Origin of the sequence: Enterococcus sp. DIV0421 (genome assembly GCF_051713745.1) — a bacterium.
In the GTDB taxonomy this organism is placed as follows: Bacteria; Bacillota; Bacilli; order Lactobacillales; family Enterococcaceae; genus Enterococcus_D; species Enterococcus_D casseliflavus.
On record NZ_JBIOQM010000001.1, the window covers coordinates 346,029 to 430,000 of the forward strand.

An 83,972-nucleotide genomic window follows, 5' to 3' on the forward strand; every position below is an offset into this window, starting at 1 on the left:
TCCAGCTTTTTTTTAGCGTTCTAATTCTTTTCTTATTATATCTAGGTTTTTTCGGCTTTATCTGCTATGATAAGGCTGACTTAATCAATCATGCTTAAAGGAGTTTACCTATGCGAAAAGCTGATCGCCATTTACTTATTAGACAAATCATTACTGAACATACTGTACGCACGCAAGAAGAATTATTGCAGCAATTGGAAGCCCAAGGCGTCTCCGCCACGCAAGCGACCATCTCTCGCGATATTCGTGATTTGAAAATCGTGAAAGTGCCCGATGAAACAGGTCAGACGAAGTTTGTCATTTTTCAAGGAATGCAATCGTCAGAAGATGAAAAAGAAGAAGAGCAGCGTTTGATACAGATGATCGAAGACGTTGTCACTAAAGTAGATCGTGTGCAATTTATGACGTTGATCCATACCGTTGCGGACAATGCGCCTTTGCTTTCGGCTGCGATCGATGAAGTGACTATGCCAGAAAAAGTTTGCTCGTTGGCGGGCTTTGATACAGTAGCGGTGATTTCCCGCAGCGACGAAGATGCTGAAACTTTTTATCAATTTATCAGAAACCACGCGGTCTTATAAGACACCGAACAAATGTGACCTATCTGTATTTTTACTACAAAAAAGCTGTGTCTTTGTCGAAACAAGGACACAGCTTTTTTTGTTACATTTTGTCGGGTGCATGTAAACCAAGCAACCGTAAATCTTCTTTTAATAAGGTCGTTACTGCATAAACTAGAGCCAGACGTGCGTCTTTTTCCGCATCTTCAGCCAAGATTTTCACATTGGCGTAATACTTATTAAAGGCCTGTGCCAATTTGATGGCATGTTTAGCAATGACGGATGGTTCATATTTTTCTGCTGCTTGCAGCACGGTTTCTGGGTAGCGCTGAATCAATTTGATGACTTCCCAGCTCTCAGTATCTGCCAATGACAAACTGCTGACAACAGCAGGATCAAAGTCGGCTTTTTCAAGAATGCTCATGGCACGGGCATGAGAATATTGCACATAGGGTCCGGTCTCTCCTTCAAAACGGACAACTTCTTCTAGCGTAAAGTCGAAATTATTCAAACGGTCATTTTTCAAGTCGTGGAAAACGACTGCCCCGACACCGACTTGTTTTGCAACTTCTTCTTTGTTTTCAAGCGTTGGGTTCTTTTCAGTGATTTGTTCTTTCGCCGAATCGATCGCTTCATTCAATACTTCTTCTAAAAGAACGATCTTCCCTTTTCTCGTAGATAATTTTTTCCCATCTTTGGTGATCAATCCAAATGGTACGTGGGTCATATCATCTGCCCACTCAAAGCCCATTTCCTTCAAAACAGCTTTTAATTGCTTGAAGTGATAACTTTGCTCATTTCCTACCACGTACAATGATTTGGCAAAATTGTAGGTCCGTTTGCGGTACAGCGCTGCGGCCATGTCCCGTGTGATGTAAAGAGTCGCACCATCGGATTTGCGGATCAAGGCTGGATTTAAGTCATACGCAGCCAAATCAACGATCTCTGCCCCTTGGTCTTCTTTCAACAAGTGTTTTTCCTCTAATAATTCCACGACTTCTGTCATTTTATCATTATAGAAAGCTTCGCCATTCAATGAATCAAAGGAAACTTCCAACATATCATAGATTTTATTGAATTCTTTTAATGATTCATCACGGAACCATTGCCACAAATCCATTGCTTCTTGGTCACCATCTTCTAGTTTCTTGAACCAAGCTCTCGCATCATCTTCTAATTGTTTATCTGTCTCGGCAGCTTCGTGAAAATCAACATACAAACGCAACAGTTCGTTGATTGGTTCCGCTTTGACCGCTTCTTCTGACCCCCATTTTTTATAGGCCACGATCAATTTCCCAAATTGTGTGCCCCAGTCGCCTAAATGGTTGATGCGAATTGGCTGGTAACCGATTTTTTCTAAAATAAAGCCGATTGAGTTACCGATCACAGTGGAACGCAAATGCCCCATTGAGATGGGTTTGGCAATATTTGGTGAAGACATATCGATGGGTACTGCTTGCTGATTGCCGATGGTTTGATCGCCAAAATGATTTTTTTCTTTGAGAACCATCTCTAAGACGTGGGCAGAGATTGCTTTTTTATCCATAAAGAAGTTTAAATATGGACCGACCACTTCAATTTTTTCAAAAGACGCTTGATCGATTTTTTCTGCTAAGTCTGCGGCAATTTGCTGCGGCGCTTTCCGATAGACTTTTGCTAGCGAGAAGGCTGGGAATGCCACATCCCCATGGTCAGCTGACTTTGGATTTTCCAGTAATTGCTGAACTTGTTCGATCGATAGATCTTCTTTTACTACTTGATGGATGGCTTGTGCGACGATTTCTTTGTTATTCATAGTATCCCTCCTATAATGACTGAGCCCATGTTTTGATGAAAAGTTGTTTGAAGCAAGCAAACAGCTGTATGTTTTTAACGCAAGAAATGATTGATAAAAACAAAAAAAGCCTCTAGCGCATAACATGCACTAGAGACGAGATTTCCCGCGGTACCACTCTGATTGTCCTTTTCGGACCTACTTTTTTCTGATAACGGCAGAATTCCGTTTGCTTGGCAAATTCTCACAAGTGCGTTTCACAATCTGATCAATTCGGCTTCCACCACCCCGAACTCGCTAACTGATACTCGAATCGCTACTTCTCTTGTTTCATCAAATCAAGGCTATTTACTTCCCAGAAAGTATAGCAAAGAAATGTTTGTTTGGCTAGCGAGATTTTGGCATTTTCAAAAAAAATTATTTTATACTTTAGGAATAAATAGATCTCCAGCAGTCACTGCCATGATCGCTTTGATTGAGTGCAAACGATTTTCGGCTTGATCAAATTGACGGGCATACTTACTGCGAAAGACCTCATCAGTGACTTCCATCTCAGAAATTCCATACGCCTGCGCTGCTTTTTTGCCATACGTGGTCTGATCATCATGAAATGCTGGCAAACAATGCATAAAAATCACTTGATCGTTTTGTGTTTTTTTCATCAACGATTGGTTGACTTGATACGGCAGCAGCTGTTCGATCCGCTCTTGGAATTTTTCTTCTTCACCCATTGATACCCAAACATCGGTATACACGACATCAGCGCCTAGAACACCTTGATCCACATCATCAGTCACCAAAATCTTTGCGCCCGATTGCTTGGCATAGGCTTGTGCCTGTGCGATGATGGTTGCTTCTGGCTGCAAGGCCTTCGGGGTGACGACATGAATATTGACCCCTAAAATCGCACTGGTCACTAATAAAGAATTAGCGACATTGTTGCGCCCATCCCCACAGTATGCGATGGTCAAGCCAGTCAGCTCACCAAAGTTTTCTTGAATGGTTAAAAAGTCAGCAATCATTTGCGTTGGATGCCATTCATCCGTTAAGCCATTCCAAACAGGTACACCTGAATAGTTGGCCAGATCTTCGACAACCTGTTGACTAAAGCCGCGAAACTCGATCCCGTCGAACATGCGGCCGAATACTTTGGCGGTATCTTCAACAGATTCTTTAGACCCCAACTGAATATCATTGGCCCCTAAAAATTCCGGATGTGCCCCCAGATCCACCGCTGCAACCGTAAAGGCTGCTCGCGTCCGTGTCGAATTCTTTTCAAACAAAAGTGCAATGTTTTTGCCATCTAAATAACGATGTGGTTGATTGTTGGCCTTCATCCCTTTCAAGTGCTGGGAAAAATCAATCAAATATTGTAGTTCTTCTTTTGTAAAATCCTTTTCTGCTAAAAAACTGCGTCCTTTAAAAACCGATGTCATTGCATACCCGCCCTTCAATTAACTAATAATTATACATGATAATATCAAATGATGAAATAAAATACAACAAAATCTTCTATTTGCTCATAAAGAAACCAAAAAAAACACCTAAGAACGGATCTTAGGTGCAATCATCTTAAGAAATCGTATGGGCAAAGCTGACACTTGGATCAGCATTCAATGAAAGATCTGCTAAGCGTTGCTTTTTCAACGCAACATAGGCGTAGGCACCAATCATGGCCGCATTATCTCCGCAAAGACGCAACGGTGGAATCAACAATTCCACTTCCGGCAATTCCTGCATCGCTTTTTGTAAAGCGTCACGCAAGCCTTGATTCGCCGCGACTCCCCCAGCAACGATCAGCTGGTTTACAGGATAAGCTTGGCACGCCCGCAACGTTTTGTGAACCAAGACTTCGACAACGCTGGCTTGGAAACTAGCTGCTAGATTTTCTACTGACAAAGCTTCCTCTCTTTGCTGTGCATTATGCACAAAATTGATAAAGGAACTCTTTAAGCCGCTGAAACTAAAATCAAAATTATCTTCTTGTATCATTGCTCGAGGAAAGTGATACGTATCACTGCCTAGATGCGCAAGGCGATCAATTTCTTTCCCACTAGGATAAGGCAAACCTAGAACACGACCGACTTTGTCATAGGCTTCACCAGCGGCATCATCTCTCGTTTCACCGATGATCTCAAAAGAGCCATCTTCTGCCATATACACCAATTCGGTGTGGCCACCACTGACCAATAACGCCATTAAAGGAAAAACCAATGGCTTCACTAGGCGAGCTGCATAAATATGTCCTGCCATGTGATTGACCGGAATCAGCGGTAAGCTGTGGGCCCAGGCAAAAGCTTTTGCTGCAGACAGCCCAATCAACAGTGCCCCAACCAACCCTGGACCATAGGTAACAGCAACAGCTGACAACTCTTCAGGTTGGGTGTCGGCCTGTGTCAATGCTTCTTCGATACATAAAGTAATCTGTTCGACATGGTGACGACTAGCGACTTCTGGTACGACACCGCCGAAGCGCTGGTGGCTCTTGATCTGCGAAGCAACAATGTTACTTAAAATGGTGTCGCCGTTTTTAATCACTGCCACACTGGTTTCATCACAACTGCTTTCAATGGCTAAAATCAATTCATTCATTTGATTTTTGTCCGCCTACTTTCTTTTCCATAATCAACGCATCCTCTTCTGGATGACTGTAATATTTTTTTCTACGACCGATGACTGTATAGCCCATACGTAAATAAAGAGCTTGTGCTTGCAAATTCGACACACGCACTTCAAGATAGATGCGCCGACCATCGGTTTGTTCCACGAGCGATTCCATTTGCTTCAACAATTCTTTCGCCAAACCACGACCTTGATACGCTGGTAAAACCGCTACATTAAACAACTCTGCTTCATCCAGCACTTGCTGAAAACAGAGAAACCCAATTAGCTCTTGATTGGTTTTTCCATAACGGAACAAATAGCGACTGTTGCTGTTTTGCAAATCTTGTTGAAATTGCTGCACATTCCAAGGCGAGCCAAAGGGATAGCTCTGATCTGCCAATGACCAGAGCATTTGCGGTGTCGGGATCGTTTGCTCTGCTTGTTCGTTAGTCATTTAAAAATTTCACCATATCCAATGCGTCTTCATTGCCTTCGGTGTAGTACGCCGTTTTGATCGCCTGTGAAACAAACCCGAGGGTCCGATACAAACGTTGCGCATCACGATTGCCCAGGCGCACTTCTAATGTCAAACGGTCGCATTTGTTTTTCCGTGCATAACGTTCGATTTCTCCTAGCAAGAAAGAACCGATCCCTTTTCCTTGATAATCAGGAATGATCGCGATATTGGTGATATGGGCATCAGCGCCTAAAATCCGCACCCCGATAAACCCAATCATCCGCTCATTATGCAAGATGCCCAAATAAAGATGTTTGACCCGTGAATAAAGTTCTGACAAAAAGGCGCTCTTGGTCCAAGGCAGTTCCCCCGCATACACGAGACGCTCCACCTGCAGCAGCTCTTTAATGTCATCTCCGACTAATTCACGAACAACGTACGTTTCCCCTCGTATCTCTTTTTTACGCTCTGGGTATTGAATCTGACGGAAAAGGGCCAGCTTTCCCGTCATCGTTTTAAATTTTTTCAACATAGGCATCCACTCCCGGTTCATGCGAGGCTAACCATTTTTCTTCGGCTTCAACTAATTTTAAATAGTCTGGTACAAAATCATGGATCGAAGCGACCGGCGCTTCTTCTTTCGCAATAGCAGCTAAAACAACGCCATTGGGGTAACTCCATAACGATACTTGATTGATATGGGCTGTCGGCAGTTCCGCCTCGATCATGTCTTTAAATTTGATGGTATCGGCGCCGACAAATAGCACTTCTTGACCATCGACTGCTTTTAACTGGGTCAATAATTCAGACAGTGAGATATGCTGGTCTTTGATCCTTGTTTCTAAGGTCCCATTATGCCATTGGTAGGCACCTGCGTAGACATTTTGACGGCGAGCGTCAAACAACGGCACGATCACTTGCGATACGCCCACACAATTGGCAGCGACTGCTTTCAAACTAGAAACACCAATCAGCGGGATGTTCAATGTTTGCGCCAGCGTTTTTGCTGTTGTGACGCCGATTCGCAAACCTGTATACGAACCAGGACCTTTCGCAACAACGATTTGCTCCAGCTCTTTAGGTGCCATCCCCACTGCTTGCATCAATCCATCAATGGCAGGCATCAATGCTGTGCTGTGGTTTTTGATCGCCATCGTCTGGCTTTGTCCCAACACTTCTTGACCATCGACCACCGCAACCGCCAGTGTCTGGTTTGAGGTATCAATCGCTAATGTTTTCATCTATCTTCTCCCCATTCAAAAAACTCTCTCATATTCTACCATATTCTAATCAAATGCCCAACCAAGTCTCCAAAAAGATGCCTGCGTTTAGAAAAAAAGCAATAGGACAACAATACCCGAACCTTTGAAAAAAGCAAGCACGGCTGCAGCTGCAAACCGACGAGGCTGTTTAAAGGTTCGGGTAAGACGATAGTCATTTTTTGTTATTCCATTAAAACTCAGTTGACGTGTGTAAGGACATCCTTCGGTGATTCAACTGGTTGCTAGGAGGATTGGCGCGTGATCAGTTCCGTTGCGATCGTAACTTTGCGAGGAACGGGTGCTGCATTCGTAATGATATCCAGCAAGGTCGTCACTGCCAGCTCCCCCAACCATTCCGTATGAACTTTGATGGTTGACAGCGTCGGAAAGACGTACTTTGCAACACTGACATCGTTGAAGCCGATAATTGCGATCTCCTCAGGAATCTTGATGTTTTTTTCTTGCAAAGCACGCATAGCGCCAATCGCTAAGGCATCACTGGAAGCAAATAAAGCACTTGGCAACTCTTTGTTTTGCTGCAAATACTCTTTCATCGCCTCATAACCGCCCTCTACTGTAAACGGTGCGCTGAGGTGATATTGCGGGTGGTGCAGCTTCAACCGACGGAGCCGTTCCTCAAAAATTCGGCGCCGAGGGTCTTCGATTTCTTGGTGATGATCCTTGGTAAACTCAACGCCTGATAACAAGCCGATCCTTTGGTGGCCTTTTGCAATAAAGTCATCGATCACTAAATCCACCGCTTGTTGAAAGTCCACCACCAGAGAATTGACGCCCTGAGCCAATGCGTCAAAATCGACCATCAACAAATTGGCTTGGCTTTTTTTCAATTGTCGAATCTGGTGATCATCAAATTTCCCTAGTGCAATCGTTCCATCGACTGCGGTATCAGTCAATCCTTCGTAGGGTTCTTTCAGCAAACGAATCCCTAATTCTTCGGTTTTGTTTTCAATCCCGATACGGATCGCTAAATAGTAAAGATCTGCTAATTCTTCCTCGGTATCAAACCATTGGATCAAGCGCATACTACTGGTTTCTGGCTGACTCTTTTTTTTATGTTTTGTGTAATTGAGTGCTTCTGCGGCTTTAAAAATTTTCTCTTTGGTTTCAGAACTGACCGATAATTCTGAATCGTAATTCAGCACCCGTGATACAGTGGCTGGCGAGACGCCAGCCTGTTGTGCAATATCTTTGATCGTTGCCATCTTCCAGCCTCCTTTTTTTGCGGGGAACTTTTTTATAAAGTAGCTATAAAGCGAGCAAAGGCCGCTTGCCCTGTCTGGTCTCGCTTGAAGACGCCTGCATGCGTCAATACTTGTGTAAAGACTTCCCCTAATGCATTACGTAAAATCTGCGACACGTTTTCGGCATTGCATTCTGGGTGCTGGGCTTTGATCGCATCTGCCCAAGGAATATGGTATGCCGCGATTTGATTGGGCTGATCCAATAGATAAGCAGTCACTTCTTCTAGTTCCGGAGCTAAACGCGGCGGGAGAACTGCCAAGCCCATGACTTCAATCAATCCGATATTTTCTTTTTTGATATGCTGCACTTCTTGATGCGGATGAAAAATGCCGTCAGGATGTTCTTTGGAAACATTATTATCCCGCAAGACTAAGTCCATTTCAAACAGCTCTCCTTGCTTACGTGCGATCGGTGTCACCGTATGATGAGGCGTTCCATCTTCTGAAAAGGCATTGATCGAAACACTTGGATCTGAGTACTGTTGCCATTGGGCTAACACATATTGGCAAGCAGCGGCTAATTTTTGTTTGTTTTTCGCTTGTAGTCGTATCACCGACATTGGCCACTTCACGATCCCCGCAGCGACATCAGGAAAACCAGTTAAAGAAAAGCGTTGCTCGATCGGCGCTTTTGCCATGGCAAACGTGTGCCGTCCTCCTTGATAATGGTCATGAGACAAGATCGAACCCCCAACGATCGGCAGATCGGCATTGGACCCGACAAAATAATGCGGCATCACTTCAATGATCTGCAACAAGCGAGCGAAGGTTTGCAAATTGATTTTCATAGGACGATGGTCTAAAGAGAGAAAAATCGAATGCTCTTTGTAGTAGGCATAGGGCGAATATTGAAAGCCCCATGCTTCATTATCCAAATTCATACGGATGATCCGATGGTTGGTCCGCGCTGGATAATTGACTCGTCCTTGGTAGCCTTCATTTTCCAAACACAACATACATTTCGGATAATCTACAGAAGAAGCAGCAGCTCCTTCTTTCGCTATTTGCTTGGGATCTTTTTCAGGTTTTGATAAATTGATCGTGATCTCGATCTCCCCATATTCGGTATCAACTGGGAACACGATATTCTTTGCGATGGCCCGAGTCTTGATGTAATCATTTTGACGGCACAGCTCAAAGAAATAATCCGTCGCTTCTTTAGGATCATTGGCATAATGCTGCGCAAAAAAAGCATTGACTACTGAAGGCGGTGGCGTCAAAAAGTCCATCAACTGGGCTTCAAAGATTTCTCTTTCTGCGTGAGAATCGCCAATTTGCTGATTGCTTAAAGCGCATGCCACCAGCTCGTCCATCAAATCAATGGAGGACCGATCGACAGAACGAATTTCGCTGGGCTCAAAAACAGCTTCCCCGATCATGGCTAGTACTCGGTTTTGCAAATAAATACGATCCATTTCCATCCAGCCGCCAGCCTTGATTGCTAAAGTGACGAAATCGCTGATTGTTTGGCTGATCGTCATTGGTTATTCCTCCTGCCCTTGATACCCATTTGGATGGCTGACATGCCAATTCCAAGCAGTCTCGATGATTGCTTCGACGTCGGTATAGACTGGTTTCCAGCCTAAAACCTTTCGTGCTTTTTCACTCGATGCCACTAAGGTACTTGGATCACCGGCACGGCGAGGCGCCACTCTGGCTGGGATCTCTTTTTTCGTTACATTGCGAGCAGCTTCCACCATTTCTTTCACAGAGTACCCATGATTGCTGCCTAAATTGAAGACATTGCTCTCATTGCCTTTTTGTAAATATTCTAATGCCAACAGGTGAGCAGCGATCAGATCTTCGACATGGACATAATCGCGGACACAAGTACCATCTGGAGTATCGTAATCCTCCCCAAAAATCGCTACCTCTTTACGTTGTCCTAAAGCAGCTTGCAAGATGATCGGTACTAAGTGTGTTTCTGGATCATGGTCTTCACCAATCGAAGCATCCGACTTCGCGCCAGCCACATTGAAATAACGCAATGCGACATACTTCATTCCATAAGCTTCATCGCACCAACGCATCATTTTTTCCATGATCAACTTGCTTTCGCCATATGGATTTTTAGGATTTGTTGGGGTTTCTTCCGTGATTGGACTATGGTCAGGTTCCCCATAAGTTGCTGCTGTAGAGGAAAAGACGATATGTTTCACTTGATGTTCCTTCATCACTTCTAAGAGGACCTGCATCCCATACACATTATTGTTGAAATACTTCAATGGTTTTTCCACAGATTCTCCCACCAAAGAACTGGCAGCAAAGTGAATCACGCCATCGATCGTTTCTTTTTCAAATACCGATTGTAAAAATGCTTTGTCGCGAATATCTCCTTCATAAAAGGTTGCTGCTGGATGGATCGCTTGGCGATGTCCTGTCAGCAAATTGTCAACGACAACGACTTGTTTTCCTTGTTCGATCAATTGATCGACTGCATGAGAACCGATATAGCCGGCTCCTCCTAATACTAAAATCGCCATATTTTCAGCCTTCTTTCTTCATTCCTTCATCGTTTCTTATTCTACAGTTTTCGTGCACCATCATCAATACTTGCTTGATAAATGTCGGTTGCGTAGCCGATTTCTGCTAAATAGGCTGCTTTGACTGACGCTTCGAAATCAGCCCATTCACTTGCTTTGACCAATGCGATCCCGCAACCGCCAAAGCCCGCACCCGTCATCCGCGCACCTAGAACAGCAGGGTGCGCTTGAGCGGCTGCGACTAGTGTATCTAGTTCATGCCCTGTCACTTCATAATCATCTCGCAATGAAGCATGAGAGGCATTTAATAACTGGCCGAATTCTTCAAGATCACCAGCAGTCAAAGCAGCTTTTGCTTTCAATGTCCGTTGGTTTTCCGTCACCGCATGTTTCGCCCGTTTGATCAAGCGTGGATCATCGATCAATGCTGTATTTGCAAAAAAGGTTGCTTCGTCTAATGCGCCCAATGAATCAATGGCTAATGATTTTTGCAAACGAGCCAATGCTTCTTCACATTCTGCACGTCGTTCATTGTATTTAGAATCAGCCAATTCGCGTCGCTTATTGGTATTCATGATCGCTACGACATAATCGCCAAATGCCGCTGGTACGACTTCATAATTTAACGTGTTCGTATCTAAAAGCAATGCATGGTCTTTTTGACCCATTCCGATCGCAAATTGATCCATGATCCCTGAGTTAACGCCAATAAACTCATTTTCGACTTTTTTGCCAATTTTAACTAAGTCCAAGGTCGTCAGGGTTAAATCAAAGAGATCTTTTAGACAAACCCCCGTCAGCAATTCAATCGATGCCGAAGAAGAAAGACCTGCGCCATTCGGAATGTTGCCATAAAAAGCGATGTCAAAGCCTCGATCGATCACTTGCCCCGCTTCTTTTAGAAAACGAACGACTCCTTTCGGATAGTTTGTCCAATCATCTTCTTTTCGGTAATCCAGCTCATCTAACGAAAAGGAGATCACGCCTTTTTCTGGAAAGTTCTCTGAATAGAGTTGGATCAACTGGTCTTCACGTTTTCGCGCTACTGCATACGTCCCTAATGTGATCGCCGCCGGGAAAACATAACCGCCATTGTAATCCGTGTGTTCACCGATCAAGTTGATTCTCCCTGGTGCAAAATACATGCCTGTGCCTTCTGTTCCAAATTTATCAATAAATATCTGTTGCAATTGCTCCATTTCTCTCACTCCCACTTTCTTTTTAGTAAACTTATTGTAAAATATTTACTAAATTATTTCAAGCGTTTTCAATCCCAAAAGTGATTTTTTTTGATATTTTTTCCGTTTTCATTCATAATGAACATATAACTAAAGGCGAGGTGTTTAATGATGAAACGATTTCTTTCAGGATTTTTAGTAGGAACAGTCGCAACGGTTGCTGCAGCTGCAAGTGTTGTTATGACGGTCAAGAAACAAGTGATTGATCCAATTGATGAACAACAAGCGGATCATGATGAAAAACGGAAACGTGCGATGCGTAAAAGCGTTGCCCGTTAATCATTTGCTACAAAAGAGCCGTCAGCCTTCAATAGGCTGGCGGCTCTTTTAGGTAATCATTCTTCCTTCTCCAGTAAGTCCTGCAAAATCACGGCTTGATTTTGTTCTTCATTTTTCGCTCCGTATAGTAAGGTAACGGTCTCTTGTTCAGCAACCAACGCGTTTAACTGTGCCAGGGCAACTTTTGCGGGCGCTTTCTCTAATTCTTGTAGATAGCGGTCTTTAAACGCATCAAAACGTTCAGGATCATGCCCAAACCATTTGCGCAATTCAGTACTTGGTGCGACTGCTTTGATCCATAGATCGATCTGAGCTGTTTCCTTTTTCATCCCTCTAGGCCAGATGCGATCCACCAATACCCGATAGCCATCTGTCGTTTCCGCCGCTTCATAAATTCTTTTTCGCTTGATCAACGCACACTCTCCTTATTGATAGACCTAAGTTCAAATAAAGGCAAAAGCCCACAATGTAAATTGAACAATGACTTACTTGAAACACTCCGTTTGGTGTTTCGTCACTCATTCAAATTTGCTTGTGTTCTTTTGCCTTGAGTTCTCTGTTTTATAAACTATTTTTCTTTTTCGTCTTGCCGCTCCAGCCTTCATATCCTTCTTTTAGGATATAGACATTGGTAAAGCCTTCTTTACGTAATTTATTCGCTGCGCGAATACTCAACGATTTACGCGTGTCATATAAGTAAATCGGTTGATCTTTACGAAATGCGCTGAAGGAATTGGTTAAAACAGTAAAGGGAATATTACGCGCCCCTAAAATATGTCCACTGTCAAACTCATTTTTTTCCCGAACATCGATCACTTGGGCTTTCTTCATTCCTGCTTTGAATTCATCTTCTGAGATGATCGTTGCTGAACGGCGTCCCATGATTTGAAAATACGCCCAGTTCAAAGCGATTGCTAAGATGATTAATCCCAAAACCAAGTTTAGCCACATAATTGGTGTCATTTCTTCTATTCCTCTCTATTGTAACAATCATTCTTTTTTTGATTTATGCTGCTTGAATGTATCATTGCCTAGCAGCTTGGCATCTAAGCTTTTGCTGCAAATTGCAAAGCTAATGATGCTGCCCCGATCACACCGGCATCATTCCCAAGTTCTGCCAATTTGATTTCGGTACTTTCCGTTACCTGTGGGAAGGTAAACTGAGCAAAGTAGGCAGCAACCCGTTCACGTAAAAATTCACCGGCTGCTGATACGCCTCCACCTAAAACGATACTTGATGGATTTAATGTGTTTCCTAAATTTCCGCATGCCAACCCAAGGTAGAAGCACACTTTATCAACGACCATCAAGCCAAATGGATCGTTTGCTTGAGCCGCTTCAAAAATATCTTTACTTGAAACATCTTCCCCATTGTCCAGCTGCTGTTTCAATGCCGAATCGCCAGCATATTCTTCTGCCAACTGTCGAGCAACTCGCACAACACCCGTCGCACTAGAAACCGTTTCTAAACAACCACGTTTGCCGCAAGTACATTCAAACCCTTCAGGATCAACAGTGATATGACCGATTTCTCCAGCACAACCAGCAACCCCATGAAGCAATTGCCCTTCCATGATGATACCGCCGCCAACACCTGTACCTAGTGTGATAAAGATGACATCAGGATTGTTATCCCCTGCCCCTTTCCAGCGCTCACCTAAAGCTGCTACATTGGCATCGTTATCGATGGCAAAGGGGATTTTTGTGCCTTTTTCAATCAGTTCTTTGACTGGCTGAAGTGTTTTCCAGTTCAGATTGTAGGCACCGATGACGGTTCCTTTGTCACGATCGACACTTCCTGGTGTCCCCATACCAATACCGATAAATGCTTCTGGCTGTAAGCCATATAATTCTAGGCGATGATTGATCGATGCCACGATTTCTGGCACAATATGTGAGCCTTCATCAAGAATATTGGTGTCAATACTCCATTTTTGCTGAATCTCGCCTTCGCTCGTTAAAATAGCGAATTTCACCGTTGTTCCGCCTAAATCAATTCCGATGATTTTTTTGTCCATCACTTGTTTTCCTCCCGGCTTTCTTCAATTCGATGCTCCCGCGTAAGAATTCGCCGGGCAGTCAGATATACATCCCGATCTATCAAGCGACTGTCATAAAAGTTTTTCAGCTCGATTTGCATCAGTTCTATATCGTAGATCCGCTTGCCGACATATACGTAAACACCAAATTGTTTCAGTAATTGTTGTACGTCATATAACGTTTCCATTTAACCACTTCCTGCTTATTATACAAGTAATTAATATTTTTTAAAACCATATATCACAAAAATAGCCAATAAGAAAACAAAGAGTACGCCAGAGAGGATTCTGGTGTGTATCGAATATTTTCCATAGTTCTTTGGCAATGCCAAAAGATTCCCTAACAATAACCCACCGAGGATCCCCCCAATGTGTCCCCACATATCGATCGTTTGATCAAACACCCCAAAAACCAGGTTCAATCCAACGAATAGGGCAAATTGCCGTACCATTGCTTGGATGCGGTAATCATTTCTAAAATGCCAACCTAAAATCAAAAATGCCCCGAAAAGTCCGAATAAAGAAGTACTAGCGCCTGCTGATTGAACCCCTATTTGGTTGAAGGCAAAACTCATGGTATTGCCCATGATGCCGCTTAGCAAATATAAGGCAAAAAAACGGCTATGACCATAGATGGCTTCTACTTGCTGCCCCATATAATACAGAATCACAGAATTGATCGCAAAATGAGCCAAACCGAAATGTAGAAAGATCGGGGTAACGAAACGCCAATATTCATTTAAATAAACGACAAACGGACCAAACATCACCCCGCCTGATTGAATAGAGGGACTAAAATAACCTAAGATAAACACAATTGTTTGGATAGCTAAAAACAGATACGTGAAGACCGGCTGATTCAGCCATCTTTTCATTTGAGAATTCATTGACGTGCTCCTTTACGTGCGAATAAGAGAATCCGTATAGATTTTATCGATTGGGATGTCGAATACATCTGGTGTCCATTGATCGTTGAATTGCTCTCCGAAGACCAAAGAAACGGTCTTGCCATCGAAAGCTGACAAGAAACGATCATAATAGCCACCGCCAAAGCCGATGCGATAGCCGTTTTTAGAAAACGCCAAACCGGGAACAATCAGCAAATCCAAGTGATGGGCTTCTTGCTCACTGATCGGCTCTTCAACTCCAAATGCCGACGCTTCATAACGTGTTGTCGGCTCCACATGATAAAACTGCAATTTTTTCTGTTGTGCTTTCGGCACTGCGATTCGTTTGTTTTGTTCAAATCCTTTAGCAAAAATAGCCGCTGTATCAAATTCAAATGGCAACGAACGGATCACACCTACTGACTCAGCTGTTTGCCAAATCTGAGAAGAAAACAGCAACTGCAAAATCAGCGTTTCTTTCTGCTGCTTTTGTTTGATTGGCATTTGTTTTAATGTTTGGATCATGTGCTCTCTAATGACTGGTTTTTCCATTGGATCACTCCTCTCAGAAATAGTACCAAAAACTGTGTCCAAATAGCAAACTAGAATCGCAGATTTCTTGACAAGATCATGACTAGTTGCTCATCCTTCTTTACGTCGGATCAGCAAAAAGACAAAGTACGGTGCCCCCACGATAGAAATGATGATACCAGCTGGGATCTCGCCGCTTGTCAATAGCAAACGACCGATCGTATCACTGACTAAGACTAGCAGACTGCCGATCATTCCCGCTAAGAAAAAGGCACTGCGAGATTCTCTGCCGATGAGTCCCTTAGCGATATGAGGCGCCAATAAGCCCACAAAGGCTAAATTACCAGTATAGCCAACCGTACTGGCAGCCAAACCAACCGCGATCACTAAAAACCACGTCCGCAAACGGGTCAAAGAAACCCCTAAGCTAATTGCCTGCTCCTCGCCAAAGCCAAGTAAGTTAAGCCTTGGTACGGTCCAGAAAGCTGCGGCAGACAATACGATGACCCAAGGAAGCAGACTGGTGATTTGCTGCCAAGAAGTTCCCCAAATCGAACCAGAAAGCCACGCTGTTACAAAGCGATAGCGGTCTTTTGATAATTCCACCGTAAAGAGTAAGGTAGCCGCCGCCAGCCCTGCATTGACGGCGATTCCCGCCAGCAGTACTCGCTCCATCGATAACAATTGGCGGTGCTTATAGGCAATCAAATAGACCAGTACAGCAGCTAATAAACCACCGATGATCCCAACGACAGGCAAAAGCTGCGATCCTTGGGTATAAAAACCTAAGTAGATCATCACAAAGAGCCCTGCCCCATTGTTGATTCCTACGATACTTGCATCAGCCAACTCATTTCTCGTTACTCCTTGCAAGACAAACCCAGAAAAACCAAAGGCACCACCAGCGATCAGCGCTAGACAAGCCCGTGGTAGTCGAAACTCAGTAAAAGTCAGTACTTGGCTCGAAGATGCCGTTCCTTGAAAGATTTCCCCTAATGCCTGAAAGGATAAAATTGTTTTTCCCACCATGACACTTCCTAAAAAAGCGACCATCAGCAGTAGGAAAAAAACAGAGAGTGTTTTTTTCATCAGCCTTCCCTCCGTATCTTGATCAATAGAAAAGGCACACCAATCAATGCCATCAGTATCCCAAAGGGTGTCTCAAAGGGCGGATTGATCAGGCGGCCAGCCAGATCAGCGGCCATCACCAGTGTTCCCCCTCCAAGAATCGTCAAAGGCAAAATCAGTTGATAGTTTTTGCCCACCATTCCCCGCACGACATGAGGAACCATTAAGCCGACAAAACTGACCGGTCCAACAAGCGAAACCGCCATTCCCGCCAAAACTACGACTAACAGTAAGGCAGATGCCCGAATCAGATGCGGGTGCTTGCCTAATGAAATGACGGTGTCATCTCCTAGCGCTAACAGATTCAACGCTTTTCCTAGACGTAGCACAAAAACGATGGCAATCAGATAGATGGGGCCCACAAAACGCAGTTGCTGCCAAGTCACATTTGCGGCACCACCGATAAACCAAAAGGCTAGCTCTTGATTTAAATCAAATTGCAGTGACAGGGTCTGACTGATAGCTGAGAAAAAAGAACTTAGTGCCACACCAGCCAAAATCAAACCTGTAGGTGACATACCCAATTTGGCATAGCGAGTCAGTAAAAAAAGCAGCGCAGTTGCCGCAAAGGCACCAAAAAACGAAAATAGCGCCGCTTGACTCGGTTGAATACTAGGAAATAGGATAAATGCGATCGCTAATCCCATCGCAGCCCCACTGTTGACACCTAAAAGACCGCCATCTGCCAGAGCGTTTTTCGTAATTCCCTGCATGATAGCTCCCGTAACAGCAAAACAACTTCCTACTAGAAAAGCAGCCAACACACGGGGCAATCGAATATTGCGCAAGACTTGATGCAGCTGATTCTCATAATCAAAAGCAAAGATAGCATCCCAGATCGTTTCAAAGGAAAGGTCTGCAGCGCCTTGGGTGATCGCCAAAAAGAAACAGATAATAAAGCAGCCGCTAAAAAGCAGCAGCAACCAAGAAAACTTTTTCATGCTTGGGCTCCTAACTCATAGGTCAAGACCAATGGCTTTGTGCTATGAGGAAAGGTACCTAACATGGCGTCGATCTCAAACAAACGCTGCAGCCACTCTTTGGTCAGCACTGTTTCTGGTGTACCAGAGACCAACAGTTCTCCACCTTTTAATGCATAAATATAATCAGAAAAACGCGAGGCATGATTCAGGTCATGAATCGACATAATGATCGTTTTTCCGTAGGTTTTATTGATTTGCTGTAATAAGAGCAAAATTTCTAATTGATGCGCTGGATCTAAAAAGGTCGTTGGTTCATCTAAAATCACGATATCCGTATCTTGCGCAAGTGCCATGGCGATCCAAACGCGCTGTTTTTGTCCCCCTGACAGCGTGCTGATCGTTTCATCTGCTAGTGCTGTCAAACCCGTTGCCTGCAAGGACCAGTCGATCGCCGCAAGATCTTGTTCCGATAAACTATTTAGTCCTTTTTGATAGGGAAAACGACCATAAGAAACAATTTCGCGAATCGTCAAGCCAATCGATGAATCGCTAACTTGTGAGAGCAGCGCAATCTTTTTCGCTACTTCTTTGGTTTTGATGTTTTGCAGGTTTTGTGCATCTAAAAGGACCTCACCAGACAATGGCTGTAAAATTCGGGCAAGTGCCTTTAAAAACGTCGATTTCCCACTGCCGTTCGGACCAATCAAGCCGATGATTTTCCCTTCTGGCATCTCAATTGTTAGATTTTGCACAATTTTTTGTTTTTGATAGCCGACACTCAAGTCAACTGTTCGTAATTTCGCCATATTCGTCCCCAAAATAAATGATTGATAATGCTTATCAATTATGAATGTAATCCTACTATTCGTCAATAGTTCTAAAAAAAGGAAATAAAAAAATAAGATTGACAAAGGAGCGTTTCTTCGTGATAATAGCTATCAGCAAATGAGAACTATTCTCAATTAAAATAATAAGTGCTCAACATGTAACAAAGGAGGAAGTGTTTCTATGAAACAATGGTCAAAAAGAAGTACTTGGCTTACCCTGCTAGCTGCCTGCTCCCTTACCCTACTGGGTGCTTGCAGCACGAATAATGACTCAACGGATAGCAGTGGATCGGCCACTACTTCTTCAGAAATAGCAACAACCTTTACCGATGCGATGGGAAATGAAGTCACTGTTCCCGAAAACCCACAGCGGGTGATTGGTAGTTATTTGGAAGATTATTTAGTCTCTTTAGGGGTAACACCGGTTGCTCAATGGACCGTCGGCAATGACAGTGATCAAGCATACTTGCAAGACAAACTGGCGGAGGTTCCAAGGATCAACTACGATCTGCCCTTTGAAGATGTCTTGAGCTTTGAGCCAGACCTGCTGCTGATGGATAGCAATTCCATGGTGGAAGGCGACAAATATGATCAATACAGTAAAATCGTGCCGACCTATGTGGTCACAAATGGCGAAGACGTGACCTGGCGGGAACGTCTGACAGATATCGCAAAGGTGTTACACAAAGAAGAGCAAGCTGCCCAGGTAGAAGCTGATTATGATGACTTAGTCGCTGCTACCAAGGAAACGTACGCTGATCAAATCCAAGGCAAGTCGATCGCTGTATTATGGGTGGTCAATAATTCTGTCTTCATGGTTTCAGAAACAAAATCAAGCGGTCAGCTGCTGTATCACGAACTCGGGTTTGAAGTTCCCGCACTGGTTTCGGAAATCAGTGAAAGTGCCACTGCTGATTGGTCTGCCGTTTCTCTGGAAAAATTAGCAGAATTGGATGCCGATTACCTGATTTTAGTGAATAGTGATAAAGGCGCTGATTTTTTCAGTGAACAAGTCTGGCAAAATCTTGATGCAGTCAAAAACAATCATTTATGGGAATTCGGCCCTGAATCAAGCTGGCTCTACAACGGTCCGATCGCCTACACCAAAATGATCGAAGATATCCAGAGCAAATTGGACTAATGCGTTTCAAGAAATTCGTCAAGTAAAACTACTTAACAAATTTCAGGAAAAAGCTAGCATTCCCTCACGAAACATGCTATTATATTTTAGTCTGAGAGATTTCTTAGAGGATTCTTGTATCGTTAGGGGGGAAAATCATGCGCGTAAACATCACATTAGAGTGCACTTCTTGTAAAGAACGCAACTACTTATCAAACAAAAACAAACGTAACAATCCTGATCGTTTGGAAAAGAAAAAATATTGCCCACGTGAAAGAAAAGTTACTTTACACCGCGAAACAAAATAATGCTATTTAAGAAGTTCGCAAACGCTGATAACCAAGGCGTTTGCGAACTTCTTTTTTTGTAAAAACTAGCTTTGAGGTGATGGTTTTGAATGGAACTCCCCTTCTATTAGCCCTTGTTCTTTCAAACTTAGATAGTAATTGCATCGTCTCCTTGATTGCTCTTTGTTTTAGCTGCTTCTTGACTTCTCTTCTTTGGACTTTTAAGCCAATTCTTTGTAAAGTCACAAAAATAAATTTTAATGTATAGAAAAAAGGAGAAATTAAATGTTTAACAAAGAAGGAAAAGAGTTTCGTTGCAACCATTGCAAAAAAGTGATCGACACAGGGGAAGTCGTTTGGACAAAATGGCCGTTTCCGCCGAAAGCTTCTGCTTACCAACTAAAACCCAGAAAAGAATTAGCACTGATAAACGCGCCGATCCTTTGCCTAAATTGCTCAGAAAAGCTTCTCCTGGAACACCTCGAGTAACTATTCTTTTCATCGTTTTATTGTCTCTCTTTGTCCATCATAAAAAAGAGCAGGCAGTAGCCAAATTCACTTAGTGAATGTATTGCTGCTTTTTTGAATAAGCATCAGGAGAACGCATGAGCAGCAACAAAGATTTCAGGGGCGATTAAGCGGCAGCTTTATTTTCCGAAATTTTTTGCAGTATCTCTCCCGCGATTATGCGCGAGATGATTTTGGCAATAACCATAATATGAAGCCGCTCTCTCCCGTTGCCACCTTTTCTGTATACTTTGATCTCCGATCGACCCTTTCATGCTATACTGCCTATAGGAGGTGAACCCATGCTTGGTAATTTTGCGTATCTACCTAGTAACTATCGTCTGTTTTATGGCGCTTTTCTTTTTGCACTTATTGGAAATATGCTTTTCATTTTCATCAAACACCCTGCTTGGACCTTTAGCCTACCGACGGTGATTGTCCTCTTCTTAATAAATGTCTTCTTTTGGACAAAATACAAGAAGAAACTTATTCCTTGCGCAACAGATGCACTGTTTTATGTTCTGCTCTTCCTCTTGGTATTTCACAATCACTAACATAATGCTTCTTTTGATACTGATTGTTTCTCTTTCCCCTATTTCGTCATAGCAAAGGAGTGTTGATGCGATGGAGATTTCCCATATCACGTTGATCGTACAGAATTTAGCAAAGACGACAACGATGCTGGAAACATTGTTTGATGCAGAGGAAGTTTATGATAGTCAAGATCAGGCCCATTCTTACTTCCCAGAAAAATTCTTTTTGATCGATGGCTTATGGCTTGCTGTCATGGAGGATGCCTCCCAGAAGCTGCCGAAAACGTATAACCATATTGCCTTTAAAATCGATCAAGCTCGAATCGATTCCTTGATTACGCGCATCCAAGGACTAGGATTGAAGATCGAAAAAGATCGTTCCCGCAGCAAAGGCGAAGGTGCTTCTATTTATTTTTATGACGATGACAACCATTTATTTGAATTGCATACTGGTACGTTGGCTGAACGGTTGCACCATTACCGTCTGACAAAAACGAGGTGATCTTCATTGCTAGCAACTGCATTGACTGTTATGTAAAGAACGCCCACATGAAAGGAAGAAAACAATGAAACTAGATATGGTCGGTATTATCACAAAAAACATGGAACAGGCACTGGCTTTTTATCAAGTACTTGGCTTCACGCCATTAGGTCAGCACTCAGAAGATTATATGGAATTAGCAAACGACGGGGTTCGCATCTCCTTGAATAGCCGCCAGATGGTTGCTGGGATCTACGGACATGCACCAATGACTGTGGGTGATACGATTGAATTAGCCTTTTTATGTGATTCTCCTGAAGAAGTTGATGCCCTTCATGCAAAAGTCGTTGCTGCCGGGTATCAGTCTTTCAAAGAACCTTGGTCTGCCTTTTGGGGGCAACGCTATGCCATTGTCAAAGATATAGACGGCAATCTCTTAAGTTTGTTTGCAACCCTACCTGCCGAAAATTGATTTAAGCTACGACAGTCGGTCCAATGGAGCGGCTGTTTTTTTATCCGTTTTTCGGGTAAAAAGACAAAACCCCGTATTTATGTCCAATCGAATTCTGATAGTCTGAAATGAATGTATTCCTTATAAACCAATGTTTCCCATCATTATAAAACAAAAATAATCTCTCTATAAAAAAACAAATCCCCCTCATCCACTCCTGTTCGCTTGACAAAAAAGAACAAACGTTCGTATAATCTCGGTAAGGAGTGATAAAAATGGGTGGTTTTAATTATGCGCTCGAGCCAAAACGCGATATCTTATTTATCGATGTCAAAAGTTTTTATGCTTCTGTCGAATGCATCTCTCGCGGGTTAGATCCTATCCAAGCGATGCTGGTCGTCATGTCACATTCTGACAATACTGGTAACGGCTTAGTCTTAGCAGCTTCCCCAAAGGCAAAATCGGTATTGGGGATTTCAAATGTGACTCGCAATGACAACCTGCCGACACATCCCGATTTGTACAAAGCATCGCCGCGTATGAGTTTTTATATCAAAGAAAACACCAAAGTCAATAATGTCTTTCGCAAATATGTTGGACAAGACGACTTGCTGCTCTATTCGATCGACGAAACGATGATGGATCTGACCCGTACATTGGATCTTTTCATTCCCGATAAAACGATCTCTCGCGAAGAAAAACGTTGGTTGATTGCCCAGCAAATTCAAAAAGACATTTACGAAACAACGAAATTGTATGTCACCATCGGCATTGGCGACAATCCATTGTTAGCAAAACTAGCTTTAGATAACGAATCCAAACACAATCGTTCCTTGATCGCTGAATGGACCTATGACGATGTACCGACAAAAGTTTGGCAGATCGCCCCTATGACAGAGTTCTGGGGGATCGGTCGGCGTACAGAAAAACGACTTCACATGATGGGGATTGAAACGATCGAGCAATTGGCTCACGCCAGTCCTGATCTTTTACGCAGTCGCATGGGGATCATTGGCGAGCAGCTCTATCATCACGCCCATGGCATTGATCGCACGATTTTATCTGAACCGACACCACAAGTGATGGAAAAAAGCTACGGCAATAGCCAAGTCCTACATCGCAATTATTATTTACAAGAAGAAATCGAAATCGTCATCAAGGAAATGGCGGAGCAAGTTGCCGCTCGGATTCGCCGTCATCATTGTCAGACCGCTTGTATCAATGTTTACATCGGCGTAGCCTTTGGTGAAACTGCCTCTGGTTTTTCCCGACAAATGAAGATTCCGCCAACTGACAATACCCGCAAACTTGTCGCTCATTGCCTGTTTCTCTTTCGAAAATTTTATACGGGGCAAGTCGTTCGCCACATTGGTATTACCTATTCAAAATTGGTTTATACAGAAAATGTCCAGTTGGATCTTTTTGAGCAAGCAGAAACGCAGTTGCGCCAGCGTAAATTAGATTTGATCATCGATAAGATTCGTGAGAAATATGGCTTCACTTCGATCGTTCATGCCACAAGCCGAATGGAAGGCGCTCGCGCCATTGCTCGCAGCAAATTAGTCGGCGGACATGCCGGTGGTCTAGATGGGATCGCTAATATAGGACCCGTCCATCAGCAAAAGGAAAAAGAACCGTTTGCTGATGGTTCGAAAAATACTGGCACTTGATTCGTTTTTCTTTCCTTTTTGCTGACAAATCTTAAGATAACATTAACAAACGGTCCATTTTTTAAAGATTTATGTAATTTCGATTCGCCCACCTCCCCCTTTGTTCTTTTCTAAGGTACTTTAATAGCAAGGAGTGTGAGCAGATGAAAATTGACAAAATCGAATACAAACGAGTCATCAACGGTGCGGGACACCTTGAGTACGATTTGCTGCAATATTTAGAAAAGAATCGGGCGACTGCTGCACAAAACCTGAAACAGTCTGAGATCGATTACCTTTTAGAAAAAGATATTCAGCATCGTATCATCCAACATGCGCGTAAGAGTTTCTTTGGCGATACGATCGTTTTAAAAGATGAATATGCCGAAGATTATCTTTTATTAAAAAAGTATACGGATATGTTCCAAGAATCATTCTAAAAAAAACGCAGAACCAGCTGGTTCTGCGTTTTTCTTATTCTTCGAAATGTTCTTTATAAACATCATCGACTGTCTGGTTCGGGTCGATCACGATATAAAGGCTCTTCGTTTTCTCACTGATTTTTGTTGATTGGTATACGTTATCCAATCCTTCCGTATCTTTGTCCTTATATGGGAAATACACAAGATCCGGTGTACCGTTACGGTAAAGAATTTCCATCCGTTCGATATCTTCATATTTCAACGCACGGGCAAACATCCCTAATTCAAGCCCACCTAAGTTGATGTCATGCGTTGCCACATGATCGCCTTCTTGGAAGATTTCAATTTTGAACCCAGCACATGGATGAATCTCAACAAATTCGCTTCCGTGGATGCGGCCAAAACTGGTCGTGATTTGTTTGATCCACAAGTCACCGATGTAACGGCGCTCAATCGTCCATGTTTCTCCATTACGGAAATAAAATTTTAAAGCTTTCATTTCTCTAGCCATGACAAAACGCTCCTTTTTATTAGTAATACACTTTAATTCTAACACATAGTCGCCATCGGGACACAAATTAACTTTGTTTTTCGTTGACTTTTTTCATGAACCGAGAGATTTCCACTGCTGCTCGTTGATGCGTCCCATTGGCAATGATCTGTTGTTTCGCGTCTATTACCTGATAATGAAATTGGAGCCCCTGTTCTTTTTCCCACTGCACAAGAACTGTGATTGTCGCTCCAACTGGTGAAGGCTTCAAATGATTGATCGAAAACTTTGTACCGACGGTAGTAAACCCTTTATCTAAAGTAGGCTCAAGGGCTTCCCAACAGGTGTTTTCCACCATTGCTACCAATCGTGGGGTTGCTAAAACGTCTAATTCCCCAGAACCCAAAACAGCCGCAGTGTCTTGCTGTCCCACGATAAATTCTTTTTTGCTTTCCATTTTTCAGTTATCCCTCCTTTGCTAAATACGCTTGGACAAACGCTAATAGTGCTTCTTGTTCATTAGGGATTTTTCGTGTGATGACTGCAGCTTCGGCAGCGGTCAAGACTTCTTTGAGCCACGGACCAGAAGAACGATCGATCGTTTGTAGTAAATCACGTCCATTGATCGCCAACTCCTTCAGTGAATGGATCGGCAGCTGCTGATAGCGCTGACTGATTTTTGCTGGATCGTTGGGCTGATTGTCATAACGCAATAATCCTTCGGCTAAACAGGTTGCTTCTAGACCGAACTGATACAACACTAGGTCATTCCATTCGCCGTTTCGACGCGCGAGCAGTGCTTGATAAGCCGTGTGTACTTGGCGGATGCAGTCATTGGAACATTTCCAAGCTTTTAAAAAGCTGCGGACTGCCTCTGGCGCTAAACCCATTTGGTCAATGAGCAAAACCCAGGCCGCCGTTTCGTTTTCTAATGGGATCGCTGGCAGGTCTGCCATCCGCAGTAACGCCTCACCGTATTCCCGCAAGCCTGGACAATAGATATAGCATTCGGTTTCTACTAGCGCCCGTAGTGCTTGGTTCCGATGATTGCCTAAAAGCAATTTCACGAATTCAATCATGATCCGTTCAACAGAGATTTTTCCCAACAAGGCATGATTCGCATGGATAGCAGCCAATGTTTCTGTTTCTAAAACAAAGCCCAATTGACTGACAAAACGCAGCCCCCGCATCATTCGTAGGGCGTCCTCATGGAAACGTTCCTGGGGGTGACCCACTGCTCGTAAGATTTGATTATCGATATCTGCCAGACCATCGAAAAGATCAATGATGACACCATCTTCTTGAAGTGCCAACGCATTGATGGTAAAGTCCCGCCGTTTTAGATCTTCTTTCAGGGAACGGACAAAATCCACTTTGTCGGGTCTGCGGTAATCTTGATAGGCTGCTTCCGTTCGAAACGTAGTGATCTCATACTGCGCCTGCTCCCACAAAACCAACACCGTCCCATGCTCGATGCCAATGTCAATGGTTCGAGGAAAAAGCGCCTTGATTTCGGCTGGAAATGCACTGGTAGCAATATCGACATCATGAATCGGCTGGCCTAAGATCGTGTCTCGCACGCTGCCGCCGACAAAGTATGCTTCATAGCCTGCGGCTTCGATTTTTTTTAAAAGCGGTGCAGCTTCTGCAAATTCTTTTGGTAGTTTAGTCAGTTTCATTTACTTTCCCATCTTTTCTTTCAAAACGATACGCATCCCGCTGATTGAATTTTGCCATATTTTCCTCAAACACTTCAGTCAGGTCGATGTCTAGTGAATTGGCCATGATCATCGTCACAAAGAGTACATCACCGAGCTCTTCTGCCACTGTTTTTTCAACTTCATCGCTTTTTTTATTTTTTTCCCCGTAATAGTGATTCACTTCTCGCGCCAATTCGCCGACTTCTTCGGTCAAACGAGCCATTTGGGCGAGGGGGCTGAAATAGCCAGTTTTGAATTGCTGAATATACGCATCGACTTCTTCTTGCATCGATGCCAAAGAACGTTTTTCTGTCATTTTCTCCACCCTTTCTCGTTTATCTTACCAAAAGAATGGCTGCCTGCCTAGATAGAGCCCCCTTCAGGATTTGTTGTGCATTCAATGATTTCGTGCTACATTGATACTTGTGGAAGTTGAATAACGGAGGAAACAGGATGCGGGCATTTTTTTCATGGCGAACGATTCGCGATATTGTTTTGATTATTTTTGGTACAAGTATCTATGGCTTCGGTCTAGTCTATCTAAATATCCCAAATGACTTAGCAGAAGGCGGTGTGACGGGGATCACCTTGATCCTGCGAGCCTTATGGGGAATCAATCCTGCCATCAGTACACTGATCTTAAATATTCCGATCATTTTGATCGGTGGCAAAATTCTTGGTCGACGCTCATTAGTGTATACGATTTTAGGAACTTTTGGTTTGTCTTTTTGGTTGGCATTTTGGCAGAGTGTTCCCCTGTTGATCGATCTGCAGCACGATCTGCTGATCGTTGCGCTCTTGGCTGGTTTGATTGCAGGGATCGGTAGTGGGATCGTCTACAAGGTCGGGGGAACGACTGGCGGAGTCGATGTATTGGCACGTATTTTAGAGAAAAACTTTGGGGTGACAATCGGTCGTTCGCTTTTGATCTTTGATGTGTTCGTCCTGTTGCTTTCTTTGACTTATATAGATTTGAACCGCATGATGTATACCTTGATTTTTTCTTATGTCTTCACGCGCGTGATCGATTCGATCCTAGATGGCGGCTATTCAGCCAAAGGGATCTTAGTGATCAGCAATCACAGCGAAGAGATGGCTCCTGTTTTAATGGATGAATTAGAACGAGGCGTCACGTTTTTACAGGGCGAAGGGGCTTACTCAAGAGTGTCGAAACAAATCATTTATATGGTGGTCAGCGGGCGGGAGATTTCTGAAGTCAAGCGCATCGTTCATGACTTTGATCCGCAAGCGTTTGTTTCTGTCATCAATGTCCATGAAGTCGAAGGTGAAGGCTTTACCTACTTAAGACCTAAGTCGCGGTTCTTACAGCGCAAAACCGCTGTTTCTAAAACAAAATAAAGACTGAAAAAAGCAGCCCCGGTTAAAGGGCTGCTTTTTGCTTGTTAACGGCTTTCTTCTTTTTGCTGGAGCAAGTGTCGATTTACTTCATCGGAAAGTTCTAAGAAGGCATCACGATCCCCATTTTCCAAGGCTAGATCGATTTGCCGATACAAGGTATCGATTTTGGTTTTTGTTTCTTCTTTTTCAAGATACTGGGTAACATGTTGGGTCATTTCTTGATCCAAGTGGTCGTTCCAACGTTCATAAGGATTGTCTTCTAAAACTGCTAAATAAAAGGATTGCGACCAAGAATCTGGGAAGAGACATTCAAGATACAAGGGTTGTTTCCAATTCATGCGAATCTCATGAAAAATCTGATCAATGTCATAAAAGGTCTGCCCTTCGATGCTCAAGACAAACGGTTCGCCCCCAATTTCTGTACTGCGGACACTCAAGCCCCGTTTGGCTGCGGCTACCCCTTCTACAAAATGAACATTGGTCAAGATCGCTTCATGGTTCGCCAGATAGTTTAACACCCAAGAGACTTCTCGGCGGCTGAAGGAAACGGTCGAAACTAACCAATTAAGAAACTTTTTCTTTTCTTGTACATTGATGTTCATTTCTCTCACCTATCTTTCTAATAAGTCCTCCACGATCGACTGTACTTCTAAATCACCTGGCTCATGCGCCAAATAATGTTGCAGCAAATGAAGTGCTTCAGGTAAACGCCCTTCTTCACGTAAGAAAATGCCATACTCTTTCATAAATGCTGGCTCATGGTGCAAATCAGCATTGGCTTCTTCGTAATAGTTTGCTGCTTTGTCAAAATCTTCCAGCGCATTATACGCTTGCGCCAAATTCCAAAGGGCATGCGGCTGCTCATTGTCTTCCATTCGTTCGATGGTCAAGATCGCTTCTTGCCAACGCTCTTCATTCAAGTATAAATTACTTAAGGTCAGTAACGTATCATCTTCTTTGTCACCAGTCTCCAATGCTTTTAGTAAAAATGATTCTGCTGCTTCACTGTCATGAAGTCGGTAAGCATTCTCGGCAGCAAAATGATAAAAATCCACTTGATATGGATCTTCATGAATCCCTTCTTCGATCACACGCTGCGCTTCTTCCAGCTGCTCTTCTTCTTGCAATGCTTCTGCAAGATAAAGATACAAGGCACGGTATTGCGGATTCATGACCCGCAACTGCTGCAAGTAGCGAATCGCTTGTTCATTTTCTTTTAGCTGCAAATAGACTAAAGCTGTTTGAAAAAGACGCTCATCGGTCTGTTCGTCTTCTAGGCTTGCTTCAAAATATTCCAATGCCTCTTCAAACTTGCCCGCCATACTCAATGATGTACCAGTCCGTTCAACGATCGAGATCCCCGAAATATCCGTGATTTCTTCTTCCAGCAATCCTTGATAAAGGTCAACGGCTTCTTGATAGCGATCAGTCGAAAAGGCTAACTCAGCTAAGGCAAACCGTATCAAAGGTTCATCTGGCACAATGCTTTGCGCTTCTTTTAGTTTGGCTTCACTAACTTCAGGGATACCGATCAATTGGTAAAGATCCGCACTCAATAGCAAGGCTTGCAAATACGCTTCACTAGTCGGTGGTATTTGATCAATATAGGCAAAAGCCGTTTCGATCTGGTCTTCTTCCATCGCAATTTCTGCTAAAGGAAGCAGCAAAGCTTCATTATCAGGATGTCGTTGCTGCAAGGTTTCAAATAACGTTTTCGCCTCTTCCAAAAAGCCGATCTGCAATAGTTCATCACCTAAAGCGCCTAATGTCTCATCATCATCTTTTTGCAGAGCTTCGGTAAAATTTAATTGTGCTTCAGCCAGTTCTTCCGCGGCTAATGCTTTTAACATTTTTTCACTATATGTTTCCATTTAGACCCCTCGAATCTCATTGATTAATCGCTGATAAGTCTCCATCGTCTGGACGAGATCTTTTTCCTCGATTTTTGTTCTGCCCCCTATTGTACCAACTTTTGCCAAAAATAACAGTTTTTTTTCTTTTCGCTGCAATTCCAGTACATGACTGAAATATTCGCTTAATGAAAAAGACTCGGGCAATTCGATAGGAAAACCCAATCGGGCAAGCCATTGGCAGAACACGGGCAGATCGACAGTCAATTGCTGCTGGACGGTCCACATAAAATGAAACAAAAAGCCAAAGAATAATTTCATCGCATCAGACAGCAAGTGCCCATTTTCCGTTCGATAAGCAGCATCGGCAAAGAGTTGGCCAAACTCCTCCAATTCGCTGCCTGATTGCTGGTATAGTTGGATCAACCGATCGGTATACGCAGCCAACGAATGTCTCATCAACGCCTGATGACTGGGATAGGTTCGATAAAGCTCTTTTAAAAACTCACTATCGGCAAGCACGCCACAACGAATCAGAGTCAAAAAATCGACCAATTTCCCATCGATCTGTTTTTCTGCGATCGTCTGATCGTAAATAACAAATTCGGGTGTATTAGGATTTTCCAGCATCGGGATATCTGGCTTTTTCACAACGATCGCTGTTTCTTTCACACTTTTAGCTAAGGCCCGCAAGGAAACGGGAATCAGCCAAAGCTGTGTCGTCAGAACCGACGTCGCGTGGATAAAACTGCTCAATGCCAACACGCCTTCATTCCCAAAACCGACGATCAACAGCGGCTCTTGTTTTGAAAAGCGACCGAAGAAATCCATTGCAGCTTTAAACTCGCTAAAGTTGTTGCAATACATTTGATTGGTACAAATATACCAATTGACCTCTCGTGGCAAAAACAGGCGGGTCAATTTTTCTGAAAAGCGGTCATAATAGCGCTGATTCGTCAAAATGATCACCTGCTGCGGCTCGATCGACTGTTCTCTCATGACCGATGCTAGTGTTTCACCATAAGAAATTTGGGTTTCTTGTTCATTTCGGAAAAAAACAGCTTCCATCGGCTCACTCCTTTGCTACTACTTCCTATTATAACAAGAAGCCGCTTAAACACCTACTAAATCGCTAATGATTAGGAAGTATTTTCCTGCGATTGGTTCAATGATCCGATAAAAAGCAAAAAACATGATTTCCTCTTCTTCCAAAGGAAAATCATGTTTTTTCTTAAACCAAAAGTGAGTAGAGTGATTGATTTTGCTGAAGGTTGATATAGTTTTGGTCAAACTGTTCAATTCGTGACAGTAATGCGGGGAGATCTTTTTTGTGTTTCAACAAGATTCCCAGCATTACTGGTCCTGTTCCACGATTGATTTTTTTTGTATATTCAAACCTAGTGATATCATCATCGGGACCTAATACATGGCTAACAAATTCCTTCAACGCACCGGGACGTTGTGGGAAATTGACGATAAAATAATGTTTCAATCCTTGATAGATCAGTGATTTCTCTTCGATCTCTGCCATGCGGGAACTATCATTGTTACCACCACTCACAATACAGATGACCGTCTTGCCTTTGATTTGCTCTTTGATCTCATCCAGGGCTGCCACGCTCAAGGCACCAGCTGGTTCAGCGACGATCGCTTGTTTGCTGTATAATTCTAGAATCGTTTGGCAGATTGCACCTTCTTCCACCGTTACCAATTGATCCACATAGCGTTTGGCATGGGCATAGGTCTGAGCTCCGACTTGTTTGACTGCCGCACCATCGACAAAGGTTTCAATATGCTTTAAAGCCACCGGTCCTTGATGATCAAAGGCGGCTTGCATCGAGGCTGCCCCTACAGGTTCTGCTCCAACAACTTTTATATTTGGCTGCTTTTCTTTCAAATAGGCTGCGGTCCCGCTGATCAAACCACCGCCACCAATGGCAGCCACCACTAAATCGATCGATACTTGTTTTTTTTCAGCATCCGCCAACATTTCCACGGCTACTGTTCCTTGTCCTGCGATAATATTGGGATCATCAAAAGGAGCAATGAAAGCCATTTGCTTTTCTTTTGCAAAGTGTTTAGCCGCTTGGGCTGCCGCATCAAACGTATCTCCCACCAATTCGATTTTGACATAATCTCCACCGAAAAAGAGGACTTGCGCGATTTTTTGCTGTGGCGTCGTTGTCGGCATGAAAATGACCGCTCGGATCTGCTGTTCTTGACAGGTATAAGCAACACCTTGCGCATGGTTCCCGGCACTGGCACAGACGACGCCACGACGAGTCAGTTCAGGATCTGCCTGGGTGATCGCATAGTAGGCACCTCGTAATTTGAAGGAGCGGACTTTTTGCAAGTCCTCTCGCTTCAACAAGACCGTCGCTTGATACTTCTCAGATAAAAAGCGATCATACTGCAGCGGCGTATGACTAACTGCTCCCCGCAGTCGCTCGTAGGCTTGTTCGATTGCAGAAACTGTCACCAACAAACGCGTCCCTCCTAATCTTTCGCAACAAACGGCATCATTTTCCGTAACTCGCTGCCGACTTTTTCAATTTGATGATTGCCGTTTTCCTCACGCATTTTATGGAATTCAGGGAAGCCGTTTTGATTGTCTTCAATGAATCCTTTCGCAAATTGGCCGTTTTGGATGTCTGTCAATACGGCTTTCATGTTTTCTTTGGCTTGTGCAGTGATTACCCGAGCACCAGAAACGTAGTCACCATACTCAGCCGTATTCGAGATCGAATGGCGCATTTTTTTGAAGCCTCCTTCATAAATCAAGTCAACGATCAGTTTCAATTCATGACAAACTTCAAAATAAGCCAATTCCGGTTGGTACCCCGCTTCTACCAATGTTTCAAAGCCCGCTTCGATCATACTGGTCAAACCGCCACAAAGTACGGCTTGCTCACCGAAAAGATCGGTTTCGGTCTCTTCTTTAAAGGTCGTTTCCAAAACGCCGACCCGTGTGGCACCAATGCCTTTTGCATAGGATAAAGCCGTTGCTTGTGCGTTACCAGTCGCATCTTGATAAACTGCAAACAAGGCTGGTACCGCAAACCCTTCGGTAAAGGTTCGACGCACCAAATGACCTGGTCCTTTTGGCGCAACTAGAAAAACATCCACCTCTTTTGGTGGCGCGATCACATCAAAATGAATATTGAAACCATGAGCAAATGCCAATGCATTGCCCGCAGAAAGATTCGGTTCGATCTCATTTTTATACAACGATCCTTGGATCTCATCGGGTGCCAAGATCATGACTACATCCGCTTTTTGAACGGCTTCGGCTACTGGGAAAACCTCAAATCCATCGTTTCTTGCGGCTTCCGCTGATTTTCCTTCACGAATGCCGATAAAGACTTCATGACCTGTGTCCCGTAAATTTTGCGCATGAGCGTGCCCTTGAGAGCCGTAGCCGACGATCGCAATCTTCTTGTCTCCTAGATTATCTGTAACTTCCTCGTTGTAATATACTTTTACCATACTTGTTTCCTCCGAATTCTTTCTTTATTTTAAGCAATTCAAAATTGCACTTACCCTCTTGTAAAGCCAGTGACACCCGTCCGTGCCAATTGTTTGATGCCGTATGGACGTAAAACTTCGATGCATGCTTCTACCTTTTTCGTATCGCCAGCAACTTGCACAACGATTGTTTTTAGTGCCACATCGACAATGTGCGCTCGAAATGGATCGATCACTGCTTGGATCTCCGAACGGCTTGTGGTTGGCGCATTGACTTTGATCAGCACCAGCTCCCGTTCGATATGAGGAACTTCTGTAATATCAGAAACCTTCAAGACATCGATCTGCTTGTTCAGATGCTTAGTCACTTGTTCTGTTTCTGCCAAATCGTTCACGTTGACAATGATCGTCATACGTGAAAACTCTGGTCGTTCTGTCGTACCGACAGAGATACTCTCAATATTGACTTGACGACGGTTCAAGACACTCGTGATACGGCTCAAAACACCTGCTTCATTATGGACGATTGCTGCTAATACCCGTTTCATCCCCTTAGACCCCCATCATTTCATGATTGGCTTTCCCCGGTGGGATCATCGGCAGCACATGCTCAGATGGCGAGACCATTACTTCGATCAGCTGCGGCCCAGCTTGAGAAAAAGCTACTGCCAATTGATCAGCCAGTTGCTCTGGGGCATCGATCCGACAGCCTTCAATGCCATAAGCCTGTGCCAATTTGACAAAATCAGGCTGCTGCGCAAAAACGGAGGCAGAGCGCCGCTTGCCATGGAATGTTTCTTGCCATTGGCGAACCATTCCTAAAGAGCAGTTGTTCAATAAAACAAATTTGACATTCAAGCCATACTCATTCAAAATCGCAAATTCTTGGTTCGTCATTTGAAATCCACCATCGCCAACGAACACCACGACCATTTTTTCTGGATGAGCAAATTGAACGCCGATTCCTGCAGGGATGCCATAGCCCATCGTTCCTAGTCCGCCACTGGTGATCAATTGTTTGGGAAAGCGAAAAGGATAATACTGCGCGACCCACATTTGATGCTGACCAACATCGGTGATGACGTAAGCCTCTCCTTTAGTCAAACGCCCTACTTCTTCGATGACTTTTTGTGGTTTGATCTCTTGTGTCTGAGTGCGATCATAGCGATAAGGTTTTTCCTTTTTCCGTTTTTGGCATAGATCCAACCAAGTCGTCCAGGTTCCTCTTGTTGGTGGGTACCGCAGCATTTGCTGCAAAGCAGCCTTGGCATCGCCGACGATTGGGATCTTTGTCGTTACGATCTTGCCGATCTCCACTGGGTCAATATCGATATGAGCAACGATCGCCTGCTTGCCGAACTGACTGCCGGCCGTTGCTAGGCGATCATCGAAGCGAGAGCCGATATTGATAATCAAATCGGCTTCTGATAAAGCCATGTTCGCCGCATAGGTGCCATGCATACCGCCCATGCCTAAGAAAAATTGATGATCACTTGGCAGTAAGCCTAAGCCAAGCAACGTTGTCACTGTCGGCAACTTGTACTTGGCAATAAATGCATTTAGTTCAGCTGCAGCTTCAGCAGCGATCACGCCTGCACCCGCCAGTACCACTGGTCGCTGAGCTTTTTCCAAGACTTTCATCAGTTTTTCGATTTGCAGACGGGATGGCTCTGCCGTCGGCTGATAACTTTTCCTTGTGATCGGCAATGAGCAGGTTTCAGCGGTTTCTTGTAATGTAATATCTTTCGGAAGGTCGATGACAACCGGTCCTTTTCGCCCTGTGGAAGCGATATGGAAGGCTTCAGCGATCACTTTTGGCAGCTCATCGACACAGCGGACTTGGTAGTTGTGCTTCGTGATCGGCAACGTGATACCCAGAATATCCGCCTCTTGGAAGGCATCTTTGCCAATTCCTGGTACCGCCACTTGTCCCGTGATAACTACCAATGGTACGGAATCACTCATAGCATCGGCAATGCCCGTGACGACATTTGTAGCACCTGGTCCGCTCGTCACTAAAACGACCCCAACATTGCCAGTAGCTTTGGCATAGCCTTCAGCGGCGTGGATCGCGCCTTGCTCGTGACGCGTCAAAATATTCGGAATCGCTGCATCATATAATTGATCATATAACGGCAGGACGGCGCCGCCAGGATAGCCAAAGATCATTTCGACGCCTTGCTCTTGTAAGCTGTCCACTAATACTTGTGCGCCAGTCCTTAGATGCGATGCTTGATACTCGATATTTTCCATTGCTACTCCTCCTCATCAGGTACTCGCATAATCCCGCCCGTATTGGCAGAAGTCACTAAAGCGGTATAACGTGCAAGCCATCCTTTTTTCACTTTTGAACGAAACTTCGGTCGTTCTTGCGCACGCTGGGCAAGCTCTTCATCAGATACTTGCAGATTCAGCGTTCGATTTGGTAAATCGATAATGATTTCATCGCCATCGTTGACAAGGCCTAATGGACCGCCTGCAGCGGCTTCTGGCGAAATATGGCCAACGGCGATTCCTCGGGTCGCTCCTGAAAAGCGACCATCGGTGATCAAGGCGACATCTTTGCCTAACCCACGTCCAACGATGCTTGAGGTAGGCGCCAACATTTCTGGCATACCTGGTCCTCCTTTTGGTCCCTCATAGCGGATCACTACAACATGTCCTTTTTGTACGGTATGATTGTCGATGGCAGCAACTGCTTCATCATGTGAATCAAAACAGATCGCTTTGCCTTTGAACACTTGGACACTTGGATCGACCCCACCGACCTTGATGACACTGCCTTCTGGGGCGATATTACCGTACAAGATCGATAGACCACCCACAGGACTATACGGGTTTTCTTTGGGATGAATAACTTCTTCGTTGTGGATCTTCGCTTCAGCGACATTTTCTCGTAACGTCTTGCCTGTGACAGTCGGTCGATCAGGATGAATCGCTCCCTCGATATCACAAAGCTCCCTTATGATTGCGGAAACGCCGCCAGCTTCATGAACATCGTGCATCGAATAGGCTGATGATGGCGCGATTTTTGAGAGATAAGGCACTCTTTTAGCGATTTCATTGACCCGTCTTAAGTCATAATCGATCTCAGCTTCATTGGCGATCGCTAAGGTATGCAACACTGTGTTGGTGGAACCCCCCATCGCCATGTCTAAAGCGAAGGCATCATCAATAGCTTCTTTGGTCACGATGTCTCGAGGTTTCACTTGTTTTTCAACAAGATCCATCAACTTAAAGGCGGCTTGTCTAACTAGTTCTCGTCGTTCTTCAGACACGGCAAGAATCGTACCATTGCCTGGCATTGCCAATCCTAAGATCTCTAAGAGACAATTCATTGAATTGGCAGTAAACATCCCAGCACAGGAACCGCAAGTCGGACAGGCATTTTGCTCCATAAATTCAAAGTCTTCTTTCGTCATGTTGCCAGTCTTGTAAGTCCCCACGGCTTCAAACATGGAAGACAAGGTTATCTGGTGGCCCCGTGGATCAATACCGGCTTTCATCGGACCGCCAGAACAAAAGATCCCCGGTACGTTCGTCCGCATCGCTGCTAAAATCATGCCAGGAGTGATCTTGTCGCAATTCGGGATATAAAATACGCCGTCAAACCAGTGAGCATTGATCACGGTTTCTGCGGAATCAGCGATCAATTCTCGGCTGGGTAGCGAATAACGCATGCCTATATGGCCCATCGCAATGCCATCATCCACACCGATCGTATTGAACTCAAAAGGGATGCCGCCAGCTTCACGAATCGCTTCCTTAGCGATATCTGCTAACTCCCGTAAATGCACATGTCCAGGCACAATATCGATATAGGAATTACATATCGCAATAAATGGCTTGTTCATGTCATGGATATTTTTTACTTGTCCTGTGGCATAGAGCAGACTCCTAGCTGGCGCTGCATCGATCCCTTTTTTAATCTGATCACTTCTCACACTCATCATCTCCTGCATTTTGGAATAAAAAAAAGCATCCCGGTTATAAAAAACTGGGATGCTTTGCCAGAATCCCATTTTACTTACGCAAATAGGACTCAAACAAACGGATAATTTTTGCTTCCGTGTTCTAAGTCCTGGTATCAATAATAATGACTAATAAATATTGATTAAAATTGCGCATAGAAAATGGCTCCTTCATTAGAAATAGTAACGTTCTTGTAATTGTTTACCAATATACCCTTTGCAAAAACACTTGTCAACGAATTTTCTGAATTTTTTTCAATAATGACAATTCCAAGGAAACCTTCCTCACATTAGATGTCATTTAATCGCTTGCTTCTTTTGATAAAAATGACTTTTAAATCAACTTTATTCTTGCTTGAGAATTAAAGTGAGCCCGCAACCCTTGTTTTTTTTAGACCAAAAGAAAAACAAAAAATATTTTTGAATTTTCTGACAATAATAACCATTTCTTTTCCCATTCGATCCGCCTGCATGGTGGCAGTCCCTAGTTAGACAAAAGAAAAAACCCTTGATTACTCAAGGGTTTCTACAAGACTCAATTATTTCACTGCGTCTTTAAGAGCTTTACCTGGTTTGAATGCAGGTACTTTGCTAGCAGGGATCTTGATTTCTTCACCAGTTTGTGGGTTGCGTCCTTTGCGTTCTGCACGAGAACGAACTTCAAAGTTACCAAAGCCGATCAATTGAACTTTTTCACCGTTAGCTAAAGCGTCTTGAATTGTTGAGAATACAGCGTCTACTGCTGCAGTTGCGTCTTTCTTAGTTAAGTCAGTAGCTGCTGCAACTTTTTCGATTAATTCTGCTTTATTTGCCATGGATGGTTTCACCTCCTGATATTTTTTTTGATGTCATGCATCAACAAAAATCTTGAGTGGTCCAAGGTTTTTGTCAAATATTGATTACCATCAATATTCTGATATAACGTTATCATAAGAACCTTGTAATATCAAGGATTTTAACGTTTTTAGGGGGTTTTTTTTTGGTTTTTTCCCATTTTTCTAGAAAAGGACAGATTTCTTTGTAAAAAGAAACAAAGTATGATAAAATCTCTATTTTCTTCTGCGAGGAATGATCCGAATCGGCGTTCCTTCAAAAGTGAATGCCTTGCGGATTTGATTTTCTAAGAAACGTGCATAAGAGAAATGCATCAGTTCTTCTTCGTTGACAAAAATAACAAAAGTTGGCGGTTTGACAGCTACTTGCGTCGCATAAAAAATCTTCAAACGTTTGCCTTTGTCTGTTGGGGTTGGGTTGATCGCCACAGCGTCCATAATGACGTCATTCAACAACGCAGATGGAATACGCATGTTTTGATTCATGCTGACTTCTTCAATCAATTGCGGCAGCTTATTCAAGCGCTGTTTCGTCACTGCGGAAACAAAAATGATTGGCGCGTAATCCAAATATTGGAATTCGTCTCTGATTTCTTCTTCAAAATCACGCATCGTATTCGTTTCTTTTTTCAATGTATCCCATTTATTGACAACAATAATGATTCCACGGCCTGCTTCATGGGCATAGCCAGCGATCCGTTTGTCTTGCTCGCGAATCCCTTCTTCGGCGTTCAAGACCATCAAGACGACGTCTGAGCGTTCAATGGCCCGCATCGCCCGCATCACACTGTATTTTTCAGTAGACTCGTAGACCTTCCCTTTTTTACGCATCCCTGCCGTATCAATCATGGTAAATTCTTGACCGCTTTCGCTGGTAAAATGGGTATCGATCGCATCACGAGTCGTTCCTTCGATATCAGAAACGATCACTCGCTCTTCCCCTAGAATTGCATTGATCAAAGAGGATTTACCGACATTTGGACGACCAATCAAACTAAACTTGATGATGGAATCATCTTCTTCTTCTGCTTCATTGGTGAAGTGTTTGACTGCTTCATCAAGAACATCCCCGATCCCTAATCCATGACTTCCTGAGATTGGGTATGGATCGCCTAGACCCAAACCATAAAATTCATAGATGTCGGTACGCATCTCGGGATTATCAACTTTGTTGACGGCTAAAATCACGGGTTTGTTGCTTTTGTACAGCAAACGAGCCACAAGCTCATCAGCATCGGTTACTCCTTCACGAGCACTCGTAATAAAAACAATGACATCTGCTTCATCGATGGCGATTTCTGCTTGATGCTTGATTTGATCCATAAACGGCTCATCACTTAAATCGATCCCACCTGTATCGATTACGCTAAACTCACGGCCTAGCCATTCACCGGTGGCATAAATACGATCTCTGGTCACTCCTGGAGTATCCTCAACGATCGAAATTCGTTCTCCAGCTATCCGGTTGAAAATGGTCGATTTCCCCACATTCGGACGTCCAACGATCGCTATTGTTGGATTTGACATTTTTTACCCTCCATTTAAAAAAGCAGTCCTTGTACGCTGCTTCTTGTATTCAATCTTACTTAGTTTACCTAAAGCCATGGAAAGTTGCAAGCTTTCCTGGCAAACAAAAAACCAGCTTATAACAAATTCAAACATCGAATCGTTATAAGCTGATGGCATACAATTACTCTTCGTCGCTGTCTTTTAAGGCATCACCTAAGATATCACCCATAGTAAAACCAGTTGATTCTTCTGGCAATTGATAGTCGTCCTCTGAAACCTCTTGTGTTTCATTGGTGTTTTCGGCTTTTTCTAATGCTTTGATACTTAATGCGATTCGGTGTTCTGAAGGGTTCACTTCAAGCACTTTCACTTGCACTTCATCACCTTCTTGTAAGACTTCATGTGGTGTCGCAATGTGTTTATGGGAGATTTGTGAAATATGGATCAGCCCTTCAACACCTGGGAAGACTTCCACAAACGCACCGAAGCTTGTCAAGCGTTTAACAGTCCCTGTCAAGACACTGCCAACAGCCGCTTGCTCTTCAATATTGGTCCAAGGTCCAGGCAATGTGTCTTTGATCGAAAGTGACACACGTTCTTTGTCTGCATCAACAGATAAGATACGCACATTGACGGTATCGCCAACAGATAAAACGTCACTCGGTTTGCCAACATGTCCATGAGAAATTTCAGAGACATGGACAAGTCCATCGATGCCGCCAAGGTCTACGAAGGCACCAAAGTCGGTCAAACGCGCTACTTTTCCTTCTACTTCTTGTCCTTCATATAAATCAGCTAATAAAGCTTCTTTTTGTTTTGCTTTTTCTGCTTCGACAACTGCTTTATGAGAAAGGATCAAACGGTTTTCTGAAGGCTCGATCTCAACGATTTTGAAGGTCAATGTTTTCCCTTTGTAATCTTCGAAATCCGCAACAAAATGGTCTTCGACCATTGATGCTGGGACAAACCCACGAACACCTACATCAACCACTAACCCGCCCTTAACGACGTTGGTGACTGGTGCTTCAATGATTTTTCCTTCTTGGAAATCTTTTTCGATATCTTCCCAAACTTTTTTCGCGTCTAAGCGACGTTTAGAAAGGAGATAGCTGCCGTTTTCTTTGTCTTTACCAATTGCTGAAATCACAACCAATTCTAAGACATCCCCAACTTTGACTGCTTCGTTGATGTCTTCAACAGGTAAAGTTGATAATTCTTTTGCAGGAACAACGCCTTCAACGCCGGCGCCTTCGATCCCTACGATCGCTTGTTTATCCTCAATGGCCAATACCTCACCTTTAACGATATCTCCAACTTTTACTTCTTGGAAATTGTCTAAAGCGGCTTCCATTGATTCATTTCCACTCTCAACCTGATTATTTTCAAATTCTGTCATCTCTCATGTCCTCCTAACCAACAATTCTGCAATAATTGCACTACATCTTTTAGTTTAAAATAGAATGAAAAAAAAATAAAGCGATTTCTCTTATTTTCCTAAAAAACTACGGTTTTTTCGTTAAAAAAGTCTTTTCACCTCTGTTTTCTTACTCACTTTCATCTTTTGGTTTCGAAAAATAAAAAAACAATGGGGAACACCCATTGTTTTTGTTAATCAATTTTTTCTTTGAATGTTTTTTTGATTGCTTCGACGACTTGCTCGATCGTTAAACCAGACGTATCGATTCGAACCGCATCCTCCGCTTGTTTCAAAGGGGAGACTTCTCTGTGAGAATCCAGATAATCTCTTTGCTGGATCTCTTCTTTCAACGTCTCATAATCGGTTTTGATCCCTTTTTGCTGATTTTCTTTAAAACGGCGCTGTGCGCGTTCTTCCACACTTGCTACCAGAAAAATCTTGACTTCTGCTTGTGGTAAAACCGCCGTACCAATATCGCGGCCATCCATCACGACACCGCCATCTTTAGCGATCATCTGCTGTTGTTGGACGAGTTTTTCGCGGATCGCAGGGTATGCCGACACCTTCGAAACTGCGTTGGTTACTTCTGGCTGACGGATCGCTTCTGTGACTTGCTCTCCTCCTGCAAAGACCTCTTGACCGTGTTCAGTCGGTTCAAAAGTGATGGGGTATTGATCGATCAAAGCAGCGATCGCCGCTTCATCTTCAAGTGAACAGCCCGTTTTTAAAGCTAAATACGTGATGCTTCGATACATGGCACCAGTATCCGTATAAATAAATCCCAGGTCATTCGCGATGATTTTTGCCACTGTGCTTTTCCCAGATGACGCAGGACCATCAATAGCGATGTTGATTTTTTTCATTTTTCTTACTCCTCGTTTCCCAACGATGTGTATTCCTTCATCGTTTCTGCTTATCGTCCACCTTGGCTTCTCTCTTTCAAGAAAAAAAACCGCCAAAGCGGTTTTTTATTTAATTCGTAAGGTGTCGCCAGGGTAAAGCATGTAGTTGTTTGGATCAATTCCATTTAATTGATATAGGGTTTCAACTGAGATGCCTGTACGGGCTGCCACTTGTTCAGGACCTTCGCCAGCTTGGACTGTCGTGTATTCCTCGGTACCAGTTGCGCCTTGACCTTGATCAGTTTGCGTATTCTCTTGTCCCGCATTGTTTTCTTGTTGCGCCGGTTCACTACTTGATGGCGTCGTTGAAGCTGGTGCAGAACTACTGCTACTTGATGAAGAACTTGATTCACTTGTTGACGAACTCGTTTCACTTGTCGATTCCGTAGTGGATGATTCGGTTGTTGAAGACTCTGTCGTACTTTCTACAGTACTGCTCGAACTTGCTGTGGTTGGGGCATCATTGTTATGGTTCAATACCCAAATACCGGCACCAACCGGAATTGCCACGATCAAGAAAAGCAAAACTAAAACGATCGTCAAAAAGAGTGAATTCCCACGCTTTTGTTTTCTTTGTTGGGATCTTGATGCAGAATCATCGTATTCTGTATCATAGATTGGTTGTTCCCACGGTTCTTGATTTTCTGAATTGTAGTCATTGTCTTTCTTGCTCACTCGTATTCCCTCCTAGTTTCCTTCCGATGTATTATACCATAGGTAAATAAAAACTGTCCTACAAAATACGATTCAATTTATATCTTTAAAAATTTTTATTAAACGTTCCTGCCAATGATGGGCTTCCTTTTTCTCGGGCAGCTGTTCTTCACCCGCTATTTCGATCCCGTCATTGTCGCAACAATAAGGATTCTCCTGGGCTTCCTCTCCGAAATGCGCCAGTAAAAATTGTCGGCGACAACCTGTAAAATGAATATAAGCCAACATTTTCTGTAATTGTTCTTGTTTTTGCTGTTCATTGCGTTTTAATGTTTCCAGCCAAAAGGAAGTCCCCAACTCTTTCATTTTTTGCTGCCACTTTTCTTGCAACGGTGTCAAGGGTTCTTTCCTCTTCTCCTGAACCATTCGTTCTAAAGCAAGGCGTTCTTCTTTATTTTCTCGCTGAAAGAAGTAATGGATCTGCTCATCATGTTCCTGATAAAGCAAAATCGCATTGCTTTGTTTGCCATCACGACCAGCTCGCCCGATTTCTTGACTGTAATTCTCTAACGAATCAGGTAGATCATAATGGATCACAAAGCGAATATCTTCCTTATTGATCCCCATCCCAAAGGCATTGGTAGCAACGAGTAATTTTAATTTATTCTGAGAAAACTGCTGCTGCAACGTTTTTCTTTGATCACTCGCGAGACCACCATGATAATAGCCTACCAAATAGCGCTGACGCAGTTTGTTATAGACTTCTTCGACTTTGCTTCTTGTGGAACAGTAGATGATCCCAGCCCCGCCTAAGCGGCTGAGATAGTCTGCTAATGCCGCATCTTTGTCTGTCGTTTGCTCTACGAACAAGCCGATATTGCTGCGGTTCATCGAATAACGGTAGACATTGGCGTTCTTTGCTAATAATACTTGCCGTATGTCTGCTTCCACTTGTGCTGTTGCAGTAGCCGTCAAGGCTAATGTGACGGGTGCCTTCAAGCGTTTCTTTACTTCACCAAGCTGCAAGTACTCTGGTCGAAAATCAATGCCCCATTGCGAAACACAATGGGCTTCATCCACCACGAGCATGGCGATCTTAACCTGTTCCAATTGATGCAAAACAGCTTCTTGTACGATCATTTCTGGACTTAAAAACAAAAACTTGTACTTCTGCAAATGCTGCATCACATACTGGCGATCAGCAAGGTCCAATTGACTATTAAACGCAATCGCGTGTTTTTCCCCTTGCTTTTGTAAGCCGTAGACTTGATCTTCCATCAAAGAGACTAACGGCGAGATAATGATCACGATCCCGTCTACTAGGTACCCTGGCAGCTGATAGCACAGACTTTTGCCATTCCCAGTAGGTAGAATCGCTAACGTATCTTGCTGTGCTAAAACACTTTCGATGACTTCTTTTTGTCCTTGGCGGAATGTTTTGAAACCAAAATACTGATTCAGTGCATCTTCTAACATCGAATCCCCCGCTTCTGAGCAATCTGTAACAAACGAATCGTCAAAAAATCAGTCGTAAGAAGCGCCTGTAATTCTTGATAGCTATTTTTCCAAGAAGCTTCTGGCAGCTTTTTCAGCAACGCTGTATCAAAGCGCTGAAAAGGAAACGTTGGATCAAGCAATGCCCACTCAATCAAATGATCATTAACAGTTCCTCGTTTGATCCTTCTTTTTTCCATAATCTGCTCGACAGAATCGCCTCGCAAAAACAATGCTCGGCTTTCCACCATGCTTTGGTTTAAATTTCTCTTTAGAAAAGGCGACAATCCTCGAAACAGGATCGTCTGGGGCGTGTTTTCGATCAAGGTTAAAAATTGATGGATCGAAGCTCCTACATAAAGAGTGTCCCAAGGCTTACTTTGAACATTTTCTGGTAAAAGCTGAAAAAACGCCTGCCCTAGAATATCTGGACCAGATAAGGTGCCCGCTAAAAAATCTGCCACTTCTGCGGGAAGCTGGTCAAAAATTGCTGATAGCTCTTGATACAGGCACTTTTTGATGTCAGGATTGTGACGGATCAGCTGACGGACAGGTTCTGTATAGAGTGGCGTGTTTTCAACGGGAATATACTGATTGGTCACGCCTTGATACGCAGCTGCTTGAACCAGCAGCCGAACAAAACGCCAAGCCTCCTCCGTCGTTCTTCCATAACGAAAGTAATTCGCATACCGCAACAATCGTTCACCTGGCTGCTGGCTGTTTCTAGCGGTCGTTTTGAGCAGCAGACCATCTGAATCTCGACTTAGAGCCCCTCGTTGGATCAAGTTAGCGAGCGTCTGTTGATACGCTTTCTCATTCAGCTGGGGCAACGATTGAAAGAGACCTAAGCGATCATAAAAAAAGGCATAACTCAAGACAGAGCTAGTACGCTTACCAATGAGAATTTGATAAAGTGTTGATGGGCGCAGCTTGTCAGTATCAGAAAACAGCGCTAAAATAAAAGAATCCATATTTCCCCTCCAGAAAGGACTAAAAAATGTCACAACGCTGTAAAATTATTCCTGAGCGCTGCATTGCTTGTGGCCTATGTGCGATCTATGCCCCCGAGATCTTCGATTATGATGAAGACGGGATCGTTTTATTTGCCCAAGAACCGAATGCTCGGCAACAGTTTATCATAGAAGACCAACAAGAAAAAGTCAAAACTGCTTATCGCAAATGCCCTACCCGTGCGATTATCATGGAAAAATAAAAAAAGCCGACTTGCCATTGACAGACCTTTCGTCTGCAACAGCAAGTCGGCTCATTTTTTTATTTTCCTATAGCAGAATGATGGGGCTGCTTACGAGCCAACCATGGCAGCAGTTTGGCGTGAAGTGCTAAAAAGACAGCACTGACGATTGCGCCTTTGACCAAATTGAAAGGTAAGATCCCGATCGCCACATATTGCGGCAAAGACATTCCTAAAAATTGATCGGCTGTGACCCCGAAAAAGCGCAGGTAAAGCGGTGTGATCACAAATAGGTTCGCCACACTCATAAAAATCGTTACCGACAAGATACCGCTGATGACACCAACCATTTTGTTTTTGGTGTGAATACCTTTGCGGAAAAAGTAGTACATTGGCAAAGTAAAGGCACATGATGCTAAAAAGCTTGCCGTATCCCCCACCATATCAGCAGGTGAAAAACCAGATAAGAACAAATGCAGCACCGAACGAATGAAAGCAGTCAATACCCCGCTCCAAGGACCAAATAAAAACATCATGATCATCACGGGAATATCACTAAAATCGATCTTTAAAAAGCTGAATGCTGGGAAAATCGGAAAAGCGATAAATTGCAAAATTGTTCCCATAGCAGCACACATGGCGATTGTCACCATTTTTCTTGTTTTGTTGTTCATCAGTATAAATCCTCCTAAGTTCAGGATTCCTCTTCAAACGAACCTATTAAATTTCCTCGGCTTTCTTGTCGGCGCCAGACAAAAAATGCCCTCTTTTTTCCACAGGGAAAAAAGAGGGCATTCGAAATAGCCATAAGCAAATCAAATACGCTCTATCTTCTTTATCCAGACTGTACTGTCGGTATCGGAATTTCACCGATTCAGCTATTTCCGAAGAAATAGGTCGTGGACTATAACCACCGGTCGGGAATTGCACCCTGCCCCTGAAGACGAACCTTTATTCTATTTATTACATGTTCTATTATACACAAAATCTAAAAATTAACAATAGTTACGTTTTCAGATACTTTTCAACTATTTTGCACTATTTTTCAGCTGACTGACTTCCTTCTTCGACAATTCTCGATATTCCCCTGGACGAAGACCTTTCAAATCTAACGGACCATAATTTTCCCGTTTTAATTTTTGCACAGGCAAACCAACTGCTTTTAACATATTTTTGACTTGATGGTTGCGTCCTTCATGGATCGTCAATTGCACAATACTAGATTGCGCTGTTTGGTCTGTCGACAAGATCTCAAAGCGAGCAGGTGCCGTCTTACGGCCTTCGATCCGAATCCCTTTTGTCAATGGGAGCAGCTGCTTTTTATCCGCAATCCCTTTGACTTTGGCAACGTACACTTTGTCGACTTCGTGTTTCGGATGCATCAGTGTCTGTGACAATTCCCCATCATTTGTCAGCAATAACAAACCAGAGGTATCATAGTCCAAGCGCCCGACGGGATACACCCGTTCAGGAACTTCAGCAAAATAATCCAAAACGACTTTGCGCTTTTTATCATCCGTTACAGCTGAAATCACACCACGAGGTTTGTAGAATAGATAATAGACGTGTTGTTCTTGTTCGATTGGTACACCATCGACTTCAACAACATCTTTTGAGCTAACTTGGACCCCTAATTCTTTGATCACTTGCCCGTTGACACGCACTCGGCCTTCGGTTATCAATCCTTCAGCTTTTCTTCTTGAGGTGATGCCAGCATGGGCAATCACTTTTTGCAAACGTTCCATCTTCATTCTCCTTCTGTTTCTGCTTGTTTGTAGCGGTCGTAAAAAAGATCAAACGGTGCATCTTCTTCAAGTTCATCTTCCATGGATTGGATATCGGGTAATTCAGCCAAACTTTTTAAGCCAAAATAATCCATAAAGTATTCCGTCGTACCATATAGGATCGCTCGTCCTGGTCCGTCAACGCGGCCTTTTTCTTCAATCAGTCGTTTTGCCACCAATTTTTGAACCGATCCGCTAGATTGGACGCCGCGGATCTCTTCTACTTCCATCCGAGTGATCGGCTGCTTGTAAGCAATGATCGACAACGTTTCTAAAGCGGCCTGAGACAACGAGCTGCCCATCGGTGATTCAGCATATTTCTTCAATAAAGGGGCAAATTGTTTCTTGGTGGTCAAAATGAAATGATTGCCCACTTCAAGAATATGCAACGCAGTATGTTCATTTTCTTCATATTGCTGATTTAGTTCCTGCAAATGCTGATAGACACTGGCAGTATTGCTTTTGACTAAGTAACTCAATTCTTCAAGTCCGATCCCCTCATCACCGACGACGAATAAGATCGCTTCTAATTCACTATATTTACTCATCTTCTTTACCTGTTGGATAGAGCAGAATCGACGCATAATTGTCTGTTTGCTCTACTCGAATCGTTCCTTTTTTCATTAATTCTAACAGTGCCATAAAAGTCACCACAACTTCTGTTTTATTGTAGGTCGTAAAAAACGAATCAAAGCTGCGGCCTTTTTTGGCACTGACATGCTGCATCTCCAGCTGAATCGCCGCCATCTTTTCATCGATGGTGCTTTCATCAGGAGAAATTTTGGTTTCTAGTACTTGGCGATTTTTCTTTTTCTCGATCATTTTTTGAAAAGCCAAAAAGAGATCGATCGTATTGAATTGATTGGCTCTTAACTGATCTTCTTCCTCTTTGTATTCATCGACATCCATCGGATCTTTCGTATAATACAAACTGCGCTCTTCCGCTTTTTCGGAAAGCTGCTCGGCTGCATACTTAAATTTGCGGTATTCTAGCAGCTGTGCCACCAGCATATCTCGTGGATCTTCTTCGTACTCTTCCACTTCAGCAATCAGCTCTTGTTTCGGTAACAGCATCTGGCTTTTGATCGCCATCAGAGTTGCCGCCATGACTAAATATTCACCAGCGACTTCTAATTCTAAAATTTTCATGGCATGGATATACTGCATGTATTGTTCGGTGATGGTTGCAACTGGAATGTCATAAACATCGATTTCCAGTTTTTTGATCAAATGAAGCAGCAAATCCAACGGTCCTTCAAAGACAGCTAATTTTATTTTGATTTCTTCCATTCCATCCTCGATTTCTAGGCGCGCGGAAAGTGCTGCTTGTACACTTCCGTCATCCGTTTCTTCGTTATATGCGTGTAAATCTGAGTGGTCGAGATATCTGCGTGTCCTAACAGCTCTTGAACCGTTCGCAGATCTGCCCCGTTTTCTAATAGATGGGTCGCAAAACTATGGCGCAACGTATGGGGAGTCACATTTTTGGTGATCCCAGCTTGTCGAACCAAGGCTTTTAAATTTTTCCAGATTCCTTGACGAGACAGCTGCGTGCCATGGTTGTTTACAAACAGGTGGCTTTCATCCGGTGTTTTTCTCGTCAAATACGGACGTGCATCGCTGAGATACGTTTCGATCCATTGAATCGCTAAATCCCCTAATGGGACGATCCGTTCTTTGTCGCCTTTCCCGGTTGTTTGCAACAAGCCCATACTTAAATGCAAATCATTCAATTTCAAACCGATCAACTCGCTGACGCGCAAACCTGTCGCATACATCACTTCCAAAATCGCTCGATCGCGAATGCCCAACACCGCTCGAGTATCTGGTGTTTCGATCAAGCGCTCCACTTCCTGCAAACTCAAAGTGTCAGGTAGCTTCTGCTGTTTTTTCGGCGAATCAATATGCTGCATCGGATCATGATCTGTCAACCGTTCTTGACGCAAATATTGATGGAATCTTCGCAAACTGGAAACCATCCGAATCACGGTTGCCGAGGATTTTCCCGCCTCTTGCAAACTTTGCAAAAAAGACAAAACGATCACTCGGTCGATCTGTTGCCACTGCGTCACTTGTTTTTTTTGTAAAAACGCAAGATACTGTTGCAGATCCCGCTGGTAGCTGGCACGGGTATTTTGGGATAGCCCGCGCTCAATGGTCAAATAATGAAGATAATCAATAATTTGTTCGTTCATGGGGCTTCCTCTACTTTCAGCTTTTTTATCATATCAAATTCTGGCTCGTTTAGATAGTAGCTTGCCAACAAAAAAGAGGCATCTACCCGTATCTTTTTCCCAAGGAAACACCCGAATCATAGCAGATTTTTTGGTTTCTTTCAAATTGGAAAAAAGAGCACTCTTCCTATCGAAACCATCTGACTATCATTCGGGTGATAACAAATTTTTTTCAAATTACCCAGCTACAGACACTAGGCTTTGTTTTGGCATTTTTGGCAGACACCATGAAATGTCAACCGATGATCCTTTACTAAAAAATGGTACTTTTGTTCGACGATCTCTTCGACTGTGCCCAACAGATCCTCTTCAACCTCTTCGATATTGCCGCATTCCAAACACAACAAGTGATGATGGAAATGTTTGGCGCCTTCTTTACGTAGGTCATAACGAGCGACACCGTCATTAAAACTGACTTTATCGACGATTTTCAAATCCGTCAAAATCTCCAATGTTCGATAGACGGTTGCTAAGCCAATCTCAGAATTTTTTTTGCGCACAAAGAAGAAAATCTCTTCGGCGGATAAATGATCTTTCTCATTTTCTAATAAGACCAACAACGTCGCTTCTCGCTGAGGAGTTAATTTGAACCCCGACTCGTGCAATTGTTTCTTGGTCTTTTTTAACGCTGCTGTTGTGTTCATAGTTGCCTCCGTATGCCGCTAATTTATAACGATTCTAATTTGAGTGAGAATCACTCAAGACAAACATTGTAATCATTATAAATTAGAACAGCAAAAGAAACAAGTATTCTCAATTAGGTTTTTTAACAAGAATCGTAAAGCCATCTTTTTGCTCAATCAAACGCTGTTTCATCAAGGTTCCTAACGCCCGTTTAAATTGGCCTTTACTAATACCAAACGTTTGTAAAATCTCTTCTGGTGCTGATTTATCGGTAAAAGGAATTTTATTTTCTGGTGCTCGTTCTAAAAAGGTTAGGACCATGGCGGCATCATTTGAAATCGCCTCGTGGGCTCTTGGTTTCAACGAAAGGTTCAAGACGCCATCTGGACGAACCCCAATCACTCGTCCTTTGACAACTTCCCCAAGACGCGGCTCTTGATAGCGCTCTGATGGGTGGACGAAGCCAATATAAAAATCATCTGTCAATAAGTAGGTTCCCGCTAGTTTTAAGCGATACACGGTACCTGTAACATCTTGATTCTTCATCTGTTCCGTACCATTCTTACTCAGTGCCTTGAAGATTTTCTCATCTGCTAACGAAGCCCATATACGCTCTTTGTCGTCGACGCGCAAGCTGACCATCAAACGATCGCCTTTTTTGGGCCAAAGTTCCCGCATTGTTGGCAATTCATCTAATGAAACCACCATGTCCTTGTCTTTTAAACCGATATCGACGAAAACGCCTAAGTCACGACGGCTTCCTGTGACTGTACCAAAGGCATAATGCCCTTTGCGGCTTTTCGGAATATTCGTAGTGAGTACATTTTCTTGCTTTTGGTTTTGATAGCCAAACCCTTCGACGGCTTCACCTAAATGATGTTCGCCTTCTTCCTTGGCTAGTCGGAAGGTAACCCCGCCTTTTTGAACAAAATAATTCTGTTCATTTTCATCAATGATCAATCCGCTAAATACGGATGCTAATAAGTCTTTCATCTATTCTCTCCTTCTTCATAAAAACTGCCCGTTGCTAGAAAAAGAAACGCAGCAGTGCCATAGCAATAACGCCTGTGATAACGATCTTCATCAAATCTTTTGTATAATACCCCACCAACAATGCTGGGATACAGGCAACAGTTTCTTTGACTTTCAAGATGGGAAATTGCCCTTCTCGAAAGATCAGCAAATTTTGAACCAACAATGCCGCCAAAATACACAAAGGCAAGTAACTCAAAAAGATGGTGAAAGGTTTTGGAAATACGAGCTTTTTAGAAAATAAAAAAGGAACGATTCGCGGAATCCAAGTAACCAACCCACATGCTAGCATTAGTATAACAAAATTAGTCATGATGTGTCACCGTCCCAACCAAACATCCTGCCAAGGTCGCAGCTATTACCGCGATCTCAGCAGTAGAAAAACGCATAAATAAAATCAATGTCCCCACAACTGCCCCGAGTACTAAGAGCGTTTGCTGGGTTTTCTTCTTGAGGGGTCGCTCTACTTGAAATAAAAAAAGACCAACAAACATGGCTACCAAGGCAAAATCTAAGCCTAACGCTTCTGGATCTGGAATAAACGAGCCTAATAGTCCGCCCAAAAAGGTTGCGAAGATCCAACTCAAATACGCCATCACGTTCAACCCATGGGTCCATTTCGCTGTGACTGGTTTGTCTTGTTGCAGTGCCGTCGTCAAAACGCCATAGGACTCATCAGTCAAAAGCGTCCCAATCCCGATAGCAGAAAGCAAAGGAGCCTTTTTAAAATAGGAAGCCACTGATAAGCTCATTAAGAAATGTCGTAAATTCACTAAAAAGACGGTTGCGACGATCGTCATGAAAGGTGCTTGAATCGCGAGTAATGCACAAATAATAAATTGAGCACTGCCTGCATAGACAATAATAGACATTAAAATAATTTCAAGAATAGATAACCCAACGCCTTTTCCCACGACCCCCATCGCAAAACCAATCCCTAAGTACCCAAGAATCGTTGGTACACAAGCAATGACCCCATCTTCAAAGCGATCATATCTTTCTATTTTCTGCACAAAAAACCCTCCCTGTTTGAACGATTATCTTTCATCATATCGAAAACAGGGAGGGGAAACAAGTGTTTTTCACATGTGCATGTAATAACTCTGAAAGTTTTCTAGCGACTCAGGAGACTTAGCGAACGGTGTGATCGTTCCCATTGCCTCTGAAATAGCCAGTTTTGGCGTTTACCGTAAATAAGTATAGCGGGAACGCTGAATCATCCGTTCCTTTAAGCAAGCTGCCTTGGGCATTTGTCGCATAAAAATTGTAATAGCCTTCGCCGTTGACGATCCGCACGCGTTCAAAAGTATAACCACCATCAACCACGTAACCACGGGCAATCGCTGTGGCAATGATTTTTTCTTGGACACCATCTGCCCACACCCAAGCGCTATTGTTTACATCATTCAAATCACTTTGACGGGCTGGAATAATTGGCTGATTATTGGTATTTGTTGGCGTATTTGGCGAAAGCACATACTCTTCTTCAGACGTGCTTTGTGCAGGCGTCGCAGCGCTTGTAGAACCGCCGCTTGAAGCGGAAGCGTTGTTCTCAGAAACCGCCGCTTGTGCTGCTTCTTGGGCCGCTTGTTGTTGTGCCGCTGCTTCTTGCGTAGCGGTTTCACGCTTCGTCAACGCAGTATCGACTTTGCGCAGATCAGCAGTGAGACTTTCCACCAATGAATCGATCGGTAAAGCTTGGACTTTTTTCATCAAGGCATTGTAGTTCTCACGGGTGACACTTGCAGGTGCTTCACCATCACCACTTAAAGCCACCATGCTCTTCACCGCATTTTGAACTTCCTCGATCGCACTGAACTCTTTTTGTCCCATGTCGATGGCTTGATTGATCAACTCATCAAAGGCATCCCCGTTCTCACGCTTCGCCATTGTGACGGCAGCCGCTTCTTTCAATGAGACTTCTTCCAATTGATCTTCCACAACGGCAGGACTGCTAAAATAGCTGTTGATCTCGGTCAAAGTTGCTAGTTTGTCAGCGATCGTCGCAGCTTCTTGTGACAAGGCATCGTACCGTTCATGGTCTTGAAACTCTGCCAACTGATTCGTCACAGCCGTCAGCTGTTCTGATGTTTTGTCGTTTTTAATGAACACTCGTTCATCATTTGTATAAAAATCATTCAGCTCATTTTCAATTTGATCGAGTGTACGGTTTTCCTGCGCCAGTTGCGTTTCTCGGGCTGTTTCTTGTTGCTGCTGTTGATAGTAATACGCCCAACCGCCACCAGCTGCCACTAATAAACAAGCCGCTGTAATATAGAGTGCTTTGCGAGGACTCTTCTTTTTTTCGCTAGGCGTCGACGTTTTTTCTTCAGTAGTCGCCTTTTTCGGTGCTTCATCCGCTGCGGTGATCGGCTCAGGAATTGGATCGATCACTGGTTCTGGCTGCTTCTTCGCTTCTTCAATGACTGGATCCGTCACTGGTTCATCTTCGCTTATCAGTAGAGGTTCCTCACTGGCTTGTTCCTGACTTTCTTCTTCAGTAGCAGACAAATCATCAGTGGCGGCTTCTGCTTCTAGAGCAGCGGCTTTTTCTTCTTCATCAAGTTTGTGTTGGCGGATATAAGCAGCCAAAATATCAGCGTCATGCTGTTCCTCCGTACTTAATGCATCGGTTTCACTTGCTTCCTCACTGGCTGATGTCGCATGCTCTTGCGTTGCGCTAGAACTTTCTACTTCCGTTTTTTCCTCAGCTTCTTTCTTAGAGGCTGATGTGGGGGTTACATGTTGCTCATTGGAAAAAGTCCCTTGTTGCGCGAGGTCGATCGTTTCTTCATTTGAGGATGGCCGATCACCTAAGTGCTCCTCCATTTTTCCGATCGGGACGTTTTTAAAGTCTGACCAGCGAATATCATCATTTTTATTCTGTGGCTCTTCTGGCGTAACGGAAGACTCAGATGTTGGTTCCAGTTCATTCTCCTTTGCCTGGTTCCATTGGAACCCGCAATTGGGACAAACGGGTGTTTCTTCTATTGCTTGAAATCCACATTCAGGACATGTCTTCTTCATTGATTCAAACTGACTCCTTTTGTTTTTTGCATTTCCTTTTATGAAGCAGTCGCCTCTTTCATCAGACGCTTGCTGTACCTACTGCTTCTTTTTTTAGACCAGCAAATAATGGGTCTTTTTTGACACTTCGTTGTTTGTTACGTTTTGATGCAGATGCACAAAATTAAATTTATCACATTCTTGGCAATTAGCCAACACTTGCTTGGTTACGTTTTTATTAAGTTCTTTACCAATCTTGTGTCGAGAGGACAAAATCTGAATAAAAAAGACTTTCCAAAGGGTTCCTTTGGAAAGTCGATAAACCTTGATTATTCTAAGAAATCTTTCAATTGTTTTGAACGAGATGGATGGCGTAGTTTCCGTAATGCTTTTGCTTCGATCTGACGAATCCGTTCTCTCGTTACCCCAAAGACTTTGCCGACTTCTTCTAATGTCCGAGTACGACCATCATCGATTCCGAAACGCAAGCGCAGCACGTTTTCTTCACGGTCAGTCAACGTATCCAGTACATCTTCTAGCTGCTCTTTCAACAGCTCATAAGCCGCATGCTCTGCTGGACTTGTGGCATCTTGGTCTTCAATAAAATCACCTAGATGAGAATCGTCTTCTTCACCGATCGGTGTTTCTAATGAAACAGGTTCTTGAGCGATCTTCAAGATTTCACGAACTTTTTCCGTCGGCAGATCCATTTCTGCGCCGATTTCTTCTGGTGTCGGTTCGCGCCCTAAGTCTTGCAGCAATTGCCGTTGAATACGGATTAATTTGTTGATGGTTTCCACCATATGCACAGGAATACGAATGGTTCGCGCTTGGTCAGCGATCGCACGGGTGATCGCTTGACGGATCCACCAGGTCGCATACGTCGAGAATTTGAACCCTTTGCGGTAGTCGAATTTCTCAACGGCTTTCATCAAGCCCATGTTTCCTTCTTGGATCAAATCAAGGAATTGCATTCCTCGACCCACATAACGTTTGGCAATACTAACGACCAAACGTAGGTTGGCTTCTGCCAAACGCTGTTTTGCCTCTTGATCGCCTTCTTCGATTTTCAGTGCGAGCGCCACTTCTTCTTCTGCGGTCAATAACGGCACACGACCGATTTCTTTCAAGTACATCCGAACGGGGTCATTGATTTTCACACCAGTTGGTGCAGACAGATCTTCTTGAGGTTGTGTTTCTTGTCGTTTTTCATTGCTCTTTAGACTATGGACTGAAGGCTCTCCATTTTCATCCACGACACTGATGCCTGAATCCTCCAGTTTTTGAATTAATTTGTCCATTGCATCAGCATCCAAAGTATACGGCGTTGCTAAACGATTCGTAATGTCATCGTAAACAACTTGCCCCTTTGTTTTATTTTCTCGGATGTATTCGGCAACTGCTTTATCATACGTTTTTTTTGTTTCTTCTGCCATGAAAGAAAGCCCCTTTCAGTTCGCTATTTAGCTTGTTTCAACCGTTTGGTCAAATCAATGATTTCGATCGCAAGTTCAAGTTCTAATTGCTGGTTTCCTTTTTGTCTTGCTTCTTGCTGCTGGATTCGTTTTTGATTGATTTCTTCAGCAATGCCCGACTTTTGAAATACCTGCAGAATGTCCTGAAATTCTTGTTCAGTCCCTTCCTCAGAAGCTTTAAGATCTGCAATATCGATCACCATTTTTTTCATTGAATCTTCTTTTAAAAAATCTAAGAACTTTGCTAAAACAAAGTGTTCTTCTGTTTCCATATACGCATCAAACAGCAGATAAAGCTGTTGGTAACGATCATGGATAAAGGATATGCCACTCGCTCGAAAGCGATGGTTTAACGTACTGTCATGAAACAAACGGTACAATAATAATTCTTGTGCTTTTTCTACCTGTGTTTTGGGCTGCTGCCGCGTTGGCGGCGTAAAGACCATAGGATTATTGGTTGTTGGCGCTGGCGGCGGTGCATCTTGCCGCGGCTGCTGCTCTTGCCGGTTTTGCTTGAGCTGCTGCTGCAAGGTCTCACGGCTCAAGTTGAACTCTGTGGACAACTGAGTCAAATAACGGTCTTGCTCCAGCAAAGAATCCACCCGCTGTAATTCCTTTAAAACGACTTGGACATAATCTAGCTGCTCTTTCTCATTGGCCAAATTCCGATTCGCTCGATGGTAATCCATTTTGAAAGCAAAGACGGTTTCTTTCCCATGTACAGCTAATTTATAAAAAGCTTCTGTCCCATATTTGCGCAAATAGTCATCTGGGTCCATCCGTTCCGGCACTCGAACCACAGATAATTTCAAGCGGCTATTGTTTTGCAAAAGATCGATCCCACGGTTCGTGGCTTCAACCCCTGCACTATCTCCATCGTAACAAAGAATCACTTCTTGTGCCACTCGCTCGATGTGAGCGATCTGCTGATTGGTCAGGCTGGTCCCCATCGAGGCGATCCCATTTTCGATCCCTGCTTGCCAAGCGGCGATCACGTCCATAAATCCTTCAAATAAATACACTTGGCCATCTTTACGCATCGCTCGTCGCGCTTTGTCAAAGTTGAAAAGAACCTCGCGTTTATTGAAAAGAATCGTTTCAGGACTATTTAAATATTTTGGTTGGTCTTGATCACCGACTTTTTCGCTTGCTAACCACCGACCAGAAAAACCAATCGTTTTCCCCTGAGGATTGCGGATCGGAAACATGATTCGCTGGTAAAAGCGATCCGCCAGTGAGCCATCGTTGCGCTGAACAAAGAGTCCTGTATCAGGAAAAAACTCTGCTTTGGCTTTTTCATTCAAAAAAACTTTCTCCAAAAACGAGCGTTCATTCGGTGCAAAGCCAATATTGAACTCTTCGATCAGTGCCATCGTCAATCCACGATCTAATAAATAGTCAAGCGCTTCTTGTCCAGCAGCTGTATTCACCAACATGTGATGATAGACTTCGGCGGCTTTTTCATGTAACGCAATCAATTGACTCGTTTGTGAGGTCGCTTCATTGATGCCTTCAGACTGCTGATATTGCGGATCAAGAGGAATATCGTTCATTTCTGCTACTTTGACGACTGCTTCTGGAAAACTGATCCCTTCAAGCTCCTGTAAGAAACCATACACATTTCCACCACGACCACAACCAAAGCAATGAAAAATTTGTTTGTCCTCTGCAACGGAAAAAGAAGGTGATTTTTCATTATGGAACGGACACAAACCAAAATAATTTTTTCCAGACTTCTTTAACTGGACATACTGTCCCACGATATCGACGATATTGCTACGTTCGCGAATGTCGTCAATGACCGTTTGAGGAATTCGTGCCATCCACTCACCTCCATTTGGTAAGTATTCATCGGTTTACTAGGTAAAAAAACGCACTAATAGATATCAGTGCGAAGAATAATTAGACAGAATCACTCATAATGATTTTACCATATTTTATTTGTATTTCAAGCTTTTTTGTTTCACTTATTTTCCAACGCTTATGAAAAGAAACGCGCCGTAACATTGATCTTCCATTGATTCATTTTTATTAAATCAGCGTAGAATAAATTGCCGCCGTTATGATACAGGTGACCACCATTATAAAAAACGGATTGGATGCCCCAGTAACGATAGGTTTGTTCCGTATCATTGCCTAACAATGGAGATAAAACCTCTCTGGAATATGTTTCTGCTAGCTCTAAGGTGTTCACTCCCCCTCGGGCAGCGACATAATCAATATAATCTGTACCAAAATTATACGCCTGTACGGCGGTCCAAAGATCACAGTTCATTTGCTCGGCTTTTTCAATCAACTCGGCTAAATAGGAAACACCTTGTTCGATGCTTTGTTCTGGCGTATCGAACTGATTTTGTTTTCCATAAACACTTTCAGAACTTTGCATCGGGTCGTTGCCTTGTCCTTTTGACTCCGTCAGCATGATGCTCATGGCTAATGACTGATATTCAGAGATGTCGTGGGCTTGCGTCTGTTGCGCGATTGCTTCTTCATACGCATAGACAGCTTTCAATGCCGTGTAGTTTCGATAGACCCAAACCCCTGCCCCGATCAGCAGCAGCACGAGGGCCAGCTTCAGTATAAATCCTAGGAAACGTCGAATTTTTCTCATCAAATACATCCCATCTTTTCTAAGTCAGAATCTATCGTACTATGAAATGAACGGGCTGACTAGAATTTTTTCTCTCCTAAAAAATCCTTAATAAAATCACAAGATTATTTAGAAAAAAACAAGCAATCCTAAGCTGACCGAGGGATTGGCGATCTTTCGACAAGAAAAAGGAAACAGCGCTTCTTCAAAAGGAAGCACTGTTTCACTCATCATTATTTTTCGATCGTGGTAACAATACCAGAACCGACTGTTCGTCCACCTTCACGAATCGAGAAGGTCGTTCCATTTTCTACAGCGATCGGATGGATCAATTCCACATCGATCGTTACGTTGTCACCAGGCATCACCATTTCCGTTCCTTCTGGTAAAACGATATTCCCAGTTACGTCCGTTGTACGGAAGTAAAATTGTGGGCGATAGTTATTAAAGAATGGGGTATGGCGACCGCCTTCTTCTTTTGTCAACACATAGACTTCCGCTTGGAATTTCGTATGCGGTGTGATAGAACCTGGTTTTGCTAACACTTGGCCACGTTCAATTTCATCACGGGTGATGCCCCGTAACAATACCCCTACGTTATCGCCAGCTTCTCCGAAGTCCATCGTTTTGCGGAACATTTCTACCCCTGTCACGACTGCTTTTTGTGTTTCAGGTTTGATTCCGACGATTTCTACTTCATCCCCGACTTTTACCATGCCGCGATCGATCCGACCAGAAGCAACGGTTCCCCGTCCTGTGATCGAAAAGACATCTTCGATCGGTAACAACAATGGTTTGTCAGTATCTCGTTCAGGCGTTGGGATATATTCATCTACTGTATCCATCAGCGTTAAGATCGCTGCTTCAGCATCTGGGTCCCCTTCCAAGGCTTTTAACGCAGAGCCCTTGATCACAGGAATGTCGTCGCCAGGAAAATCATATTCAGTCAGCAATTCTCTGACTTCCATTTCAACTAAATCGATCAACTCGTCATCATCGACAAGGTCCGTCTTATTCAAAAAGACGATCAAATGTTTCACACCCACTTGACGAGAAAGCAAAATATGCTCCCGTGTTTGTGGCATTGGGCCATCTGTCGCTGATACGACCAAGATTGCGCCGTCCATTTGAGCAGCCCCTGTAATCATATTTTTCACATAATCCGCGTGTCCCGGTGCATCGATATGGGCATAGTGCCGTTTTTCCGTTTCATATTCCACATGAGCAGTATTGATTGTGATACCACGTTCGCGTTCCTCAGGAGCCGCGTCGATACTTGCGTAATCTTGCGGATTGGCAAGCCCTTTTTTCCCAAGAACTGTGGTAATTGCAGCAGTCAAGGTGGTTTTCCCATGGTCGACGTGTCCAATCGTTCCGATGTTGACATGGGGTTTGCTACGATCATAATGTTGTTTTGCCATATTGTTTCCCTCCTAGAGAAAGTTGAGTCGTTGGTTGACTCGAATCATATTTTTGCGATTTACGCTTCCAAAGAGATAAGGATTAACTTATTTTTTGTAAGTTTAAATCTACCCTTATTATAGGTCAAAATTAGTCAAAGTCAAGCAAGAGGTCTCGGCAGCTAATCCCTAAGAATTTCTTTGCTTTTTGTGATCCATTGGACGCAAGCCTGGTTTTTATGAATAATAGAAGATGAGGTGAGAAATGTGAAGAAAATCATTGCAGCGCTGGTTTTTACAGCAATTTTTCTTGGCGGCTGCTTCCTTACTTATGACTATTACTATGGTGGAAGTGACTACTATACAGTTATCAACGATGCGGGGGAACACGATACCGAAGTCAGTGACGAGGGGGTTGTTGAAAACATCTATCGTTATACACAAACAGCCTACAGCGCCTCTGGTGACGTCAAAACGGTCAAAATGAATGAACACCGTTCCGCTCCTTTGAAAGAAGGCGCCTATTTGAAACTATTGGTCAATCCAAACAAAGGCGTTATAAGCTGGGAAGAAGTTTCTGAAGAAGACGTTCCTCAAGGGGCTCTTGAAAAGTTGACCCCTCAATAATTGCTGCTATCAAGCAAGCGTCTGTAAAAAAGCAGGGCGTCCTCTTTCTAAATGAGGACGCCCTGCTTTTTGTGCTCTATAATTTATGGGCCTGATGAATCAGAATTGATTCTTCAGCCCCATTTTCATTATTGACAAAGAGCCGCTTTTTTGTACTTGTTTTGCCATCGTCTGCTTAGAAACAGCTCTTGTTACATCCGATTAATCACTTCTTCTACATTTTTGATCGTTACGGAAATCGTGCCATCGGGGTTATTGATAAATTCGATCAAATTCGGATCTCGGTAAACATCCAAAGGAACGATCAATTCGATTCCATTCGATAATTTTAGTTTTTGCTTACCAAATTTTTTCTCCGAGATCTCACGAACATCCCGCATCATCGGTGCTTGATTGACGAATCCTTTTTCAACCACTTCTTCTTGAAATGAAAGCTGAGCAGTAATATTGTCTTTAAAGACTTTTTGCGCCACTTCACTCACATCGATATGACCAGACTCTTCGATCGTATCGTAGACCGCTTCTTTCAAATCGGCAACAACGTTATAGGTGGGTGTTTCAAATTTCTGACCAATTTTTTCGGCTACTTTTTTGATGACTTTGACATTTTCTTCTAAAGATGGGATCGGTTCGGCATCAATGACTTTTGTTGAAAAGTAGGCGTATTTTTCACCTGAAAAGCTATATTTCTTTTCAATCAGTTCAAAGTCTAAGCTCTCCACATCGATCGTGATCCCTTCATCTGCCTTTTGGGTTTTACCTGCTAGTAAGGCACGATGCAAAATCAAATTATTTTCGATCCCAGCCTCCCCATTATCAATAAAATGCGTATAGCCATCTTGATAATTGACCTTCAAAAAAGCCAGCTGCATTCTTGTATCTAATTCATATAAGACGACAAACGCATCCGCACTTGGCGCATCTTCACTTTCCTTGTACGCTTCATACCAGCGTTGCACGATCGCTTCACTGGCTGCGATAAAGTCGTCTGGCGCTTGTTTGACCAATTGAGCGATCGTTGAAGTTTCGAGTAAACGACCTGTTTTGGTTTGCGGTGTAGCAAGTTTCTGTATTTTCTTCGTCAAATAATCACGAATGTATTCCGTTGTTAAATCAAGTTCAACTTGAGAAAAAACTGGATCGCCTGTTTGACGGTCCACAATGTGTAAAATCGCATGTTTCAAATAAATATCCATTGGTTACGCTCCTTATCCATTTGTCTAGTGTACAAAATAAATAGGCGAACTGACAAGAGCGAATCGGCATTTTCCTTCAACATTCGCTTTCTTTTTAAAAGGTGCAATCATTGGAAATTCCTGCCTCGTCTGCTAAACTAGAAGTATCACAGAAAACGGAGGAATGAACATGAACAGCTATACGTTATCAAACAATGTGACCATCCCTGAGCTAGGCTTTGGCACATGGCAAACACCAGACGGCGACGTTGCCGTAGCATCAGTCAAAAAAGCACTAGAAGTAGGTTACCGCCATATTGATACAGCACAAGGCTATAAAAATGAAGCCAGTGTTGGTCAAGCGATCAAAGAAAGCGGCATTCCCCGCGAAGAACTTTTCTTGACTACAAAATTATGGAATGCGAACCATTCTTATGATCTTGTGATGTCCTCTTTTGAAGAATCTTTAGAAAAATTACAAACAGACTATATCGATCTTTTCTTGATCCATTGGCCAAATCCAGTGGCTTTTCGCGACAATTGGCAAACAGCGAACGCAGAAACATGGCGTGCTTTTGAAGAGTTGTATCAAGCAGGCAAAATCAAAGCGATCGGCGTCAGCAACTTCTTACCACATCATTTTGAAGAATTGAAAAAAACAGCGACTATCTTCCCAATGGTCAATCAAATTTTCCTTGCACCTGGCGAGTTACAAGAAGAAGTCGTGACTTATTGCCAAGAACACGATGTATTGCTTGAAGCATACAGCCCATTAGGTACTGGGAAGATCTTTGATGTACCAGAAATGAAAGCATTAGCTGAAAAGCATCAAAAATCAATCGCTCAAGTTGCATTACGCTGGTCTTTACAACATGGTTTCTTGCCATTACCAAAATCAGTCACACCAAGTCGGATCGAAGAAAACATTCACGTCTTTGATTTTGAGCTATCTGAAGAGGACATGAAAAAGATCGATCAATTAGATGGTGTGGTTGGGAAAGCGACCAATCCAGATACGACAGGGTTTTAATTTCACTCTCTATAAAGGAGAAGCCTATGAAAAAAACTGATTTGAATCATCTCTCCCCTGCTGTTCAAAAAGCCTTACATGCTGATTTTGTTTTTCTCATTTGGCCAGACAAAGTCCAACACTTTCCAGCACGTCAATGGACGACCAGCGACTATCAGCAGATGCTGACCGAGAAACTTACTGGGGAACCACGCTTTTTTCTTTGGGAAAACTACTTAGTCGCAACTGGAGAAAATGACCTTTTGGTCCTGATGCCCAAGTACCATCAAATCAATGATCTAGTAGAAACACCAGCGCCGCTTTTTTAGCAGCGTTGGTGTTTTTTCAGGAAGTATATAAATTTTTTTGTATTTTTTCATGAGAATCACTGTTCTTTTCTGCAAATTTTCCTTATAATCGATAGTGATCGAGAGGAGAAGATTATGAAAAAGAAACAATTAGCAAAATTGAAACAACAATTCCGCCCGTCTTATGAAACAGCTCGACAACAGTTGTTTACAGCGATCGAGCGCAAAACAGCAGATAAGTTTGACCTTCCGACGACTGTGTATATCAATCCTAAAAACCAAGAGGAATTATTGATTGAATTGTTGAAGGAAACGCCAAAAGAACAAAAAATCGCTGTTCCTTTAGATGAGAACTTCAAGATCGTCGTGAAACGAATCCAACGCTTAGAAGCTGGTTTGCTTGATCGTTTCAGCGATAACTTAGTCGATGAGATCGCTGCTTACTGGTTGCCGACCAATCCGCAAGAAAGTACGGCACCCGCTCCTGCAAAAGAACCAGCGAAAGTGAAGGAAGAATCAGCACCAGCTGAAGCGGCTGCACCGACTACCTCTGCATCAACTAAAGAAGTAGAAAAAGCAACTGAAACAATGGCTGATACTGCTGACAACACAATGACTTTTTCAGCATTTGCTGAAAAAATCGCAGCATTCCCTAAATTTTCTGCCAAACAATCTTCAGGAGAAACGATCGTGATCGAAGCTTCCCCGAAAGAAGATCGTGTTCTAGCAACGATTTCTGAAACAGAAAGTGATACTTTTACCATCGAAACTGCGCTAGAGCGCAAATACAAAGTAAAATTAGAAGTCATTCCATTGATCGAGGCGTATGCCCACACGGCGATTTCGAAACGATAAACAAAAGGTTCTCTAGACAAATGTCTAGAGAACCTTTTTTAATTGCGTATTTCGGTTAAAAATTTACGGGCTTGCTCTTGGTTCATTTGAGTCGCAGCTCGCAGCTTAGCTGCCAGCTGTTCAATCTCGGATCCTTTTGCTCCTACTGAAATGGCTAATGAACGGGCTTGCATGCTCATATGGCCTTGCTGGATACCTTCTGAAACCAATGCTCGCAACGCTGCCAGATTCTGAACCAACCCGACACTTGCCGCCAGCGAAGCTAACTCACTCGCCGTTTCAACACCAGTCAATGCCAACGCAGCTTGGGCTTTTGGCAATATTTTTGTGGCACCCCCGACTGTGGCGATCGCCAACGGCAGTGTGATACTACCAATCAAACGGTCTTCTATGATGGTCCAGGAAGTCAACCCTTGCATGCGGCCATTACGGGCAGCATAGCCATGACAAGCGGCAGAAACGGCGCGAGTGTCGTTTCCGGTAGCCAAAATCAGCGCTTCAACCCCATTCATGATCCCTTTGTTATGGGTTGCGGCACGATATGGATCGATCTTGGCAAAATCAGCTGCATGAACAATTTTTTCGGCAACTTGTCTGCCATTTCCGGTCTTGCTCAATTTGTCAAAAGGCACCGAGCAAGTGGCTGTTACTAACGATTCCGTAGCGAGATTGCTTAAAATACTAAAGAGAATTTCTTCTTCTGGGAACCATTTGCGAAAAAGCTTTGCCACTCCTTCTAAAATCGAATTGATGATATTGGCGCCCATCGCATCTTTGACATCAACCATTAAATCGATCGACACATAAGCGGTTGCTAAGTCAGATTCTGCTGGCGAGAAGTTCCGACCGATCACTCTTCGCAATCCACCGCCGCGTTTCACGATGGAAGGATACGTCTCATTCGCCACTGCAAAGATCGTTGCTTGCTCGGATTCAACTTTTGCCAAAATCGCTTCCGGATCCTGAACATCCATAAAGACGATCTGGCCTCGAAGCAAACGTTCTTGACTGATCGTTGTAATGGGCCCAGCCATTTTTGCTCCATTGCTCATCGCTGCGATCACCGAGGGTTCTTCTGTGGCTAATGGGACATTGTATGCTTTGCCATTCACCTGCAGGTTCAGCCCTACGCCTAACGGGATCTCTACTTCACTGATTTGGTTTTCGATCAAGTGATTAGCAGTTTCCTTGTTTAGCGTCATTTCTTGAAAAACCAAGGATTCTGCTGCTGTGATCGCTCCTTGTGCTTCAAGAAAGGCTAATCGTTCATTAGGCGCGAGGGCGTAAAACTTTTTTTTTTCTGTTTTTTCTGATGCCGACTCTTCATCAAAATTCGTTTGACTTGCTGTCGCCGAAGGATTTTCTAACAGCATCGCTAGCCCTAATCCGCCACCGACACACAAAGAGGCGATTCCATAGCGCTCTTGGGTGTCTTTTAGCTGATAAGCGACGGTCGTTGCGATCCGCGCGCCAGTCGCTCCAATGGCATGTCCCAGTGAAATGCCCCCGCCGTAACGGTTGACTTTCTTCGGATCCAAACCAAGTTCACGTTCTACTACGATCGAAGAAGCTGCAAAGGCTTCATTGATCTCAAAAATACCGATATCTTCAATCGTCAGTGCTTGCTTTTTCAGTAACGTATCGATTGCTTTGATTGGTGAGATTCCCATGATCTCTGGGGCGAAACCGACTTCGACGATCTCTTTGATCACTGCCAGATAAGGAATCTGATGCTCTTCACAATAGCTTTTTGACGCGATCAAGACCATGGCCGCCCCATCATTGATGGTTGAGGCGTTCCCAGCAGTCACCGTACCGTCTTTTTTGAAAACTGTTTTTAATTCAGCTAATTTTTCGACTGTCGTAGCGGCGCGAATGCCTTCGTCCTGTAAAACGGTTCCTGATTTTTCAGTCAACGGCACGATCTCTTGATCAAATTTCTTTGCTGCTTGCGCTTTGGCAGCTTTCATTTGTGAGTGGTAGGCAAACTCATCTTGCTCTTTGCGAGTGATCCCGTATCTTTCTGCTACCGTCTCAGCCGTCAGTCCCATTGGCTTGCTACTGAATGCATCTGTTAATCCGTCATGCATCATTGTTGACACCGGAGCTGAATACTGATCTTCCGCCTTGTTATAATAACTAAAGAGCGGCGCATTCGTCATACTTTCAATCCCACCAGTCAATACGACGGATGCCTTGTTCAATTGAATTTGCTCCATCCCCATTAGAATCGCTTTCATTCCCGAACCACATACTTCGTTGATCGTTGAGGCTGGAATATCTGAGGAAAGCCCACTTTGCAAGGAAACTTGGCGTCCTGGATTTTGACCACTGCCTGCTTGTAGCACATTTCCGATAATCACTTGTGCGATATGTTCTTTTGCTTGTTGGTTTCTTGCCAACAAGGCTTTTGCAGCGACTGTTCCTAATTCTACCGCTGTATATTCTTTTAATGACCCATGGTATTTGCCAATTGGCGTTCTTAGTGCGTCGATAATGACAACTTCTTCCACGTACGTCACCTCCTCTTGAAATATATCATTAAATCCTCCAAAAAAGAATACCCCACATTCGGTTGTCGCACCCTTTTCTACTTTCTTTAATAAAGTTTAAATTCTAATCAATTCTTTTTCATTTTTTTCAAAAAATATGATACCTTAGAACGTGTAGCCTACTAAGTATGTAGAACATAAAGGAGCGACGGAATGAACGTTGGTATTGATAAAATAAATTTTTTTGTCCCCCCCTATTTTATAGATATGGTTGATCTAGCTCACGCGCGAGAGGTAGACCCGAATAAATTTACGATCGGGATCGGTCAAGATCAAATGGCGGTCAATAAAAAAACACAAGATATCGTCACCTTTGCCATGCACGCGGCAAAAGATATCCTTACGAAAGAAGATTTACAAGCAATTGATATGGTGATCGTCGGAACAGAATCTGGCATCGATGAATCAAAAGCTTCGGCAGTGGTTTTGCATCGCCTATTAGGTATCCAGCCATTTGCACGGTCCTTTGAAATCAAAGAGGCGTGTTACGGCGCAACGGCGGGCTTACAATTTGCCAAAGCCCATGTACAAGCCAATCCACAAAGCAAAGTTTTGGTCGTGGCTTCAGATATCGCCCGTTATGGCTTAGCTTCTGGTGGCGAGCCCACTCAAGGTGTGGGAGCTGTTGCTATGTTGATCTCGGCGGATCCAGCAATTTTGCAGCTTGAAAATGATAATTTGATGTTGACGCAAGATATTTATGATTTTTGGCGTCCAGTAGGACATCAATATCCAATGGTAGATGGTCATTTGTCAAATGCCGTTTATATCGATTCTTTCAAACAAGTTTGGCAAGCCCATTGCGAAAAAAATCAGCGGACAGCAAAAGATTATGCGGCTTTGAGCTTCCATATCCCTTATACAAAAATGGGTAAAAAAGCCTTGTTGGCTGTTTTTGCCGAAGAAGATGAAACAGAACAAAAACGCCTGATGGCTCGCTATGAAGAATCGATCGTTTACAGCCGTCGTACCGGCAACTTGTATACTGGTTCACTGTATCTGGGCCTGATCTCTTTATTGGAAAATTCCTCTAGCCTGCAAGCAAATGATCGAATCGGATTATTTAGCTACGGATCAGGAGCGGTTGCTGAATTTTTCAGCGGCTTGTTGGTACCCGGCTATGAAAAACAGTTGGCGCAAGCGGCACACCAAGCGTTGCTCGATGACCGTCAAAAGCTAACGATCGCTGAATACGAAGCGATGTTCAATGAGACGATCGATATCGATCAAGATCAATCCTTCGAAGATGATCTGCTTTATAGTATTCGTGAAATCAAAAATACCATTCGTTATTATAAAGAAGAAAACGAATGACCCTGAAAAAAACTTTGCTTCTTTTTTAGCTAAAAAGCTTGAAGGAACAAAGTTTTTTTCTTTCTTTGAAAATGATTGAAACGAAACTTGTTTTCCAAACATTTTCTGCATGTTATTCAAAAATTTTCAGATAATTCAGGAAAAACATTTGACAGTCCGCTTTTTTTTGTCTATACTAAAATCAATTCAAGTTTGGAGGAACTTTTTATGTTAAACACGACCGTATCCCCACAACTGAATACCTTTTACTTTAGCTACTTTAGATAGTTTGTATTCATATCACATTATGGATGCAAACCAAAAACGAGTTTTGTTTGTATCTATGATGGCTAAAGCATTTTAACTTGAACTTGCAGCCATGTAGAAAATCTTCTAAATGGTTGCCAATATACGTTTACGCTTGGTATAGGATCGAATCCATTTAGACGATTGTCTGAATGGATTTTTTTGTTCAGGTAAACCCCCATAAAAAAAGAGACGATCATAGGAGGAATTACAATGAAAATGAAAAAATGGATCACGACTGGGTTACTGACAGCTTCCCTACTGGCATTGGCAGCTTGCGGAGAATCAAGCAACACTTCGGAAGAAAACGACGGAACAAAAACAGTCGGTGTCTTACAATTGGTCGAACATGGCTCCTTGAATGCAGCCTATGAAGGGTTCAAAGAAGGCTTAGCAGAAGCGGGCTACACGGAAGGTGAAAACCTAACGATTGAATACCAAAATGCGCAAAACAGTCAAGACAATTTAAAAAGTATGAGCGAACGCCTAGTGAATGCCTCACCAGATCTTTTATTAGGCATTGCCACCCCTGCTGCTGTATCTTTAGCAAATGAAACCACCGATACACCAATCGTAGTTACCGCAGTCACTGATTTAGTTGGAGCGAAATTGGCCGATTCAAATGAAGAACCTGGTCGCAACATCACCGGTACTTCAGACATGGTGCCGATTGAGCAACAGATCAACTTGCTGTTAAGCATCGTGCCTGATGCTAAAACGATCGGCATTATGTATAACGCAGGTGAAGCCAATTCAAAAATCCAAGCTGACTTGGCAGAAGAAGCCTTAAAAGCTGCGGGCGTTGATGTAAAAGTATTGACCGCCAATACAACCAATGATGTGCAACAAGTAACCACCAGCCTTGCAAAAGATGTTGACGGCATTTATGTTCCAACAGATAATACCTTTGCCTCTGCTGCTGCAATCGTCGGCGAAGTGGCCAAAGAAACCAAAACACCGATCGTCGCTGGTTCCGTAGAACAAGTCGATGATGGTGCCCTAGCAACTTACGGTATTGATTATAAATCCCTTGGCATTCAAACAGGGAAACTAGCAGCGAAAATTTTGGATGGCGATGCAGAGCCAGCAACGACGCCCGTTGAAACAGCAGATAATTTAGAGTTAGTCGTCAATGAAGAGATGGCTGCTGCTTTAGGGATTGATCCAGCCAGCATCACTGCACCAGAATAACCATACTAACTTAGATTTGAGGAAATCATATGAATTTAGTCGACACATTCTTGCTCTTACTACAATCTGCCACCTCTCAAGGGATCCTTTGGGCATTGCTGGCGATTGGTGTATTTTTAACCTTTCGTATTTTAGATATCGCTGATTTAACTGCAGAAGGGAGTTTCCCCTTAGGCGCTGGGATCGCAGCAATCAGTATTACGAATGGTCTCTCGCCTATTTTAGCGAGTCTGATGGGCTTTGGCGGCGGCATGGTAGCCGGCTTAGTATCTGGTCTGCTGCACACAAAACTAAAAATCCCTGCCTTATTGGCGGGGATCATCACGATGACTGGCCTGTATTCCATCACAAATCGTGTGATGGGTGCTCCCAACATCGCCTTGCTGGGGCAAGACACGGTCTTCACCCAATTTCAAGCCATGGGACTGACCAAAAACAATGCCGTGATTCTTGCAGGCTTTCTCTTCGCGGCAATCGTCATTTTGTGCCTGTTCCTCTTTTTCCGTACAGAGATCGGCTTAGCATTGCGAGCGACGGGCGACAATTTAGCTATGAGCGAGGCCAACGGCATCAACACTGATAACATGAAGATTATCGGCTATATGATCTCTAATGGCTGTATCGCCCTCTCTGGTGCCCTCTTAGCCCAAAACAATGGCTTCGCTGATTTGAACTCAGGGATCGGTACGATCGTGATCGGTTTAGCATCGATCATTATTGCAGAAGTTTTATTTGCCAATAAATCTTTGCTTTTGCGATTGATCACCATCGTGATCGGGGCAATCGTTTATCGCTTTATCTTGGCCGTCGTATTCGAATTCAATGTCGAGGCCAACGATATCAAATTGGCATCTGCAATCGTCTTAGTCATCTGCCTCTCCTTACCGCAGCTTCGTTCAAAACTAGGACTTAAAAAGATGCTGCCAAAAACCAAAGGAGGCCAATCCTAATGACTTCAGTCTTAACAATCGAGAATCTACACCAAACCTTTGAAAAAGGAACGATCAATGAAAACCATGTCTTGCGAGGCATTGACCTGACGATGAATACCGGTGACTTTATTACGATCATCGGTGGGAATGGTGCTGGAAAATCGACCCTCTTAAACAGTATCGCAGGAACGATCCCAACAGAACAAGGAAAAATCACCTTAGATGGGAAAGACATTACTCGTTTATCCGTGACCAAACGGTCAAAAGATATTAGTCGGGTCTTTCAAGATCCACGTATGGGGACCGCGGTTCGTTTGACCGTTGAAGAAAATTTAGCATTGGCTTACAAACGCGGCCAAGTCCGCGGATTTGCAACAGGCGTCAAAGCGAAAAACCGCGCGTTTTTCCAAGAGAAGTTAGCCAGCCTAAACTTAGGCTTAGAAAATCGCCTTTCTGCTGAGATCGGTTTGCTATCAGGCGGACAGCGGCAAGCCATCACCCTCTTGATGGCAACGTTGCAGCAGCCTAAATTGATTTTATTAGATGAACATACCGCGGCCCTTGATCCTAAAACCTCATTGACGGTCATGGCATTGACCGATCAGTTGATTCGGTCCCAACAGTTGACGGCTTTCATGGTCACTCATGACATGGAAGATGCCATTCGTTATGGCAATCGCCTGATCATGCTTCATCAAGGCAAGATCGTCGTAGACATTGCCGGTGAGCAAAAGCAGCATTTGACGGTCCCTGAATTGATGGAAATGTTCCATCAAAATAGTGGTGCTGAGTTGAAAGATGACCAACTGCTCTTACGCTCTTAACAAGCAAAAAAGGCACGTAGAAAGAATCCTCCTTTCTACGTGCCTTTTGCTGTAATCACACTGCTTGCAAAAGCCTTACTTCGCTTCATTTTCTGCAATGATGTCCGTTACCTTCATCAAGCGAGTCAATGTTGCTCGTTCGTCTTCTGCCAGATTGCTTTCGATGTATTGAATGGTTTCTGTCAGCTTGGGAATCGTCATATACTCTAACGCATTGACTCTTCGTCTCGTCCGTTCGATCTCATTGGCCATCAGTTGACAGGTTTTCTCGATCTCGGCCAACTGCAGCATCACTGGCAGCATTTGATCCAGATGGGACAACGAGAGATCCAGCTCACTGGTGGTACTCACAAAACCGTAGGAAAAATCATCATCCGAGCTTTCTTCTTCGTAAACAGGGTTCAACACTGGCACATCCATATTCATGATGGTTCGGCTTTGCACATCTAAGGTCACTTTATTTAAAGGGATCATAAAGGCTTCTTGCAAAACGACATCGGGAATACTACTAGAAGCCAGCACATACTCTTCCATTCCTGCTTGCAATGCGGTCTCCATCTTTTTACGAAGTTCCTGGTTTTTCTTTACTAGCTGAATGAACTGACGTACTAGCTCATCTTGCTTGTCTTTCAATAATTTGTGACCACGGGTTGCCGTCGTCAGCCGCTTTTTCAAACGACTTAGTTCCATCCGTGTCGGATTGACATTTAAGATCGCCATTAAGAACTCACATCCTCGTCCGTTGGGTAATAGGCGTCGATAAATTCTTCTTTGATACGGCTCAACTCTTGTTTTGGCAAGGTAGCTAATAGCTTCCAGCCTAAATCTAACGTTTCTTCAATCGTCCGATTGGTTTCAAATCCTTGATTGACGTACTCTTTTTCAAAAAGATCAGCAAAGCGTGCGTACTTTTTATCAAGATCAGATAAGGCAGACTCGCCTAAAACGATCGATAGCTCTTTGGCAGCTTTTCCATCGGAATAGGCGGCATAGATTTGATTCATCGTTGCCGCATGATCGGCACGGGTCTTACCTTCTCCCGTTCCTTTGTCCTTCAACCGTGAAAGACTTGGTAAAATATCCACTGGCGGGTTGATATTGCGCTTGTAAAGGTCCCGCGACAAAATAATTTGTCCTTCCGTGATATAGCCGGTCAAATCAGGAATCGGGTGGGTTTTATCGCCATCTGGCATCGTTAAGATCGGTATTTGTGTGACCGATCCTTCTTTGCCCATCAAACGTCCTGCCCGTTCATACAGCGTCGCTAAATTGGTGTATAGATACCCTGGATAGCCGCGACGTCCTGGAACTTCTCGGCGGGCAGCGGAGATTTCTCGCAACGCTTCACAGTAATTCGTCATATCGGTCATGATCACTAAGACGTGCATGCCTTTTTCAAAAGCCAAATACTCTGCTGCGGTCAATGCCATCTTAGGTGTAGCGATCCGTTCGATTGCTGGATCATTGGCAAGGTTCATAAACAAAACAGAACGATCTAACGCACCGGTTTTGCGGAATTCATCCACGAAAAATTCAGCTTCTTCAAAAGGGATCCCAATTGCTGCGAAGACGATCGCGAAATTGCCTTCTTGGCTAGGTACTGTTGCTTGTCGTGCGATTTGAGCAGCGATCTCTTTATGAGGCAAACCAGACGCAGAAAAAATTGGTAGTTTTTGTCCACGAACTAATGTATTTAAATGATCGATCGTTGAGATCCCCGTTTGGATAAATTCATCTGGGAAGTCCCGCGCCATCGGATTGATGGCTTCACCGTTTACATCGATGCGTTTTTCTGGCAAGATTCTCGGGCCATTATCTTTTGGTTTTCCTAAACCGTCAAACACCCGACCCATCATATCTAGAGAAACTCCTAGCGTCAAACCAGTCCCTAGAAACCTTGCTTTGCTTTCTTCTGCACTCAAATTACTGGTACCTTCAAAGACTTGGACAACAGCATTGTCATCACTGACTTCCAGTACTTGTCCTTGACGGATCTCGCCTGTGTCCATGCGGACCTCAACGAGTTCGTCGAATTTCACGCCTCGAACATTTTCGACCACCATTAAGGGGCCAGCAATTTCGGAAACTGTACGATATTCTTTTAACATCAATGAACACCTCCAGTTTCAATGATTCGTTGTAACATTTCTTTGATGTCATGCTTGATCGTATCCAAGCGAGTCAATTCTTCTTCAGGAATGTATTTGCTGCGGGCGATGCGCTCACGCAGATCAACCGTTCCTTTGGTGATCTCATCTAAGTAAGCACCTAGCTGCAATGCACGCTGTGCTTGTTCATTAAAGTAGAGAATGTTTTCCAGCATCTTGAACTGCTTGTTGCGGGAAGTGTACGTATCAACGTCATCGAAGGCGTTTTGCTGCAAGTAGTCTTGTCTTAAAGAACGAGCAGTCATCATCGTCAAGCGGTCTTTCTGGGAAAGAGAGTCCATCCCTACCAGCTGAACGATTTCTTCTAATCTGCTTTCCTCTTGGAGAATCGCCATGGATTCATTGACTAGCTCCGACCAGCGATCACCTAATAATTGATCCAAATAAGAATTGATTTGATCCTCATAAAGGGAATAGGAATTCATCCAGTTGATGGATGGAAAATGCCGCTTTTGCGCCAACATGCTATCCAATGCCCAAAAGACTTTCACGATTCGCAAGGTATTTTGAGTGACCGGTTCTGAGATGTCTCCTCCAGCAGGTGAAACCGCACCAATTGCGGTAATGCTTCCTTCCCGAGGTTGCGTGCCTAATGAATGGAAACGCCCTGCTCGCTCATAGTATTCCGCAATTCGACTTCCAAGGTAAGCCGGATAGCCTTCATCTCCTGGGATCTCTTGCAAGCGCCCACTCATTTCCCGCAGTGCTTCTGCCCAACGAGAAGTTGAATCTGCCATGATGGCAACACTATAGCCCATGTCACGGTAATATTCCGCGATCGTGATTCCTGTATAGATCGAGGCTTCCCGAGCAGCAACTGGCATATTCGACGTATTGGCGATCAATACCGTTCGTTCCATGATCGACTTGCCGGTATTCGGATCGATCAACTCAGGAAATTCGTTCATGACATCCCGCATTTCGTTGCCCCGCTCACCGCAACCGACATAGACCACGATATCCACATCTGACCATTTAGCGATCTGATGCTGAACGACTGTTTTTCCAGCACCAAAAGGTCCAGGAACAGCAGCTGAGCCGCCTTTTGCCACTGGAAAATAGGTGTCGATGACTCGCTGTCCAGTGACTAGCGGTTCGCCTGGATTTAATTTAGCAGTAACTGGCCGCGGTTGACGCACTGGCCATTTCTGAACCATCGTCAAGGATTTTTCACCATCGATGGTTTCTAAAACACAGATCACTTCAGTAATCGCAAAATTTCCCACCATGATTTCTTTGACGGTTCCTTCATAGTTTGGTGGCACCATGATCTTATGCTCGATCACCGAAGTTTCTTGTACTGAACCTAAAATATCACCGGCTTGTACAGTATCGCCGACTTGTACTTGTGGGACGAAGGTCCATTTCTTTTGGCGATTCAGTGGATCGATGGTGACACCCCGCTCCAAAAAATCACTCTCTGTTTGCGACATAAATGTATCTAATGGTCGTTGGATCCCATCAAACATCTGAGTCAACAAACCTGGTGCTAGTTCGACAGACAATGGTGCGCCTGTCGTTTCTACGGGCTCGCCTGGTCCGATCCCCGCTGTTTCTTCGTATACTTGGATCGAAACCAGCCCTTTTTTGATCTCAATGATCTCACCGATAAGGCCCTTGTCACTGACTTTGCAGATTTCGTGGATTTTTGCGCCACTTAATCCTGAGGCGGTGACCAGTGGTCCCGATACTTTTTCAATTGTGCCAAATGCCACATTTATTCCTCCTAGCTGGCTGACTTGTCTGTTATGAATCTAATATATTCATTCCTACCGCTTTTTCCACATTTTGCTGAATGCGTGCCATGCCGATCCCTAAACTACCCGTACTACTTGGAATCGGAATGATCGCTGGTGTCGGTACTTCTTCGTAACGACGAACGATCGGTTCTAATTGTTCAATCAACCGCTCGGTCAAAAAGATCACACCATACGCTTCAGCTATCTCTTCTAATTGTTGGGCGGCTTCATCCAAATCGCTGACTGGAAAGATATCGATCCCCAGCCCTTTGAAAGGCAAGATCGAGTTCTTACCACCCATCATTGCTATTTTTTTATGCATAACTATCACGCACCCGACTTCTTAAAATCTCTTCTGGCACCTTATTGATTTTACCAATCAAGAGAATACGCAAATTCTTGCTTTCAATTTCCTTGGCATACAGATACCCTGCCAATGCTGACGGCCCAAAAGGCACGATTTTTTGTTCTTTGAGCTTCGCCATTAGAAAATTGTCTTTACGTATATCAAAGGTATTCAAGGTCTTCTTTTCTACCAATTCTTCATAACTATGATTGATCAGCTCTTTATAAGGGGTTCCTTGCAAGTATCCCACAAACGCCTCAAGAGAAGTCGTGATTTCTGCTAACAACTCACTTGCAGGTAAATTCCCATGGTCGGCTAAAACTGCGCTGATAAAGCCGCGCTTGCGTTTCATCGCGTAACTGCGCAACGTTGTTGAAATATTGAAGATATCGATTTGACGGCGAATCAAGCTTTGCAGCAACTCGTCTTGGTATTCTTTACCGATCGTCCATAATTGCTCCCAATAATGGTTGTCAAAGATGATATCGATGGACTGGACTTCATGATAGTTCTCAATATAAGAAAAGACTTCTTCCACACAGGCAACCATTTCTTGCGCGACCTGAGTACTTTTCCTGGTCTTGACCAGATCTTTAAGGACGGAAAGTGGCTGGGTGCCGATTGGGACGAGATACGCCGAAAAATCTTCTTGCATATACGCCGCTTTTACTAAAACTTTCAGATTTTGATAGTCATATTTCAAAGCAAAGAAATCAACGATCGCTTTTTCTGGTGTCAACTGATACATCGTTTCGTATACCCGTTTCAACTCAGCCATCAGGACTTGTTCAAAATCGTGTACACGATCATCTTCATTGATGAAGTCACCATAAACCGTTTCTTGCAGCATCCCATAGATTTCCTCTGCGCTGGCAGCTGAGAGCATTCGCTCATAGCGACTACGATCGAATAATTGCGATTCATACGTCCGAATTCTCGTATTCAACGTATTATATTTGATGTCATTCATCTGTTTGCACCTGCTTACTGTTCAAAAATCAATTGCAGTAACGTATTGCTTAACTCTTCTTTGTTGGCTTCTAGTAGCGCATCAAAGGTAAAATTCAACTCAATTGCTTCTTGTCGCAACAAAAAGCCACCCTTGCGAGGGATCGTTTTATTTACCAGTTTCAGCTGAACCTCTGGGACCGATGCTTGCAACTTAGTAAGGAATTCCTCATCTACAAAATGACGGGACTTCTCACCTAAAAGCAACTCGACCTCACCAGTTAACCGTGCATTCGCCAAGCCTTTCGCGATAAACGTATAAAATGCTGCCTGATCCATCGTGTTCAAACGGGTCAGAGCCTCAGAAAACAGCTCATCTAAGACGGACTGCTTTGCTGCCAAGACCTTGTTTCTTGATTGGATATGCACATCTGAGATTTCCAAATACATCGCAGCACGTTTTTCTTTTTCATAAAAAGCTAACCGTTCATTAAGCTCTTTTTCTAACTGTGCTCGTTTTAAATTTTCTTGGTTTTCACTTTCTTTTTGTGCTTCTTTGATTTGAAGCTGGTATTTCTTTTCCGCATCAGCGGTTATTTTGTCAGTTAAACGTGTAATATCAGACATTCACTTTTCCCTCCTCTTAATTCAAGACAAGCAAGAAGGAAATCACGAACCCTAAAATACAATACGTTTCCATCATCGCTACCAAGATAATTCCTTTGGTCACATGTTCTGGTTTTTTTGCTAAAATCTGCATCGCAGCACTTGCGGCACGTCCTTGCCATTTACCGGCGATAATTGCTGTTAACGCGATCGGTAATGAAGCGATAAACAAATACAACCCGCGATCGAATGAGATCGAACCACTGATCTGACCAAAAATCATAAAGGAGATTACAAAGCCGTATAGCCCCTGGGTACTAGAAAGCAATTCCAAAATCAACGCTTGCCCAAATTTCTCTGGCTGCTCTGAGATCAAGCCTGATGCTGCTTCACTGGTCATCCCAACACCGATCGTTGATCCGATACCACCACAAATCGTTGCGGTCGCTACACCTAAAGCTGCAAAAACAATTCCACCATTTTCGTAAAAGAAACTAATCCAATTTTCCATTATTATCCTCCTGTAACTTTTCTTCTGAGATGATCTCTACATAATTTTCATTTGATTTGAACGGGTCAAAGGCACGTCCGCCCCCCGTAAAGAATTTTCCAAAATACTCCAAATACTGCAAGCGAATACCATGAACATACGCACTAAGGTAACTTAAGAAAATATTCAGGCCATGTAGCGCCACAAATAATAAGATACCGACGGTAAACCGGGCTGCTGGCGGCAAGTAGCTAATGATCAAGTTGAAGGCTGAGGCGATACTTCCGCCGGCAACCCCTAACGCCATCAGACGGGTGTAACTGATCAAGTCACCAACATAATTGGTCACATCCATCAATCCGTACAATCCAGAACCGATTTTTCCTGCCAACGTTTTTCCTTCTAAACTGCCTCCGATTGCCACTGCTAAAAGACTGGCAGCGATCATTACGATCCCAATCGTTTGTAACGGGGTGTCAGGGAAAAGCAGCATTCCTGCGGCGACAAAAACGACACTGATCAAAAAGACGATCCACGAACCGGCTTGGAACATCGCAGCCAGTTTCTGGTCTTTTTTCTTCCATAAAATATAGAATTTCAGCGCCAAGCCAAACATGATCTGAATGTACCCAAAGATCACGGATAAGACTAAGATCTGATTGACATCATCCTGGGCAGACAACAGTTGGAATGAGAATTCAAATCCAAAGAAGTTGCCATAGATCAAGCCCCAAATAATCGTAGGGATCGAGCACAACTGAAAGAGGGTCAAATTTTGTTCCAGCCCTTTGCTGAGGTGGAACAGCTTTTTCCCCAGGAATGTCGCCAGAAACAAGAGCAACCCATAGCCAAAATCGGCAACCATCATCCCGAATGCCACCATGTAAAAAGGCGCCATAAATGGTGTCGGATCTAACTCGTCATATTGCGGCAAGCTGTACATCCGAACAAGTCCTTCGAAAGGTTTGATCCAACGTGCGTTTTCTAATAAAATCGGCACATCAGCCAGCTCTTTTTCCGTCACTTCTTGGTATTCGAGGTAATAGTTATCCGTGGTCCCTTTTTTGATACGTTTTTCTAATTCGGCCGCCCCATCAACAGGAACCCAGCCAGAAATCGATACCGCATGAGTCGAACGCAAAAGCATTTTACTGCTTTTTAAGCGGGTGATCGCTCCATCTAAATACTCGGCAACGATCCGCAAGGTTTCTTGCTCTTTTGTCATCGCACCAAGAGAAGCTTTGATTTCTTTTTCTTCATCAATTAGACGTTGGGATTTTTCTTTCATCGTTTGCAGATCTTCTTCTGGAATCCCCTCATAAGGGTAGATGTATTGCTCGAAGGCTGCTTTCTTTAGAAGAGTAGTTACTTTTTCTTTTACATCTTTATGGAAAAGTACCAATAAGTAAGTTGTCGTTTGTGATTGATAAATGGTTTCGACATAGACAAGCGGCAGCTTTTCACTGTTGGTCGTAAAGTCAGCCATTTCAGAAGTAGGAATCGATCCTAACAAGCCACCTGATTTTTTTAATTCTTTTAAAACAGCTGGTCGTTCTTTGAAATACTTCCAGATCGACAGTTCTGCTTCTTGTGCTAATACATCGCGTTTTTCTTGATCAATCAAGCGAAGACGTTTGTCTTGTTTACGAAGGATTTGGCATAATTCTTGCCAAGGATAGGTGTGGGCTGTTTCAGCCAATTCTTGAAGGGTATATTTTTTGATTGGTTGCCGCAGTTGTGCCAGCATTCCTTTTTTGGGTACATATTCTTCTAAAAAATTTAAGCTCCAGTTGACTTGACCAAACTGGTTCTCCATTTCTTCTTCAGACTGTTCCTCGCGAACCGGTGTCAAAACACCCGTCGTTTCTTCAGAATCATAATATTTTTCCGAAGAAAGCAGTTCTACGCCTTGAAAGTCTTGCAGCTGCTCTAAAACAGCTTCTTTCTGATCGTAAAAGGTCAACAGACTGAACTTTTGCATTTTTGCAATTGCCATTTATGTCACAACCTTATTTATTATTATTGCTAATGCTTCTTCTTTCAATTCATTAGGGATCGTTCGCAGTGTTTCCACTTCTGCTTGGGTCTTAGCCAAGAGTGGTTCCTTAGACTGTACCAACTCAGCTGCGATTTTTTGGTTGATTGCTTCTTTTTGTTGGGCTTCTTTTTCTGCCAACTCTTTTTTAAACGCCTTCAACCGTTCTTCTCTTGCTTGTGCCAATTGTTTTTTTTCTGCTTCTGCTTCTTTATTTTTATTTTCCGCAAATTGCTCTGCTTCTTGTAATAATCGAATGGCATCTACTGTCATTTTCTCACCTGCTTTCACTTTTTTTCCGCAAAAAAAACCACTACAAATCAAGCATATGGCATTCGCTGATCGTAGGGTGTCAAAAATCAATAAGTGGCAAATACCTTCACCTATTTCCGTTTTCTAATATAACCGTAACATAAATTTTGCGATAGAACAAGGTTCCTAGCGTTTTTTTATAGTCTTTACATATAAAAGTCACAAAAATTACACATTTTCACAAAAAGAAATCCTTTTCATTTTATTGGGGGTTAAATGATGACAAAAAAGAAAGATTAGAAACAAAATGATGTTTCAAATCTTTCTTTTAGTTTTTTCTCGTCTTTTTCTTAACTTAAATGCTTCTAAAGAAAAGACAAGCATTTAAAATAACAAAGCATCGACCTACTCACGTATAAACGGCATACTCATACAGCGGGGGCCCCCGCGTCCGCGAACCAATTCGCTGCCCGAGATTTCATTCAAAATGACTCCTGCCTCTTTTAACAGCCCATTGGTAATGGTGTTGCGGTCATAGACCACGACTTCTCCAGGTGCAATCGCCAAGGTATTAGACCCATCATTCCATTGCTCTCTAGCTGCCGCTGCTAAATCGTCGCCACCACAGCGGATCAAGTGGACTTCAGGCAAATCTAAATAACGGCAAAGAATGTTTTCCAACGTATCTTTTTCCTCATATACTCGCACACCGTCCTTGTGTTTAGTGATTGAATACAGCGAAAGTTCTCCCTCGATTTCTGGATGGATCGTGAACTTATCATGATCCACCATCGTGAAGACCGTATCTAAATGCATAAATTTTCGTTCTTCGCCGATATTAAATGCCAAGATATGTTCGAAACTCGGTTCTGTGGCAAAAATCGTTTCGGCAATTTTTTCAATTGAGGCAACTTCTGTTCGTTGAGAGATCCCGATCGCCACGATTTTATCAGATAAAATCAGCTGATCGCCGCCTTCCATCCGCGTCGTTTCGTCCCGATGATACAAAAAGTTCGTCTCATTGCGGGCAAACATCGGATGGTGCGTAAAAATTTGTTTTCCGTAGAGGGTTTCCCGTCTTCTCGTTGCAGAATACATTCGATTCAAGGAAACACTGTGACCAATCGTCGCAAACGGATCTCGCGTGAAATATAGGTTTGGCATTGGATCGATCAAGAAAGGATATTCTGTTTCAACGATTGCCGTTAAGTTACTGGCTTTTGAAATTTCTACCTCACTTTTTTTCAAGCCCGCCATCGTATGATCGATAAAGGCGCGATTGTCTTTAATCGACAGGAAAAAGTTGCGCACTTCGTTGCGAATCTCTTCATCAAGGATCGTTGTTTCATTTAAATAGTCTTCTAAAAAGGCCTCTTTGGCACCAGTTGTTGTCAATGTTTCAGCAGCTAGATCCTCCAAATAAAGGACTTCCACCCCTTTGCTTCTTAACGTATCCGCAAAAAAATCATGTTCTTTTTGCGCTTGGGTTAAAAAAGGAATATCATCAAACAACAATCGATCAAGATAATCCGGCATCAAGTTTTCTAATTCTGCGCCTGGACGATGCAGCAGCACCCGTTTTAAAGGGGCAATCTCAGAAAAAATCTGTATTGGCTGGTTCATGAGCTTGTCTCTCCTTCTTGGCAATTTTGTTGAATAACTTATGTCATTCATTTTTTTGATTCCTCATCACATAATTATTCATTTCTCTGACTCATCGTGTTTTTTCTACTCGTGATTCAAAGTTTTTTTGGATCATATAGTTATAAACATGCATTTCAGCAAAAAGAAACCTCCGATAAAAAAACAACTAGATAAGAATATAAATTCTAGATACTTTAATTTACCGCCTTTTTCAATTGTATATTTTTGTTAAAAAAACAGCAAGGCAAAAGAACTGATGGACGATAGTCCTAGCTGCGAAACCAGATTGAATTATTTTTGTTTTTTTGGATCATTTCATGATTTTCAAATGATACCGCTATCAAACAGATAAATATTTGCTATGATTCAAGTATCTTGATGCTAAAGAAACGTCTATAAAGGAGCGATTTGATGAAAATGCAACGTCAACTTTACTATGGTGCCGACTACAATCCTGAACAATGGTCTAAAGAAGTCATTCTTGAAGATATGCGCTTAATGAAAGAAGCAGGTGTGAACTATGTAAGTATCAATATTTTTGGCTGGGTCAATCTGCAGCCAGATGAATCCACCTATGATTTTGATTTTCTGGACTGGTTGATGGATCTTTTATATGAAAACAATATCATGATCGACCTAGCCAACGGAACGGCTTCGCCTCCCGCTTGGCTTGTTCAAAAACATCCTGAGATGCTGCCTGTGACCATTCATGGCAATCGACTGGTTCATGGGGCGCGCCAGCACTACTGTCCGACTTCCCCTATCTATCGTCAATATGCCACCGATTTGTCAGAAGCAGTCGCAAACCGTTATGCCAATCATCCAGGGCTAGTCATGTGGCATATCAATAATGAATATACCTGTCACATCCACGAGTGTTATTGCGATCATTGTCGGAAAAGATTTCAGACATGGTTAGCAGAGAAATATCAGACCATCGCTGGATTGAATGATGCTTGGTCAACCAAGTTTTGGAGTCAATCCTATGGCAGCTGGGAGGAAATTTTTCTACCTGAAGCGATGCCGACCTTCAAAAATCCTGCGCAGCAGTTAGACTATCGCCGTTTTCTTTCCGACATGAATCTGGAGCTCTATCAACTCGAAAAGGCGGCGATCGCAAAATATTCACAAGGCATCCCTTACATGACCAATCTGATGGGCTTGCACAAATACGTGGATGGGTTTAAATGGGCACCCGAAATGGATGTAGTCAGCTGGAATTCGTACCCGAATCCCTTTGAAAAGATCCCTTACCCGCAATTTCTTGCTAACGATCTAACTCGTAGTTTAAAGAAAAAACCTTTTTTGATCATGGAACAAGCCACCAGCGCCGTTAATTGGCGGCAAATCAATGGTGCCAAGACACCCAACCAGCTGCGTCTATGGAGTTATGAAGCGCTCGCTCATGGCGCTGATGGCATCATGTTCTTCCAATGGCGGCAGTCTCGTGGCGGTGCGGAAAAATTTCATAGTGCGATGGTGCCTCACGGAGATCCTCATTCAAGCCGTATCTTTCGTGAATGTGCGCAATTAGGCAACGAATTTTCGCAACTGTCGGAAATTGTTGGGACGCGCTTCTTGGCTGATGTCGCGGTTGTCTTTGACTGGGAAAATTGGTGGGCGCTGGAATTGGATGCCAAACCAAGCACCTTAAAGTACATTCATCAGTTACGCAGCCTGTATGGCGCGCTAAGAGCGTTAAATCTGAACGTAGACTTTGTCCATCCTTCCGAATCCCTAGACGGCTATCCTTTAGTGATCGCCCCAAATCTCTATTCAGCACCAGAAGCCTTCGGTAAGAAAATCAATGATTACGTGCGACAAGGTGGCATCTTCTTGACGAATTTCTTTAGTGGGATCGTCAATGAATATGACCAAGTCTATCTTGGGGGCTATCCAGGACTGTTTAGGGACACCTTAGGGATCATTGTAGAAGAGTTTTACCCAATGAAAGCAGCTACCCATCACCAAATTGACTTCCAAGGTCGTCGGTACGACAATTCTCTATGGGAGGAAGTCATTCATCTAAATGGTGCGAAAGCTTTGGCAACCTTCCAATCCGGTTATTTGTCCGATAAGCCAGCCATTACTATGAATCAGATCGACGATGGGTATGCGTACTACGTGGGAACAGAATTGTCTCTTGAAGGGCTAACTACATTTTTAGCGACCATTCTGGAAAATCATAAATTAGCGACTCATGCCCAGCACTTCTTGGCTGCTCCTACTGAGGTCTCCGTTACCTGTCGCAAAGGTGCTGGCTATACACTCGTCTTTTTCTTAAACCATACGGAGCAGACAACCAAAGTGAAGCTGAAAGCCCCTGGAGCAGACCTTCTAACCAAAGAAACCAGACAGTTGGTAGTTCTGAAACCAAAAGAAGTCGCAGTTCTTAAGTATGTTGATTGATCTAAGGAAAAAGAACCTCCATGAAGCGATCGCTTCATGGAGGTTCTTTAATAGACGTTACTAGATTCAGGGAGAGTCATTAGACTAGCGATAGGCATTTTCTAAATAAGAGGCTATCTTTTGTCTTCGCTCTCCATCTCTTTTTTCTGAATAGTGATACTCTGGATTAGTACAATGGGATTTGTCGTACAACCAAACAGGCATTTTTTTCGCTTCGTCGGTTTCCCATTCATAACGGGGGAACAAATGTGCATGAAGAAAGTTATCAGTATTTCCCAATAGTTCATAATTGATTCTCAATGGAGAACAATCTTGTATTATAGCATCTCCTAAAAGAGTCATATCAGTTAAGAAAATCTGTCGCTCGCTTAAATCTAGATCATTTAAAGAAGCCACCTCTCTTTTAGGTAATAATACACAATATCCGGGAAGAAATTGGACATCGCCATAAACAGCAAAACTGCCAGACAATTCTTTGATCACCATTGGATTTGTCCCATCTATCGCTGATTTGATTCTATTCTCATACCATTTCAATTTGATCCCCCCTCTTTCCTGTTCCTTGCAGCTATTCATGTAAAAACTATACAAGATTAAGGAAAGGCTTTCAATAGTAACAAAACAAAAAAATCTTTGCTATATGAGTGGTCCTTCAAAATCGTATTTGTAGACTTTTATAAACAAAAAAAATGTATCAATCTTATAAAAGACTGATACATCAATGATACCGGCGGCCGGGGTCGAACCGGCACGCCCTCAACGGGCACTGGATTTTGAGTCCAGCGCGTCTGCCAATTCCGCCACGCCGGCATGTTGAAAGTTTAGTATTTAGTACTAAGGCGGTAACCGGATTTGAACCGGTGATGAAGGTTTTGCAGACCTCTGCCTTACCACTTGGCTATACCGCCATTATACTATTGTTGCAATCTACAATCAAGTGAAGATTGTACTGGGGTAGCTGGATTCGAACCAACGCATGACGGAGTCAAAGTCCGTTGCCTTACCGCTTGGCTATACCCCAAAAATGAAAGGGCGAGTGATGGGAATCGAACCCACGAATGCCGGAGCCACAATCCGGTGCGTTAACCACTTCGCCACACCCGCCGTGATAAGAAACTGTTGAAATATATAATGGCAGGGGCAGCAGGAATTGAACCCACACTAACGGTTTTGGAGACCGCTGTTCTACCTTTAAACTATGCCCCTATAAATGGAGGAGAGTGGATTCGAACCACTGAACCCTAAGGAACGGATTTACAGTCCGTCGCGTTTAGCCACTTCGCTACTCCTCCATGGTGGCGCGGGACAGAATCGAACTGCCGACACATGGAGCTTCAATCCATTGCTCTACCAACTGAGCTACCGAGCCATATAAGAAAATATAAGTTTTACAAAAATAATGAAACGGTCTGGACGGGACTCGAACCCGCGACCTCCTGCGTGACAGGCAGGCATTCTAACCAACTGAACTACCAAACCGTAATGGGGGTTAACGGGATCGAACCGCTGACCCTCTGCTTGTAAGGCAGATGCTCTCCCAGCTGAGCTAAACCCCCGAAGGTTGTTCATTAAATTGTA

87 protein-coding genes, 9 tRNA genes, 1 riboswitch and 1 other annotated feature are annotated in these 83,972 nt (G+C 43.4%); of the genes, 21 read left to right on the plus strand and 75 right to left on the minus strand.

What is annotated here, in order from left to right:
* Positions 1-110 precede the first annotated feature (110 nt).
* A complete protein-coding gene (locus IGI96_RS01535; RefSeq protein WP_005229424.1) occupies positions 111-581 on the plus strand; it encodes an arginine repressor in 471 nt (156 codons plus the stop codon).
* A gap of 82 nt (positions 582-663) precedes the next feature.
* On the opposite strand, the gene argS is transcribed toward IGI96_RS01535, so the two are convergent.
* From argS to IGI96_RS01585, 10 genes are all read right to left on the minus strand, one after another.
* Entirely contained in the window at positions 664-2,355 is a 1,692-nt protein-coding gene (gene argS / locus IGI96_RS01540; protein ID WP_086338047.1) for an arginine--tRNA ligase, read from the minus strand.
* Positions 2,356-2,483: 128 nt separating this feature from the next.
* Positions 2,484-2,677, minus strand: a binding site (T-box leader).
* Positions 2,678-2,756: 79 nt separating this feature from the next.
* Positions 2,757-3,770 (minus strand): ornithine carbamoyltransferase, encoded by a 1,014-nt coding sequence (gene argF, locus IGI96_RS01545; protein ID WP_005229421.1) that lies wholly within the window; start codon positions 3,768-3,770, stop codon positions 2,757-2,759.
* A gap of 136 nt (positions 3,771-3,906) precedes the next feature.
* Positions 3,907-4,926 (minus strand): tRNA (adenosine(37)-N6)-threonylcarbamoyltransferase complex transferase subunit TsaD, encoded by a 1,020-nt coding sequence (gene tsaD / locus IGI96_RS01550; RefSeq protein WP_086338046.1) that lies wholly within the window; start codon positions 4,924-4,926, stop codon positions 3,907-3,909.
* Complete coding sequence (rimI, locus tag IGI96_RS01555) at positions 4,919-5,392, minus strand: ribosomal protein S18-alanine N-acetyltransferase (protein WP_086338045.1); 474 nt, start codon at positions 5,390-5,392, stop codon at positions 4,919-4,921. Before rimI (IGI96_RS01555) ends, tsaD begins: the two co-directional genes overlap by 8 nt.
* Positions 5,385-5,927, minus strand: coding sequence for a ribosomal protein S18-alanine N-acetyltransferase (gene rimI / locus IGI96_RS01560; RefSeq protein WP_005237007.1), 543 nt, complete (start codon positions 5,925-5,927; stop codon positions 5,385-5,387). Before rimI (IGI96_RS01560) ends, rimI (IGI96_RS01555) begins: the two co-directional genes overlap by 8 nt.
* Complete coding sequence (gene tsaB / locus IGI96_RS01565) at positions 5,911-6,636, minus strand: tRNA (adenosine(37)-N6)-threonylcarbamoyltransferase complex dimerization subunit type 1 TsaB (protein WP_086292836.1); 726 nt, start codon at positions 6,634-6,636, stop codon at positions 5,911-5,913. The genes rimI (IGI96_RS01560) and tsaB overlap by 17 nt, the downstream gene beginning before the upstream one ends.
* A 263-nt stretch (positions 6,637-6,899) precedes the next feature.
* Positions 6,900-7,880 carry a LacI family DNA-binding transcriptional regulator gene (locus IGI96_RS01570; RefSeq protein WP_005229404.1) on the minus strand — a complete coding sequence of 327 codons (981 nt, stop codon included), beginning with the start codon at positions 7,878-7,880 and terminating at the stop codon, positions 6,900-6,902.
* Between the two features lie 32 nt (positions 7,881-7,912).
* Entirely contained in the window at positions 7,913-9,400 is a 1,488-nt protein-coding gene (galT, locus tag IGI96_RS01575) for a UDP-glucose--hexose-1-phosphate uridylyltransferase (protein ID WP_086338044.1), read from the minus strand.
* 3 nt (positions 9,401-9,403) lie between these two features.
* Positions 9,404-10,402 (minus strand): UDP-glucose 4-epimerase GalE, encoded by a 999-nt coding sequence (gene galE, locus IGI96_RS01580; RefSeq protein ID WP_005229400.1) that lies wholly within the window; start codon positions 10,400-10,402, stop codon positions 9,404-9,406.
* Positions 10,403-10,443: 41 nt separating this feature from the next.
* Positions 10,444-11,601, minus strand: a complete 1,158-nt coding sequence (locus tag IGI96_RS01585) for a galactokinase (RefSeq protein ID WP_010749309.1) — start codon at positions 11,599-11,601, stop codon at positions 10,444-10,446.
* A 150-nt stretch (positions 11,602-11,751) separates the two neighbouring features.
* On the opposite strand from IGI96_RS01585, the gene IGI96_RS01590 reads away from it, so the two are divergent.
* Positions 11,752-11,919 (plus strand): DUF3042 family protein, encoded by a 168-nt coding sequence (locus IGI96_RS01590; RefSeq protein WP_017144401.1) that lies wholly within the window; start codon positions 11,752-11,754, stop codon positions 11,917-11,919.
* Positions 11,920-11,975: 56 nt separating this feature from the next.
* Here IGI96_RS01590 and IGI96_RS01595 read toward each other — a convergent pair whose 3' ends face one another.
* The 9 genes from IGI96_RS01595 to IGI96_RS01635 all read right to left on the minus strand — a co-directional run bounded on the left by IGI96_RS01595 (position 11,976) and on the right by IGI96_RS01635 (position 18,233).
* Positions 11,976-12,332, minus strand: a complete 357-nt coding sequence (locus IGI96_RS01595) for a DUF488 domain-containing protein (protein WP_086338043.1) — start codon at positions 12,330-12,332, stop codon at positions 11,976-11,978.
* A gap of 148 nt (positions 12,333-12,480) precedes the next feature.
* The gene (locus IGI96_RS01600; protein WP_005229396.1) at positions 12,481-12,882 is read right to left on the minus strand and encodes a rhodanese-like domain-containing protein; all 402 of its coding nucleotides are present in this window, start codon (positions 12,880-12,882) and stop codon (positions 12,481-12,483) included.
* An 83-nt stretch (positions 12,883-12,965) separates the two neighbouring features.
* On the minus strand, positions 12,966-13,937 hold the full coding sequence (locus tag IGI96_RS01605) for an ROK family glucokinase (RefSeq protein WP_005229395.1): 972 nt from the start codon (positions 13,935-13,937) through the stop codon (positions 12,966-12,968).
* Positions 13,937-14,146 (minus strand): YqgQ family protein, encoded by a 210-nt coding sequence (locus tag IGI96_RS01610; protein ID WP_005229394.1) that lies wholly within the window; start codon positions 14,144-14,146, stop codon positions 13,937-13,939. Before IGI96_RS01610 ends, IGI96_RS01605 begins: the two co-directional genes overlap by 1 nt.
* Positions 14,147-14,176: 30 nt before the next feature.
* Positions 14,177-14,845 (minus strand): rhomboid family intramembrane serine protease, encoded by a 669-nt coding sequence (locus tag IGI96_RS01615; RefSeq protein WP_005229393.1) that lies wholly within the window; start codon positions 14,843-14,845, stop codon positions 14,177-14,179.
* Between the two features lie 12 nt (positions 14,846-14,857).
* Positions 14,858-15,397 (minus strand): 5-formyltetrahydrofolate cyclo-ligase, encoded by a 540-nt coding sequence (locus tag IGI96_RS01620; RefSeq protein ID WP_010749307.1) that lies wholly within the window; start codon positions 15,395-15,397, stop codon positions 14,858-14,860.
* A 90-nt stretch (positions 15,398-15,487) separates the two neighbouring features.
* Positions 15,488-16,465, minus strand: coding sequence for a FecCD family ABC transporter permease (locus IGI96_RS01625; RefSeq protein WP_074536665.1), 978 nt, complete (start codon positions 16,463-16,465; stop codon positions 15,488-15,490).
* A complete protein-coding gene (locus IGI96_RS01630) occupies positions 16,465-17,445 on the minus strand; it encodes a FecCD family ABC transporter permease (RefSeq protein WP_086338042.1) in 981 nt (326 codons plus the stop codon). The genes IGI96_RS01625 and IGI96_RS01630 overlap by 1 nt, the downstream gene beginning before the upstream one ends.
* Positions 17,442-18,233 (minus strand): ABC transporter ATP-binding protein, encoded by a 792-nt coding sequence (locus tag IGI96_RS01635; protein ID WP_086338041.1) that lies wholly within the window; start codon positions 18,231-18,233, stop codon positions 17,442-17,444. Before IGI96_RS01635 ends, IGI96_RS01630 begins: the two co-directional genes overlap by 4 nt.
* 202 nt (positions 18,234-18,435) lie before the next feature.
* Here IGI96_RS01635 and IGI96_RS01640 point away from each other — a divergent pair, with 202 nt between their 5' ends.
* Entirely contained in the window at positions 18,436-19,395 is a 960-nt protein-coding gene (locus IGI96_RS01640; protein WP_086338040.1) for an ABC transporter substrate-binding protein, read from the plus strand.
* A 137-nt stretch (positions 19,396-19,532) separates the two neighbouring features.
* Positions 19,533-19,682, plus strand: coding sequence for a 50S ribosomal protein L33 (rpmG, locus tag IGI96_RS01645; protein ID WP_005229384.1), 150 nt, complete (start codon positions 19,533-19,535; stop codon positions 19,680-19,682).
* A gap of 6 nt (positions 19,683-19,688) precedes the next feature.
* Here rpmG and IGI96_RS01650 read toward each other — a convergent pair whose 3' ends face one another.
* Positions 19,689-19,985, minus strand: a complete 297-nt coding sequence (locus tag IGI96_RS01650; protein ID WP_217809233.1) for a hypothetical protein — start codon at positions 19,983-19,985, stop codon at positions 19,689-19,691.
* Between the two features lie 32 nt (positions 19,986-20,017).
* Between IGI96_RS01650 and IGI96_RS01655 the strand changes: the two genes are divergently transcribed.
* From IGI96_RS01655 to IGI96_RS01680, 6 genes are all read left to right on the plus strand, one after another.
* The gene (locus tag IGI96_RS01655; protein WP_172462577.1) at positions 20,018-20,224 is read left to right on the plus strand and encodes a hypothetical protein; all 207 of its coding nucleotides are present in this window, start codon (positions 20,018-20,020) and stop codon (positions 20,222-20,224) included.
* Positions 20,225-20,470: 246 nt separating this feature from the next.
* Positions 20,471-20,722: a hypothetical protein gene (locus IGI96_RS01660; RefSeq protein WP_061053913.1), complete on the plus strand. Its 252-nt coding sequence runs from the start codon at positions 20,471-20,473 to the stop codon at positions 20,720-20,722.
* 70 nt (positions 20,723-20,792) lie between these two features.
* Positions 20,793-21,203, plus strand: coding sequence for a FosX/FosE/FosI family fosfomycin resistance hydrolase (gene fosX, locus IGI96_RS01665; RefSeq protein ID WP_086338039.1), 411 nt, complete (start codon positions 20,793-20,795; stop codon positions 21,201-21,203).
* A gap of 64 nt (positions 21,204-21,267) precedes the next feature.
* The gene (locus IGI96_RS01670; protein ID WP_086338038.1) at positions 21,268-21,654 is read left to right on the plus strand and encodes a VOC family protein; all 387 of its coding nucleotides are present in this window, start codon (positions 21,268-21,270) and stop codon (positions 21,652-21,654) included.
* Between the two features lie 254 nt (positions 21,655-21,908).
* Positions 21,909-23,303: a Y-family DNA polymerase gene (locus IGI96_RS01675; RefSeq protein WP_074933091.1), complete on the plus strand. Its 1,395-nt coding sequence runs from the start codon at positions 21,909-21,911 to the stop codon at positions 23,301-23,303.
* A 143-nt stretch (positions 23,304-23,446) separates the two neighbouring features.
* Complete coding sequence (locus IGI96_RS01680; protein ID WP_005229370.1) at positions 23,447-23,722, plus strand: hypothetical protein; 276 nt, start codon at positions 23,447-23,449, stop codon at positions 23,720-23,722.
* A 34-nt stretch (positions 23,723-23,756) separates the two neighbouring features.
* Here IGI96_RS01680 and IGI96_RS01685 read toward each other — a convergent pair whose 3' ends face one another.
* From IGI96_RS01685 to IGI96_RS01700, 4 genes are all read right to left on the minus strand, one after another.
* Positions 23,757-24,215 carry a hypothetical protein gene (locus IGI96_RS01685; protein ID WP_005229368.1) on the minus strand — a complete coding sequence of 153 codons (459 nt, stop codon included), beginning with the start codon at positions 24,213-24,215 and terminating at the stop codon, positions 23,757-23,759.
* A 67-nt stretch (positions 24,216-24,282) separates the two neighbouring features.
* Positions 24,283-24,651, minus strand: coding sequence for a thioesterase family protein (locus tag IGI96_RS01690; protein ID WP_086338037.1), 369 nt, complete (start codon positions 24,649-24,651; stop codon positions 24,283-24,285).
* A 7-nt stretch (positions 24,652-24,658) separates the two neighbouring features.
* Positions 24,659-25,873, minus strand: coding sequence for a CCA tRNA nucleotidyltransferase (locus tag IGI96_RS01695; RefSeq protein WP_086338036.1), 1,215 nt, complete (start codon positions 25,871-25,873; stop codon positions 24,659-24,661).
* On the minus strand, positions 25,860-26,210 hold the full coding sequence (locus IGI96_RS01700) for a nucleotide pyrophosphohydrolase (RefSeq protein WP_005231912.1): 351 nt from the start codon (positions 26,208-26,210) through the stop codon (positions 25,860-25,862). Before IGI96_RS01700 ends, IGI96_RS01695 begins: the two co-directional genes overlap by 14 nt.
* Before the next feature lie 137 nt (positions 26,211-26,347).
* On the opposite strand from IGI96_RS01700, the gene IGI96_RS01705 reads away from it, so the two are divergent.
* Positions 26,348-27,253 carry a YitT family protein gene (locus IGI96_RS01705; RefSeq protein WP_010749295.1) on the plus strand — a complete coding sequence of 302 codons (906 nt, stop codon included), beginning with the start codon at positions 26,348-26,350 and terminating at the stop codon, positions 27,251-27,253.
* Positions 27,254-27,297: 44 nt separating this feature from the next.
* Here IGI96_RS01705 and IGI96_RS01710 read toward each other — a convergent pair whose 3' ends face one another.
* The 15 genes from IGI96_RS01710 to IGI96_RS01780 form a co-directional block, all read right to left on the minus strand.
* Complete coding sequence (locus IGI96_RS01710) at positions 27,298-27,855, minus strand: YpiB family protein (protein WP_438784797.1); 558 nt, start codon at positions 27,853-27,855, stop codon at positions 27,298-27,300.
* A 9-nt stretch (positions 27,856-27,864) separates the two neighbouring features.
* A complete protein-coding gene (locus IGI96_RS01715) occupies positions 27,865-29,124 on the minus strand; it encodes a tetratricopeptide repeat protein (RefSeq protein ID WP_005229356.1) in 1,260 nt (419 codons plus the stop codon).
* Positions 29,125-30,171, minus strand: a complete 1,047-nt coding sequence (locus IGI96_RS01720) for a hypothetical protein (protein WP_438784798.1) — start codon at positions 30,169-30,171, stop codon at positions 29,125-29,127. It abuts the gene before it with no gap.
* A gap of 163 nt (positions 30,172-30,334) precedes the next feature.
* Positions 30,335-31,588 (minus strand): threonine ammonia-lyase IlvA, encoded by a 1,254-nt coding sequence (gene ilvA, locus IGI96_RS01725; RefSeq protein ID WP_438784799.1) that lies wholly within the window; start codon positions 31,586-31,588, stop codon positions 30,335-30,337.
* An 11-nt stretch (positions 31,589-31,599) separates the two neighbouring features.
* Positions 31,600-32,589: a ketol-acid reductoisomerase gene (gene ilvC / locus IGI96_RS01730; protein ID WP_005229350.1), complete on the minus strand. Its 990-nt coding sequence runs from the start codon at positions 32,587-32,589 to the stop codon at positions 31,600-31,602.
* Positions 32,590-32,639: 50 nt separating this feature from the next.
* Positions 32,640-33,116 (minus strand): acetolactate synthase small subunit, encoded by a 477-nt coding sequence (ilvN, locus tag IGI96_RS01735; protein WP_005229349.1) that lies wholly within the window; start codon positions 33,114-33,116, stop codon positions 32,640-32,642.
* Between the two features lie 4 nt (positions 33,117-33,120).
* Positions 33,121-34,821, minus strand: coding sequence for a biosynthetic-type acetolactate synthase large subunit (gene ilvB / locus IGI96_RS01740; RefSeq protein ID WP_438784800.1), 1,701 nt, complete (start codon positions 34,819-34,821; stop codon positions 33,121-33,123).
* Positions 34,822-34,823: 2 nt separating this feature from the next.
* Positions 34,824-36,512: a dihydroxy-acid dehydratase gene (gene ilvD, locus IGI96_RS01745; RefSeq protein ID WP_015510070.1), complete on the minus strand. Its 1,689-nt coding sequence runs from the start codon at positions 36,510-36,512 to the stop codon at positions 34,824-34,826.
* A gap of 566 nt (positions 36,513-37,078) precedes the next feature.
* Positions 37,079-37,354, minus strand: a complete 276-nt coding sequence (locus tag IGI96_RS01750; RefSeq protein ID WP_003126821.1) for an HU family DNA-binding protein — start codon at positions 37,352-37,354, stop codon at positions 37,079-37,081.
* A 234-nt stretch (positions 37,355-37,588) separates the two neighbouring features.
* Complete coding sequence (der, locus tag IGI96_RS01755) at positions 37,589-38,899, minus strand: ribosome biogenesis GTPase Der (protein ID WP_005231911.1); 1,311 nt, start codon at positions 38,897-38,899, stop codon at positions 37,589-37,591.
* A gap of 163 nt (positions 38,900-39,062) precedes the next feature.
* Positions 39,063-40,277 carry a 30S ribosomal protein S1 gene (gene rpsA, locus IGI96_RS01760; RefSeq protein ID WP_005229333.1) on the minus strand — a complete coding sequence of 405 codons (1,215 nt, stop codon included), beginning with the start codon at positions 40,275-40,277 and terminating at the stop codon, positions 39,063-39,065.
* A gap of 212 nt (positions 40,278-40,489) precedes the next feature.
* Positions 40,490-41,161 (minus strand): (d)CMP kinase, encoded by a 672-nt coding sequence (cmk, locus tag IGI96_RS01765; RefSeq protein ID WP_086338032.1) that lies wholly within the window; start codon positions 41,159-41,161, stop codon positions 40,490-40,492.
* A 105-nt stretch (positions 41,162-41,266) separates the two neighbouring features.
* Positions 41,267-41,875, minus strand: a complete 609-nt coding sequence (locus IGI96_RS01770; protein WP_438784801.1) for an SAG1386/EF1546 family surface-associated protein — start codon at positions 41,873-41,875, stop codon at positions 41,267-41,269.
* 72 nt (positions 41,876-41,947) lie between these two features.
* On the minus strand, positions 41,948-43,330 hold the full coding sequence (locus tag IGI96_RS01775) for a RecQ family ATP-dependent DNA helicase (protein ID WP_086338031.1): 1,383 nt from the start codon (positions 43,328-43,330) through the stop codon (positions 41,948-41,950).
* On the minus strand, positions 43,324-44,319 hold the full coding sequence (locus tag IGI96_RS01780; protein WP_086338030.1) for a helix-turn-helix domain-containing protein: 996 nt from the start codon (positions 44,317-44,319) through the stop codon (positions 43,324-43,326). The genes IGI96_RS01775 and IGI96_RS01780 overlap by 7 nt, the downstream gene beginning before the upstream one ends.
* Positions 44,320-44,345: 26 nt before the next feature.
* Between IGI96_RS01780 and IGI96_RS01785 the strand changes: the two genes are divergently transcribed.
* Entirely contained in the window at positions 44,346-44,561 is a 216-nt protein-coding gene (locus IGI96_RS01785; protein WP_005229322.1) for a ferredoxin, read from the plus strand.
* A gap of 59 nt (positions 44,562-44,620) precedes the next feature.
* Here the strand turns inward: IGI96_RS01785 and IGI96_RS01790 are convergent, their stop codons facing one another.
* From IGI96_RS01790 to tuf, 14 genes are all read right to left on the minus strand, one after another.
* Positions 44,621-45,214 (minus strand): ECF transporter S component, encoded by a 594-nt coding sequence (locus IGI96_RS01790; protein WP_010749232.1) that lies wholly within the window; start codon positions 45,212-45,214, stop codon positions 44,621-44,623.
* Positions 45,215-45,364: 150 nt separating this feature from the next.
* Positions 45,365-45,489, minus strand: a riboswitch (FMN riboswitch).
* A gap of 79 nt (positions 45,490-45,568) precedes the next feature.
* Entirely contained in the window at positions 45,569-46,285 is a 717-nt protein-coding gene (locus IGI96_RS01795) for a pseudouridine synthase (RefSeq protein ID WP_060792339.1), read from the minus strand.
* 2 nt (positions 46,286-46,287) lie between these two features.
* Positions 46,288-46,872 (minus strand): SMC-Scp complex subunit ScpB, encoded by a 585-nt coding sequence (gene scpB / locus IGI96_RS01800; RefSeq protein WP_005229316.1) that lies wholly within the window; start codon positions 46,870-46,872, stop codon positions 46,288-46,290.
* Positions 46,865-47,614 (minus strand): segregation/condensation protein A, encoded by a 750-nt coding sequence (locus tag IGI96_RS01805; protein ID WP_005229314.1) that lies wholly within the window; start codon positions 47,612-47,614, stop codon positions 46,865-46,867. Before IGI96_RS01805 ends, scpB begins: the two co-directional genes overlap by 8 nt.
* A 14-nt stretch (positions 47,615-47,628) precedes the next feature.
* Positions 47,629-48,519: a site-specific tyrosine recombinase XerD gene (gene xerD / locus IGI96_RS01810; RefSeq protein WP_015510075.1), complete on the minus strand. Its 891-nt coding sequence runs from the start codon at positions 48,517-48,519 to the stop codon at positions 47,629-47,631.
* Between the two features lie 233 nt (positions 48,520-48,752).
* Positions 48,753-49,202 carry a ferric iron uptake transcriptional regulator gene (gene fur, locus IGI96_RS01815; protein WP_015510076.1) on the minus strand — a complete coding sequence of 150 codons (450 nt, stop codon included), beginning with the start codon at positions 49,200-49,202 and terminating at the stop codon, positions 48,753-48,755.
* A 109-nt stretch (positions 49,203-49,311) separates the two neighbouring features.
* The gene (locus tag IGI96_RS01820) at positions 49,312-50,175 is read right to left on the minus strand and encodes a CvfB family protein (protein WP_015510077.1); all 864 of its coding nucleotides are present in this window, start codon (positions 50,173-50,175) and stop codon (positions 49,312-49,314) included.
* 34 nt (positions 50,176-50,209) lie between these two features.
* The gene (locus IGI96_RS01825) at positions 50,210-50,527 is read right to left on the minus strand and encodes an AzlD domain-containing protein (RefSeq protein ID WP_010749225.1); all 318 of its coding nucleotides are present in this window, start codon (positions 50,525-50,527) and stop codon (positions 50,210-50,212) included.
* Complete coding sequence (locus tag IGI96_RS01830) at positions 50,520-51,227, minus strand: AzlC family ABC transporter permease (RefSeq protein WP_086338028.1); 708 nt, start codon at positions 51,225-51,227, stop codon at positions 50,520-50,522. Before IGI96_RS01830 ends, IGI96_RS01825 begins: the two co-directional genes overlap by 8 nt.
* A 118-nt stretch (positions 51,228-51,345) precedes the next feature.
* A complete protein-coding gene (locus tag IGI96_RS01835) occupies positions 51,346-53,241 on the minus strand; it encodes a cell division site-positioning protein MapZ family protein (RefSeq protein ID WP_086338027.1) in 1,896 nt (631 codons plus the stop codon).
* A 308-nt stretch (positions 53,242-53,549) separates the two neighbouring features.
* Positions 53,550-54,656 carry an RNA polymerase sigma factor RpoD gene (rpoD, locus tag IGI96_RS01840; RefSeq protein WP_005229298.1) on the minus strand — a complete coding sequence of 369 codons (1,107 nt, stop codon included), beginning with the start codon at positions 54,654-54,656 and terminating at the stop codon, positions 53,550-53,552.
* A gap of 23 nt (positions 54,657-54,679) precedes the next feature.
* Positions 54,680-56,518 carry a DNA primase gene (dnaG, locus tag IGI96_RS01845; protein WP_015510081.1) on the minus strand — a complete coding sequence of 613 codons (1,839 nt, stop codon included), beginning with the start codon at positions 56,516-56,518 and terminating at the stop codon, positions 54,680-54,682.
* 158 nt (positions 56,519-56,676) lie between these two features.
* A complete protein-coding gene (locus IGI96_RS01850) occupies positions 56,677-57,306 on the minus strand; it encodes a lysozyme family protein (protein ID WP_005229291.1) in 630 nt (209 codons plus the stop codon).
* Between the two features lie 212 nt (positions 57,307-57,518).
* Entirely contained in the window at positions 57,519-58,706 is a 1,188-nt protein-coding gene (tuf, locus tag IGI96_RS01855) for an elongation factor Tu (RefSeq protein WP_005229289.1), read from the minus strand.
* Between the two features lie 246 nt (positions 58,707-58,952).
* Here tuf and IGI96_RS01860 point away from each other — a divergent pair, with 246 nt between their 5' ends.
* On the plus strand, positions 58,953-59,312 hold the full coding sequence (locus IGI96_RS01860; RefSeq protein ID WP_086338026.1) for a YxeA family protein: 360 nt from the start codon (positions 58,953-58,955) through the stop codon (positions 59,310-59,312).
* Positions 59,313-59,503: 191 nt separating this feature from the next.
* On the opposite strand, the gene IGI96_RS01865 is transcribed toward IGI96_RS01860, so the two are convergent.
* Complete coding sequence (locus IGI96_RS01865; protein ID WP_005229284.1) at positions 59,504-60,508, minus strand: nucleoid-associated protein; 1,005 nt, start codon at positions 60,506-60,508, stop codon at positions 59,504-59,506.
* 163 nt (positions 60,509-60,671) lie between these two features.
* On the opposite strand from IGI96_RS01865, the gene IGI96_RS01870 reads away from it, so the two are divergent.
* The 3 genes from IGI96_RS01870 to IGI96_RS01880 all read left to right on the plus strand — a co-directional run bounded on the left by IGI96_RS01870 (position 60,672) and on the right by IGI96_RS01880 (position 62,659).
* Positions 60,672-61,517: an aldo/keto reductase gene (locus IGI96_RS01870; RefSeq protein ID WP_375354563.1), complete on the plus strand. Its 846-nt coding sequence runs from the start codon at positions 60,672-60,674 to the stop codon at positions 61,515-61,517.
* 26 nt (positions 61,518-61,543) lie between these two features.
* Positions 61,544-61,825: a hypothetical protein gene (locus IGI96_RS01875; RefSeq protein WP_086338024.1), complete on the plus strand. Its 282-nt coding sequence runs from the start codon at positions 61,544-61,546 to the stop codon at positions 61,823-61,825.
* A gap of 114 nt (positions 61,826-61,939) precedes the next feature.
* Entirely contained in the window at positions 61,940-62,659 is a 720-nt protein-coding gene (locus IGI96_RS01880) for a hypothetical protein (protein WP_010749217.1), read from the plus strand.
* Between the two features lie 38 nt (positions 62,660-62,697).
* Here the strand turns inward: IGI96_RS01880 and IGI96_RS01885 are convergent, their stop codons facing one another.
* A complete protein-coding gene (locus tag IGI96_RS01885; RefSeq protein WP_086338023.1) occupies positions 62,698-65,172 on the minus strand; it encodes a hydroxymethylglutaryl-CoA reductase, degradative in 2,475 nt (824 codons plus the stop codon).
* Between the two features lie 192 nt (positions 65,173-65,364).
* On the opposite strand from IGI96_RS01885, the gene IGI96_RS01890 reads away from it, so the two are divergent.
* From IGI96_RS01890 to IGI96_RS01905, 4 genes are all read left to right on the plus strand, one after another.
* Positions 65,365-66,525 (plus strand): hydroxymethylglutaryl-CoA synthase, encoded by a 1,161-nt coding sequence (locus tag IGI96_RS01890; protein WP_074536687.1) that lies wholly within the window; start codon positions 65,365-65,367, stop codon positions 66,523-66,525.
* Between the two features lie 498 nt (positions 66,526-67,023).
* Positions 67,024-68,001, plus strand: a complete 978-nt coding sequence (locus tag IGI96_RS01895) for an ABC transporter substrate-binding protein (RefSeq protein ID WP_010749214.1) — start codon at positions 67,024-67,026, stop codon at positions 67,999-68,001.
* A gap of 29 nt (positions 68,002-68,030) precedes the next feature.
* Complete coding sequence (locus IGI96_RS01900; protein WP_005229245.1) at positions 68,031-68,951, plus strand: ABC transporter permease; 921 nt, start codon at positions 68,031-68,033, stop codon at positions 68,949-68,951.
* The gene (locus tag IGI96_RS01905) at positions 68,951-69,757 is read left to right on the plus strand and encodes an ABC transporter ATP-binding protein (protein ID WP_015510090.1); all 807 of its coding nucleotides are present in this window, start codon (positions 68,951-68,953) and stop codon (positions 69,755-69,757) included. Before IGI96_RS01900 ends, IGI96_RS01905 begins: the two co-directional genes overlap by 1 nt.
* A 75-nt stretch (positions 69,758-69,832) precedes the next feature.
* Here IGI96_RS01905 and IGI96_RS01910 read toward each other — a convergent pair whose 3' ends face one another.
* The 10 genes from IGI96_RS01910 to arcA form a co-directional block, all read right to left on the minus strand.
* Positions 69,833-70,477 (minus strand): V-type ATP synthase subunit D, encoded by a 645-nt coding sequence (locus IGI96_RS01910; protein WP_005229243.1) that lies wholly within the window; start codon positions 70,475-70,477, stop codon positions 69,833-69,835.
* Positions 70,477-71,865 (minus strand): V-type ATP synthase subunit B, encoded by a 1,389-nt coding sequence (locus IGI96_RS01915; protein ID WP_005237151.1) that lies wholly within the window; start codon positions 71,863-71,865, stop codon positions 70,477-70,479. Before IGI96_RS01915 ends, IGI96_RS01910 begins: the two co-directional genes overlap by 1 nt.
* A complete protein-coding gene (locus tag IGI96_RS01920; protein ID WP_010749209.1) occupies positions 71,865-73,640 on the minus strand; it encodes a V-type ATP synthase subunit A in 1,776 nt (591 codons plus the stop codon). Before IGI96_RS01920 ends, IGI96_RS01915 begins: the two co-directional genes overlap by 1 nt.
* A gap of 31 nt (positions 73,641-73,671) precedes the next feature.
* Positions 73,672-73,986, minus strand: coding sequence for a V-type ATP synthase subunit F (locus IGI96_RS01925; RefSeq protein WP_016613063.1), 315 nt, complete (start codon positions 73,984-73,986; stop codon positions 73,672-73,674).
* Complete coding sequence (locus IGI96_RS01930) at positions 73,979-74,980, minus strand: V-type ATP synthase subunit C (protein ID WP_005229238.1); 1,002 nt, start codon at positions 74,978-74,980, stop codon at positions 73,979-73,981. Before IGI96_RS01930 ends, IGI96_RS01925 begins: the two co-directional genes overlap by 8 nt.
* Positions 74,981-74,994: 14 nt before the next feature.
* Positions 74,995-75,585: a V-type ATP synthase subunit E gene (locus IGI96_RS01935; protein WP_005229237.1), complete on the minus strand. Its 591-nt coding sequence runs from the start codon at positions 75,583-75,585 to the stop codon at positions 74,995-74,997.
* A gap of 16 nt (positions 75,586-75,601) precedes the next feature.
* Entirely contained in the window at positions 75,602-76,075 is a 474-nt protein-coding gene (locus IGI96_RS01940; RefSeq protein ID WP_005229236.1) for a V-type ATP synthase subunit K, read from the minus strand.
* Positions 76,059-78,050 (minus strand): V-type ATP synthase subunit I, encoded by a 1,992-nt coding sequence (locus tag IGI96_RS01945; RefSeq protein ID WP_086338022.1) that lies wholly within the window; start codon positions 78,048-78,050, stop codon positions 76,059-76,061. The genes IGI96_RS01940 and IGI96_RS01945 overlap by 17 nt, the downstream gene beginning before the upstream one ends.
* Positions 78,051-78,362: a hypothetical protein gene (locus IGI96_RS01950; protein ID WP_015510092.1), complete on the minus strand. Its 312-nt coding sequence runs from the start codon at positions 78,360-78,362 to the stop codon at positions 78,051-78,053.
* 384 nt (positions 78,363-78,746) lie between these two features.
* Positions 78,747-79,964 (minus strand): arginine deiminase, encoded by a 1,218-nt coding sequence (gene arcA, locus IGI96_RS01955; RefSeq protein ID WP_010749205.1) that lies wholly within the window; start codon positions 79,962-79,964, stop codon positions 78,747-78,749.
* 432 nt (positions 79,965-80,396) lie between these two features.
* Between arcA and IGI96_RS01960 the strand changes: the two genes are divergently transcribed.
* Positions 80,397-82,394 carry a beta-galactosidase gene (locus IGI96_RS01960; RefSeq protein ID WP_270288407.1) on the plus strand — a complete coding sequence of 666 codons (1,998 nt, stop codon included), beginning with the start codon at positions 80,397-80,399 and terminating at the stop codon, positions 82,392-82,394.
* An 84-nt stretch (positions 82,395-82,478) separates the two neighbouring features.
* Here IGI96_RS01960 and IGI96_RS01965 read toward each other — a convergent pair whose 3' ends face one another.
* The 10 genes from IGI96_RS01965 to IGI96_RS02010 all read right to left on the minus strand — a co-directional run bounded on the left by IGI96_RS01965 (position 82,479) and on the right by IGI96_RS02010 (position 83,950).
* Complete coding sequence (locus IGI96_RS01965) at positions 82,479-82,970, minus strand: HIT family protein (protein WP_086338020.1); 492 nt, start codon at positions 82,968-82,970, stop codon at positions 82,479-82,481.
* A gap of 149 nt (positions 82,971-83,119) precedes the next feature.
* Positions 83,120-83,204: transfer RNA gene (locus tag IGI96_RS01970), tRNA-Leu, on the minus strand.
* A 27-nt stretch (positions 83,205-83,231) separates the two neighbouring features.
* Positions 83,232-83,302: transfer RNA gene (locus tag IGI96_RS01975), tRNA-Cys, on the minus strand.
* A gap of 41 nt (positions 83,303-83,343) precedes the next feature.
* Positions 83,344-83,415: transfer RNA gene (locus tag IGI96_RS01980), tRNA-Gln, on the minus strand.
* 10 nt (positions 83,416-83,425) lie between these two features.
* Positions 83,426-83,498 (minus strand) — tRNA-His (locus IGI96_RS01985).
* A gap of 28 nt (positions 83,499-83,526) precedes the next feature.
* Positions 83,527-83,600: transfer RNA gene (locus IGI96_RS01990), tRNA-Trp, on the minus strand.
* Positions 83,601-83,605: 5 nt separating this feature from the next.
* A tRNA-Tyr gene (locus IGI96_RS01995) sits at positions 83,606-83,686 on the minus strand.
* A 1-nt stretch (position 83,687) separates the two neighbouring features.
* Positions 83,688-83,763: transfer RNA gene (locus tag IGI96_RS02000), tRNA-Phe, on the minus strand.
* Positions 83,764-83,799: 36 nt separating this feature from the next.
* Positions 83,800-83,873: transfer RNA gene (locus IGI96_RS02005), tRNA-Asp, on the minus strand.
* 4 nt (positions 83,874-83,877) lie between these two features.
* A tRNA-Val gene (locus IGI96_RS02010) sits at positions 83,878-83,950 on the minus strand.
* Positions 83,951-83,972 lie beyond the last annotated feature (22 nt).

Excerpts from the sequence above, each read along its gene's own strand:
- IGI96_RS01535 (WP_005229424.1), top strand. The coding sequence starts at position 111 with ATGCGAAAAGCTGATCGCCATTTACTTATTAGACAAATCATTACTGAA.
- argS (WP_086338047.1), bottom strand. The coding sequence starts at position 2,355 with ATGAATAACAAAGAAATCGTCGCACAAGCCATCCATCAAGTAGTAAAA.
- argF (WP_005229421.1), bottom strand. The coding sequence starts at position 3,770 with ATGACATCGGTTTTTAAAGGACGCAGTTTTTTAGCAGAAAAGGATTTT.
- tsaD (WP_086338046.1), bottom strand. The coding sequence starts at position 4,926 with ATGAATGAATTGATTTTAGCCATTGAAAGCAGTTGTGATGAAACCAGT.
- rimI (WP_086338045.1), bottom strand. The coding sequence starts at position 5,392 with ATGACTAACGAACAAGCAGAGCAAACGATCCCGACACCGCAAATGCTC.
- rimI (WP_005237007.1), bottom strand. The coding sequence starts at position 5,927 with ATGTTGAAAAAATTTAAAACGATGACGGGAAAGCTGGCCCTTTTCCGT.
- tsaB (WP_086292836.1), bottom strand. The coding sequence starts at position 6,636 with ATGAAAACATTAGCGATTGATACCTCAAACCAGACACTGGCGGTTGCG.
- IGI96_RS01570 (WP_005229404.1), bottom strand. The coding sequence starts at position 7,880 with ATGGCAACGATCAAAGATATTGCACAACAGGCTGGCGTCTCGCCAGCC.
- galT (WP_086338044.1), bottom strand. The coding sequence starts at position 9,400 with ATGACGATCAGCCAAACAATCAGCGATTTCGTCACTTTAGCAATCAAG.
- galE (WP_005229400.1), bottom strand. The coding sequence starts at position 10,402 with ATGGCGATTTTAGTATTAGGAGGAGCCGGCTATATCGGTTCTCATGCA.
- IGI96_RS01585 (WP_010749309.1), bottom strand. The coding sequence starts at position 11,601 with ATGGAGCAATTGCAACAGATATTTATTGATAAATTTGGAACAGAAGGC.
- IGI96_RS01590 (WP_017144401.1), top strand. The coding sequence starts at position 11,752 with ATGAAACGATTTCTTTCAGGATTTTTAGTAGGAACAGTCGCAACGGTT.
- IGI96_RS01600 (WP_005229396.1), bottom strand. The coding sequence starts at position 12,882 with ATGACACCAATTATGTGGCTAAACTTGGTTTTGGGATTAATCATCTTA.
- IGI96_RS01605 (WP_005229395.1), bottom strand. The coding sequence starts at position 13,937 with ATGGACAAAAAAATCATCGGAATTGATTTAGGCGGAACAACGGTGAAA.
- IGI96_RS01610 (WP_005229394.1), bottom strand. The coding sequence starts at position 14,146 with ATGGAAACGTTATATGACGTACAACAATTACTGAAACAATTTGGTGTT.
- IGI96_RS01615 (WP_005229393.1), bottom strand. The coding sequence starts at position 14,845 with ATGAATTCTCAAATGAAAAGATGGCTGAATCAGCCGGTCTTCACGTAT.
- IGI96_RS01620 (WP_010749307.1), bottom strand. The coding sequence starts at position 15,397 with ATGGAAAAACCAGTCATTAGAGAGCACATGATCCAAACATTAAAACAA.
- IGI96_RS01625 (WP_074536665.1), bottom strand. The coding sequence starts at position 16,465 with ATGAAAAAAACACTCTCTGTTTTTTTCCTACTGCTGATGGTCGCTTTT.
- IGI96_RS01630 (WP_086338042.1), bottom strand. The coding sequence starts at position 17,445 with ATGAAAAAGTTTTCTTGGTTGCTGCTGCTTTTTAGCGGCTGCTTTATT.
- IGI96_RS01635 (WP_086338041.1), bottom strand. The coding sequence starts at position 18,233 with ATGGCGAAATTACGAACAGTTGACTTGAGTGTCGGCTATCAAAAACAA.
- IGI96_RS01640 (WP_086338040.1), top strand. The coding sequence starts at position 18,436 with ATGAAACAATGGTCAAAAAGAAGTACTTGGCTTACCCTGCTAGCTGCC.
- rpmG (WP_005229384.1), top strand. The coding sequence starts at position 19,533 with ATGCGCGTAAACATCACATTAGAGTGCACTTCTTGTAAAGAACGCAAC.
- IGI96_RS01650 (WP_217809233.1), bottom strand. The coding sequence starts at position 19,985 with ATGGTTGCAACGAAACTCTTTTCCTTCTTTGTTAAACATTTAATTTCT.
- IGI96_RS01660 (WP_061053913.1), top strand. The coding sequence starts at position 20,471 with ATGCTTGGTAATTTTGCGTATCTACCTAGTAACTATCGTCTGTTTTAT.
- fosX (WP_086338039.1), top strand. The coding sequence starts at position 20,793 with ATGGAGATTTCCCATATCACGTTGATCGTACAGAATTTAGCAAAGACG.
- IGI96_RS01670 (WP_086338038.1), top strand. The coding sequence starts at position 21,268 with ATGAAACTAGATATGGTCGGTATTATCACAAAAAACATGGAACAGGCA.
- IGI96_RS01675 (WP_074933091.1), top strand. The coding sequence starts at position 21,909 with ATGGGTGGTTTTAATTATGCGCTCGAGCCAAAACGCGATATCTTATTT.
- IGI96_RS01680 (WP_005229370.1), top strand. The coding sequence starts at position 23,447 with ATGAAAATTGACAAAATCGAATACAAACGAGTCATCAACGGTGCGGGA.
- IGI96_RS01685 (WP_005229368.1), bottom strand. The coding sequence starts at position 24,215 with ATGGCTAGAGAAATGAAAGCTTTAAAATTTTATTTCCGTAATGGAGAA.
- IGI96_RS01690 (WP_086338037.1), bottom strand. The coding sequence starts at position 24,651 with ATGGAAAGCAAAAAAGAATTTATCGTGGGACAGCAAGACACTGCGGCT.
- IGI96_RS01695 (WP_086338036.1), bottom strand. The coding sequence starts at position 25,873 with ATGAAACTGACTAAACTACCAAAAGAATTTGCAGAAGCTGCACCGCTT.
- IGI96_RS01700 (WP_005231912.1), bottom strand. The coding sequence starts at position 26,210 with ATGACAGAAAAACGTTCTTTGGCATCGATGCAAGAAGAAGTCGATGCG.
- IGI96_RS01705 (WP_010749295.1), top strand. The coding sequence starts at position 26,348 with ATGCGGGCATTTTTTTCATGGCGAACGATTCGCGATATTGTTTTGATT.
- IGI96_RS01710 (WP_438784797.1), bottom strand. The coding sequence starts at position 27,855 with ATGAACATCAATGTACAAGAAAAGAAAAAGTTTCTTAATTGGTTAGTT.
- IGI96_RS01715 (WP_005229356.1), bottom strand. The coding sequence starts at position 29,124 with ATGGAAACATATAGTGAAAAAATGTTAAAAGCATTAGCCGCGGAAGAA.
- IGI96_RS01720 (WP_438784798.1), bottom strand. The coding sequence starts at position 30,171 with ATGGAAGCTGTTTTTTTCCGAAATGAACAAGAAACCCAAATTTCTTAT.
- ilvC (WP_005229350.1), bottom strand. The coding sequence starts at position 32,589 with ATGGTAAAAGTATATTACAACGAGGAAGTTACAGATAATCTAGGAGAC.
- ilvN (WP_005229349.1), bottom strand. The coding sequence starts at position 33,116 with ATGAAACGGGTATTAGCAGCAATCGTCCATAATGAAGCAGGTGTTTTG.
- ilvB (WP_438784800.1), bottom strand. The coding sequence starts at position 34,821 with ATGGAAAATATCGAGTATCAAGCATCGCATCTAAGGACTGGCGCACAA.
- IGI96_RS01750 (WP_003126821.1), bottom strand. The coding sequence starts at position 37,354 with ATGGCAAATAAAGCAGAATTAATCGAAAAAGTTGCAGCAGCTACTGAC.
- der (WP_005231911.1), bottom strand. The coding sequence starts at position 38,899 with ATGTCAAATCCAACAATAGCGATCGTTGGACGTCCGAATGTGGGGAAA.
- rpsA (WP_005229333.1), bottom strand. The coding sequence starts at position 40,277 with ATGACAGAATTTGAAAATAATCAGGTTGAGAGTGGAAATGAATCAATG.
- cmk (WP_086338032.1), bottom strand. The coding sequence starts at position 41,161 with ATGAAAAAAATCAACATCGCTATTGATGGTCCTGCGTCATCTGGGAAA.
- IGI96_RS01775 (WP_086338031.1), bottom strand. The coding sequence starts at position 43,330 with ATGTTAGAAGATGCACTGAATCAGTATTTTGGTTTCAAAACATTCCGC.
- IGI96_RS01780 (WP_086338030.1), bottom strand. The coding sequence starts at position 44,319 with ATGGATTCTTTTATTTTAGCGCTGTTTTCTGATACTGACAAGCTGCGC.
- IGI96_RS01785 (WP_005229322.1), top strand. The coding sequence starts at position 44,346 with ATGTCACAACGCTGTAAAATTATTCCTGAGCGCTGCATTGCTTGTGGC.
- IGI96_RS01790 (WP_010749232.1), bottom strand. The coding sequence starts at position 45,214 with ATGAACAACAAAACAAGAAAAATGGTGACAATCGCCATGTGTGCTGCT.
- IGI96_RS01795 (WP_060792339.1), bottom strand. The coding sequence starts at position 46,285 with ATGGAACGTTTGCAAAAAGTGATTGCCCATGCTGGCATCACCTCAAGA.
- scpB (WP_005229316.1), bottom strand. The coding sequence starts at position 46,872 with ATGAGTAAATATAGTGAATTAGAAGCGATCTTATTCGTCGTCGGTGAT.
- IGI96_RS01805 (WP_005229314.1), bottom strand. The coding sequence starts at position 47,614 with ATGGAAGAAATCAAAATAAAATTAGCTGTCTTTGAAGGACCGTTGGAT.
- xerD (WP_015510075.1), bottom strand. The coding sequence starts at position 48,519 with ATGAACGAACAAATTATTGATTATCTTCATTATTTGACCATTGAGCGC.
- fur (WP_015510076.1), bottom strand. The coding sequence starts at position 49,202 with ATGAACACAACAGCAGCGTTAAAAAAGACCAAGAAACAATTGCACGAG.
- IGI96_RS01820 (WP_015510077.1), bottom strand. The coding sequence starts at position 50,175 with ATGAAAGACTTATTAGCATCCGTATTTAGCGGATTGATCATTGATGAA.
- IGI96_RS01825 (WP_010749225.1), bottom strand. The coding sequence starts at position 50,527 with ATGACTAATTTTGTTATACTAATGCTAGCATGTGGGTTGGTTACTTGG.
- IGI96_RS01835 (WP_086338027.1), bottom strand. The coding sequence starts at position 53,241 with ATGAAGAAGACATGTCCTGAATGTGGATTTCAAGCAATAGAAGAAACA.
- rpoD (WP_005229298.1), bottom strand. The coding sequence starts at position 54,656 with ATGGCAGAAGAAACAAAAAAAACGTATGATAAAGCAGTTGCCGAATAC.
- dnaG (WP_015510081.1), bottom strand. The coding sequence starts at position 56,518 with ATGGCACGAATTCCTCAAACGGTCATTGACGACATTCGCGAACGTAGC.
- IGI96_RS01850 (WP_005229291.1), bottom strand. The coding sequence starts at position 57,306 with ATGAGAAAAATTCGACGTTTCCTAGGATTTATACTGAAGCTGGCCCTC.
- tuf (WP_005229289.1), bottom strand. The coding sequence starts at position 58,706 with ATGGCAAAACAACATTATGATCGTAGCAAACCCCATGTCAACATCGGA.
- IGI96_RS01865 (WP_005229284.1), bottom strand. The coding sequence starts at position 60,508 with ATGGATATTTATTTGAAACATGCGATTTTACACATTGTGGACCGTCAA.
- IGI96_RS01870 (WP_375354563.1), top strand. The coding sequence starts at position 60,672 with ATGAACATGAACAGCTATACGTTATCAAACAATGTGACCATCCCTGAG.
- IGI96_RS01875 (WP_086338024.1), top strand. The coding sequence starts at position 61,544 with ATGAAAAAAACTGATTTGAATCATCTCTCCCCTGCTGTTCAAAAAGCC.
- IGI96_RS01880 (WP_010749217.1), top strand. The coding sequence starts at position 61,940 with ATGAAAAAGAAACAATTAGCAAAATTGAAACAACAATTCCGCCCGTCT.
- IGI96_RS01890 (WP_074536687.1), top strand. The coding sequence starts at position 65,365 with ATGAACGTTGGTATTGATAAAATAAATTTTTTTGTCCCCCCCTATTTT.
- IGI96_RS01895 (WP_010749214.1), top strand. The coding sequence starts at position 67,024 with ATGAAAATGAAAAAATGGATCACGACTGGGTTACTGACAGCTTCCCTA.
- IGI96_RS01900 (WP_005229245.1), top strand. The coding sequence starts at position 68,031 with ATGAATTTAGTCGACACATTCTTGCTCTTACTACAATCTGCCACCTCT.
- IGI96_RS01905 (WP_015510090.1), top strand. The coding sequence starts at position 68,951 with ATGACTTCAGTCTTAACAATCGAGAATCTACACCAAACCTTTGAAAAA.
- IGI96_RS01910 (WP_005229243.1), bottom strand. The coding sequence starts at position 70,477 with ATGGCGATCTTAAATGTCAATCCGACACGGATGGAACTAAGTCGTTTG.
- IGI96_RS01915 (WP_005237151.1), bottom strand. The coding sequence starts at position 71,865 with ATGTTAAAAGAATATCGTACAGTTTCCGAAATTGCTGGCCCCTTAATG.
- IGI96_RS01925 (WP_016613063.1), bottom strand. The coding sequence starts at position 73,986 with ATGCATAAAAAAATAGCAATGATGGGTGGTAAGAACTCGATCTTGCCT.
- IGI96_RS01930 (WP_005229238.1), bottom strand. The coding sequence starts at position 74,980 with ATGAATGACATCAAATATAATACGTTGAATACGAGAATTCGGACGTAT.
- IGI96_RS01935 (WP_005229237.1), bottom strand. The coding sequence starts at position 75,585 with ATGTCTGATATTACACGTTTAACTGACAAAATAACCGCTGATGCGGAA.
- IGI96_RS01940 (WP_005229236.1), bottom strand. The coding sequence starts at position 76,075 with ATGGAAAATTGGATTAGTTTCTTTTACGAAAATGGTGGAATTGTTTTT.
- IGI96_RS01945 (WP_086338022.1), bottom strand. The coding sequence starts at position 78,050 with ATGGCAATTGCAAAAATGCAAAAGTTCAGTCTGTTGACCTTTTACGAT.
- IGI96_RS01950 (WP_015510092.1), bottom strand. The coding sequence starts at position 78,362 with ATGACAGTAGATGCCATTCGATTATTACAAGAAGCAGAGCAATTTGCG.
- arcA (WP_010749205.1), bottom strand. The coding sequence starts at position 79,964 with ATGAACCAGCCAATACAGATTTTTTCTGAGATTGCCCCTTTAAAACGG.
- IGI96_RS01960 (WP_270288407.1), top strand. The coding sequence starts at position 80,397 with ATGAAAATGCAACGTCAACTTTACTATGGTGCCGACTACAATCCTGAA.
- IGI96_RS01965 (WP_086338020.1), bottom strand. The coding sequence starts at position 82,970 with ATGAATAGCTGCAAGGAACAGGAAAGAGGGGGGATCAAATTGAAATGG.